At 64.1% G+C, this 110,744-nt stretch carries 107 protein-coding genes, 1 tRNA gene, 1 other RNA gene and 1 pseudogene (1 of these 110 running past the window's edge); 66 read left to right on the top strand and 44 right to left on the bottom strand.

The window, feature by feature from the left end:
* The first annotated feature begins 5 nt into the window (after positions 1-5).
* The 8 genes from CIK75_RS08610 (at position 6) to CIK75_RS08575 (ending at position 6,760) form a co-directional block, all read left to right on the top strand.
* Positions 6-803, top strand: a complete 798-nt coding sequence (locus tag CIK75_RS08610) for a CoA transferase subunit A (protein ID WP_096223633.1) — start codon at positions 6-8, stop codon at positions 801-803.
* Between the two features lie 4 nt (positions 804-807).
* Positions 808-1,458, top strand: coding sequence for a CoA transferase subunit B (locus CIK75_RS08605; protein ID WP_087000227.1), 651 nt, complete (start codon positions 808-810; stop codon positions 1,456-1,458).
* Positions 1,459-1,661: 203 nt separating this feature from the next.
* Positions 1,662-2,444 carry a cell division ATP-binding protein FtsE gene (gene ftsE / locus CIK75_RS08600; protein ID WP_086998773.1) on the top strand — a complete coding sequence of 261 codons (783 nt, stop codon included), beginning with the start codon at positions 1,662-1,664 and terminating at the stop codon, positions 2,442-2,444.
* Complete coding sequence (ftsX, locus tag CIK75_RS08595) at positions 2,441-3,355, top strand: permease-like cell division protein FtsX (protein WP_096223631.1); 915 nt, start codon at positions 2,441-2,443, stop codon at positions 3,353-3,355. Before ftsE ends, ftsX begins: the two co-directional genes overlap by 4 nt.
* 125 nt (positions 3,356-3,480) lie before the next feature.
* On the top strand, positions 3,481-4,986 hold the full coding sequence (locus CIK75_RS08590; RefSeq protein WP_241895368.1) for a M23 family metallopeptidase: 1,506 nt from the start codon (positions 3,481-3,483) through the stop codon (positions 4,984-4,986).
* A gap of 166 nt (positions 4,987-5,152) precedes the next feature.
* Positions 5,153-5,632, top strand: a complete 480-nt coding sequence (smpB, locus tag CIK75_RS08585; RefSeq protein ID WP_086998782.1) for an SsrA-binding protein SmpB — start codon at positions 5,153-5,155, stop codon at positions 5,630-5,632.
* A gap of 119 nt (positions 5,633-5,751) precedes the next feature.
* Positions 5,752-6,138, top strand: a transfer-messenger RNA (tmRNA) gene (gene ssrA, locus CIK75_RS08580).
* Positions 6,139-6,310: 172 nt separating this feature from the next.
* Positions 6,311-6,760, top strand: a complete 450-nt coding sequence (locus CIK75_RS08575) for a YrdB family protein (protein WP_096223629.1) — start codon at positions 6,311-6,313, stop codon at positions 6,758-6,760.
* Positions 6,761-6,763: 3 nt separating this feature from the next.
* Here CIK75_RS08575 and hisN read toward each other — a convergent pair whose 3' ends face one another.
* The 4 genes from hisN to CIK75_RS08555 are packed head-to-tail and all read right to left on the bottom strand — an operon-like array spanning position 6,764 to position 10,646.
* A complete protein-coding gene (gene hisN / locus CIK75_RS08570) occupies positions 6,764-7,636 on the bottom strand; it encodes a histidinol-phosphatase (protein ID WP_096223627.1) in 873 nt (290 codons plus the stop codon).
* 40 nt (positions 7,637-7,676) lie between these two features.
* On the bottom strand, positions 7,677-8,780 hold the full coding sequence (gene rsgA, locus CIK75_RS08565; RefSeq protein WP_096223625.1) for a ribosome small subunit-dependent GTPase A: 1,104 nt from the start codon (positions 8,778-8,780) through the stop codon (positions 7,677-7,679).
* Between the two features lie 2 nt (positions 8,781-8,782).
* Positions 8,783-10,108, bottom strand: coding sequence for a 3-phosphoshikimate 1-carboxyvinyltransferase (gene aroA / locus CIK75_RS08560; protein WP_096223624.1), 1,326 nt, complete (start codon positions 10,106-10,108; stop codon positions 8,783-8,785).
* Between the two features lie 10 nt (positions 10,109-10,118).
* Positions 10,119-10,646: a DoxX family protein gene (locus CIK75_RS08555; protein ID WP_086998796.1), complete on the bottom strand. Its 528-nt coding sequence runs from the start codon at positions 10,644-10,646 to the stop codon at positions 10,119-10,121.
* Between the two features lie 280 nt (positions 10,647-10,926).
* Between CIK75_RS08555 and CIK75_RS08550 the strand changes: the two genes are divergently transcribed.
* Positions 10,927-11,583 (top strand): sigma-70 family RNA polymerase sigma factor, encoded by a 657-nt coding sequence (locus tag CIK75_RS08550; protein ID WP_198962416.1) that lies wholly within the window; start codon positions 10,927-10,929, stop codon positions 11,581-11,583.
* Positions 11,583-11,849, top strand: coding sequence for a mycothiol system anti-sigma-R factor (rsrA, locus tag CIK75_RS08545; RefSeq protein ID WP_086998803.1), 267 nt, complete (start codon positions 11,583-11,585; stop codon positions 11,847-11,849). Before CIK75_RS08550 ends, rsrA begins: the two co-directional genes overlap by 1 nt.
* Positions 11,850-12,073: 224 nt before the next feature.
* Here rsrA and CIK75_RS08540 read toward each other — a convergent pair whose 3' ends face one another.
* Together CIK75_RS08540 and CIK75_RS08535 are read right to left on the bottom strand one after the other, a co-directional pair.
* Positions 12,074-12,679, bottom strand: coding sequence for a GDSL-type esterase/lipase family protein (locus tag CIK75_RS08540; protein WP_096223622.1), 606 nt, complete (start codon positions 12,677-12,679; stop codon positions 12,074-12,076).
* 105 nt (positions 12,680-12,784) lie between these two features.
* Positions 12,785-16,588, bottom strand: coding sequence for a multifunctional oxoglutarate decarboxylase/oxoglutarate dehydrogenase thiamine pyrophosphate-binding subunit/dihydrolipoyllysine-residue succinyltransferase subunit (locus CIK75_RS08535; RefSeq protein ID WP_096223621.1), 3,804 nt, complete (start codon positions 16,586-16,588; stop codon positions 12,785-12,787).
* A gap of 456 nt (positions 16,589-17,044) precedes the next feature.
* On the opposite strand from CIK75_RS08535, the gene CIK75_RS08530 reads away from it, so the two are divergent.
* From CIK75_RS08530 to CIK75_RS08515, 4 genes are all read left to right on the top strand, one after another.
* A complete protein-coding gene (locus tag CIK75_RS08530; protein ID WP_096223620.1) occupies positions 17,045-18,367 on the top strand; it encodes a hemolysin family protein in 1,323 nt (440 codons plus the stop codon).
* Positions 18,364-19,455, top strand: coding sequence for a hemolysin family protein (locus CIK75_RS08525; protein WP_096223619.1), 1,092 nt, complete (start codon positions 18,364-18,366; stop codon positions 19,453-19,455). The genes CIK75_RS08530 and CIK75_RS08525 overlap by 4 nt, the downstream gene beginning before the upstream one ends.
* Before the next feature lie 119 nt (positions 19,456-19,574).
* Positions 19,575-20,399, top strand: a complete 825-nt coding sequence (locus CIK75_RS08520; protein WP_096223618.1) for a metal ABC transporter ATP-binding protein — start codon at positions 19,575-19,577, stop codon at positions 20,397-20,399.
* Complete coding sequence (locus tag CIK75_RS08515) at positions 20,396-21,277, top strand: metal ABC transporter permease (RefSeq protein WP_086998819.1); 882 nt, start codon at positions 20,396-20,398, stop codon at positions 21,275-21,277. The genes CIK75_RS08520 and CIK75_RS08515 overlap by 4 nt, the downstream gene beginning before the upstream one ends.
* Here CIK75_RS08515 and CIK75_RS08510 read toward each other — a convergent pair.
* Positions 21,274-21,714: a Fur family transcriptional regulator gene (locus tag CIK75_RS08510; RefSeq protein WP_096223617.1), complete on the bottom strand. Its 441-nt coding sequence runs from the start codon at positions 21,712-21,714 to the stop codon at positions 21,274-21,276. The genes CIK75_RS08515 and CIK75_RS08510 overlap by 4 nt on opposite strands.
* Before the next feature lie 125 nt (positions 21,715-21,839).
* On the opposite strand from CIK75_RS08510, the gene CIK75_RS08505 reads away from it, so the two are divergent.
* The gene (locus tag CIK75_RS08505; protein WP_096223616.1) at positions 21,840-22,502 is read left to right on the top strand and encodes an MBL fold metallo-hydrolase; all 663 of its coding nucleotides are present in this window, start codon (positions 21,840-21,842) and stop codon (positions 22,500-22,502) included.
* Between the two features lie 21 nt (positions 22,503-22,523).
* Here CIK75_RS08505 and map read toward each other — a convergent pair whose 3' ends face one another.
* Positions 22,524-23,291 (bottom strand): type I methionyl aminopeptidase, encoded by a 768-nt coding sequence (gene map, locus CIK75_RS08500; protein WP_096223615.1) that lies wholly within the window; start codon positions 23,289-23,291, stop codon positions 22,524-22,526.
* A gap of 63 nt (positions 23,292-23,354) precedes the next feature.
* Entirely contained in the window at positions 23,355-24,458 is a 1,104-nt protein-coding gene (locus tag CIK75_RS08495; protein WP_096223614.1) for a PLP-dependent cysteine synthase family protein, read from the bottom strand.
* A gap of 87 nt (positions 24,459-24,545) precedes the next feature.
* Here CIK75_RS08495 and CIK75_RS08490 point away from each other — a divergent pair, with 87 nt between their 5' ends.
* Together CIK75_RS08490 and CIK75_RS08485 are read left to right on the top strand one after the other, a co-directional pair.
* Complete coding sequence (locus tag CIK75_RS08490) at positions 24,546-25,385, top strand: sulfurtransferase (RefSeq protein WP_096223613.1); 840 nt, start codon at positions 24,546-24,548, stop codon at positions 25,383-25,385.
* A gap of 59 nt (positions 25,386-25,444) precedes the next feature.
* Entirely contained in the window at positions 25,445-25,873 is a 429-nt protein-coding gene (locus CIK75_RS08485; protein ID WP_096223612.1) for an HIT family protein, read from the top strand.
* A gap of 73 nt (positions 25,874-25,946) precedes the next feature.
* On the opposite strand, the gene hrpA is transcribed toward CIK75_RS08485, so the two are convergent.
* Complete coding sequence (hrpA, locus tag CIK75_RS08480; protein WP_096223611.1) at positions 25,947-29,945, bottom strand: ATP-dependent RNA helicase HrpA; 3,999 nt, start codon at positions 29,943-29,945, stop codon at positions 25,947-25,949.
* Positions 29,946-30,277: 332 nt separating this feature from the next.
* Here hrpA and CIK75_RS08475 point away from each other — a divergent pair, with 332 nt between their 5' ends.
* The 3 genes from CIK75_RS08475 (at position 30,278) to CIK75_RS08465 (ending at position 33,080) form a co-directional block, all read left to right on the top strand.
* Complete coding sequence (locus CIK75_RS08475; protein WP_086998843.1) at positions 30,278-31,285, top strand: ABC transporter substrate-binding protein; 1,008 nt, start codon at positions 30,278-30,280, stop codon at positions 31,283-31,285.
* 90 nt (positions 31,286-31,375) lie between these two features.
* A complete protein-coding gene (locus CIK75_RS08470) occupies positions 31,376-32,287 on the top strand; it encodes an ABC transporter permease (protein WP_086998846.1) in 912 nt (303 codons plus the stop codon).
* A gap of 1 nt (position 32,288) precedes the next feature.
* Positions 32,289-33,080: an ATP-binding cassette domain-containing protein gene (locus CIK75_RS08465; protein WP_086998849.1), complete on the top strand. Its 792-nt coding sequence runs from the start codon at positions 32,289-32,291 to the stop codon at positions 33,078-33,080.
* A gap of 284 nt (positions 33,081-33,364) precedes the next feature.
* Here the strand turns inward: CIK75_RS08465 and CIK75_RS08460 are convergent, their stop codons facing one another.
* Positions 33,365-34,246: an NAD(P)H-binding protein gene (locus CIK75_RS08460; protein WP_158225930.1), complete on the bottom strand. Its 882-nt coding sequence runs from the start codon at positions 34,244-34,246 to the stop codon at positions 33,365-33,367.
* A gap of 256 nt (positions 34,247-34,502) precedes the next feature.
* Here CIK75_RS08460 and CIK75_RS08455 point away from each other — a divergent pair, with 256 nt between their 5' ends.
* On the top strand, positions 34,503-34,934 hold the full coding sequence (locus CIK75_RS08455) for a VOC family protein (protein ID WP_241895367.1): 432 nt from the start codon (positions 34,503-34,505) through the stop codon (positions 34,932-34,934).
* 215 nt (positions 34,935-35,149) lie between these two features.
* Here the strand turns inward: CIK75_RS08455 and CIK75_RS08450 are convergent, their stop codons facing one another.
* The 7 genes from CIK75_RS08450 to CIK75_RS08420 all read right to left on the bottom strand — a co-directional run bounded on the left by CIK75_RS08450 (position 35,150) and on the right by CIK75_RS08420 (position 39,698).
* The gene (locus CIK75_RS08450; RefSeq protein WP_198962415.1) at positions 35,150-35,659 is read right to left on the bottom strand and encodes a DJ-1/PfpI family protein; all 510 of its coding nucleotides are present in this window, start codon (positions 35,657-35,659) and stop codon (positions 35,150-35,152) included.
* A gap of 65 nt (positions 35,660-35,724) precedes the next feature.
* Positions 35,725-36,054 (bottom strand): CHY zinc finger protein, encoded by a 330-nt coding sequence (locus CIK75_RS08445; RefSeq protein WP_096223609.1) that lies wholly within the window; start codon positions 36,052-36,054, stop codon positions 35,725-35,727.
* Positions 36,051-36,647, bottom strand: a complete 597-nt coding sequence (locus CIK75_RS08440) for an energy-coupling factor transporter transmembrane component T (protein ID WP_086998859.1) — start codon at positions 36,645-36,647, stop codon at positions 36,051-36,053. Before CIK75_RS08440 ends, CIK75_RS08445 begins: the two co-directional genes overlap by 4 nt.
* Positions 36,641-37,327, bottom strand: coding sequence for an ABC transporter ATP-binding protein (locus tag CIK75_RS08435; RefSeq protein WP_086998863.1), 687 nt, complete (start codon positions 37,325-37,327; stop codon positions 36,641-36,643). The genes CIK75_RS08440 and CIK75_RS08435 overlap by 7 nt, the downstream gene beginning before the upstream one ends.
* 61 nt (positions 37,328-37,388) lie before the next feature.
* Complete coding sequence (locus tag CIK75_RS08430; protein WP_198962414.1) at positions 37,389-38,018, bottom strand: biotin transporter BioY; 630 nt, start codon at positions 38,016-38,018, stop codon at positions 37,389-37,391.
* A 138-nt stretch (positions 38,019-38,156) separates the two neighbouring features.
* A complete protein-coding gene (locus tag CIK75_RS08425; RefSeq protein ID WP_096223607.1) occupies positions 38,157-38,609 on the bottom strand; it encodes a universal stress protein in 453 nt (150 codons plus the stop codon).
* Positions 38,610-38,657: 48 nt separating this feature from the next.
* Positions 38,658-39,698, bottom strand: coding sequence for a YeiH family protein (locus CIK75_RS08420; RefSeq protein ID WP_096223606.1), 1,041 nt, complete (start codon positions 39,696-39,698; stop codon positions 38,658-38,660).
* 70 nt (positions 39,699-39,768) lie between these two features.
* Here CIK75_RS08420 and CIK75_RS08415 point away from each other — a divergent pair, with 70 nt between their 5' ends.
* Both CIK75_RS08415 and CIK75_RS08410 read left to right on the top strand, forming a co-directional pair.
* Positions 39,769-40,659 carry a LysR family transcriptional regulator gene (locus CIK75_RS08415; protein ID WP_086998875.1) on the top strand — a complete coding sequence of 297 codons (891 nt, stop codon included), beginning with the start codon at positions 39,769-39,771 and terminating at the stop codon, positions 40,657-40,659.
* Between the two features lie 207 nt (positions 40,660-40,866).
* Positions 40,867-41,313, top strand: a complete 447-nt coding sequence (locus CIK75_RS08410) for a universal stress protein (protein WP_086998878.1) — start codon at positions 40,867-40,869, stop codon at positions 41,311-41,313.
* 91 nt (positions 41,314-41,404) lie between these two features.
* On the opposite strand, the gene CIK75_RS08405 is transcribed toward CIK75_RS08410, so the two are convergent.
* The 7 genes from CIK75_RS08405 to CIK75_RS08375 all read right to left on the bottom strand — a co-directional run bounded on the left by CIK75_RS08405 (position 41,405) and on the right by CIK75_RS08375 (position 46,909).
* Positions 41,405-42,247, bottom strand: a complete 843-nt coding sequence (locus tag CIK75_RS08405) for a hypothetical protein (protein WP_096223605.1) — start codon at positions 42,245-42,247, stop codon at positions 41,405-41,407.
* Positions 42,248-42,506: 259 nt separating this feature from the next.
* Positions 42,507-42,579 (bottom strand) — tRNA-Arg (locus tag CIK75_RS08400).
* Positions 42,580-42,665: 86 nt separating this feature from the next.
* Entirely contained in the window at positions 42,666-43,265 is a 600-nt protein-coding gene (locus CIK75_RS08395) for a hypothetical protein (RefSeq protein WP_096223604.1), read from the bottom strand.
* The gene (locus CIK75_RS08390; RefSeq protein ID WP_086998885.1) at positions 43,262-44,647 is read right to left on the bottom strand and encodes a DUF58 domain-containing protein; all 1,386 of its coding nucleotides are present in this window, start codon (positions 44,645-44,647) and stop codon (positions 43,262-43,264) included. The genes CIK75_RS08395 and CIK75_RS08390 overlap by 4 nt, the downstream gene beginning before the upstream one ends.
* Entirely contained in the window at positions 44,644-45,648 is a 1,005-nt protein-coding gene (locus CIK75_RS08385) for a MoxR family ATPase (RefSeq protein ID WP_096223603.1), read from the bottom strand. Before CIK75_RS08385 ends, CIK75_RS08390 begins: the two co-directional genes overlap by 4 nt.
* The gene (locus CIK75_RS08380; protein ID WP_086998891.1) at positions 45,645-46,142 is read right to left on the bottom strand and encodes a hypothetical protein; all 498 of its coding nucleotides are present in this window, start codon (positions 46,140-46,142) and stop codon (positions 45,645-45,647) included. The genes CIK75_RS08385 and CIK75_RS08380 overlap by 4 nt, the downstream gene beginning before the upstream one ends.
* Positions 46,139-46,909 (bottom strand): DUF4129 domain-containing protein, encoded by a 771-nt coding sequence (locus CIK75_RS08375; RefSeq protein WP_158225929.1) that lies wholly within the window; start codon positions 46,907-46,909, stop codon positions 46,139-46,141. Before CIK75_RS08375 ends, CIK75_RS08380 begins: the two co-directional genes overlap by 4 nt.
* 161 nt (positions 46,910-47,070) lie before the next feature.
* Between CIK75_RS08375 and argS the strand changes: the two genes are divergently transcribed.
* The 21 genes from argS to CIK75_RS08265 all read left to right on the top strand — a co-directional run bounded on the left by argS (position 47,071) and on the right by CIK75_RS08265 (position 70,302).
* The gene (gene argS / locus CIK75_RS08370; RefSeq protein WP_096223602.1) at positions 47,071-48,711 is read left to right on the top strand and encodes an arginine--tRNA ligase; all 1,641 of its coding nucleotides are present in this window, start codon (positions 47,071-47,073) and stop codon (positions 48,709-48,711) included.
* 2 nt (positions 48,712-48,713) lie between these two features.
* The gene (gene lysA / locus CIK75_RS08365) at positions 48,714-50,132 is read left to right on the top strand and encodes a diaminopimelate decarboxylase (protein WP_086998900.1); all 1,419 of its coding nucleotides are present in this window, start codon (positions 48,714-48,716) and stop codon (positions 50,130-50,132) included.
* A gap of 7 nt (positions 50,133-50,139) precedes the next feature.
* Complete coding sequence (locus CIK75_RS08360; RefSeq protein WP_096223601.1) at positions 50,140-51,447, top strand: homoserine dehydrogenase; 1,308 nt, start codon at positions 50,140-50,142, stop codon at positions 51,445-51,447.
* A complete protein-coding gene (thrC, locus tag CIK75_RS08355; RefSeq protein WP_086998906.1) occupies positions 51,448-52,548 on the top strand; it encodes a threonine synthase in 1,101 nt (366 codons plus the stop codon).
* A 3-nt stretch (positions 52,549-52,551) separates the two neighbouring features.
* Positions 52,552-53,568 (top strand): homoserine kinase, encoded by a 1,017-nt coding sequence (gene thrB, locus CIK75_RS08350; RefSeq protein ID WP_086998908.1) that lies wholly within the window; start codon positions 52,552-52,554, stop codon positions 53,566-53,568.
* Positions 53,569-53,882: 314 nt separating this feature from the next.
* On the top strand, positions 53,883-56,033 hold the full coding sequence (rho, locus tag CIK75_RS08345) for a transcription termination factor Rho (protein WP_086998949.1): 2,151 nt from the start codon (positions 53,883-53,885) through the stop codon (positions 56,031-56,033).
* A gap of 149 nt (positions 56,034-56,182) precedes the next feature.
* Complete coding sequence (gene prfA / locus CIK75_RS08340) at positions 56,183-57,265, top strand: peptide chain release factor 1 (protein WP_086998911.1); 1,083 nt, start codon at positions 56,183-56,185, stop codon at positions 57,263-57,265.
* A 7-nt stretch (positions 57,266-57,272) separates the two neighbouring features.
* Positions 57,273-58,178 carry a peptide chain release factor N(5)-glutamine methyltransferase gene (gene prmC, locus CIK75_RS08335; RefSeq protein WP_096223600.1) on the top strand — a complete coding sequence of 302 codons (906 nt, stop codon included), beginning with the start codon at positions 57,273-57,275 and terminating at the stop codon, positions 58,176-58,178.
* Positions 58,162-58,941 carry an L-threonylcarbamoyladenylate synthase gene (locus CIK75_RS08330; RefSeq protein WP_096223679.1) on the top strand — a complete coding sequence of 260 codons (780 nt, stop codon included), beginning with the start codon at positions 58,162-58,164 and terminating at the stop codon, positions 58,939-58,941. The genes prmC and CIK75_RS08330 overlap by 17 nt, the downstream gene beginning before the upstream one ends.
* Positions 58,942-59,053: 112 nt before the next feature.
* Positions 59,054-60,874 (top strand): nucleoside-diphosphate sugar epimerase/dehydratase, encoded by a 1,821-nt coding sequence (locus CIK75_RS08325; protein WP_096223599.1) that lies wholly within the window; start codon positions 59,054-59,056, stop codon positions 60,872-60,874.
* Positions 60,874-61,881: a UDP-phosphate glycosyltransferase gene (locus tag CIK75_RS08320; protein ID WP_241895366.1), complete on the top strand. Its 1,008-nt coding sequence runs from the start codon at positions 60,874-60,876 to the stop codon at positions 61,879-61,881. Before CIK75_RS08325 ends, CIK75_RS08320 begins: the two co-directional genes overlap by 1 nt.
* Positions 61,882-62,023: 142 nt before the next feature.
* Positions 62,024-62,506, top strand: coding sequence for a hypothetical protein (locus CIK75_RS08315; protein WP_143413295.1), 483 nt, complete (start codon positions 62,024-62,026; stop codon positions 62,504-62,506).
* Between the two features lie 327 nt (positions 62,507-62,833).
* Positions 62,834-63,640 carry a F0F1 ATP synthase subunit A gene (gene atpB / locus CIK75_RS08305; protein ID WP_096223596.1) on the top strand — a complete coding sequence of 269 codons (807 nt, stop codon included), beginning with the start codon at positions 62,834-62,836 and terminating at the stop codon, positions 63,638-63,640.
* 69 nt (positions 63,641-63,709) lie between these two features.
* On the top strand, positions 63,710-63,928 hold the full coding sequence (atpE, locus tag CIK75_RS08300) for an ATP synthase F0 subunit C (RefSeq protein WP_086998932.1): 219 nt from the start codon (positions 63,710-63,712) through the stop codon (positions 63,926-63,928).
* 55 nt (positions 63,929-63,983) lie between these two features.
* Complete coding sequence (locus CIK75_RS08295) at positions 63,984-64,535, top strand: F0F1 ATP synthase subunit B (protein WP_086998937.1); 552 nt, start codon at positions 63,984-63,986, stop codon at positions 64,533-64,535.
* Positions 64,535-65,350: a F0F1 ATP synthase subunit delta gene (locus CIK75_RS08290; protein WP_086998940.1), complete on the top strand. Its 816-nt coding sequence runs from the start codon at positions 64,535-64,537 to the stop codon at positions 65,348-65,350. Before CIK75_RS08295 ends, CIK75_RS08290 begins: the two co-directional genes overlap by 1 nt.
* A 112-nt stretch (positions 65,351-65,462) precedes the next feature.
* Positions 65,463-67,097 carry a F0F1 ATP synthase subunit alpha gene (atpA, locus tag CIK75_RS08285; protein ID WP_086998943.1) on the top strand — a complete coding sequence of 545 codons (1,635 nt, stop codon included), beginning with the start codon at positions 65,463-65,465 and terminating at the stop codon, positions 67,095-67,097.
* A 70-nt stretch (positions 67,098-67,167) separates the two neighbouring features.
* Positions 67,168-68,058 carry a F0F1 ATP synthase subunit gamma gene (locus CIK75_RS08280; RefSeq protein WP_096223595.1) on the top strand — a complete coding sequence of 297 codons (891 nt, stop codon included), beginning with the start codon at positions 67,168-67,170 and terminating at the stop codon, positions 68,056-68,058.
* Positions 68,059-68,115: 57 nt separating this feature from the next.
* Positions 68,116-69,576: a F0F1 ATP synthase subunit beta gene (gene atpD / locus CIK75_RS08275; protein WP_086998324.1), complete on the top strand. Its 1,461-nt coding sequence runs from the start codon at positions 68,116-68,118 to the stop codon at positions 69,574-69,576.
* A gap of 2 nt (positions 69,577-69,578) precedes the next feature.
* Positions 69,579-69,863: a F0F1 ATP synthase subunit epsilon gene (locus CIK75_RS08270; protein WP_086998327.1), complete on the top strand. Its 285-nt coding sequence runs from the start codon at positions 69,579-69,581 to the stop codon at positions 69,861-69,863.
* A 7-nt stretch (positions 69,864-69,870) separates the two neighbouring features.
* Positions 69,871-70,302: a DUF2550 domain-containing protein gene (locus CIK75_RS08265; protein WP_086998330.1), complete on the top strand. Its 432-nt coding sequence runs from the start codon at positions 69,871-69,873 to the stop codon at positions 70,300-70,302.
* Positions 70,303-70,406: 104 nt separating this feature from the next.
* Here the strand turns inward: CIK75_RS08265 and CIK75_RS08260 are convergent, their stop codons facing one another.
* The 3 genes from CIK75_RS08260 to nucS form a co-directional block, all read right to left on the bottom strand.
* Complete coding sequence (locus CIK75_RS08260) at positions 70,407-70,610, bottom strand: cold-shock protein (protein ID WP_086998333.1); 204 nt, start codon at positions 70,608-70,610, stop codon at positions 70,407-70,409.
* Positions 70,611-70,817: 207 nt separating this feature from the next.
* Complete coding sequence (locus tag CIK75_RS08255) at positions 70,818-72,053, bottom strand: N-acetylglucosamine-6-phosphate deacetylase (protein ID WP_096223594.1); 1,236 nt, start codon at positions 72,051-72,053, stop codon at positions 70,818-70,820.
* A gap of 79 nt (positions 72,054-72,132) precedes the next feature.
* Positions 72,133-72,828 carry an endonuclease NucS gene (gene nucS / locus CIK75_RS08250; protein WP_086998720.1) on the bottom strand — a complete coding sequence of 232 codons (696 nt, stop codon included), beginning with the start codon at positions 72,826-72,828 and terminating at the stop codon, positions 72,133-72,135.
* A gap of 73 nt (positions 72,829-72,901) precedes the next feature.
* Between nucS and CIK75_RS08245 the strand changes: the two genes are divergently transcribed.
* On the top strand, positions 72,902-73,246 hold the full coding sequence (locus tag CIK75_RS08245) for a hypothetical protein (RefSeq protein WP_096223593.1): 345 nt from the start codon (positions 72,902-72,904) through the stop codon (positions 73,244-73,246).
* Between the two features lie 62 nt (positions 73,247-73,308).
* Here the strand turns inward: CIK75_RS08245 and CIK75_RS08240 are convergent, their stop codons facing one another.
* Positions 73,309-74,595 carry an AI-2E family transporter gene (locus CIK75_RS08240; RefSeq protein ID WP_241895365.1) on the bottom strand — a complete coding sequence of 429 codons (1,287 nt, stop codon included), beginning with the start codon at positions 74,593-74,595 and terminating at the stop codon, positions 73,309-73,311.
* Positions 74,596-74,791: 196 nt separating this feature from the next.
* Between CIK75_RS08240 and CIK75_RS08235 the strand changes: the two genes are divergently transcribed.
* The 7 genes from CIK75_RS08235 (at position 74,792) to CIK75_RS08205 (ending at position 82,757) form a co-directional block, all read left to right on the top strand.
* On the top strand, positions 74,792-76,483 hold the full coding sequence (locus CIK75_RS08235) for a hypothetical protein (protein ID WP_096223591.1): 1,692 nt from the start codon (positions 74,792-74,794) through the stop codon (positions 76,481-76,483).
* A 60-nt stretch (positions 76,484-76,543) separates the two neighbouring features.
* Positions 76,544-77,500, top strand: coding sequence for a tetratricopeptide repeat protein (locus tag CIK75_RS08230; protein ID WP_096223590.1), 957 nt, complete (start codon positions 76,544-76,546; stop codon positions 77,498-77,500).
* 104 nt (positions 77,501-77,604) lie between these two features.
* The gene (locus CIK75_RS08225; RefSeq protein ID WP_096223589.1) at positions 77,605-78,384 is read left to right on the top strand and encodes an ABC transporter ATP-binding protein; all 780 of its coding nucleotides are present in this window, start codon (positions 77,605-77,607) and stop codon (positions 78,382-78,384) included.
* Positions 78,366-79,940 (top strand): transporter, encoded by a 1,575-nt coding sequence (locus CIK75_RS08220; protein WP_096223588.1) that lies wholly within the window; start codon positions 78,366-78,368, stop codon positions 79,938-79,940. The genes CIK75_RS08225 and CIK75_RS08220 overlap by 19 nt, the downstream gene beginning before the upstream one ends.
* 28 nt (positions 79,941-79,968) lie before the next feature.
* Positions 79,969-80,280, top strand: coding sequence for a DUF3039 domain-containing protein (locus tag CIK75_RS08215; RefSeq protein WP_086998353.1), 312 nt, complete (start codon positions 79,969-79,971; stop codon positions 80,278-80,280).
* Between the two features lie 184 nt (positions 80,281-80,464).
* On the top strand, positions 80,465-82,249 hold the full coding sequence (locus CIK75_RS08210; protein WP_086998356.1) for a DEAD/DEAH box helicase: 1,785 nt from the start codon (positions 80,465-80,467) through the stop codon (positions 82,247-82,249).
* Between the two features lie 46 nt (positions 82,250-82,295).
* Positions 82,296-82,757 (top strand): NUDIX domain-containing protein, encoded by a 462-nt coding sequence (locus CIK75_RS08205; protein WP_086998359.1) that lies wholly within the window; start codon positions 82,296-82,298, stop codon positions 82,755-82,757.
* Between the two features lie 19 nt (positions 82,758-82,776).
* On the opposite strand, the gene CIK75_RS08200 is transcribed toward CIK75_RS08205, so the two are convergent.
* Positions 82,777-83,325 carry a DinB family protein gene (locus tag CIK75_RS08200; RefSeq protein ID WP_096223675.1) on the bottom strand — a complete coding sequence of 183 codons (549 nt, stop codon included), beginning with the start codon at positions 83,323-83,325 and terminating at the stop codon, positions 82,777-82,779.
* A gap of 178 nt (positions 83,326-83,503) precedes the next feature.
* Here CIK75_RS08200 and CIK75_RS08195 point away from each other — a divergent pair, with 178 nt between their 5' ends.
* Both CIK75_RS08195 and CIK75_RS08190 read left to right on the top strand, forming a co-directional pair.
* A complete protein-coding gene (locus CIK75_RS08195) occupies positions 83,504-85,183 on the top strand; it encodes an APC family permease (protein ID WP_096223587.1) in 1,680 nt (559 codons plus the stop codon).
* Positions 85,184-85,977: 794 nt separating this feature from the next.
* The gene (locus CIK75_RS08190; protein ID WP_096223586.1) at positions 85,978-87,108 is read left to right on the top strand and encodes an FAD-dependent monooxygenase; all 1,131 of its coding nucleotides are present in this window, start codon (positions 85,978-85,980) and stop codon (positions 87,106-87,108) included.
* Between the two features lie 427 nt (positions 87,109-87,535).
* Here CIK75_RS08190 and CIK75_RS08185 read toward each other — a convergent pair whose 3' ends face one another.
* Positions 87,536-87,844, bottom strand: coding sequence for a hypothetical protein (locus CIK75_RS08185; protein ID WP_143269254.1), 309 nt, complete (start codon positions 87,842-87,844; stop codon positions 87,536-87,538).
* A gap of 1,031 nt (positions 87,845-88,875) precedes the next feature.
* On the opposite strand from CIK75_RS08185, the gene CIK75_RS08175 reads away from it, so the two are divergent.
* From CIK75_RS08175 to CIK75_RS08160, 4 genes are read left to right on the top strand one after another with little or no spacing between them, the layout of a single operon-like run.
* Complete coding sequence (locus CIK75_RS08175; RefSeq protein WP_096223584.1) at positions 88,876-90,603, top strand: carbon starvation protein A; 1,728 nt, start codon at positions 88,876-88,878, stop codon at positions 90,601-90,603.
* Positions 90,604-90,607: 4 nt separating this feature from the next.
* Complete coding sequence (locus CIK75_RS08170; protein WP_198962413.1) at positions 90,608-90,901, top strand: cory-CC-star protein; 294 nt, start codon at positions 90,608-90,610, stop codon at positions 90,899-90,901.
* Positions 90,892-91,875, top strand: coding sequence for an ArsA family ATPase (locus CIK75_RS08165; protein WP_096223583.1), 984 nt, complete (start codon positions 90,892-90,894; stop codon positions 91,873-91,875). The genes CIK75_RS08170 and CIK75_RS08165 overlap by 10 nt, the downstream gene beginning before the upstream one ends.
* Positions 91,876-91,909: 34 nt before the next feature.
* A complete protein-coding gene (locus CIK75_RS08160; protein ID WP_096223582.1) occupies positions 91,910-92,317 on the top strand; it encodes an ASCH domain-containing protein in 408 nt (135 codons plus the stop codon).
* A 34-nt stretch (positions 92,318-92,351) separates the two neighbouring features.
* Here CIK75_RS08160 and CIK75_RS08155 read toward each other — a convergent pair whose 3' ends face one another.
* From CIK75_RS08155 to CIK75_RS08135, 5 genes and pseudogenes are all read right to left on the bottom strand, one after another.
* Complete coding sequence (locus CIK75_RS08155) at positions 92,352-92,855, bottom strand: GNAT family N-acetyltransferase (RefSeq protein ID WP_096223581.1); 504 nt, start codon at positions 92,853-92,855, stop codon at positions 92,352-92,354.
* Entirely contained in the window at positions 92,852-93,829 is a 978-nt protein-coding gene (locus tag CIK75_RS08150) for a hypothetical protein (RefSeq protein WP_096223580.1), read from the bottom strand. Before CIK75_RS08150 ends, CIK75_RS08155 begins: the two co-directional genes overlap by 4 nt.
* Positions 93,830-93,948: 119 nt before the next feature.
* A pseudogene (locus tag CIK75_RS08145) lies at positions 93,949-94,194 on the bottom strand (hypothetical protein); the annotation flags it as partial.
* 383 nt (positions 94,195-94,577) lie between these two features.
* Positions 94,578-95,216: an isochorismatase family protein gene (locus CIK75_RS08140; protein ID WP_096223578.1), complete on the bottom strand. Its 639-nt coding sequence runs from the start codon at positions 95,214-95,216 to the stop codon at positions 94,578-94,580.
* A 38-nt stretch (positions 95,217-95,254) separates the two neighbouring features.
* Positions 95,255-96,568, bottom strand: coding sequence for a nicotinate phosphoribosyltransferase (locus tag CIK75_RS08135; protein WP_096223577.1), 1,314 nt, complete (start codon positions 96,566-96,568; stop codon positions 95,255-95,257).
* Positions 96,569-96,670: 102 nt separating this feature from the next.
* On the opposite strand from CIK75_RS08135, the gene clpS reads away from it, so the two are divergent.
* The 6 genes from clpS (at position 96,671) to rdgB (ending at position 100,871) form a co-directional block, all read left to right on the top strand.
* The gene (clpS, locus tag CIK75_RS08130) at positions 96,671-96,976 is read left to right on the top strand and encodes an ATP-dependent Clp protease adapter ClpS (protein WP_086998398.1); all 306 of its coding nucleotides are present in this window, start codon (positions 96,671-96,673) and stop codon (positions 96,974-96,976) included.
* Positions 96,977-96,980: 4 nt separating this feature from the next.
* Positions 96,981-97,565 (top strand): DUF2017 domain-containing protein, encoded by a 585-nt coding sequence (locus CIK75_RS08125; protein WP_086998401.1) that lies wholly within the window; start codon positions 96,981-96,983, stop codon positions 97,563-97,565.
* A gap of 64 nt (positions 97,566-97,629) precedes the next feature.
* A complete protein-coding gene (gene murI, locus CIK75_RS08120; protein ID WP_096223576.1) occupies positions 97,630-98,592 on the top strand; it encodes a glutamate racemase in 963 nt (320 codons plus the stop codon).
* A complete protein-coding gene (locus CIK75_RS08115) occupies positions 98,589-99,449 on the top strand; it encodes an MBL fold metallo-hydrolase (RefSeq protein WP_086998406.1) in 861 nt (286 codons plus the stop codon). The genes murI and CIK75_RS08115 overlap by 4 nt, the downstream gene beginning before the upstream one ends.
* Before the next feature lie 43 nt (positions 99,450-99,492).
* A complete protein-coding gene (rph, locus tag CIK75_RS08110) occupies positions 99,493-100,245 on the top strand; it encodes a ribonuclease PH (RefSeq protein ID WP_086998408.1) in 753 nt (250 codons plus the stop codon).
* Positions 100,242-100,871 (top strand): RdgB/HAM1 family non-canonical purine NTP pyrophosphatase, encoded by a 630-nt coding sequence (gene rdgB / locus CIK75_RS08105; RefSeq protein ID WP_086998410.1) that lies wholly within the window; start codon positions 100,242-100,244, stop codon positions 100,869-100,871. Before rph ends, rdgB begins: the two co-directional genes overlap by 4 nt.
* A gap of 89 nt (positions 100,872-100,960) precedes the next feature.
* On the opposite strand, the gene CIK75_RS08100 is transcribed toward rdgB, so the two are convergent.
* The gene (locus tag CIK75_RS08100) at positions 100,961-101,653 is read right to left on the bottom strand and encodes a VTT domain-containing protein (RefSeq protein ID WP_241895376.1); all 693 of its coding nucleotides are present in this window, start codon (positions 101,651-101,653) and stop codon (positions 100,961-100,963) included.
* A 104-nt stretch (positions 101,654-101,757) separates the two neighbouring features.
* Between CIK75_RS08100 and CIK75_RS08095 the strand changes: the two genes are divergently transcribed.
* Positions 101,758-102,759, top strand: a complete 1,002-nt coding sequence (locus CIK75_RS08095) for an exonuclease domain-containing protein (RefSeq protein ID WP_086998413.1) — start codon at positions 101,758-101,760, stop codon at positions 102,757-102,759.
* Here the strand turns inward: CIK75_RS08095 and CIK75_RS08090 are convergent, their stop codons facing one another.
* From CIK75_RS08090 to CIK75_RS08080, 3 genes are all read right to left on the bottom strand, one after another.
* The gene (locus CIK75_RS08090; RefSeq protein ID WP_096223575.1) at positions 102,760-103,695 is read right to left on the bottom strand and encodes an ADP-ribosylglycohydrolase family protein; all 936 of its coding nucleotides are present in this window, start codon (positions 103,693-103,695) and stop codon (positions 102,760-102,762) included.
* Between the two features lie 30 nt (positions 103,696-103,725).
* Positions 103,726-105,495: an AMP-dependent synthetase/ligase gene (locus tag CIK75_RS08085; protein WP_241895364.1), complete on the bottom strand. Its 1,770-nt coding sequence runs from the start codon at positions 105,493-105,495 to the stop codon at positions 103,726-103,728.
* A 92-nt stretch (positions 105,496-105,587) separates the two neighbouring features.
* On the bottom strand, positions 105,588-106,043 hold the full coding sequence (locus tag CIK75_RS08080) for a MarR family transcriptional regulator (RefSeq protein WP_096223671.1): 456 nt from the start codon (positions 106,041-106,043) through the stop codon (positions 105,588-105,590).
* A gap of 144 nt (positions 106,044-106,187) precedes the next feature.
* On the opposite strand from CIK75_RS08080, the gene CIK75_RS08075 reads away from it, so the two are divergent.
* Positions 106,188-107,057 (top strand): DUF1295 domain-containing protein, encoded by an 870-nt coding sequence (locus tag CIK75_RS08075; RefSeq protein ID WP_096223574.1) that lies wholly within the window; start codon positions 106,188-106,190, stop codon positions 107,055-107,057.
* 137 nt (positions 107,058-107,194) lie between these two features.
* Here the strand turns inward: CIK75_RS08075 and CIK75_RS08070 are convergent, their stop codons facing one another.
* From CIK75_RS08070 to pdhA, 4 genes are all read right to left on the bottom strand, one after another.
* Complete coding sequence (locus CIK75_RS08070; protein WP_086998421.1) at positions 107,195-107,392, bottom strand: DUF4177 domain-containing protein; 198 nt, start codon at positions 107,390-107,392, stop codon at positions 107,195-107,197.
* 190 nt (positions 107,393-107,582) lie between these two features.
* On the bottom strand, positions 107,583-108,878 hold the full coding sequence (locus CIK75_RS08065; RefSeq protein WP_198962412.1) for a pyruvate dehydrogenase complex dihydrolipoamide acetyltransferase: 1,296 nt from the start codon (positions 108,876-108,878) through the stop codon (positions 107,583-107,585).
* A 9-nt stretch (positions 108,879-108,887) separates the two neighbouring features.
* A complete protein-coding gene (locus CIK75_RS08060) occupies positions 108,888-109,880 on the bottom strand; it encodes an alpha-ketoacid dehydrogenase subunit beta (protein ID WP_086998424.1) in 993 nt (330 codons plus the stop codon).
* Between the two features lie 20 nt (positions 109,881-109,900).
* A protein-coding gene (gene pdhA / locus CIK75_RS08055; protein WP_198962411.1) for a pyruvate dehydrogenase (acetyl-transferring) E1 component subunit alpha crosses the window boundary here: on the bottom strand, positions 109,901-110,744 show its 3' portion. 218 nt of this gene lie beyond the right edge of the window; only the last 844 of its 1,062 coding nucleotides appear in the window; its start codon lies off the right edge, out of view — the gene reads right to left on this strand; it ends in the stop codon at positions 109,901-109,903.

The following is a 110,744-nucleotide window of genomic DNA, read 5'->3' as shown; positions in this document are numbered from 1 at the left end:
TGACAATGGATAAAAGTGTCGGTTCTGCGGCGGAAGCCGTAGCGGATATCGGGGATGGATCCTTGATATCTGTCGGCGGTTTCGGACTATCAGGGAACCCGATGGCATTGATCGAGGCCCTCTTGGAACAAGGCGCTACGGGCCTGTCGGTGGTCTCCAATAATTGCGGTGTCGATGGGTGGGGACTTGGTGTCCTGCTTGCTGCCGGCCGGATCCGGAAGATGACTTCTTCCTATGTGGGCGAGAACAAGGAATTTGCTCGCCAGTACCTCACCGGGGAACTCGAATTGGAGTTGACCCCGCAGGGGACGCTGGCTGAGAAGCTACGAGCCGGTGGATCAGGCATCGCTGCGTTCTACACCGCTGCCGGAGTCGGTACTCAGGTGGCCGAAGGGGGGTTGCCGCAGAAGTACGACGCCGATGGGAACATTCTCCAGGGTTCGGAGCCCAAGGAAGTGCGGAGCTTCGCCCCAGGCGGGGAGAAAAACGATTTCGTTTTGGAAGAGGCCATCGTCTCCGATTTCGCGTTGGTCCACGCGCTGAAGGGCGATAAGCACGGCAACTTGGTGTTCAACAAGGCGACCCGGCAGTTCGGCCCGCCGGCAGCGATGGCCGGGAAGGTGTGTATCGCTCAGGTTGAGGAGCTCGTGGAGCCCGGCGAGATCGACCCTGACCAGGTCCATCTGCCGGGGATCTATGTGCACCGCGTCCTGGAAGTCGGTCGGGACATCGAAAAGCCAGTGGAGAAGCGCACGGTACGCCCAGCTGGTGAAGCCGCCGGTTCGGCGACGAAGGAAGGTTGAGACGATGGCACTGACACGTGAGCAGATGGCCGAGCGGGCCGCGCAGGAACTGGTCGACGGAGCCTATGTGAACCTGGGCATCGGGATGCCGACCCTGGTTCCGAACTACATCCCCGCCGGCAGGACACTGGTTCTGCAGTCGGAAAACGGCATCCTCGGTGTGGGCCCGTACCCCCCCGAAGAGGATGTGGATCCGGACCTGATCAATGCCGGGAAGGAAACCGTGACGGTCAATCCGGGAGCAAGTTTCTTCGATTCGGCCATGAGCTTCGGGATGATCCGTGGCGGGAAGATCGACGTGGCGATCCTCGGAGCGATGCAGGTTTCCACCAACGGGGATCTGGCGAACTGGATGATTCCGGGCAAGATGGTCAAGGGCCCCGGTGGTGGCATGGACCTGGTGCAGGGTGCCCGAGAGGTCATTATCCTGATGGACCATACGGCCAAGGACGGTTCGGCAAAGATCGTGAATGAATGTTCGCTGCCGCTGACCGGTAAGGCCGTGGTGAACCGGATCATTACCGACCTGGCGGTGATCGAGGTGACCGAGGACGGTCTGGTGCTCCTGGAGACCGCTCCCGGTGTGAGTGTCGAGGAAGTCAGGGCCGCGACCGAACCAGAACTGACCCTGGGTGGAGAACTCGCCAACGCCTAGTCCATGGCAACCGTCGTGCACACGGGCCCGGTCCTTGGAGGGCCGGGCCCGTTCTGTTGGGGCTATGACCCCGACACACGCAGCCGCCTGCGCCCGGATGCAGAACGACGGGGCTAGAGTGCTCAATGCCGGTGCTGTACGTTCCCCCAGCAAAGCCCCGCATTTTCGGACACTGACCGGTGGTCCGTGTGGGCAGAACTGCCATGATCAGATTTGAGCACGTCACCAAGGTCTACGACCAAAAGTCCCGTCCGGCGCTGGATGATATCGATGTCGAGATCAATCGCGGTGACTTCGCCTTCCTCGTGGGGGCCTCCGGCTCCGGTAAATCGACGTTCATCCGACTTGTCTTGCGCGAGGACCAGGCATCACGCGGCTCGGTCCATGTCGCCGGACAGAACGTGGCTGGAATCCCCAACTGGAGGGTTCCACGCATGCGTCGTGGCATCGGCGTCGTCTTCCAAGACTTCCGACTGCTGCCCAATAAGGATGTCTTTTCCAATGTTGCCTTTGCGATGCAGGTCATCGGAAAGGGAAGGGCCGCCATCCGTAGTACCGTCCCCGAAGTCCTCAGGACCGTTGGTTTGGAGGGCAAGGAACGACGGATGCCCAATGAGCTTTCCGGTGGCGAACAACAGCGAGTCGCTATCGCCCGGGCCATCGTTAACCAGCCAGGGATCTTGCTGGCGGATGAGCCGACCGGAAACATCGACCCCGCCACCAGTGTGGGAATCATGAACATCCTCGACAGAATCAACCAAAACGGCACCACCGTGGTCATGGCCACGCACGATACGGATATCGTCAACTCCATGCGCCGCCGGGTGATCGAACTGGACGAAGGCAAAATCATCCGCGACGAACAAGCCGGCGAATACACGGCCATGATCCCCATCGTAAATCGGGATGGTTCCCGTGAGTTGCGAACTGCCGACCCTCAGGATCAGGCGATCGCTCCCTTCGATGGCGAGGAGGACGAGGCATGAGGCTCGCATTTATTCTTGGTGAGATCGGCTCAGGTCTGCGTCGAAACCTCTCCATGGTCATTTCAGTCGTCTTGGTGACCTTTATTTCGCTGACGTTTGTTGGCGCCGCTGCACTGACGCAGATGCAAATCACGCAGATGAAGGGTTTCTGGTACGACAAGGTCGAAGTCGCTATCTTCCTGTGTGGCGACGATTACGGCTCGCAGACATGTGCCGACGGGGCGGTGACCGATTCGCAACGGTCTGCCATTAAGAGCCAGCTGGACTCTGCGGCAGTTAAACCGTATGTGGAGAGCTATGAGTACGAGTCGCAAGACCAAGCGCTCCAACATTTCCGCGAACAGTTCAAGAACTCCCCGATCGTGGACACCGTGACAGCGGACCAGCTTCCGGAATCCTTCCGCGTCAAAATGGTGGACCCGGAAAAGTACGACGTCATCAACGAGCTGTTTACCCCGATGAAGGGCGTGGACACCGTCATTGACCAACGTGACTTGCTGGAAAAGATCTTCTCGGTCATGAACGTTGCCTCCTTGGTGGCCGTGGGAATCGCGGTCGTCATGATTTTCTGCGCCGTCCTGCTGGTGGCGACAACCATCCGACTTTCGGCTTTCAGCCGACGCCGGGAGACAGGGATCATGCGCTTGGTGGGTGCCTCGAAGGCGGTGATCCAACTGCCCTTCGTCCTGGAAGGGGTGATAGCCGCCCTTATTGGAGCCGTGCTGGCTTCCGGGACACTGTGGGCCGTGGTCAAGTACCTGATCCAGGGCAAGTTGGCGATCGAGTACCCCGACACCGCGTTCATTGCCACCAGTGAGGTTTTCCTTGTCGCACCGGGCTTGCTTGCGCTGGGTATCGTTCTGGCTGGTGTATCGTCGGTCCTGACCTTAAGGCGTTACCTGAAGGTTTAGGTTGTTCCGAGCCCGTGTTCCCCGGGCCCGTTCGGGCACGAACCTGCCGACCCACTGAAAGGACCGACCCTGTGGCGGACCGCAATAGACGGACCCTGTCCCGTGCCGTGATAAGTGGCGCCTTGGTGAGCTTGCTGTCCCTGTCGCTGATGGCTCCCGTGGCCCAGGCCGACAAATTGGATGACCACAAGCAGAAAGTCGAGAAGCAGCTCGATTCCCTGGAAACCGATATGGAATTCCTGGATGCCGACATCCAGAAGACGGCTGACAGACTTAAGGGTTACCAGGACAAGCTCCCTGCCGCGCAGGAGAAACTTTCGACCGCCCGTGCCAGCGTCCAGAGTGCCACCGATCAGGTGAATGAACTCTCAGCGCGGGTAGATGCAGCCCAAGCCTCGAAGGACCAGATCAGCAGTCAAATGGTCCAGGACGCGGAAAAGATGGAAGATACGCGTAAAGCCATCGGTCAGATCGCGACTCAGGCTTATAAGCGCGGGGGAGTATCCAGCAACTTGAGCCTGATGCTCAACTCAAACTCTGAGCAAGGAAGCCTCGCCGATAGCTTGGGTTTGGCCAATCAGGCGCTACGAAGCCAGAACGCGGTGCTTGGTGACCTCAGCCAACAACATGCAACCGATGCCAACGTGCAGGCGCGCTTAACGGCCGTCGAAGAAGAGATTAGCGACCTTAAGGGCCAAGCCGAGGCGGCCCTGGTGCGAGAGCAGACGGCACGGGACGAGGCAGAAGCCTCGAAACGCCACGTTGATGACCTCATTGACGGTGCTCAGGAAGCCAGCGAAAAACTCAACGCCAAGCGTCCCCAGATCAAGGCCCAGATCAAGAAGCAAGAGGAAGAGCACGACCAGGTCGTTGCCGAGATCAAGGAACGCCAAGAGCGGCTGATCCGCGAGGCTGCCGAGCGCAAGCGCAAGGAGGAAGCCGCCAAGGCTGCGGCCGAACGAGCCGCAAAGGTGGCCGCTGAACAGGCAGCAGAACGAGCGGCGAAGGCCGAAGCCGCTGCCCGGGCCAAGCGCGCGGCAGCTGAGAAGGCTGCCCGGGCCAATGCTGCCGATGCCGCGGCAAAGCGTGCCGCAGCCGACGCGGCAGACCGTAAGGCCGCTTCCGAACGAACCAAAAGCAAAAAGGCCAGTAGCCCGACCAAGAAGGCCCCCAGCCAGGGGAGCAGCAAGCCCTCTAGTAGTACGAGCAGCTGGGGATTGTCCAAACCGACCTCCGGCGGATACATCACCTCGACTTTTGGGTGGCGTCCCACCCCCGCGGGAACCATCGACTACGGAGGCAGGGGCGGATACGTCCATGCGGGCCTGGACTGGGGCTTCGGAGGCCGCTGCGGGGCTCCGGTGCATGCAGCAGCCGGAGGCGAAGTCTGGTATGCCACCATGTCACCGACCTCGGGGAACAAGGTCCAGATCAGTCACGGCGTCGTCAACGGCCACGCACTCGTGACGGGATACCACCACCTCAGCAGCTATGTGGTTCATGCCGGCCAGAAGGTCTCCAAGGGCCAACTGATTGGTTACGTCGGGACCACCGGCAACTCCACCGGCTGCCACATGCACTTTGAAACGATTCTCGACGGCAAGGTCGTCAACCCGGCGGGACTGCTCTAGCAATCACGCACAGTGCCCGGCCCCTGAGGCCGGGCACTTTCGTCTGTGGTGTGAGGCTCGAGCAATGGGCCGGGACGGCTGGGCAGCTCAACCCATGAAGTAGGATTGATGTTCGACTGACCGTGGCCCCGGCCCGGAGTCACCACGTACACAGGAGGAGGTAGGCATGCCCAAGGACACCACCGAGCGTAAGGTCGTTGCGACCAATCGCAAGGCTCGCCACGATTTCCAGATCCTGGATACCTACGAAGCTGGAATGGTGCTCAGCGGAACCGAAGTCAAGTCGCTGCGTGAAGGAAAAGCCTCCCTGGTTGATGGCTTCGGACAGTTCTACAACGAAGAGCTCTACATTGAGGGAATCTATATTCCTGAGTACCTCAACGGATCGTGGACGAACCATGCTGGCCGACGGCGGAGAAAGCTTCTTCTGCACCGCGAAGAACTGGTCAAGATCACTCGAAAAATCCAAGACCCCGGCTACACCATCGTGCCGCTGCAACTGTATTTTCGTGATGGTCGAGCCAAGCTGGAAATCGGTGTCGCGAAGGGTAAGAAGGAATTCGACAAACGCCAGACCCTGCGCGAAAAGCAGGACAACCGTGATGCCCTCCGGGCGCTACGGGAGAGAAACCGCAGCGCATCGTAAATTTGGTAGCCGGAGCGGTAGGTGGGAATGAATCCGGCCCATCGTGGGTTATGCTTGATGTCTCGCGGGTTTTCACCCGTGGGGTTGAGCGGGGAAACCCGCATTTGAGAAATTCATACGGGGATGATCGGTTTCGACGATGTGAGTCGCGACAGGAGAAGCGGGCCGAGGATGCAAAGTTATCTCGTAAACGCTCTTTGCAAAACACAAGTGCCAACTCAAAGCGCACTGACTTCGCTCTCGCTGCCTAAGCAGCCAGACAGTCCGTCAGCCAGGGATTGCTATCGACCCTGATCCTGGCGTCGTTTAGATAGCCACTGCCACACACCCTTGTCATCGGGGTGTGGGGCATAACTTAGATGACTGTGCTCGGGGTATCCCGCAAGGGTCCAGCCGCATGTTTGTGAGACGGCTGTTGGAGCAGAGAAAACCCAAAGCAAACTGCGCCCGGAGAAGTCCTGGCAACACCACATCGGACGGGGGTTCAATTCCCCCCATCTCCACGTTTTAAAAGGCCTCGGAATCTTCGTGATTCCGAGGCCTTTTGTGTGCTGTCCCGTCTACCGTGGCGGCATGCTTAGAATGGAAGAAGCACCGGAAACGAAATGTTCTAGCTGGTGTACCAAATATTGAGGCTCGCCCGCTCTCGGGCTGCCGCCGAAGGGAAAGGATGAAGGGATGGAAGATGAATCGCAGAACGCTGCGGAAGTCGTGACAGACGAGCCTTCCGGAACGCCGATCCGTCCGGCCGGGATACTGGCGTTCGTCCTGGAAGTGGCATTGCTCTGTGCTGCCGGTTTGTGGGCGATCAAGTTCCTGCCCCTGGCGCCCGTGGTGGCCGTTCTCGTCTTCTTGATTCCGCTCGTCGTCCTCTGGGGCCTCTTGCTCTCCCCGCAGGCACCGTGGCGTCTGGGGTGGCCGATCCACCCCGTGGTGGCCCATGTGCTGTTCCTCGTGGGAGTGGCGGCGTTGTGGAGTGCAGGACACGGCTGGCTTGCGGGCATCATGCTGGTGCTAACCCTCGTCAGTGTCGTGATGAACTGGTTGAAGCGCGACGAGCTGGCCAGTGGCGCGGTAGCCCAGCGCAGCAAACGTCGTCGTCCCGCAGGACGACGCGCCGCACGCTGAGGATCAGGCGCGTTCCCACGGGGAAGCATGTTCTTCCCGCTGCAGGGCGAGGTGATCGACATCTGGTGTCCCGGATCCGCCTGAACCGTTGAGCAGGTCCAAGGTGGCTTCGTGCAGCAAGGAATTGGTGGCCAGCGCGTTGCCCCCCATGCAGCCGTCTTCACCGTCCAGTGAGGTGAAGCGACCGCCGGCCTCGGTGACGATCGGAACGAGGGCCGCCATATCGTAGAGGTTCAGTTCTGGCTCACAGGCGATATCAACGGCGCCCTCCGCTAGCAAGCAATAGGACCAGAAGTCCCCGAATGCCCGGGTACGCCAGACGGCGTCATGCAGGTCGAGCATGTTTTCCAACTGCCCTCGGTCGCGCCAACCACCCAGACTTGAATAGGACAGGGAGGCATCGGCGAGGTCGTTGATCCCCGAGACCTTCAAACGAGTGGCCGATGCCAGAGATTTGCCGGTATAGGCTCCCGTCCCTTCAGCCCCCCACCAGCGACGGCCCAGGGCCGGTGCCGAAACGAGCCCGACCACGGCGCGGCCTTCATCCATCAGGGAAATCAGGGTGGCCCACACCGGTACCCCGCGCACGAAGTTCTTCGTGCCGTCGATGGGGTCGATCACCCAGCGGCGGGAGCCGTGGCCGGTGCTGCCGAATTCTTCACCCAGAACCGCATCGCGGGGGCGAGTGCGGCCCAACTGGCTGCGAATAGCTTCTTCGGCCATCCGGTCGGCATCGGTGACCGGGGTGAGGTCGGGTTTGGTCTCTACCTGCAGGTCCTGTGCCTTGAAACGGGACATGGTCAGGGAGTCGACGGAATCAGCAATGGCATGTGCCAAGCGGAGGTCGTCGTTATAGCTCATTACGTCGCGGGTCATGCCCTCAAACCTACCGCAGGAATGCGTCCGAGCCGTGGTCCTAGACCGACCCCAGCTCCTTGCCCTCGACCTTCTCTTCGACACCCAGCAGGCGCCGAAGGGATGCCAGCCGAGCTACCCCCGAAGCGTCCGCCGCGGGCCGACGGACCCAGGCATCCAATGCACAGCCGGGGGAGTCGGGGGTATGCCGACAACCGCGTGGGCAGTCTGCCGAACCCTGAACCAGATCAGGGAAGGAGTCCAGAATGTTGTCCGGATCGACTAAGGCCAGTCCAAAGGAACGGATACCGGGCGTGTCGATAATCCAGGTTCCTGCCGGTGCTTCCTCGGCCCTGAGCGCGATGGCCGAGGAGGAGGTATGCCTTCCACGGCCGGTGACGGCATTGACGCCACCGGTGGCGCGCTGGGCTCCGGTCAGGGCGTTGACCAGGGTGGACTTGCCGACCCCTGAGTGTCCCAACACCACGCTGACGCGTCCGGCCATGAGTCGTCGCAGCTCGACGATGGCGCCCTCTTCCAAACGTGCCGAAGCGCCATCTGCTGAGCGGGCATCGACCCCCGATACGTCACTTCCGATGCTTTTGCTGGTGACAATGTTCATGTCTAAGTGCCGATAATTCTCCAGCAGCTCACGGGGATCCTTGATGTCTGCCTTGGTGACGCACAGGATGGCGTCGATGCCGGCATCGAAGGCGGCGACCAGTGCACGATCAATGAAACCGGTCCGTGGCTCCGGGTTGGCGGCTGCAACCACGATGACCAATTGGTCGGCATTGGCCACGACGACGCGCTCCACAGGATCGGTGTCATCGGCGCTGCGTCGCAATACCGTGCGGCGGTCCTGGATCCTGACCAAGCGGGCGAGAGTGTCGGGTTGGCCGGTGGTGTCGCCCACGAGTGCGACAAAGTCGCCGGGGACGACGGGTGAGCGGCGCAGTTCACGGGCACGGGCCGCGATGACGATCCGCTCGGTGGCGGTGTCCTCGTCGAGGATCGCGGTATAGCGTCCACGGTCAACGGTGATGATGCGTCCGATGACGGCCTCGTGATAGGAGGGCCTGTCCTTGGTCCGTGGGCGGGAGCCCTTCTTATTGGGGCGGATCCTGACGTCTGACTCGTCCCAACTGCGAGCATCACGTGCCATCGTCAGGCGCCGCCGGTCGCGGCCAGTTCCTGCCACATCCGGGGGAAGTCAGGCATTGTTTTCGCCGTCGTCCCGATGTCTTCGACCCGCACCCCATCAACTGCTAGGCCGATGATCGCCCCGGCAGTGGCCATCCGGTGGTCCTCGTAGCTGTGAAAGACGCCGCCCCGGTCGACGGGTTTGCGGATGAGTATGCCGTCGGCGAGCTCTTGGGCATCGCCACCGAGGGCCTTGATTTCAGCGACGAGGGCCGCCAACCGGTCGGTCTCATGCCCGCGCAAGTGTCCGATCCCCGTCAGACGGGTCTCGGAGTTGGCCAAGGCTCCCAGGGCCGCAACCGTCGGGGCCAGTTCAGAAGCGTCAGCCAGGTCGATGCCTTTGATCGTTCCGTGGCCCTTGACCGTCAACACACCGTTGTCATAAGAAGTCGTGGCACCCATGCGGGTGAGGATCTCCGGCCAGCGCGCACCGACCTGTGTGGTTTGAGCAGGCCAGTCCGGGACCCTGACCGTACCCCCTGCTGCCAGCGCGGCAGCCAAGAAAGGGCCAGCATTGGACAGGTCACGTTCGACGGCAACGTCGAAGGCCCTGACGCTTCCGGGATGGACCAGCCACTGGTTGGGGCCTGGTTCATCGACCTGGACCCCGACCTCGCGCAACGTGGCGATCGTCATGTGGATATGGTCCAGGCTGGGCACCGAATTGCCGACGTGCTCAATCCGCAACCCCTGCTCAAAAAAGGCTCCAACGAGTAGCCACGCGGAAATAAATTGCGAGGAACCACTCGAATCGACCCGGAGCTCTGCTCCGGCCACCGAACCGGTCGAGGCGACCGTGAATGGTAGCAGGCCGGCTTCCTCGTCCTGGACGTGCAGCCCCAAATCCTTCAACGCGGTGACGACGGGGGCCATGGGGCGCACCCGCGCTGCAGGGTCGCCGTCGAAGAACACGGTGGCATTGAGCAGGGCGGCCAACGGCGGGACGAATCTCATGACCGTCCCGGCCAGACCACAGTCCACGGTGACCTCACCCCGTACCGCGGAGCGGTCGATCGGGGTGATGAGCAGATCCTGCCCGGCTCCGTCGTCACTGTCGAGTTCGTCGATACCGGTGCCCAGCACACGAAGAGCTTCGATCATCAGATCGGAATCGCGTGAACGCAGTGGTTTGCGTAGTCGCGAGGGACCATCTGCCAGTGCGGCCAACACCAGGTAGCGGTTCGTCAACGACTTCGATGCCGGAACCTGCACGGTGGCATCAATGAGGCCATGGGCCCGCGGGGCCAGCCAGTCGGAGGTGGACTCGGGGGTAAGGATGCTGCTGCCCATGATGTGTGTTCTAGCGCCCGACCACGTCTTCCGCGGCCTTGCGGGCATCTTGCGCACCGTCACGCACCGTTTTGGAAAGCTCTTTATTGGCCTTGGCGAGCTGCTTGCGGGCATCCTTGCCGAGGTGGCGGGCACGCCAAGCCAGCGAGGGAGCGCCGTCGGTGTCCACGGAAGCCAGCAGGACGCCGCCGGCGAGGGAAAGGTTCTTAACCCGGTTGGAGGTCAGCAGCCGAGACTCGGCGGCGTTGTCGTTGAAACCGGTGACGGCGGAGGAGCCGACCAGGACGAATGCCGAGAAGCGCGGGAACTTACCCAACGCCAACATCAGACCGGAGAGCACCTGAGCTGCGCCGATGCAGCGAGCGGCCAGGGCAGGCTTCGCAGCAACTGCTTCTAGCTGAGGGAACACCGAAGCGGCTCGACGCAAGGTGGGGCGCAGTCGCTCACCACTTTCCTCGGGCTTGCGGACGCGGTCCAAACCGGTCAACACGAAGCTGGAAGCCAGCAGGGGACGGGCAATCAGGCGAGCCAGGGACATCGATTCCTCCAAGGAGTCGGGAGTGCTTTCACATGCTTGTCCTAGTCTCGCACTTTTTCGGTTCCGACGGTGCCTCGTGCACGGGCGAAAGGGAATACTCGGACAAATTGTGCTGTTGATACGGACAAGAGACCGGTGATGGAGCTGCGGTTCAGCAGCAACTCCGGCCCACCGAGCCTGCGAAAAGGGGGTACTGCCGACCATGCCAACATTGACCTGTGCCGAACGCGTGGCCCAGCCCACGGACAGTGGCACGGCACCCGGTCTAGACTGGGCCGTGATGAGCACTTCACAGCAAGGGACCGAGGCCGTCCCCGAGGGCCGCGAGACCGAAGCGCAGCAGCGCGCACGGTTCGAGCGAGACGCCCTGCAATATGTCGACCAGCTTTATTCGGCGGCGATGCGTATGGCACGCAATCCAGCCGATGCCGAGGACCTGGTCCAAGAGGCCTATACCAAGGCTTATTCGGCGTTCCACCAGTACAAGCCCGGCACCAACCTGAAGGCCTGGCTGTACCGGATCCTGACGAACACCTATATCAACCTCTATCGCAAGCGTCAGCGCGAACCGTTGCGGTCAAGCACCGATACGGTTGAGGACTGGCAAATGGCGAAGGCGGCCGAGCATACGTCCACCGGACTGCGCTCAGCAGAGGCCGAGGCGTTGGACCATCTGCCTGATTCCGACGTGAAGCAGGCACTGCAAGCGATTCCCGAGGAGTTCCGTCTGGCCGTGTATTTCACGGATGTGGAGGGCTACGCCTATAAGGAAGTCGCCGAGATCCTCGGCATTCCCATCGGTACCGTCATGTCGCGGTTGCACCGAGGACGCAAGCAACTCAGGGAAATGCTCGCCGACTATGCTGCCACCCGGGGACTGGGGAAGGCGCAGCAGGCGACGGGCCGCTCGGCGGCGGCCGGACAAGGGAGGAAATGATGGGCGACTGTCAATCAATGGGCGACTGCAGCGACGACCGGATTGCCCGTCTCTACGAATATCTCGACGGGGCGCTGTCGGTGGACGATCTCAAGGACGTCCGCGAGCACCTCGAAGATTGTGAGGAATGCGCTCACGAATACGATCTCGAATGCATTATCCGTTCGGTCGTGAAGCGTAGCTGCCAAGAAGTGGCACCGAATACGCTCAAGACCCGGATCATGAGCCGGATCAGCGAGTTGCGCGTGGAGATCGGGCACGACTGATTCATCAAACAAAGGAGCCCACATCCAACTGGATGTGGGCTCTTCGCTGTTCACCTGATTTAGGTGTTCGGACGCTTACCGTGGTTCGCGCCCTTCTTGGCGCGGCTGCGGCGCTTACGTGCACGCTTGCTCATCGCTGCCTCCTGCTCTTCTCGGGGATTCTAGCTGCCCTTCATCTTGTCACACCCACGGACTCCGTTCCTATTCTCCGCAGGCCAGAGGGGCTATCCGCCGGTTGGTTCGGCAAGGTCCAGCCAGCTGTACCAACCGCGGTGAAGAACGAGCCAGGCAATGAGCCCGTGTCCGGCCTGTCCGGGCAAGCCCCCGTTGGCTGCCAGATCGTTGCGCCATTGTTCATGATTCTGCAACGGGGTGAAGGTATCCACGTAGGCGTGGTGCCGACGGGAGGCGACGTCGGCGTAAGCTGCCGATAAATCGGCCAACCGGGCGTTGCGCTCTTGATCGAGGGAGGGAATCGGGCCCACGACCATGGCCTTGATGCTCATCTGCGAGGCAGCATCAAGAATATTGGCCAGGTTCAGTCTGCTCCGGGCAGTGGAAAGCCCGAGGTCCAGGTCGTAGTCGGAGAGGGCAACCACCAGACGGTTGTCGCAGCCTTCCCCGAAACGTCGCCCGGCCTCCTGCAACCACCGTTCGGCCAGGGCCTCGGTCCCCTCGTCAGGAGAGGCCAGTGTGTAACTCTGGAGCCGGAAATCCTCACCCGTAGTGCGGGCCAAGACTCGACCGTACCAACCCAGTGAACGCGGGTCACCGTGCCCGGCGAGGATCTCATTGCCGATGGCGGCGATGCGAATGGTTCGTTGTTCCACGAAAGACCTTTCTGCGCGGTACGCCCACCGAAACAGCGGGCCTGCTACACCGAAGGGCGGGACGTACGGTCCCGCCCTTCGGCTGATGCTTCGTTCTGCCGCCGGCTACTTCCCGAAGGCGTGCTTCAGGAGTTCGGACAGTTCCACTTCGTGGCGCTTATGCGAACCGGTCGATGTCGCTGCCGACGCGGTACGCGAAACCAGTTCCACCTGGCGGTCCAGCTCCGGAGCCAGGTTCAGGCCGATGAATGGCCACGGGCCCTGGTTCGCTGGTTCATCTTGGGTCCAGTAGAGCTTGGCGTTGGGGTACTTGGCCAGTTCGGCGTTGATCTGCTCGAGCGGCAGCGGGTACAGCTGCTCGACGCGGATGATCGCCGTCTTCTCGTCGCCGGCCTTTTTCCGAGCCGATTCGAGGTCGTAGTACAGACGACCTGAGACCATCAGCACCCGTTCGACCTCCGAACCCTTGAGATCCAGGGCATCGGGGATGACTTCCTGGAACCCACCCTGGGTGAAGTCTTCGACCGAACAGGCTGCGGCCTTCAGACGCAGTAGCTGCTTCGGGGTGAAGATGATCAGCGGTTTGCGTGGGCGGGTGTAGGCCTGGCGGCGCAGCAGATGGAAGTGGTTGGCGCCATTGGACGGGTTGGCCACGATCAAGTTTTCTTCAGCGCACATCAGCAGGAAGCGCTCAATGCGTGCCGAGGAGTGGTCGGGACCTTGCCCCTCGTAACCGTGTGGCAGCATCAAGACGAGCGAGGACCGCTGCCCCCACTTCTGCTCGGCGGAGGAGATGAACTCGTCAATGATCGTCTGGGCGCCGTTGACGAAGTCCCCGAACTGCGCTTCCCACAGCACCAATGCATCCGGGCGTTCGACCGAATAGCCGTATTCGAAGCCCATGGCAGCGAATTCGCTCAGCAGGGAATCGTAGAACCAAATTTTGGCCTGGTCCTCGGAGAGGTTGCGCAGCGGCATCCACTCATCGCCGGTCTTGCGGTCGTGGAAGACCGAGTGGCGCTGGACAAACGTGCCACGACGCGAGTCCTGGCCGGAAAGACGTACCGGAACACCTTCCATGGACAGCGCACCGAAGGCAGCGATCTCGGCAAAGCCCCAGTCGATTCCGCCGTCGCGGGACATGGCGTCCCGGCGCTCCAGCAGTGCCTTGAGCTTGGGGTGGATGGTGAAGCCCTCGGGGATCCGCAGATGTGCAGCACCCACCGTCGCCAGCATTTCCGGGCTGATGGCGGTCTTGATCGGGCTCGCCGACGGGGCATCCTCAAGCTGCGAGGTCGGCAGCTCCAGGTCGTTGACCGACGCATCGTTGGAGGTGACCACGGGGATCGGGGAGGTCTGGGCTTCGTGCGTCTCGGTGAAGACCCGTTCCAGCCGGCCCTGGTAGTCACGTAGCGCCTGATCGGCCTCGTCCTGGGTGATGTCGTTACGTCCGACCAGCGCCTCGGTGTAGAGCTTGCGGGTCGAGCGCTTCGCCTCGATGAGGTTGTACATCATCGGCTGGGTCATCGACGGGTCGTCGCCCTCGTTATGACCGCGGCGGCGATAGCAGACGAGGTCGATGACCACGTCCTTCTTGAACTTCTGACGGTACTTGAACGCCAGCTGGGCGACCCGGACCACTGCCTCGGGATCGTCGCCGTTGACGTGGAAGACCGGTGCCTGGATGATCTTGGCGGCATCGGTGGAGTACACCGAGGAGCGCGAAGCCGTCGGGGAGGTGGTGAAACCGACCTGGTTGTTCACGACCACGTGGATGGTCCCCCCAGTGCGGTAGCCGCGCAACTGGGACAGGTTCAGGGTCTCGGCGACCACTCCCTGCCCGGCAAAGGCGGCGTCACCGTGGATGAGGATCGGCAGGACGCTGAAGCCGGTGGATTCGGTGCCGTGATCCAGACGATCCTGCTTGGCCCGCACGATGCCCTCGAGCACCGGGTCGACGGCCTCGAGGTGTGAGGGGTTGGCTGCCAGGTAGACGCGGGTCTCGTTGCCGCTGTCCGAGGTGAACTTGCCCTCGGTGCCCAGGTGGTATTTCACGTCACCTGAGCCCTGCACGGAACGAGGATCCTGGGTTCCCTCGAACTCGCGGAAGACCTGGGCGTAGGTCTTGCCGGCGATATTGGTCAGCACGTTGAGGCGTCCGCGGTGGGCCATGCCGATGCCCACTTCGTCCATCCCCTGATCGGCGGCGTCGGACATGATGCCGTCCAATAGCGGAATCAGCGATTCGCCACCTTCCAGCGAAAAGCGCTTCTGGCCGACGAACTTGGTCTGCAGGAAGGTTTCAAAGGCCTCGGCGGCGTTGAGGCGGCCCATGATGCGGAACTGCTCGGCACGGCTGGGCTTGGTGTATTCATGCTCCATCTCGTCCTGGAACCACAAGCGTTCTTCGGGATTCTGGATGTGCATGTATTCGATGCCTGTGGTGCGGCAGTAGGAGTCGCGCAGCACCCCGAGGATCTTGCGCAGGGTCAGCCGGTCGGCACCGCCGAAGCCGCCGGTGACCCATTCGCGTTCCAGATCCCACAGGGTCAGACCGTAGGTGCGGATATCCAGGTCGGGGTGGCGGCGCTGGACGTACTCCAGCGGGTTGATATCCGCCATGAGGTGCCCACGGACGCGGTAGGCGTGGATGAGCTGCTGGATGCGGGCGATCTTATTGACCTGGAGGTCGACGTCGACCTGGTTGTCGACCACCCAGCGCACCGGCTCGTAGGGGATGCGGAGGGCTTCGAAGATTTCGTCGTAGAAGCCATGCTCGCCGAGCAGCAGTGACTCGACCAGTCGCAGGAATTCGCCCGAACCGGCGCCCTGAATGACGCGGTGGTCATAGGTCGAGGTCAGGGTGATGACCTTGCCGATGCCTTGCATCGCCACGGTCTTCTCGCTGGCGCCGCGGAACTCGGCGGGGTATTCCAGGGCTCCGACACCGACGATGGTGGCCATGCCCTTGGAGAGGCGGGGGACCGAATGGACGGTACCGATGCCGCCGGGGTTGGTCAGCGACACGGTGGTCCCGGCATAGTCGTCGGCGGTGAGCTTATTGCCGCGTGCGCGCTGGATCAGGTCCTCGTAGGTGTTCCAGAACTCCGAGAAGTTCAGGGTTTCGGCCTTCTTGATATTCGGCACCGCGAGCATCCGGGAACCGTCAGGCTTGGGGATGTCGATGGCGATACCGAAGCCTACATGGGCCGGCTGAACCGAAGACGGCTTGCCGTCGACCTCGCGGTAGCTCACGTTCTGCGAGGGGAAGAGCTTCAGGGCCCGGATGACGGCGAAGCCGATGATGTGGGTGAAGGAGACCTTGCCGCCACGGGAGCGCGCCAAATGACTGTTGATGACAATGCGGTTGTCGATGAGGGCCTTGGCCGGGACGGCGCGCACGGTGGTGGCCGTCGGAACCTCGAGGGAGTCCTCCATGTTCTTGGCGATGGCCTTGGAGGGTCCACGCAGCGGTTTCACCACGTCTTCTTCGGGCTTCTGCTCGCCGGCATTGGACTTGGGCAGTTCGGCGGGGATCGGGGAGGCCTTCGGAGCCGGATCAGCAGGCTTGGCCTTCGACGTCTCCGGGGTGTCCTTGGGCGTGTCGCCCGGGGTGGCAGCCGTGGAAGGCGCCTTCTCGGCGGTCTTCTTTTCCGCGGGGGCCTCAGTGACCCGGGCCGAGGAAGCAGCCCGAGGGCTGGGGGAGGAGCTGGTCTGAGCGGGGGCCTTCTGGGCCGGCGCAGAGTCCTGGGAGGGAGGCCGTCCGGAGGAATCAAACGAATCGAAAATGCTCCACCACTTTTTGTCCACGGAGTTCCTATCCCGCAAATACTGCTGGTAGAGCTCCTCGACGAGCCACTCGTTCCCGCCGAACTCCTCGGTCAGTCGGTGGTGTGGTTGATCTGGCACGATTACGCCTCTTCTCCCTGATTGCCTCGTCGCTGGTCCCGTTCGTGTCCGGGCCGGTCCGCTGGCATTGCCTTGGACCTCTGGCCAGTCTAATGACTTTCCGCGCGGCGTTGCCAATTAGACGCGGCCTGTTCGGCATGGATGTGTTCCCTGTCATGGCGGGCGTCAGTGCCCCGGACGGGGACTGTGCGCAAAGACACCCGCGCCAACGCAGGGCTCCTCGCGGGGGTGGGCGCGATTCTGTAGACTGGGACCCTTATGGACAGCCACTCAGTGTGCCGGCCCGTCGCGTCCACGCGCAGCGCCGGCTCAAACCGTCTCAGCATGCCCAGCTCATCGGCCGGCTCATCGGAGCCTTCCAGACCGGGTTTTCCCGAACCGATGAAACCCACCTACCGCGCATCCCGCCCTCGTGCCTCGATGCCCGTGCGGGGAACGACGGCGGTGAGCACGTAGGTGGAATGGATCTTCCTGGCGCTCGGCCTGCTCCTGATCGCCGGGACCGGGTTCTTCGTCGCCGTTGAGTTCTCGCTCGTCGCCTTGGACCAAAGCACGGTCCAACGTTCCGTGGCCGATGGCGAGCGCGGTGCGGAACCGCTCATGCGTTGTCTGAAGTCATTGTCCACGCAGCTTTCCTCCTGCCAACTGGGGATCACGCTGACCACGTTGCTCACCGGCTTCGTGATGGAACCCTCGGTGGGACGACTGCTCACCCCCGTCCTGGAAGCCGCAGGACTTGGCGCGGGTGCCGCACCGGTGTCCCTGGTGGTCGCGATGATCTTCGCGACCGTCCTGTCCATGCTGATCGGCGAGCTGATCCCCAAGAACCTGGCCATTGCCCGGGCGTTGGATATCGGGCGGGCCATTGCCCGACCACAACTGGTGTTCACCACCATCTTCAAACCCGCCATCGTGGTGCTCAACGGGTTTTCCAATAAGGTCCTGCATACCGTGGGTCTGGAGGCCAAGGAGGAGATCTCCGGGGCCCGTAGTCCTGCGGAACTGAACTCGCTGGTCCGCCGTTCGGCGGAAATGGGAACGCTGGACCGGGATACCGCCACCTTCCTTTCCCGTACCCTGCGCTTCTCTGAACGCTCGGCCGCCGACGTGATGACCCCGCGGATCCGCATGGAGACCGTTGAGCTGGACCAACCGCTGGAGGACGTCATTGAGACGGCACGTCGCACCGGCTACTCACGTTTCCCGGTGATCGGGGATTCGGCCGACGACGTCGAAGGGGTCTGCCATGTAAAGAAGGCCGTCGCGGTGCCGCGGCATAAACGGGCGGGCCTGGTCGCGGCGACCATCATGGAGGAGATCATCTCCGTCCCCAAGACCGTGCATCTGGACTCGCTCATCGCCGATCTGCGCGAGGCCAATCAACAGGTGGCGATGGTGTTGGACGAATATGGCGGAACCGCCGGCATGGTCACGCTCGAGGACCTGGTCGAGGAAATCGTCGGTGAAGTCACCGATGAACATGACAGGACCCAGCCAGGGGTGCTGGTTTCGGCGACGGGGCGCTGGCATTTCCCTGCCCTGCTGCGACCCGACGAACTCGGGGACCAGGTCCCCGGGCTGAAGATCCCCGACGACCCCTCCTACGAAACTATCGGTGGCTATGTCATGGCCATGCTCGGGCGGATCCCCGCCGTCGGCGATTTTGTCGACACCGGAAACGGGGAACTCTTTGTGGAGGCGATGGACGGCCGCCGCGTGGACCGGCTGAGCTTCGAAGCCCTTGAACACGAGGACCCGGAAGGAGGGCAGGAGCGATGAATCCCTGGCTTGGAATCATGTGGCTCGTCATCCTGCTGTTGGGCAACGCCTTCTTCGTGGCCTCCGAATTCGCGGTCATGACCGCTCGGCGCAGCCAGATCGAACCGTTGCTCGATAACGGGGTGAAGCGGGCCCGCGCAGCATTATTTGCTATGGAGCATGTCTCCTTGATGCTGGCGGTCTGCCAATTGGGGATCACCGTCTGCTCGCTGTTGATCCTCAACGTGGCAGAACCGGCCATCCACCACCTGTTTGCCGGACCGCTAGAGGTGCTGGGCGTGCCCGTGCCGGTGGCCGACACCACAGCATTCGTGATCGCCTTGGTGATCGTGACCTTCCTGCACGTCACGTTCGGTGAGATGGTCCCCAAGAACATCTCGGTGTCCGTGGCCGATCGGGCCGTCCTGCTCCTGGCGCCGCCGCTGATCTTCTTGTCCCGAATCCTGCACCCGGTCGTCTATTCGCTGAACTGGTTGGCCAACCACGCGCTGAAGTTGATGAGGGTCGAACCGCAGGACGAAGTGACGAGCTCGTTCACGCTCGAGGAGGTCCACTCGATCGTGCAGGAATCCACCCGGTCCGGACTCGTCGAGGATGGTAGCGGCATCATCCACGGCGCCCTGGAGTTCTCCGACTACACCGCGGAAACCTCGATGGTACCCCTGCGGGAGGTCGTCACGCTGGCCCAGGAGACGACGCCGGCCCAGTTCGAGAAAGCCGTGGGGCGGACCGGGTTCTCCCGTTTCGTGATCACCGATGCCGAGGAGAACCTGGCCGGGTACCTGCATTTGAAGGACGTCATGTCCATTCCGCAGTCCCGCTACGACCAGCCGATCCCGGTCACCCGATTGCGGAACCTGGCCAACCTCGGCGCAGACGTCGAGGTCGAAGACGCGTTGGCGATCATGCAACGCACCGGATCGCATCTGGCTCGTGTCAACGATGCCGCGGGCACCACACTGGGCATTCTCTTCCTCGAGGACGTTCTGGAGCAGCTGGTGGGGGAGATCAACGATTCCAACGAACGCCGGGGCATCCGCCGCTTCAACCAACAAGCCGATAATGAAAATGAGTCTCATTTGGGTTAGGGTGGAGAGCGCGCCACGACGCTCCCGACGTGTGGCGCGTTTCCCTTCCGTATAGCCACCCCTACCCTCGAGGAAGGCCGCCCGTGCCACCCACCCACCAGCCAGAAACGACACCGGCGGTGACCTTACGAGGCGCCGGCCTGAACTTCGGCCCGCGCCGGCTCTTCAGCGGGCTGGATCTAGAGGTCCAGCCGGGAGAGTTTCTGGCGGTATTGGGTCCCAATGGCGCCGGTAAATCGACCCTGCTCAAGGTGTTGCTGGGGCTGCAGGAACTCAGTACCGGCAGCGTGGAAATCGGCGGACGTCCGGTCACCCGGGGCTCCCAACGCATCGGCAGCATCCCTCAGCAGCGGGGTTTCCCACCCGATACGGCCTTACGAGCCCGGGATCTGGTGGCTCTCGGGGTGGATGGGCACCGCTGGGGTCCACGGATCTTCCATCGTCGCGAGATCACGGCCCGCGTCGATGAACTCCTCGAGCGCGTCGGGGCCACGGCCTATGCCGATCGCCCCGTCGGGCTGCTCTCCGGTGGCGAACAACAGCGGCTGCGCGCCGCACAAGCCCTGGCCGGGAACCCCGAACTACTCCTTTGCGATGAACCACTGCTGTCACTGGACTTGAACCACCAGCAGGCAGTGTCAGCGCTGATCCACCGACAGGCCTGTGATCAGGGCAGCGCCGTCGTCTTCGTCACCCATGAGATCAACCCGATCCTGCAGTACGTGGACCGGGTGCTCTATCTGGCGGGCGGACGATTCCATGTCGGTACCCCGGAAGAAGTCATGCGATCCGAGGTCCTCAGCGAGCTGTACTCCAGCCCCATCGAGGTCTTCCGGAGCAAAGGACGCATCGTTGTGGTCGGCATGCCCGAAACCCTGAGCCATCATCATCCCTCCGACGCCGAGGCGGCGCGAACGGCCAGCACGGAAGGAGGCCACGCATGAACGCGAACGATATCTGGCAGACGATCTTCAGCTTCGAGAACTATGCCGAGCTGCTCCCCTTGGTCTCCAACTCAATTATCGCCGGGGCCATCCTGGGTCTCGTCGGTGGGCTCGTGGGCGTCTTCGTGATGACCCGCGATATGGCTTTCGCCGTCCACGGGATCGCCGAACTTTCATTTGCCGGTGCCGCCTTCGCGCTGCTCATCGGAGCCAACGTGGTGGCCGGCTCCCTGGTGGGGAGTATCGCCGCCTCCCTGGTCCTGGGCCTGATGGGGGCCAACGCCAGGGACCGCAACTCCATCATCGGCATCCTCATGCCCTTCGGGCTGGGACTGGGAATCCTGTTCCTCTCCCTCTATGAGGGCCGTAGCGCCAATAAATTTGGGTTGCTGACCGGTCAGATCGTGGCCGTGGACTCCGTGCAGCTGGGGGTTCTGGCCGTGTGCTCGGTGGTGGTGATCGTGGGCCTGCTGATCATCTGGCGTCCTCTGATGTTCGTCAGCGTTGATCCGTCGGTGGCCGCGGCACGGGGGATCCCCGCGGGACGGCTCTCGGTGGTGTTCATGCTCCTGCTGGGACTGGCCGTGGCCCTGTCCATCCAGGTCGTCGGGGCCTTATTGGTGCTCAGCCTGCTGATCACCCCTGCCGCCGCCGCGATCCGCGTGACCGCACGCCCCGGCCTGACGGTGGCACTGAGCATCGTGTTCGCGATGACCAGCGTCGTGGGAGGCATCATGCTTGCCCTGGCCGGCCGCCTGCCCATCAGCCCCTACGTGACGACCATTTCCTTCGCAATCTACGTGGTGTGCCGGGTGATCGACTGGCGCCGGACACGGGTGCGGCGGATCCAGGAAGCGACGCCGCAGCTCGCCGCCTAAGCGCGTTCGGGTCCCTGGCGATTGAGCGTGCATTCGGGGCAGTACCCGTAGATCTCCACGGTATGGGAGGCCTCGGTGAAACCGTGCTCTGCGGCGACCCGAGCTGCCCAGGTCTCCACCGCGGGAGCCTGGACCTCGACACCCTTGCCGCAGGTTCGGCACACCAAATGATGGTGGTGCGTCTCGGCCTCGCAACGACGATAGGCCGCCTCGCCTTCGCCGGAACGGACCACGTCGAGCAAACCGTCCTCGGCCATGGACTGCAAGATCCGGTAAACGGTGGCCAAGGAGACCTTATCGCCCTGGTCCTGCAGCAGGCGGTGAAGCTCCTGAGCCGAGACGAAGTCCTCCAACCGGCCCATGGCGGCCTCGACGGCGAGCCGCTGCTTGGTGACGCGCTGTTCCCGCCCGCGCTTGGGGACGACTTTCTCCGACATGCGTTGCTGTGCTCCTGGAGTCTTGCTTCGGGCCCGACGTGAGGGGTCCTCGGTCGACCGGACGGGCTGCGGACGACTGGAAGAATCAGCTTATCAGCGCGGCAGCGGCGAACTAGGCTGGGGGTATGAAGCTCATCAAACATGGACATGCCTGCATCCGCCTGGAAAAAGGTTCACGCGTGATGGTCATCGACCCCGGGACCTTCACCGACGTGCCCACGGCCCTGGCCGGCGCCGAAGCCATCCTGGTCACCCACGAACACGCCGACCATATCGACGCCGCTGCCGTTCTGCCGATCGTTGACCGCACCGCAGGGGTGCATCTTTACGCTCCACAGGTGGTGGTCGACCAACTCCTGGCCCACCCGGCACTCGGGGGAGCGGGGGACAGGATTCATGTTCTCGCCCCCGACGACGCAGAACATATTGCCGGTTTTGAGGTCCGCGTCTTCGGCGGTCAGCATGCGCTGATCCACCCGCAGATCCCCGTCGTCGCGAACCTGGGGTACGTGATCGACGGCAGCCTCTACCACCCGGGGGACTCGTTCATCGTGCCGAACGGGGTGACGGTGCAGACCCTGTTGGTGCCGCTGCATGCCCCGTGGTCGAAACTGGCCGAGGTCCTGGACTTCGTCGCCTCGGTACGCGCGTCCCACGCCTACCCCATCCATGACGGGTTGCTCAACGAGACCGGGCTGGGCATGATGACTGGGCACGTGACCCGGTTCGGAGCCAGGTACGGCACCGCATTCGAGTACCTGCAGGTCGGGGATAGCCGCGAGGCCTGAGGGGCTGGGCCCTCGCAGCGGCTAGGGAAGCGTCAAGATCTGAGCGCCGTCCTCGGTGATTGCAATGGTGTGTTCGGTATGTGCTGTCCGACAACCCGTTGCGCTGCGCAACGTCCAGCCATCGTCGTCGGTCACGAGCTTCGAGGTATCTGCCATGACCCACGGCTCCAGAGCGAGCAGCAACCCGGGCCGGAGCTTATAGCCCCGTCCGGGGCGCCCGGTATTGGGGACATGCGGGTCCTGGTGCATGGTCGAACCAATGCCGTGGCCACCGAATTCGACGTTGATCGGGTATCCGGCACGATCCAGGACGGTGCCGATGGCATGGGAGATATCTCCGAGTCGGACCCCGGGACCTGCCGCGGCAATACCGGCGGCCAGGGCGGCCTCGGTGGTTTCGATCATGGCAACGCTTTCGGCGGGGCGTGAAGAACCCACGATGAAGCTGATGGCCGCATCCGCTGCGACCCCGTCCAAGATCACTGCCAGATCCAGGGTCAGCAGGTCGCCGTCGGCCAGGGCATGGTCGTGGGGCAGACCGTGGAGGACCGCGTCGTTGACTGCGGTGCAAATGTAGTGGCCGAAGGGCCCGCGCCCGAACGACGGGGCATAGTCGACGTAGCAGGACCGGGCACCGGCCTCGGTGATCATCTGGTGGGTCCACCGGTCGATGTCCAGCAGATTGGTGCCCACGGTGGCCCGGCGTTTCATGGCCTGCAGGATGGTGGCGACCAGGGCACCGCTGTCCTTGGCCCGGTTCAGCTGGCTCTGGTTCAAAATTTCGATCATGCGGCACTTCTTCCAACTCGGGAGGTTGGGCCAAAAACTAGCCCCGGTCATTCTCTTCGGGTCCTACGGCTCCACCCAGTCGCCATCGGCGAGGAAGGCTTCGATGACCCCTTCGTAGGGGGTGGTGTCGATGCCCGCGCGTTCTAGCCATGCGGCGTCGTAATGTGATCCGGCGTAGCGCTCGGCGCCGTCACAGATCAGTGAGACGACGGATCCCTGCTGCCCGGCGGCCCGCATCTGAGCCACCAGCCGCCAGATCTGCCACATGTTCGTGCCGGTGGACGGTCCGGCGTGCAGGCCAGCCCAGCCGGAAAGATGGCGCATCGCTGCCACCGAGGCTCCGTCGGGCACCGTCTGGACCAGGTCGATCACCGAGGGCACGAAGCTGGGTTCGGGCAGCGGACGGCCGATCCCCTCGATCCGGCTCGGGGTGCCGGTCACGGCCAACGGATCTCCGCCGTCGTTCCAGGCCGTCCAGGCCGGCAGGAAGGCAGAGCCTTCGGGGTCGCCGACGGCCAACCGGCTCTCGTGTTGGTGGTAGCGGATGTAGCGCCCCAAGGTGGCGCTGGTTCCGCCGGTGCCGGCCCCGGCAACAACCCAGGCGGGAACCGGATGCGGTTCGAGTTCGAGCTGGGAAAAGATCGATTCGGCGATGTTGTTGTTCCCCCGCCAATCGGTGGCCCGCTCGGCGTAGGTGAACTGGTCCATATAGTGCCCGCCGGTCTCGGCAGCCAGCCGGCGTGCCTCGGCGTCGACGGCCGAGGCGTCCTGGATCAGGTGGCAGGTCCCGCCGAGCTCACGGATCAGGTCGATCTTCTGCTCCGACGTCGTCGCGGCAACCACCGCCACGAAGGGCAGCCCCAGCAGTCGGGCGAAATACGCCTCGGAGACCGCGGTGCTTCCGCTGGAGGATTCCACGATGGTGGTCCCCTCGGTGATCCATCCGTTGACCAGACCGTAGAGGAACAGGGACTTCGCCAGGCGGTGCTTCAGCGAGCCCGAACGGTGGGTGGACTCGTCCTTGAGGTAGAGCTCGATACCCCAGTGAGCCGGCAAGCCGATCCGGTGCAAGTGGGTATCGGCCGAGCGGGCGGTATCGGCTTCCAGGGCCAGGACAGCCTGGTTGACCCAGGCGCGTCCGGCGGGCGGCGGTAGTGTTGGCAGCATCGTTGAATCCACTCGTTCAGCCTACCCGGGCTCGCCATGGTCGCGGCCCCGGAACAGGCGGCGGGGCATGAGGGAGGAAGTTCGGACATGGAGGTCTTGATCACCGTCGAGGCGTTGGCCGCACGGTTGGCCGCCGGGCAGCGCACCGTCATCCTGGATGTGCGGTGGGCGTTGGGATCGTCCACCGGGGAAGAGGACCACTTGGCCGGGCATATTCCGGGGGCCGTGTATGTGGATTTGGACACCGAATTGGCGGCCCCGGCCCGTCCGGAAGCCGGCCGTCATCCGCTCCCGGAACCGCAGAGGCTGGCCGCTGCGACAAAGCGTTGGGGGATCGAACCCGGGGATACCGTGGTGGTCTACGACGCGGTGGGTGGGCTATCTGCCGCACGTGCCTGGTGGCTGCTGCGGGACGCAGGACTTTCGGAGGTGTTCCTGCTCGACGGCGGATGGGCCGCCTGGACGGCGGCAGGGGGCGAGGTGGCCACGGGCCAGGTCACCGCCACGCCGGGAAGCTGGGTCCCACACCCCGGGTCCCTTCCGGTCGTGGACGCCGCCGGCGCGGCAGCCTTCCCTTTCACCGGGGTCCTGCTCGATGCCCGCGCGGGGGAGCGCTTCCGTGGCGAAACCGAACCGGTGGACCCGCGCCCCGGACATATCCCCGGGGCCTTGAACGCCCCCACCGCGGGAAACCTTGCCGCGGACGGCAAATTCTTGCCGGCGGAAACCCTGCGCGAGAAGTTCGCCGCCCTCGGCCCGGCAGCAGGAGGCCCTCCGGTGGCCGTGTATTGCGGCTCAGGGGTGACCGCTGCCCACGAGATCGCCGCCCTGGCGATCGCCGGGATCGACGCGGCCCTGTATCCGGGCTCCTATTCGCAGTTTTCTTCCGACCCCGCACGGGAGGTGGCCACCGGCCCCACCGGCTGACTGGCCCGGAGCCGATCAGGCCACGTAGATTCGTGACCATTACCGAAGAGAGGGACACCATGAGCACGCTGTTCACCAAGATCATCAACGGGGAGTTGCCGGGACGGTTCGTCTGGAAGGACCCCGACGTCGTCGCCTTCCTGTCGATCGGACCGATCACCGACGGCCACACCCTGGTGGTGCCACGCCAAGAGGTTGACGACTGGACCGATATCGAACCCGAGCTGCTCAATAAGCTCAACGCTGTCGCCCGGGTCATTGGCCGGGCCCAGAAGCGGGCGTTCGGCTCCGAACGTGCCGGCCTGATGGTCGCCGGCTTCGAGGTCCCGCACCTGCACGTGCACGTCTGGCCGACGAACTCGCTGGCCGACTTCGACCTCTCCCGGGCCGATACCGACCCGAAGGAAGCCCATCTGGACGATAACGCCGAACGGCTGCGTACCGCACTGCGCGAGGACGGGCATACCGATATGGTGCCGAACCAATAACCCCAGCCCGCAGCACCGCCGTCGTCCCTGCCGAGGGGACGACGGCGGTGTCTCGGCCCTTCGGGCCGGCCGGCTAGGTGGTGGTCGCCTGACGCAAGGCGGTACGCACCCGCTTCTCGGATACCGAATAGGCGGTGCCCAATTCTTGCGCAAACATGCTCACCCGCAGCTCCTCGAGCATCCACTTGATCCTGCCCAGGGGGGCAGGAATCCGTGCCCCGGCAGGTACGGCAGCCCGGGCGGCATCGTATTCATCCTCCAAGGCCTGAATGGCCAGCATCGCCTGGTGGTCCCGGGCCACGTTCCCGGCCTCCAACTTATCCAGACGCTTGGCGATTCCGTCCAGATAGCGGGGCAGCTGAGAGAGATGCGCGTACCCGGTTCCGGCGACGAAGCCCGGGTAGACCAGATTCTCCAACTGGCTGCGGATATCGGCCAACGCGTTGACCAGCGCCAACGAGGAGGCCTTGGAGATCCTCTTGCTCACCAGGCGGGCACCGGAGAGTACGCGTTCGACAATGGCCGTGACCTTGAAGACCGTGTCGATCAGCTCGGCCCGCACCGACTCGAACAGGGCCCTGAACTCGGCCTGGGTGAAGGGCAACTCCGCAGGAACCAGCCGGTCCAGGGCCGCCAGTGTGCAGTCGGCGATGAGCTTCTCCACCGAACCGTGGGGGTTCTGGGTGAAGACCAGTTTCTCCTGGTTGTTCAGGTGGTCCAACACATATTTGGCCGGGGAGGGGACCTCGAGCAGCAGGAGCCGGATCACCCCGCCCCGATGCGCGGTGAGCTGCTCATCCTCGTTGCGGAACACCGTCAACGACACCGTGTCCCCGGTATCGAGCAGGCCGGGAAACGCGGTGACTTCAGCCCCGGCCACCGTGGTGCTGACCTTGCGTTGAATCCGGCCGCCGTCGCCGAGCTCTTCGGGCCAGGCGGTCAGCCCGGTCTGTTCCAGTTTCGGCCTCTCACGGGTGGGGGAGGCGGCGCCTGCCCCGCCGACCCGTCCGGGACCGGGGGTTCCCCGACCACTGCCGCGTCCTGGCTTGGTACCTGCCTGGTCCTTGCCGTGGCGTTGTTCGGCCTCGCGGGCTGCCGCCAGCAGGGCCGGTCCGGCGCTGCCCATCGAGTCGGCCAGGGCCTGCCGGTTGTGCTGGGCCAGGGTGCGCTGCAGGGTGGGCAGGTCCGTGGATTCGTCCAGGATCCTGGCTCGGGCGTCCACGATCTGGAAGGTGGCCAGCAGATGCCCGGGGATCTTGGACCAGTCCCAGGACCCCGGAGGGATCACGACCCCACGCATCCGGCGCAGGACCAGTTCGAGGGACGGCTCGAGGCCATCGGCGGTGGGGTCGAAGTCGGCCTTCAGCGCGGCGACGGCCTGCCGGGCCACGTCGGGGGCCGGGACGAAGTTCTTGCGGATGGCCTTGGGCAGCGACTTGATCAAGGCGGTGACCAGCTCTTCTCGGAGACCGGGGATGAGCCAGCGGAAACGTTCGGGGTCCAGCTGGTTCAAGAACAGCACGGGCACCCGCACGGTCAACCCGTCGGACTCACCGGCCGACGCTGCAGGGTTGAACTCGTAGGACAGCTCCAATTCGAGGTCCCCATGGTGCAGGGTCCGGGGGAAGTCCTCCTGGTTCAGCTCCTCCGTGTCGGCGTTGAAGAGTTCCTCCGGGTCGAAGTCCAGCAGGGTGGGGTCGTTGGCCCGGGCCTTCTTCCACCACCTGTCGAAGTGGCGTTCGGAGACGACGCCGGCACCGACCCGCTGGTCGTAGAATTCGAAGAGGTCCTCGTCGGTGGCGCCCAGATCCCGCCGACGCATCCTGGTCTCGAGTTCGTCGATATCGGCCAGCAGGCGACGGTTGCGTTGGAAGAACTTATGGTGGGTCTTCCAATCGCCCTCCACCAGGGCGTGCTGGATGAACAGTTCCCGGGCCACCACCGGATCGACACGTCCATATTGGATGCGGCGCTGGGGGATGACGGTGAGACCGTAGAGGGTGGCCTTCTCGTAGCCCATGACCGAACCCATTTTGCGGGACCAGTGGGGCTCGGAATGCGAATACTTCAACAGGTGCTGACCGACCTCCTCCACCCAGAGGGGGTCGAAGCGGGCGTTGACCCGGGCCCACAGCCTGCTGGTCTCCACCAGTTCGGCGGACATCACCCATTCGGGGTTCTTTTTGAACAGGGCCGAACCGGGGAAGATCGAGAACCGGGTGCCACGGGCCCCGGAATATTCACGTTTGCGTTCATCCCAGGCGCCGATATGTCCCAGCAGCCCGGACAGCAGGCTGGTATGGATTTCACGTTCCAGCCCTGCCGGGTCCACCGGGCCCGTGGTCAGCGTGATGCCCAACGGTTTGGAGAGTTGGCGGAGCTGGGCGAAGAGGTCCTGCCATTCGCGCACCCGCAGGTAGTTGATGAATTCCTTCTTGCACAGTCGGCGGAACGCCGACGAGGAGAGTTCCTTCTGCTGCTCCTGCAGGTAGGCGTACAGGTTCAGGAACCCCGAGAAGTCAGAGGTCGAGTCCTCGAAGCGGCGGTGCAAACCGGTGGCGTTGGCCCGTTGGCCGGTGTCTTCGGAGGGGCGTTCGCGGGGGTCACGGATGGTCAGTGCGGCGGCCAGGATCATGACCTCCTTGGCGCAGCCGCGTCGGCCGGCCTCCACGATCATTCGACCCAACCGGACATCGACGGGGAGCTGACTCAACTGCCGCCCGATCGGAGTCACCTTCGCTGAGGTTCCCTCTCCGACGGCGCCGAGTTCGCGCAGCAGGGCGACGCCGTCGTTCACTGCCTTGGAATCCGGGGGCTGGACGAAGTCGAAATCCGCGACGTCGCGGGGGGATTCCACGACCCCCATGGCAGACATTTGCAGGATGACGGCAGCCAAGTTGGTGCGCAGGATCTCGGGATCGGTGAATTCGGGTCGGGCCTCGAAGTCCTCCTCGGAGTACAGCCGGATGGCAATACCGTCCGAGACGCGACCGCAACGACCCGAACGCTGGTTGGCGCTGGCCTGGGAGACCCGTTCGATGGGCAACCGCTGAACCTTGGTGCGATGTGAATACCTGGAGATCCGGGCGGTGCCGGTATCGATGACGTATTTGATGCCCGGGACGGTCAACGAGGTTTCGGCGACGTTGGTCGCCAGCACCAGGCGACGGTGGGAACCCGGATGGAAGACTTTATGTTGTTCCTCCAGCGACAACCTGGCGAAGAGCGGGAGCACCTCGGTGCCTCTTAGCCGGGGGTTGGTCTGCGCCCGGGCACGCAGGGCCTCGGCGGCGTCACGGATCTCGCGCTCGCCGGAGAAGAAAATCAGGATGTCGCCCGGCGCCTCGGCCGCCAATTCGTCCACGGCATCGCACACCGCGTCGAGCGGGTCACGATCCTCGTCGGCGGCATAGTCCTCGTCGTCGTCCTCGCGGCCTTCGGCTGGATTCAGGGGGCGGTAGCGCAGCTCCACGGGGTACGTGCGGCCGGAGACCTCGATGATGGGGGCCTGGACGATCTCGTCGCTGCCGTCGGTGGCGGGGGAGCCGAAGTGTGTGGCGAATTTTTCCGGGTCGATCGTCGCCGAGGTGATGATGACCTTCAGGTCGGGACGCTTCGGTAGCAGCCGTTTGAGGTAGCCGAGCAGGAAGTCGATGTTCAGGCTGCGTTCGTGGGCCTCATCGATGATGATGGCGTTGTATTTGCGCAGCCGGCGATCGTGTTGGATTTCGGCCAGCAGGATGCCATCGGTCATGACCTTGACCTGGGTGGAGGCCGAAACCCGCCCGGTGAACCTGACCTGGAAGCCGATCTCCGTTCCCAGCTCGCAACCGGTTTCCTCCGCGATGCGTTCGGCGACGGTACGCGCTGCCAATCGGCGGGGTTGGGTATGGCCGATCATCCCGCCGTCACCCAACCCCAGTTCCAACAGCATTTTGGGAAGTTGGGTGGTTTTGCCGGAACCGGTTTCGCCGGCGATGACGACGACCTGGTGGTTGCGGATGGCTTCCATGATGTCGTCGCGACGGGCGCTGACCGGAAGGGACTCGGGATAGGTGATCTTTACAGCCATGGTTGAAACAGTCTAAGGGGGCGGGATCGGCAGCTTCGCCTGAGCCGTGGTCCTTGGTGTCGCAGAGGGAGCGGGAGATGAAGTACGGAATGCCCGATAAATGTGGCATAGGACACGTTTTGTCTTCAATGGGGGTCGAGGCGTTCAGGTGCGTCCATGCACCCCGGAGTCGTATGGACAATGTGAGTTGATTCACAGGTAGTATCAAGGTGTCTTTAGGCACCAGGTGGTCAAAAGATTGTCGAATCACTCGCAGTGGGGGACGGGATCCGGTGGGCAGCAAAGGTGATGTTGACCGGAATTCAACTCGTGACCCGTGAAAGGAAAACACCATGAACGTTTCTCGCGTCGGCAAGCTTGCCGCAGGCCTGATGGCCACCGCATTGCTCGCCACCGCTTGCGGATCCTCAGGAGGGTCAGGCGACTCCAGCGGCTCCGCGGATGAGGTCAAGCCCGTGAAGATCGGCATCTCGCAGTACGTGTCCCACCCGTCGTTGGACGCGGTGACCGAGGGCTTCAAAAAGGGCATGAAGGACGCCGGCTACACCGGCGACAAGGTCAGCTACGATCTGCAGAATGCCCAGGCGGATGCCTCAACGAACACGGCGATCATGGGCCAGTTCGCTCAGGACAAGCTGGACCTCGTCCTTGCGGTGGCCACACCGGCAGCCCAAGCCGCCGCCCAATCGATCACCGACGCCCCGGTCCTCTTCTCTGCCGTGACCGACCCGGTGGAAGCCAAGCTGGTCAAGAGTGTTGAGGCACCCGGCGGAAACGTCACCGGCACCTCGGATAAGAACCCGGTCAAGGAGCAGATGGAGCTTCTCAAGGAACTGGCCCCCGACGCCAAAACCGTCGGCATCGTCTACTCCTCGGGTGAAGTCAACTCCACCGTCCAGGTGAAGTGGGCCAAGGAAGCCGCGGCTGACCTTGATCTGAAGATCAAGGAGAAGGCGATCTCCGCCTCCTCAGAGGTCCAGCAGGCCGCGCAGGCACTGGACGTCGACGCCTACTACGTGCCGACCGACAATGCGGTCGTGTCCGCGTTGGAAGGCCTGTTGCAGACCGCGCAGTCCAAGAAGATCCCCGTGATCGCCGCCGACGGCGAGTCGGTCAAGCGTGGCGCGACGGCCACCTACGGCATCAACTACGAGAAGCTCGGTGTCCAGACCGCCGACATGGCCGTGAAGATCCTCAAGGACGGTGAGAAGCCGGCCGATATGCCCGTGGAGACCCTGACGGATGTCGAGTTGTATGTGAACACCGCCGCCGCGAAGAAGGTCGGCGTGAAGATCCCGCAGGAAATGATCGACAAGGCCGCCGAGGTCTACAAGAAGTAGCCCCGCGCCGATCCACCGGATCACGGTGCCCGGCCGCCCTCCAGCGGCCGGGCACCCCGCATTCTTCCCTCTCAACACAAGGATCTCTTCATGCTTACTGCGGTTGAACTGGGCCTGGTCTACGCGATCATGGCGCTGGGGGTCTACCTGACCTTCCGCATCCTCGACTTCCCCGACCTGACGGTCGATGGCAGCTTCACCACCGGTGCCGCCGTCGCCTCCATCAGCATCGTCAACGGCATGCCAGCGCTTCTAGCCACCGCGCTGGCCCTGTTGGCCGGCGCGGCCGCCGGCGTCGTGACCGGTCTGCTGCATACCAAGGGCAAGATCAACGGCCTGCTGGCAGGCATCCTGACCATGATCGCCTTATATTCGGTGAATTTGCGCATCATGGGCAAGGCCAACGTCCCGCTGCTGGGGGAGGACACCCTGATCTCCCCGCTGCGCGAAGCCCAGCTCACCGGCGGCGTCGTCTCGATCCTCATCTTCTTGGTGCTGGCGCTGGTGCTGAAGTTCATCCTGGACTGGTTCCTGCATACCGACATCGGACTGGCCATGCAGGCCACCGGCGACAACGAGCAGATGATCCGCAGCCTGGGCGTGAGTACCGATAACCAGAAGATTCTGGGCCTCGCCATCTCCAACGGCCTGGTCGGCCTCTGCGGCGCGATGATTGCGCAGTACCAGGGCTTCGCCGACGTCGGCATGGGTATCGGCCTGATCCTGATTGGCCTGGCCTCGGTCATCATCGGCCAGGCGATCTTCGGCACCCGGAACATCTTCATCGCCACACTGGCCGTCATCTTTGGTGCCGTGCTCTACCGTGTCTTCATCCAGCTGGCCCTCGATGCCGGCCTCGAGCCGAACGACATGAAGCTGATCTCCGCGATCCTCGTGGTCCTCGCGCTGGTCCTGCCGCAGTGGAAGGGCTTCAATAAGTTCGGTCGCAGAATGCGCACCATCACCAACGCAGCGGAGAAGCAGAAGGAGACGGTGTCCTAGCATGCTGGAAATCAACAACCTGTCCAAGACGTTCTTCGCCGGGACGGTGAATGAGCGCAAGGCGCTACGCAACATCAATCTCCAACTGACCGAAGGCGAATTCGTCACCGTGATCGGATCCAACGGTGCCGGTAAATCCACGGTGCTGAACATGGTGGGCGGAAAACTACAGCCAGACGTCGGCAATGTGAAGATCGCCGGCAAAGACGTCACCAAACTGGCAGACCATGCGCGGGCGAAGTTCATTGGCCGGGTCTTCCAGGATCCGATGGCTGGCACCGCGCCGAGCATGTCGATCGAGGAGAACATGTCCCTGGCCTTGAATCGCGGAAAATTCCGCGGCTTGAGCATGGGTGTGACCAAACGGCGGCGAGACCAATTCGCCACCGAGCTCGAGTCGTTGGAGCTAGGCCTCGAACATCGGCTCAAGGCCAAGGTGGGGCTGCTCTCCGGTGGCCAGCGGCAAGCACTTTCGCTGCTCATGGCCACGTTCAGTGGACCGCAGATCCTGTTGCTGGACGAGCACACTGCTGCCCTCGACCCACAACGGGCGGCCCTGGTGGCCCGGCTGACCGAAGAGATCGTGGAGCGCCACGGGCTCACCACGCTGATGGTCACCCACAACATGGAGCAGGCGCTGCGATTGGGTACTCGTCTGGTGATGATGCACGACGGCGAGATCATCCTCGATCTCGATGCCGAGGCCAAGTCGAAAATGACCGTGCCCGGACTGCTCAAGGAATTCGAGAAGATCAAGGGCGCCCAACTCGACGACCGCACCATGCTGCAGTAGGTCCCTGGACCGCAGCAGGGCAGGACCCGTGGCCGGATGATCCGGCCGCGGGTCCTGCTGTTCGGGATGTTTCCCGGCGCTCTTCGTTGGCGGCGACGCCCCTGAGCCAACTATGGGTGTTCATGCTTGCTCCGCTGGTGGGCGCAGTGATTGCGGCGCTGGTCTCTCGCTACCTTTTCCCCACGGAGGGTCTCGCGCCCGAGGACACCGCGAACAAGAAAATTCCTTCGAACTGATTCCTGCCATCCGCCACGGGGGGCCTCTTCAACGGGCGGGTCCGTTTCTTATCTACTGCCCCTGCGGGCCGCTGGCAGGGCACGGAGATAGGGCTCGAGTCGCCGGTGTCCGACGGGGGTACCTACCGCGTCGAGTTGGAGGGATTCGAGGAAAAAGCGGGTGAGGTTTGCTGCCCGCGGCGAGAACCGATCCGCGGCCCACTGGAGCGGGCGCAGCGCCCCGGGTCTCACCGGCAGAATGCGCTGCCTCCGACCCGCGATCCTGAAAGCGAGTGATTCCAGTTCCCGGTAGGTGAAGATCTCCGGCCCGCCGATATCCCAGCTCGCCGTCGGCCCGTCGAGATGCCCCACGATGAATTCGGCGAGATCGGCACCATGGATCGGATTGAGACGGGACGAACCGTCGCCGAGGGTAAAACCGATCCCCTTCTGGGCCAGAAGCAGGAAGTCGGTGATGTCGGAGAAGTATCCCGAAGGGTTCACGATCTGGCCCGCTACGGTGCTGCGCCGCAGCACTTCGGCAAAGGCGTTTTTGGAACGCAACGTCACAGAGGTTCCGCTGGCGCTGTGTAGAACGTTGACGTAGAGGAAGGAAGCGAGCCCCTGACGCTCCGCCTCCTCCAGCAGCCGCAAATTGCCCAGAAAGTCGACATCCCAGGGACTCGCATTCTGCCGGGTGACCCCCAAGGCAGAGACCACACGCTCCGCCCCATCGCAGGCGCCCTGAAGTGTCGCCGGATCCAAATAATTGACGATCCTCCACTCGGCGACGTGCCCCTTCAGCGCCGGTGCGCCGAAAGTGCCGGGCGCCTCCGCTTGTTCCCGCGAACGAACCAAGGCCCGGACCCGGTAGCCGCAGCGATCTAACGCCTCCACCACATGCCGGCCCACGTAGCCGCTGGCTCCCGCCACCACGACGAGCTGGTTCATCTGGGCCTCCATCCCCTCTGTACCGGACCGTACCCGACATGGGGGTGAAGAAGGCGCGGACTGGACGAATAAGTCATGAGGTCGTGTCGAGTCTGTAGTGATGATGGCTTTCATCCGCAGGACTCAGCCCGTCGTTGCTCAGGATGCTCCGTGTTCCACACGGTGGCGCAGTAGGACAGCCATCACCCATGAGCTGGTTGACAGCTGCTGCCCGGCAACCCTTGGCACGGGGTGGGAGGGTTGGTACGTTCTCGGCATGGAAAATGAAAACGAGATGAACTGGACCCTCGAGGTGGTGGTCGTCCCGGTTTCGGACCTCGACCGGTCCCTGGCGTTCTACCGCGACCAGTTCGGGTTCCACCTGGACCACGACTACGACCTCGGAGAGGGCCGGCGCGTCGTCCAACTGACGCCTCCGGGCTCGGGATGTTCGATGGTGCTCGGTGCTGGCGGTGTGGTCCCCGAGATGCCGCCCGGTTCGATGAAGGGCCTGCAACTGGTGGTCTCCGATATTGAACGGGCCCACCGGATCCTCACCGAACGAAAAGTCGAAACCAGTGGAGTTCAGGTCCTGGGCGAGAACCCCGAACCAACGGCACATCCCCTGGACAATGTGGGCATGATCTTCTTGTCGGATCCGGACGGGAATGCGTGGGCGATCCAGCAGATGTCGAGTCGGGGGCGATGAGGGGAGGGCACGAGGATAGGCGGAGACCTCAGCCGCCGTCGTGCGCCCGTAGCCGCGATACCGCCGCGTCGACCAACGGACCCCGAATGCGGTGATTGTTGTCCGCGATCTGGTGGACGACGTCAGGAACCGTGTCAGGCCTACCGGGTGCCCCGGCATCAAAGGGCGGATGGGGGTCGTGCTCGATCATCAACTGGGCACGCTTGGCCGTCTCCTCATCCCACAACCTCGCGATGATCTCCAATCCGACGTCGATTCCACTGGTTACTCCGCCTCCGGTGACTAGTGTTCCGTCCCAGACCACCCGCCCCTCCTGAGATGGCACCGAAGCGTTCAAGGAGCGGGCGGGAGGCCCAATGGGTGGTGGCACGCCTTCCGGTCAGGAGGCCGGCAGCATCCAAGACGAAAGCGCCCGTGCAGACGCTGGACACATAGCGAGCATTCCGTGCCTGGGTGCGAACAAAAGCCAACGCTGCTTCGTCGTTCAACAGGTCGAAGGCCCCGTTGCCGCCGGGCACCATCAGCAGATCTGCTGGCGGAGCCTCGGCAAAGGTTGTGGTGGGCAGAAGAGAAAAACCCGTATCGGTGGGCACGGGTCCCACATCGTGCCAGACCAGGTCGATGACGACGTTCGGAGCGAGTGAGAACACCTGTACTGGGCCCGTGAGATCAAGCTGCGTGACCCGGGGGAACAGCAGGCAGGTGATTCTGAAGGGCTGGTCCATGCCCCGATGATCTCACCCGATGGCCGGCAATTCGACGGCTGTCGAACACGGGTTGGTGCACAAACTCAGATGGCCGGGGCAAAGTAGAGGTCCGCGTGGAGCTTGCAGCCCGGGTTGAACCGCGCGCCACAACAAGGACAGTCGGTTCTGGCGAGGTACTCGGCGATGCCGAGCTCGTACCCGCACACTCCACACATCACGGCCCGCACGTCGTATTCGGTGACTGGCCAGCAGATGGCCTCGTGCTGCCCGGGAATCTCCGCATGGCAGAGGTGGCACGGATAGTACTCACCGCAGCAATGGAACCGGATCGCGATGACGTCCAGAACCGTCTGGTAGTGCGCGCAGCGGGTCTGCCCGTCCACCACCTGGCCCAGAACCCGTGGCCGGCTCATTGCACACCCCGGGCCGAGAGTGCCTCTCCGAGTTCGTCAGCATGTTTGAGCGCGACGACCAGGAACGGCACCACGAAGGTCGACAGGCCGCCGCGGGCTCCGCGGGCGCGCTGGGCCTCGCGCACCCCGGATCCCAGGCGGGCCAGCACCGGCACCGTCGTGATCGTCACCGACAGCAGCAGGGCGACCCTTTCCGGGTCCACCCCCAGACGGGCCAGCGGGGACAGGCCTCGTTCGACGGCGGCCAACAGGTCGGTCAGCCGGGTGGTCAGCACCAATAACCCTGCCAGGAGGATGGCGGCGACGACGCGGGAGGAATTGGCCGCCGCGGCTTCGAGGGGCATGAAGATGAGTTGGGCGAGCAGGGTGATCCCGATGAGCCAGCGCACGGCGATGAGTTGACGCCAGAGTTCGGAGAGGCCCAAGCCTCCCAGAAGATACCCGAGTACGGCCACGACCCAGGCCATCCCTGCGGCCCAGTACGTCGACGGCAGGAAGGACAGGCCCAGCACCACCAGCATCAGGAGGAGGGCCTTCGGGCCGGTGGGCAGGCGGTGCAGCAGGCCGTTGCCCGGGCGGTAGAGACTCAGCATGCCAGGGACTGTTCGTAGGTGGCCAGCACCTCGGCGGGTTCCCCGACGGACTGGACCCGGCCCGAACCGATCAGTACTGCCGTATCGCAGCGTAGGGCCAGCTGTGGGTCATGGGTGACCAGCACCAGTTGGTGGGCCCCGCCGAGGAATAAGTGGTCGGCCACTTTGCGTGAGTTACGGGTATCCAGCAGGGCCGTGGGCTCATCGGCGATGACCAGTTCGGGGCGTCGTACGAAGGCCCCACACAGGGCCAGGAGCTGTTTCTGACCACCCGAGAGTTCATGGGCGGAACGATCAGCCAATTCGGACAGACCGAAAGCTGAGAGTGCCTCGCTCACGCGGGCCGCTTCTTCTGGGCGAGGAAGCTTCTCGGAACGCAGCGAAAACGCCACATCCTCGCCGACGGTAGGCATGATGATCTGGGCATCGGGGTTGCTGAAAATAAGGGCCACCAGCCGCCGCAACTCGCGTTTCTGCTTCACCGGGTCTACGCCGTGGACACGCACGGTCCCCGAGGTCGGGGCCACCAGCCCGCCGATGACCCGGGCGAGGGTCGATTTACCGGATCCGTTCTCCCCAATAATCGCGATCCTGCGGGAGTCCACGTTCAGGGAGATCCCTTCAAGCGCGGTCGTTTCGCCCAGGCGCACGCCCACCTGGTCCAGCGAGATGGAATTCATCGCCAGACCTCGAAAGGGGCGGCCACTGCACGAGCGATGGCGGCGCTCTGCGGCCGGAACATCACCGGATGCTCTCGGCGGGGCGCTCGCCGTCCGCAGGGGCGGAGACGGTGACGGGAGCCTGGGTGCTGGCCTCCCGCCGGCGGAAGGCCCGGGGGTAGGCGCGGGCCAGGGTCATGGTGATGGCGGCGGCGATGGCGGCCTTCAAGAGGTCTCCCGGCAGGAAGACGAGGCTTTGCAGCGCCGTGGGACCCAGGGGCAGGCGGGTGACGAACGCCTGGACGGGGATGCCGAAGGCGTAGATGACCACGATGCCGCCCACGAGGATCCCCAGGATCGTCCGCCACCGGGACAGTCGTGGTCCACCGTGGACGATCAGTCCGATGACGAAGGCCCCGACGATCCACCCCGCGAGATACCCGGCGGAGGGGCCGACGAAGACCCCGAGCCCGCCGCGACCGCCGGAGAGCAAGGGCAGCCCGATGGCCACCAGGATGAGCAGGACGATCATCGACAGCGCCCCGCGCCAGGGGCCCAGAACGGCACCGGCGAGCATCACTCCCAGGGTCTGGGCGGTGATCGGGACGGAGCCGAAGACGGAGAGCCCGCCCGGCAGGCCCAATACGGCGACGATGGCGGTAAAGACGGCGATGCGGGCCAAATCCGCGGCTTCGAGACGACGGGGTTTCATGGGATCCCTCTCGGGCCGGTCGCCCGGCCTCAACACTTGAACAATGTTCATTTGAACGGTGTTCACCTTAGCTGGGTGGCACTGGAATCCACAACCAGGCGCCCAGGTGCGCGCAGCGGCCTCCGCCGTCCTGAGCCCTCAGGTCAGGGAAGGATGGTGATCGGATCGCACCGTCAGCACGGGAACCCCCGCATGGGCTATGCACTCTAGGCTGACGGAGCCCAGCAGCATGGAAACGAATTCATTATGGCCCCGGTTCCCCAGCACCAGCATCCGGGCGTCCGCGGATGCCTCGGTGAGTTCGACCCCGGGGCGTCCGCGGCGCAGCAGGCGTTCGAGCGGTACGGGGCAGCCGTCGGGGAACACCTGGTCGAGCAGGCGGTCCTGGGCTGCCTGCGCCTCGTCCTTGAACGCGGAGTCCTGCAGTTCGATGTCGGCGGTGTAGAACTGCGGGACCTGCCAGCATGTCACCACCCGCAGACCGGTCCCCAATGATCGGGCCAGTTCGGCGGCCTGGTGCAGGGCGGCTGCGGAGGAGGGGGAACCATCGATGCCGACGGCGATGGGGGCGGGGGATTCAGGCGCATTCATGTCGGGCCTTTCGGTGGGTGTGCGTGACCGGGCAGGGTGTCGCCGGGATCAGTCGCCCAGGTGCACCAGCATGATGCCGCCGAGGGCGATGCAGGAGACCAGGACGGTGGAGGCGGCAGCCAGGATGAAGGGGCGGACGCCCACGCGGACCAGGTTGCGGATCTTGACTCCGCAGCCGAGGCCGAACATTGCCGCAGACAGCAGCGCGGTCTGGGCGAACTTGCCGGCCTCGAGGACCCCGCCGGGCAGCTCGACGGTGGAACGCAGCGCGATCATGGCCAGGAAGCCGATGATGAACAGGGGAACGATGGGTGGGCGCTTGCCATCGGCCGCAGCGATATTGCCGTTGCGGCGCTGGCGGATGCTCAACACGGCGACAACGGGGGCCAGCAGCAAGACACGGGCCAGTTTGACGATCACTGCGACAGCGAGCGCGCCGCCACCAATGATGCCGCCGGCGGCAACGACCTGGGCGATCTCGTGGATGGAGCCACCGGCCCAGAGGCCGTTGAGCTCGTTGCTGAGCCCGAGGGCCTGGCCGAGGAGCGGCACCAGGGGGATCATCAAGGTGCCGAAGATGACCACGAGGGCGACGGCGGTGACCACGTCTTCCTCCTCGGAATCGGCGACGCCTTCGACCCCGGCGACGGCTGCGGCACCACAGATGGAGAAACCGCAGGCGATCAGCAGCACCTGCCCCGGGCGCATCTTCATCAGCCGACCCATCAACAGGGTGCCGAAGATGCCACCGGCGACGATGCAGACGATGACCACCAGCATCGGTGCGCCCAAGGAGACGATGTCCCCGATGACCAATTGCAGGCCCAGGAAGACGATGCCGAGGCGCAGCAGCTTCTTCGCGGCGAAGGTGATTCCCGGGGCGGTGCGTTCGGGCAGTCGCAGGAGATTCGTGGTGGCGATGCCCAGCACGATGGCGATGATCAGGGCGCTGACGCCGGGCAGCAGATGACTCAGCGTCATGGAGAGGGCGGTGGCGACCGCGCACACCAACAGTCCGGGGGCGAAGCGTTGGAAAAGGTGGCCGCCGCGGGTTGCGACGCCTGGACGTGTTTGGGTATTGGTGCTCATGAACCGAGGTTTTCACGCCGCGCCCACCGCCGGTAGCCATCGGTTCGGCATGGGGTCATATCATGAGCGTATGGGTTTGAACTGGCCGGATCTGCATGCACTCGAACTGCTGGTCGCCGTGGTGGATGAAGGCAGCGTCGGTGCCGGGGCGCGCAGCATGGGTATGGCACAGTCCAATGCCAGCCGCCTGATCTCCCGGCTCGAGGCGACGGCGGGCACCCCGCTCCTGCAACGCGGCCCTCGAGGTTCCGTGCCCACCGCCCGGGGCGTGGAACTGGCCGAGGCAGCGCGGACATTGTTGAAGCAGTCCCGGCACTTTATGGGAGTGTTGGGCGCCGGGAAGACCGCAGGGCCTGTCGAGTTGCGGGTCGGGGCCAGCCAGACGGTGGCCGAAAACCTGCTGCCGGCGTGGCTGGCAGAATTGCGCCGGCGTTTGCCTGAGGTGCGCGTACAGCTCCAGGTCCTGAATTCGGCCCAGGTGATCTCCAAGGTCCAGCACGGGACCTTGCAACTGGGCTTCGTGGAGACGCCGCATCTGCCGGTGGGGATTAGTGCCGCTGTGGTTCAGGAGGACGAGTTGGCCGTCGTCGTGGGTCCGGAGCACCCGTGGTCGGAGCGACACGGGAGCCTGGGGTTGCAAGAGTTGGCCCGGACCCCGCTGGTGGTCCGCGAACGGGGGTCGGGGACCCGGGAGGCACTTGAACAGCTCCTGGCCGGACGCGAGGCGGCGGAGCCGGCGCAGGTGCTTCACAGTAATGCCGCCGTGCGCATTGCCGTGGCCTCCGGTGCGGGGCCCGCGGTGCTCAGCGAGTTGGCCTTGCGGGAGCAGCTGGCTTCCGGGACGTTGTTGCGGGTTCCGCTCGATGGCGAAACGCCACACCGTCCCCTGACGGCCGTCTGGTTGGGGCCGCAGCGACTAGCCGGGCCGATCGCGGAACTCGTGGCGATCGCCGCCGACTAGACCGGGGCCGGTCCTGCTACGGTGAGCACGGGTGGACGGTGTGGTCCGGCCAGGCTGGCGGGTCACCTGATTCACTGGCCTGCTCCGCTTTGGGGTCACGACCCGTTCGCGTGGTGACCTGCTATTTGGTGCCACCGACAAGGCAGTCCGGTGTGGGCTTGATCGTCAAAGGTGCGTTTGCGGCGCACCGGAAGAGGTGAGCACAGCATGGCAACGAATCCTATTGTGGTGGGCGTCGACGGTTCGGACGACTCCAAGGCCGCCCTGAAATGGGCTGTCGAATACGGGCGCCGGTACGAGGCCCCCGTTGAGGCACTCGCAGTTTGGAATGTCCCGTACTCTTTCGGGTTTATGCCTCCCTACGCCGGAAGCCGGGCTGAGGTCAAAGAGAATGCCCAAAAGATGCTGGACGATACCGTGCAGGACGCCGTGGGTGGTGATGCGGGGGTGATCCAGCGGATCGAACATGGCCTCCCTGCCGAAGTGCTCGTCGTCGCCTCGGGATCGGCGCAGCTGCTGGTGCTGGGTACGCGCGGCCATGGTGCCTTCGCCGGGATGTTGCTGGGGTCGGTGAGCCAGCACTGCGCGAGCCATTCCAAATCCCCCTTTGTGGTGGTCCCGAATCCTGAAGGTCGGGGCAAGCCGAAGAAGTAGGTCCAGCGACGGTGCCCTGCTCCGGGCCCACGGAGTACTTCCGGGGGCCCGGAGCCTCGCTAGAGCGCGGGGCGCTGTGCTCCGGTGAAGGTCACGCCGACTTCAGGCTGTCGAGGACACGCTGCGCCTCATCGGCGATATTCTGCATGGCCTTCTGATCTGCTTCCTTGCCTTGGACCTGCAGCTGTACTTGCAGCCCGTCGTCGAGCAGCGAGACGTTGGAGCCGGGGATCTCGGTGCCCTGCACGGTGATCACCGTGCGCAAGGCCACCGATGAGGGCGCCTTGGTCGTGACCTTGGCTTCCTCCATCTTCATCTTGGTCTTGATGCCCATGAGTTCAACGTCCATCTGCTGGCAGTCGTCCAAGGCGTCTATTCCCTCATCGAAGGTGGCCTGGGTTTCTGCGGGGTCGCCCGCGGACATGATCGTGATCGAGATGGACTGCATCGGGTCCTCAGGGTTTGGATACGTGCCGACCGCGATGTTGTTCTTTTTCAGTTCTGATTCTATGTCGATGCCCCGGGCTGAATTGCACTTTTCGGGAGAAATCTTCATTCCCTCAACCATGGCCCCGGCGGCACCTGCCTGGGCGCGCAACGTCTTCCCCGAAAGAATCTGAGCTCCTGGATCCTCGTCGAAGAAGTCGGTCACTGCCTTCTTGAGCTGGGTATCGGAGAGGGCTGCGCCATTCCCGGCGTCGGAACCTTTGGCTGCAGGGGACGAACCGCTCTCAGCTGATTGCGCCGGTGGGGCACTGGAGGACTGGGCGTTGGCCGCTGGGGCGGAAGTCGATGCCTCGCCGGCGGCGCCCGGGGTCGAGGATGATGCCGCCGCGGGGGAATCATCGGATGCTGAGTTCGCTGAACCGGAGCAGCCGGTCAAGGCCAGCGCGGCCGCCAGGGGGATGGTGAGGTAAAGCGGTTTCTTGGACATATGTTCCTCCGTCGGATGAGGGCAAGTGATGGGAAGAAGCCTTGAAATGGTGATCGGCCCCCGCTCGATGGGTAGCGGGGATCCGCGCCACTTGGGTTAACCTATCCGATGGATGACTGGGGGGCTAGACACGTGCCCCTCTGGTGCTGGACAGTGCTGCGGGTGGCCGGAAGGCGCTGCGGAGGAGGGCGGCAGGTCCTGACACGAAAAAGGTCCCCGGCCGAAGCCGGGGACCTGATCCTGGTGACCCAAATATATGTGCCCTCGAAAGGATTCGAACCTTCGACCTTCTGCTCCGGAGGCAGACGCTCTATCCCCTGAGCTACGAGGGCGTGCCGCAGATTGCTGCGCGGCGGGGAACCTCAAAGAGCTTAGCAGGAACCGGACGCCCACGTGCAACCCGGGCGGCCCCGGGGCACTAGTCGGGATTCTCCGGGCGCCGGGCAACCCGTGAGGCCGCCCAAGCGCCGGCCATCAAAATACCTGCCGAGGCGATGCCGGCCAGGGCCCCGAAGGCGCCGGTGGCCGGTGTGGCCCACCAGGAGAGCAGGAAGACGACGACGGTGAGAAGCTGGGCAGCGATTTGCGGCGCCGCAGCGGCCCGGGCGGCTTCGAGGAGCGCGTCCCGGGTGAAACGGGCCGATCGTGGTGCCAGGGCAGCCAGCGCCAACAACAGATAAATGCCATGGGCGGCCACAACATACAGCGGCAGGGTCCACAACCCCACCGTGCTGACCTGCAGGTAGGCGGCGCCCAATAACAGCAAGGCAATCAGGGCCGTGACGTGTTGGGGCCAGCGTAGGACCAGCACGGCGACGGCGACCACGACGGTCACCCCGGAACCGAGAGCCAGAGGGTCCCACCCCTCGGCGTTGAGCACCGCCGCTGGCAGGCAGCCGGCCACGAGCATACCAGCCGCCAGGACGGCCAGCAGTGAGGCCGGATATGTCCCGACGGCCAACGGCTCCATCGACGGGGGACGGCGTTCGGGAAGGAACCGACGCGACAACATGTTCATCGGACACCTCCGGGCAGGGAGTTGGCACGGGCCCGGGACAGTCCCCAGCGTTCCACGGATTCCCGCAGGCCCGCCGCGGGCAACACCTCGATGCCCTCGGCAGCCAACTCGGCCCGCACTGCGGCACGGGTGGCCATGAGCAGGGTCAGGGCCTGGGCCTCGGAGAAGGGGAGATCGGTGGCATCTGGTTCGGGCAGGGTGTCGACGACGGCGACGATATGACCCGCCCTCACCCAGCGCGCCGGAATCGAAGCGACGTCGTGGTCCAGCAGGGGGGAGAAGAAATAGACCAGTGTTCCCGGCGCCGGTGTCGGTAACCGCCTGGGCAGAAAGCTGCTGGCGGAAACCATCAGGGCGGCGAGGCGCCGACGCACCAGTTCCAGCTGGCGGTACCCGGCCGCCGGACGGACCGGAGAAGAGAACCCGACGGCGTCCAGCATTCCGACCCGGTCACCACGGGCCAGGTAGGCGGCGGCCAGGGAGCCGGCCGCACTGCGGGTGAGCTGGAGACTGGTCTCCATGCGCAGCGCGTCCAGGGTCGGGTCGATCCAGGCGGCGACGCGGCCGGGGAAATCAACCCGGGCGTCGATCGCCAGGGTCACCCCGGCGTCGGCTGGGGCCAGGTAGCGGCGGACCAGGGGTATGCCCGAGGCGTCGGTACTGCGGGCCGAAGCCCTCCAGTCGATATGGCGGCGGTCATCGCCGGGTTTGAGTGGGCCGACATCTCGCAGTTCGGTCCCTCCTCCACGCAGGCGGGCGTGATGGTTCCCCGCATGGGCACGTAGCGCCGAAGGGATGGGCAGACGTCGTACCGGGTCGGGTTGCGGCTGGAGCATGGCCGTGAGTTTTCCGGTCTCCGCCTCGTGACGGCAGATGCCCAGATCGGGGCTGAAGGCCGATACCCGGTAGACCAATAGATCGCGCCGCCCACCGCGCGGGACCCGGATGCCGAGCCCGGTCGATTCCGCCGTCGTGGTGACCACCGCCGATTCCCGCCCACCCGGGGCCACGGCTCGTACGACCATCAATGCGGGGCCCGCCTGCGTGTTATTGGCAGCATCACGGAACAGGATCCGGCGTCGGGCCCCTCCCAAGAGGGGCCCACGAGTGGAGCGATCGAATTCGACGGTGGGGACATGCTGGTTGCCGAAACGTCGCGGCGTGGAGACGGCGATCAGGGCGAACAGGGCCCCGAGCACCGCGATATCGGGGCGGCGGGCGATGGCAGCCCCGACGCCGAAAAGGAGGGCCAAGAGCACTGCCACCCCCCATTGCGGGGATCTGGCGGCGGGGCCGGCCACCGCAGGCTGCCGTCGGGTATCCACCAGTCGGGAGGCCGGGTGGTCCGTCGTGGCTGGCCGGCCGCCGGATCCGGGGCTCACGGTGCCGTGGCCGGGACCGGAACTGAGCCGGTGACTTCGTCGATGAGCGCCACGGGATCCGTTCCTCGGGCCCACGCCGCAGGGGAGAGCACCAGCCGGTGAGCCAGCACCGGAACGGCCACTTCCTTGATGTCCTCCGGGACCACATAGGCCCGCCCATCCAGTGCCGCGACGGCCCGGGCCATCAACACCAACGCCTGGGAGCCCCGGGGTGACGCCCCGACCTGGACGTCATCCAGCTCCCGGCTGGCTGCCGTGAGGCGTACCGCATAGGCGATGATGTCCGCCGAAACAGGAACCACCGCCAAATCCTCTTGCAGCCGGCGCAGCGAGGACGGATCCAAGACCGCGCCCAGTACCGGCTCCACCAGACCGCGCAGCAACCTCTTGGACACGATGTCCGCTTCGGCCCCCGCCAGCGGATACCCCAGCGCCAGCCGGACCAGGAAACGATCCAGCTGTGCCTCCGGCAGCGGATAGGTGCCTTCGAACTCCACCGGGTTGGAGGTGGCGAAGACATGGAAGGGAACGGGGAGCGGATGGGTCGCGCCCTCGACGGAGACCTGCCCTTCGGCCATGGCCTCCAAGAGTGCGGATTGGGTTTTGGGGGAGGTGCGGTTGATTTCGTCGGCCAGCAGCAGACCGGTGAAGACGGGGCCGGGCTGAAAGTCGAAGCTGCGGGCGACGGGATCGAAGATCGAGGAGCCGGTGACATCGGAGGGCAGCAGATCTGGTGTGCACTGCAATCGACGAAAACCCAGTCCGAGTGTCTGGGCGAGGGACCGGGCCGCCAGGGTCTTGCCCAACCCCGGCATATCCTCAAATAAGACGTGGCCCCCGGCCAGGACGGCGGCCAAGGCCAGCCGCAACGGGTCACGGGTGCCGATCACCGCCTGCCCGACCCCCTCCAAGACTGCGGTGCCCGCGGCGGCGATACGCGCGGTCACTTCTTCGGCGGTGGCGCTTTCCATCGGCTGGGGGCCTGCTGCGGGATCGGTCATGAGCGACCTTTCATCGGGGGAGGGGGCAGAGATGGGTCCTGAGAGAGCCAGATATCGACTTCGTAGGCCGCTGCGGTGGCCTGCCGGGAGGTGAGATCGCGGCCGGCCTCCAGCTCACGGTGGGCCACCGCGGTGGCCGGGCCCACCGTTTCGGCCTCTCCTGCGAACCGGACCGCGGTGCGGACGGCGTGCTCCAAGGCCTGGGCCGCCGGGGAATGCCGGCTGAGGCGCTTGGAGAGCAGCGAGAAGGACAAGGCCCGGAAGCCCTGGTTGCCGTTGGGTGGACGCCCGGGATCCAGCGGAAGCCGGGTGGAGAACGTCAACAGTGGAAGGATCGTGAACACGTAGCCCAGACAGACGCCGAGGGCCGTGAAAATCGCGGTATGGCCGGCATCGATACGGGTGTAGAGACAGAAACCCCAGGCGATGACGCCGAAGGACAGCGGGCCGATCCACGCAGATTTCCCGGGTTTTCCCGGCTGTGGACGGTTCATGCGTTCACGCTGGCGGGGCGGGGAGGACGGTGTCGGCCGGCAGCCGAGACTTCTTCGGCGAGCAGGATGAAATCGGCGCTGGCGCGGCGCCACTGGGCCGCGTCGGGTTCCCATCCTGGGGCTCCGACGTCGTATCTGGCCCGCTCATAGAGGGCCAATAAACGGGCCAAGGGGGCGCTGGAGACCCCGAAGGCTGCCAGCATGGCCCCGGCGTGCTCGGTGGGTGTCTGGGAGCCGCGGCGCTGCTGCCCGGCCGACGCGGCGAGGCGTTCGAGCTCGGCCCAGGAAGCAATCAGGCGGGAGGGGCGCTGATCTGCGGTGGCTTCCGCAAGCGTGGCCCCAGCACCTGAGAGGCTCGCAGCCACTTCGGCGCGCAAGGTGGCTTCGCGGGCGATCTCGTCGGCCACAGCGGTTTCGGGTTGGGCGTCGGCACGGTCCCTGCGGCGCATGGAAAGCACCAACAAGGCCAGCAAGAGGATGATGCCGGCAAAGATGGTGGCGGCGATCGTCTGGCCGATGGACGAGATGGTGTCCTGGTCCGGCTGCTTCTGCGGGGCCACCGTACCTTCGATCGGCCCCTCGGATTCCGGTGCTGCCGACGGGGAGGCATCCGCGCTCAAGGCCCCGGTCTGCTGGGGGAGCCCCGCCGGGCTGTTGTGGCTGAGGGACGGCAGGCTCGCCGCACCGAAAACGACCAGCAGGGCACCGAGGAAAACCGCCAGAAATGCCGCGGTAGGACGCGGTATCCCGCCCGTGGTTCGTCCCATTGCCATCCTCTTGGTCATCGTTGACCTGCTGGTGGGTGAATCTACCAGTAGGAGCATTCTGACGGCAGGGGTGCACGATGACGGGAGCCTGGTGAGGGACCGGTCGGGGCAGTGCGGTCATCGAATCGGAGTCGGGCCTACCTGACAGTTATCCTTGGTGGGTGACTCCTGAAGAACTCTCCCTCGCCATTTCCGCCTGCCTGCGCGAAGCCGTTGCCGCCGGTGAATTCACCGTCGATGTGCCCGACGAAGTGCGGGTGGAACGACCCAAGAGCCGTGACCACGGTGACTGGGCCACCAACATCGCCCTGCAGCTGGGAAAAAAGGCCGGTATGAACCCGCGCGAGTTCGCCGGTTTATTGCGCGAACGCCTGGTCTCGATCCCCGGGGTCGCCTCCGTCGACATCGCCGGGCCCGGTTTCCTGAACATCACCCTCGACGCTGCTGCCGCCGGCGAGCTGGCCAAATCGATCGTCGAGGCCGGGGCCGCCTACGGCTCAAACGAGACCTTGGTCGGGCATGTGGTGAACATGGAATTCGTTTCGGCGAATCCCACCGGTCCGCTGCATATCGGGCATACCCGCTGGGCCGCGTTGGGCGACTCGATCGCCCGCGTGCTCAAGGCCAGTGGGGCCGAGGTGACGCGCGAGTACTACATCAACGACGCCGGCAAGCAGATGAATGTCTTCGCGCGTTCGGTCTACAACCGCCTGCATGACCTGCCGGTGCCCGAGGGTGGCTATCCGGGTGAATACATCGCCGAGCTGGCGGCTCAGGTCGCTACCGAGCACCCGCGGATCCGTGAACTGACCGAGGAGGCAGCACTTCCCGTGGTGCGGGAGTTGGCCTATGCGGCCCAACTCAAGGACATCAAGGAAACCTTGAAGGACTTTGGGGTCAGCTTCGACGTGTTCTTCTCCGAGCAGCAGTTGCATTCCGAAGGTGCCGTCGAGGCCGCAGTGGCGCGTTTGCGCGAACAGGGCCATGTGGAGGACCTGGACGGCGCCGTGTGGTTGCGCACCACCGATTTCGGAGATGACAAAAACCGGGTGATGGTCCGGGCCAACGGCGAACCCACCTATTTCGCCGCAGACGCCGCCTATTACCTCTCGAAGAAGGACCGCGGCTACGACGAGAAGATCTACCTGCTCGGCGCCGACCACCACGGCTACGTTTCGCGTCTGCGTGCCATTGCCGCCTGTGCCGGTGACGACCCGGACCACAACATCGAGATCCTGATCGGGCAGCTGATCTCCGTCAACGGCGCCAAGCTCTCCAAGCGCGCGGGCAATATCATCGAGCTGCGGGACCTGATCAACTGGCTCGGGGCTGATGCCTTGCGTTACTCGCTGGGGCGCTACCCGGCAGATTCGCCGATGGCGTTGGATCCCGAGCTGCTCAAGAAGAACACCAACGACAATCCGGTGTTCTACGTCCAGTACGCCCATGCACGGTCCTGCGCCGCGGCCCGAAATGCCGTGGCCAAGGGTGTGGAACGCACTGGATTCGATGCCGGCCTGCTCACCCACGCGACCGAGAACGACCTGCTGGCCATGCTGGGGCAGTTCCCTTCGGTGGTGGGTCAGGCGGCTTCGTTCCGGGAACCGCACCGTGTGGCGCGCTACCTCGAATCGCTGGCCGGGGCCTACCACCGCTGGTATGCGGCGGCCCGCATCACCCCGTTGGCCGACGGACCGGTCGAGGACATCAACCGCACCCGCCTGTGGCTCAACGACGCCACCACCCAGGTGCTCGCCAACGGATTGGACCTGTTGGGCGTTTCGGCACCGGAGAAGATGTAACCGTGGCCGCATCGAATCTGGCTCCCGACTGGTTGAGCTACCCGAGGGACATCAACGAGTTGCGCCGGGTCCAATGGGCCGCCGGGGTGGCCCGCACCGAGGACGGCGAACTGGCCGTGCAGGGCCTGCGCGTCTCCGAGCTGGCCCGCGCATACGGTACCGCCCTCTTCGTGCTGGACGAGGACGACTTCCGGGCCCGTGCCGCCGGCTTTCGTGACGCCTTCGACTCCGCTTTCGCCGAACTCTGCGGCGGGGTCGACGTCTACTATGCCGGCAAGGCGTTCCTGAGCATCGAGGTGGCCCGCTGGGTGACCGAGGAAGGCCTGCGGCTGGACACCTGTTCGGGCGGCGAACTGGCGGTGGCTCGGCGCGCCGGAGTGCCGGCGGCGAACCTGTCCCTGCATGGGAACAACAAATCCGCCGCTGAGATCGGCACCGCCCTGGAGATGGGGTTGGGCCGCATCGTGGTGGACAGCCAGGATGAGCTCGAACGCATCATCTTGATCGCCGGCACGCAGGGTGCCATCGCCAACGTGATGCTCCGGCTGACCCCGGGGGTCCATGCCAGTACCCACGAATTTATTGCCACCGCCCATGAGGACCAGAAATTTGGTCTGTCGATGGTCCCCGATGCGACCGGTAGTTCGCCGGCAGCGGTGGCCGTGGCTCGGGCACTGGAGGCAGCTGAAGTGAACCTGTTGGGCGTCCACGCCCATATCGGCTCGCAGATCTTCGAAGCCGAAGGGTTTGAAATCGCCGCCCGCACCATGCTCGGCTTCCTGGGCGCCATCCGGGATCGACACGGGGTGGAACTGCCCGAGCTGGACCTGGGCGGTGGCTACGGGATCGCCTATACCGAAGCGGATACCCCGCGGGAGCCCGCCGAACTGGCCCGGGCCATGGCCGCCGTCGTCGACGAAGAAGCCACTGTGTTGGGGTTGGCGGTCCCACGGATCTCCATCGAACCCGGACGAGCGATCGCCGGACCGAGTACCTTCACCCTCTACGAGACCGGAGTGCGCAAGACCGTTCAGGTCGAGGACGGGAACGGCACACTGCCCCGACGCTACGTTTCGGTCGATGGTGGGATGAGCGACAATGCCCGCCCGGTCCTCTACGAGGCTGACTACAGTGCGGTGCTCGCCTCGCGTGTGACGGATGCCGAACCGATTATGTCCCGTGTGGTTGGAAAACACTGTGAAAGTGGTGACATAGTCGTCCGGGATGTTTACCTGCCGGACGACGTCGCGGCGGGCGACCTCCTCGCGGTCCCTGGAACCGGTGCGTATTGCTGGGCTTTGGCCAGTAATTACAACTACCTGGGCCGGCCCGCGGTGATCGCCATTCGTGGCGGTGTCGCCCGCGTCATCATCCGCAGGGAAACCGAAGACGATTTGTTGGCCCGTGACATGGGAGCGTAGGTAACACGTGAAAAAACTCAAGGTGGCCCTCCTCGGCTGCGGCAATGTCGGTTCGCAAGTCGCCAGGATTTTGCTGGACGACGCCGCAGTGCTTGCCGAACGGACCGGGGCTGAACTGGAACTAGCAGGCATCGCCGTGCGCAACCTCGAGGCGCCGCGCGATGTTGAATTGCCCGCAGGGCTGTTCACCACCGATGCCGAGGCACTGGTGGACTCCGCTGATATCGTCATCGAGCTCATGGGCGGTCTGGAACCGGCAGCCTCCTTGATCCGCCGGGCCATCGATGGCGGAGCCACCGTGGTCACCGGGAATAAGGCGCTGCTGGCCAAGGACTTGCCAGGACTTGCCGCCCGAGCCAATGAAGCCGGTGTCCAGCTCTCCTACGAGGCAGCCGTGGCCGGTGCGATCCCGATCCTGCGGCCCATCCGCGATTCCTTGGCCGGTGACCGGATCACCAAGGTCATGGGCATCGTCAACGGGACCACCAACTACATTCTCGACGCGATGGACACCACCGGCGCGGCCTTCGACGATGCCTTGACCAAGGCCAAGGAACTCGGTTATGCCGAAGCCGACCCGACGGCGGACATCGAAGGCCATGACGCCGCCTCGAAGGCAGCGATCCTGGCGACCCTGTCCTTCCACGCCCCCTTCGACCTGGACGATGTGGACTGCGAGGGCATCACCTCCGTCACCGCCGAAGACGTCGCCGCCGCCCGCGAACAGGGAATGGTCATCAAACTCTTGGCGATCGCCGAACGGCTGGGCAATGGTAGCGGGACCGAGGGCGTCGGGGTCAGGGTCCACTCGACCCTGATTCCGCGCGTCCACCCGCTGGCTGCCGTGCACGGGGCCTTCAACGCCGTGTTCGTTGAGGCAGACAACGCCGGCGAACTGATGTTTTACGGCCAGGGCGCCGGTGGACGACCCACGGCTTCCGCAGTCGTCGGCGATGTGGTCTCCGCGGCCCGACGCGTCGTCCTGGGTGGCCCCGGACGCACCGAAGCCACCGTGGGCCAGGTCAAGGCCCTTCCCATCGACGCGGTGCGGACCAGCTACAGCATCGGTCTACAGGTGAGTGATAAGACCGGCGTGCTGGCCAAGATCGCGAAGATCTTTACCGACCACAAGGTGTCCATCGAAACCATGCGCCAAAGCCCCGAGGACGTCGAGGGGGATGCCCCCGGCTCGGCCTCGCTACGCTTCGTCACCCACCGTGGCAGCGAAGCGGCGTTGGCCGCCACCGTGGCAGATATCAAGGAACTCAGCGTCGTCACCGCCGTGACGTCCGTACTCAGAGTCGAAGGAAACTAAGTGGCCCACCAGTGGCGCGGTGTTATCCGCGAATACGCATCCCGACTGCCCGTGGACGAGTCCACCCGGGTGATCACCCTGGGGGAGGGCGGCACCCCGCTGGTCTTTGCCCCGGCCCTCTCCGAACTCACCGGCTCCGAGGTGTACCTGAAGGTCGAGGGGATGAATCCCACCGGCTCCTTCAAGGACCGCGGGATGACCATGGCCATGACCGCTGCCGTGGCTTCCGGCGCCCAGGCCGTCGTGTGCGCCTCCACCGGCAACACCTCGGCCTCCGCTGCCGCCTACGCCACCCAGGCGGGCATCACCTGCGCCGTGCTGGTCCCCGACGGCAAAATCGCCATGGGCAAGCTCTCCCAAGCCATCGCCCACGGTGCCGAACTCCTGCAGGTCAACGGCAACTTTGATAACTGCTTGGACGTGGCCCGCAAATTGAGCGAGAACTATCCGGTATTCCTGGTGAACTCGGTGAACCCTGCACGCATCGAAGGCCAGAAGACCGGTGCCTTCGAAGTGGTCGACTTCCTGGGAGATGCCCCGGATTACCACCTGTTGCCCGTGGGCAACGCCGGGAACATCACCGCCTACTGGAAGGGCTACCAGGAGTACTCCGAGCCCTACGCATCCGCCACCGCAGGCACATTGGCCCCCGTGGCCACCAAACGGCCGATCATGTGGGGTTTCCAGGCTGCCGGCTCGGCCCCCATCGTCGCCGGTCACCCGATCACCGAACCCGATACGATCGCCACTGCGATCCGGATCGGCAACCCCGCCTCCTGGGCCCAGGCCGAAGCCGCCCGCGATGAATCAGGCGGCATGATCGATGCCGTCAGCGACGAGGAAATCCTCGATGCCCACCGCTGGCTCTCGGCCAAGGAAGGGGTGTTCGTCGAACCGGCTTCCGCAGCCGGGGTCGCCGGGCTGCTGAAGCACCACGCCGCCGGGAACGTTCCGGCAGGCAAGAAGATCGTCATCACGGTCACCGGTCACGGACTCAAGGATCCGCAATGGGCGCTGCGCAATGCGGACGGCTCGGACGTCACCCCCACCAAGGTGGACTTCGATGTCGTCGCAGTGGCCGACGCCCTCGGCCTGGCCTGAAGAATGGACCGCACCAATTCCCCGGGCGTTCCCGTTCCCCAGGCACGGGTCCAGGGCCCGGTGATCGCCCCCGGCCAGCGCGTGAAAGTCTCGGTGCCCGGGACCACCGCCAATCTGGGGCCGGGTTATGACTGCCTCGGGTTGGCCTTGGGTCTACGCGATACCTTGACGGTCACCACGACGGCGGAAACCGGGGTCAAGGTCGATATTGAGGGGGAGGGGGCTGGATGCCTGCCCACCGATGCCCACCACCTGGTGGCCCGCACCATCCTCGCCCGCTGGGCCGATGCCGGCGCCGCGCCGGCGGGACTGCGGCTGCACGCGCATAACGTGATCCCGCACGGCCGGGGGCTGGGTTCCTCTGCGGCGGCCATCGTCTCGGGGCTGGCAGCGGCCGATGCCCTGCTGCCCGAGACCCTGCGCCGTGACCTCATCGAGCGCGAACCGCTTTTTGCCGCCGCCGCCCGGCTGGAAGGCCACCCGGATAATGTGGCCCCGGCGGTATATGGGGCCCTGACCTTATCGCTGCAGGACGGGCACGGGGCCAGCAGCACGGCGTTGGAGTTGGACGCCTCGATCCTGCCGGTCGTGGCGATCCCCGACACCGAGCTTTCCACCCGCATGGCCCGTTCGCTGCTGCCCGGAACCGTCGCACACGGTGTTGCCGCGGCGAATGGAGCCCATGTGGGGCTGTTGGTCCACGCCCTCGCGGGTCACCCGGAGCTGTTGCTGACGGCCACCGAGGACCGGCTCCACCAGGATCAACGGGCCCCGGCGATGCCCGCCTCGGCCGAACTGATCTCGCGACTGCGTGCCGCAGGGCATGCGGCAGTGGTTTCCGGTGCCGGCCCCACGGTGCTCGTTCTGGCGACGTCGGCTGAGGAAGCCGATACCGTCGTCGAACTCATTTCCGCTGCCGGGGCGGCAGGGCGCAACCCCGAATCGGTGTCCACCGCCGTGACGTGGCGTGTCCTGATGCCCGGCATCGACCTCACGGGTGTTAGAGTGGAGTCGCACTAGCGGTAATACCCCCGCCATCCGCGACGGAGACATTTGGTCACCATCGGGATCGGGGAACGCACGGATCGTGCACTTCGCGAACTCCATTTTTACGGTTCCCCTGTGTCGACCCGCAGCAGACCGTGTGCGGCTTTCATGCTGGCCGTGCCTCGATTGCCGGGGAACCGGCGGCCACCACACAGGATGAATGCTTCAGGGCACTATCGGCGTTTGTCGATATGTCCGCAGCCGGCCCGCATCTGAAGCGGAGTACCGGAAGACAACCCAGCGGATCGTTCCGATATGATCCGCCCGACGAGGGGGAAGGAACCTTCGTGACCGAAACCACCAGCCTGACCGCAGGCGTGGAAGAAACGTCGACGGCACCACAGAACGCCGGATTGGCCGGGCTCAAGCTCGCCCAGCTCCAGGCGTTGGCGTCACAACTGGGGATCACCGGCGGATCGCGGATGCGCAAGGGTGACCTGGTCACCGCCATCTCGAACCACCAGCGCGGCGGCTCCGTCGCGGACCGCGAAAAGACCCCGAAGACCGGATCCGAGGATGGCTCCGCCAAGAAGGCGAAGACCGCCGAGAAGGCGCCGGTAGAGGCTGCCCCGCAGAGCGATTCCGAGGAGCGCCCGGCCCGTGGCCGTGGGCGCAGCCGTCGGGCCAGCAGCGACGGGGCGAGCACGCCGACCGAGTCGAAGGATTCGACGCCGGCCGCCTCCACCCCTCAAGCCGATACCGAGAGCTCCAACGAGTCCGGCTCCAACCAGCGTCGAGGCCGCGGCTCACGCCGTTCCCCCGAGACCGTTGAAGGCAACGAGGCCCCACAGGCTTCAAACCAGGATGACGGCCAGCAGCACGAAGGTTCGCAGTCCTCGGGTCACACGGACGAACGCCAGGACCGCGGGAACGACCGTTCGCGTAACCGTCGTTCACGCAACCGCCGCGACAACAACGATTCCGGAAACTCCTCTGACTCCCGCGAGACACACCGCGAAGAGAACCAGAAGAGCCAGCAGAATGATGCGGGCCGGAACGACCAGCAGGAGAACCAGCGGGACAATAACAACCGCCGGGACAACCAGCAGGACAATAACAACCGCCGGGACAACCAGCAGGACAACCAGCGCGATAACAACAACCGCCGGGATAACGACAACCGCCGGGACAATGACTCCAACGACCGCAGCGGGCGCAACAACCGCCGCGACCGCAACCGCAATCGCAACGACCGCAATGATCGTAACGACCGGAACAACCGTCGCGGACGCAACCGCAATCAGCCCGAGGTCGATGACACCGAGGTCACCGAGGACGATGTCCTGCTGCCGGTGGCCGGGATCCTGGACGTCCTGGAGAACTACGCTTTCGTGCGCACCTCCGGCTACCTGCCAGGACCCAACGACGTCTACGTCTCGCTGAACCAGGTCAAGCGACACAACCTGCGCAAGGGCGACGCCGTTGTTGGCGCCATCCGCGCCCCACGCGACGGCGAGAACAACAACAACTCGGGCAACCAGCGGGCGAAGTTCAATGCCCTGGTGAAGCTGACAACGGTGAACGGCAAGCCGGTCGAGGAAAACAAGGACCGGGTCGAGTTCAATAAGCTCGTCCCGCTCTACCCCTCCGAGCGTTTGCGCTTGGAGACCGAGGCCAAGCTCGTCGGGCCCCGCGTGATCGACCTGGTCGCCCCGATCGGTAAGGGCCAGCGTGGCCTGATCGTCTCGCCGCCGAAGGCCGGTAAGACGCTGATCCTGCAGTCGATCGCCAACGCCATCACGGTGAACAACCCCGAGGTCCACCTCATGATGGTGCTCGTGGACGAGCGCCCCGAAGAAGTGACCGATATGCAGCGCACGGTGAAGGGCGAGGTTGTTGCCTCGACCTTCGACCGCCCCGCCGACGATCACACCACGGTGGCCGAACTGGCCATCGAACGCGCCAAGCGCCTCGTGGAAATGGGGATGGACGTCGTCGTCCTGTTGGACTCGATGACCCGCCTGGGCCGTGCCTACAACCTCAGCGCCCCGGCGTCGGGCCGGATCCTTTCCGGTGGTGTCGACTCGGCGGCCCTGTACCCGCCGAAGCGCTTCTTCGGTGCCGCCCGCAACATCGAGAACGGCGGCTCGCTGACGATCCTGGCCACCGCACTGGTGGAAACCGGCTCCAAAATGGACGAGGTCATCTTCGAGGAGTTCAAGGGAACCGGCAACATGGAGTTGCGCCTGTCCCGCCAGCTGGCGGATAAGCGGATCTTCCCCGCAGTGGACGTCCGCGAATCGAGCACTCGTCGCGAGGAGAACCTGCTCTCGCCCGAGGAGATCAAGATCATGTGGCGTCTGCGCCGTGTGCTCTCCGGCCTGGAGACGCAGCAGGCGTTGGAGCTCCTCACCTCCAAGATCCGCGAAACGCAGTCCAACGCGGAATTCCTGATGCTGGTGTCCAAGACGACCCTCGGGTCCAAGTCCGACTCCTAGCTACCCGTACCGCCCGGATCCGGTCCCGCCATCGTGCGTGGACCGGGCCGGGCGTTATGCGTTAAGCCCCAGAGAAGGCCCGTTCGTCCCTAGACTGGTGCCCACACAGAACCCGCAACCGCCAGTGGTGCCGAGAAAGAAGTACAGCCATGTTCGAGTCCATCCAGTCCCTGCTCGACGAGCACGCCGAACTTCAGGCGCGACTGAGCGACCCTGCCGTCTATCAGGACCAAGCCGAGGCCCGGAAACTAGGCCGCCGCAGTGCCCAGCTCAACGGCATCGTGGAAGCGCATCAGCGTTACGTCCAGATCACCGAAGACCTCGAGGCTGCCCGTGAGATGGCCGACGAAGATGCCGAATTCGCCGATGAGGTGACCTCGCTGGAGGCCGAACTGCCGGTAGCCGAGGAAAAGCTGCGCCGCCTGCTGATCCCGCGGGACCCCAACGACTCGCGTGACGTGATCCTCGAAGTCAAGGGCGGTGAAGGCGGCGACGAGGCAGCACTTTTCGCCGCAGACCTGCTGCGGATGTACACCCGCTATGCCGAACATATGGGGTGGAAGACGGAGCTCATCTCCTTCAACGAATCCGATCTCGGCGGCTATAAGGACGCCCAGATGGCGATCAAGGGCAAATCCAACGACCCGGCCCAGGGCGTCTACGCCCACCTGAAATTTGAAGGAGGGGTGCACCGCGTCCAGCGGGTGCCCGTCACCGAATCCCAGGGGCGAATCCATACCTCGGCCGCCGGCGTACTGGTGCTGCCCGAGGTCGACGAGCCGGAGGAAGTGGACCTTCACCCCAATGACCTCAAAGTCGATGTCTACCGCTCCTCGGGTCCCGGTGGCCAGAGCGTGAACACCACGGACTCGGCGGTACGTCTGACCCACCTGCCCACCGGGATCGTGGTGGCCATGCAGAACGAGAAGTCCCAAATCCAGAACCGTGAGGCCGCCATGCGCGTGCTCCGTTCGCGTCTGCTGGCCCACCAGCAGGAACAGATCGACGCGGAGAACTCCGAGGTCCGCAAGTCACAGGTGCGCACCATGGACCGTTCGGAACGCATCCGCACCTATAACTACCCGGAAAACCGGATTGCCGACCACAGGACCGGCTATAAGGCCTATAACCTCGACCATGTGATGAACGGCGAATTGGAGCCGCTGATCAACTCCTGCATCGAAATGGACGAACAGGCCCGTCTGGACGCCATCGGCGACGACCAGAAGTAGGGTTCCGGTGGAATTGGAGCAGGCACTGCGCACGGCGGTGGGACAACTGCGCGACGCCGGTGTCCCTTCTCCACGTGCCGATGCCGAACTGCTGGCCGCCCACCTGTTGTCGGTTTCGCGCGGGCGTGTCTTGGCAATGGCCCTGGCGGGGGCGCCGACGCCCGAAGGCTATGAGGAACTGGTGGCCCGCAGGGCCCAACGGATCCCGTTGCAGCATCTGACCGGTATCGCCTATTTCCGTCACCTGGAATTGGCGGTGGGGCCCGGCGTCTTCATTCCGCGCCCCGAAACCGAACTCCTGGCCCAATTGGCCATCGACCGGGCCCGGGCCGTGCTGGCCGAACAGGGCAGCGTGAGGGTCGTGGACCTGGGAACCGGTTCCGGGGCGATCGCCGCCTCGGTGGCCAGCGAAGTCCCCGGATCCGAGGTCTTCGCCGTCGAACTCAGCGACGAAGCCTTTCCGTGGGCGCAGCGCAACACAGCACCGCACGGTGTCACCCTGCTCGCCGAGGATCTGCGCACCGCCCTGGCGCCCCAGGGCGGGACCTTCGACATCGTCGTTTCGAATCCGCCCTATATTCCGCCCGGCGCCATCCCACGGGACCCCGAGGTCCGTGACCACGATCCCGAGCTGGCCCTGTATGGGGGAGGGGACGACGGATTGGACCTGCCGCGGGCGGTGATCGCCACGGGGGCCCGCCTGCTGGTTTCCGGCGGTTACCTGGCCCTGGAACACGCTGAAGTCCAGGCACCATCGATGCTGGAACTCTTCGCCCAAAGCGGTCGATGGCGTGATGTCATCGGCCATCGTGACCTCAACGACGCCGACCGGGTGACAGCCGCCTACCTGGCCGAGACCGCCGTCCCCGCCGGATCGACATGGAAGAATGGACCCCGTGACCGAACGCTTTGACTGCACCACCGAACCCGCCCGCTCCGAAGGAATCGCCGCCGCACAGACGGCCATCACGGCCAAACAGTGCATCGTGATGCCCACGGACACCGTCTACGGGATCGCCGCCGACGCCTTTTCGGCACAGGCGGTGGCCACCTTGCTGGCCGCCAAGGGCCGGGGACGGAACATGCCGCCACCGGTGCTCATCGCCCGGGTGGGGACCATGGACGGTCTGGCCGCCGAGGTCCCCGAGGACGCCCGGCTGCTGGCCAACTTTTTCTGGCCCGGCGCACTGACCTTGATCCTGCGCAGCCAGCCGAGCCTGTCCTGGGATCTGGGCGATACCCGCGGCACCGTGGCCCTGCGGATCCCCGACGATTCGGTGGCCCGGGACCTGCTGAAGGAAACCGGCCCGCTGGCGGTCTCCAGCGCCAACCGGTCGGGCCAGCCGGCCGCGACCACGGCTGCCGAAGCCGAGGAAATGCTCGGAGAATCGGTCTCCGTCTACTTGGATGAGGGGCCACGGCCTCCAGAGCAGGAAGGCCTGGAAACATCCTCGTTGCCCTCGACCATTGTTGATTGCACCGGAGATGTCCTGCGCGTGGTGCGCCAGGGGGCCTTGAGCCTGGCGGAACTGCGCGAAAGGGTCCCCTCCTTGCTCGGTATCGACGAGTCAGGGCCCGACGCGGCCAACGTTCAAGCCGAACCCGAAGGTTCTGGTGTAGAACTGAAGGAGGACGACGACGCCGGGGAACCCGGCACGCCGTCGGCCACCGCCTAGGACCGCGGGACCTACCGCACGTACGACCCAAGATTTCGGGTGCCGCCCACCGCGGCACCTGCCGGGACACCGGACCATTGACGAGGAGCACAGACCTGAGCGTCGCGAACACATGAGCACCAGGCAAAGCCCCGATCTACCCAAAACCGCCAGTAGCGACCGGATCCTCTGGCTCGGTTCGCAATTCCTGCTCGACGCCGTGGCCTGGGTCATCGCGATCATCATCGCCATGATCCTGCGCTACGAAATGACCTTCGACCCGGCAAAGATCGACGGCGTCGCCATCATCGCCGCCGTGGCCATCGTCAGCCAGCTCATCATCGGCACCGCCCTCTCGCTCTACCGGGGCCGCTATAGCTTCGGGTCCTTCCACGAAGCCAAACTGCTGGTGATCGTCACCGTCACGGTCTCGGTGATCCTGACCATCGTCTTGCTCTTCGCGGGCATCCCGATGCAGATCGCCCGCGGCATCGGCCTGATCGCCTTCCCCTTCGCCTGCATCTTCATGGCAGCAATCCGCTACGCCAAACGCATGCACGTGGAAAGCAAAACCAAACCAGGGGACCACGCCGAACGCACGCTGATCTACGGGGCAGGGTTCGTGGGCACCTCCATCGTGACCCGGATGAGCAACGACCGGCTCTCACCCTGGCAGCCCGTCGGGCTGATCGACGACGACCCGGGCAAGAAGCACTTGCGCATCTCCTCCGTCCCGGTGCTGGGCCGCAGGGAAGATATCCCCGACATCGTCCGGCGCACCCGGGCCACGGTGATCCTGCTGGCCATGGCCAATATGGATGCCGTGACCATCCGGGAGATCAGCGACCTGGGGCATTCGCTGGGCCTGAAGGTCCTGGTGGTTCCTCCGCTGCGCGACATGCTGACCGGGGGGCACGAATTCTCGTTCCGGGAGGTCGATATCGAGGATCTGATCGGCCGTCATCCGGTGGATATTCATGTGGACGAGATCGCCGGCTACGTCACCGGCAAACGGGTGTTGGTCACTGGTGCCGGTGGATCCATCGGCTCCGAGCTCTGCCGCCAGATCAGCATGTACTCGCCGGCCGAACTGATCATGCTCGACCGGGATGAAACCGGTCTGCAGACCACCCAGATCTCCCTGACCGGTCGAGGCCTGCTCAATGGGCAGGACACGGTGCTGGCCGATATCCGCGACGCCGAAACCCTCACCGGGATCTTTGTGGACCGCAAGCCGGAGGTCGTCTTCCACACCGCGGCGCTCAAACACGTCTCGCTTTTGGAGCAGTACCCGGAGGAAGCCTGGAAGACCAACGTGCTCGGTAGCCTGAACGTGCTCAACGCGGCACGGGCAGCCAACGTGGACACCTATGTCAACATCTCCACCGATAAGGCAGCCAACCCCACCACGGCATTGGGCCACTCCAAGCGCGTCGCCGAAAAGCTCACCGCCTGGATGGGCGAGGAAACCGGTTGCAAATACGTTTCCGTCCGCTTTGGCAACGTTTTGGGCAGCCGCGGGTCCGTGCTGCCGTTGTTCACCGAGCAGATCCTCAAGGGCGGCCCGGTCACCGTCACCGACCCGGAGGCCACTCGGTTCTTCATGACCATTCCCGAAGCCTGCCAGCTGGTCATTCAGGCCGGCGCCATCGGTCGCGGCGGGGAAGTGATGATCCTGGACATGGGCAAGGCGGTACGCATCCTCGATGTCGCCGAGCATATGATCCAGCTCAGCGGCAAGGACGTGGAAATCGTCATCACCGGCCTGCGTCCAGGAGAGAAGCTGCACGAGGACCTCATCGGCGAAGGTGAAGGCGACGAACGCCCGCTGCACCCGAAGATCTCCCACGCCCATATCGACGTCTTGGATCCAGCAGTGATGGACCTGGGGGAGTGGAAACACCGTCAGGGCCTCACCGACGCGCCGGCGCCGGGCAGCCAAGGCGCCGTCTAGTGCCCGGAACAGCCATCGTGGCCATGATCGCTGCGTTCCTTGCCGGCGCTCTGCTGCCTTTTGCCCTCATACCGCTGCTGAAGCGACTGGGGGTCATCGACGTACCCAACGACCGTTCCTCGCATACCATCACCGCGGTGCGCGGACTGGGGCTGACCATCACGGTGGCCATCATGCTCGGATTTTCGATCATCTGGTTCACCGCAGATAATCCCTCGGGGGGACTGCTCCCCGTCGTGGCCGGGGTTGCCCTCGCTGCTGCGATCCTGGGCTGGGTGGAGGACTACCGCGGGGTATCGGTGGGGTGGCGATTCTCCCTGCAATTGATCATCGGTGCCCTGGGTACGACGGCGATGGTCATCCTCACCGGCAGCTCCTGGTGGTGGATCCTCGTCGGAGCGCTGGCCTTGAGCGCCTATATCAACGTTGCCAATTTCATGGATGGCATCAATGGGATCAGCGGACTGCACGGGATGGTGGTCGGACTCTTCTTCGCCGGCGCCGGGGCCATCGACAACCAGACCTGGCTGATCGCCCCCTCGCTGGTCGTTGCCGCGGCCTTCGCCTCCTTCCTCCCCTGGAATCTGGGGCGGGGACATGTCTTCCTCGGGGACGTGGGAAGTTACCTGCTGGGCGGCTCATTGGCGGCATTGGGTGCTGCCGCCTTCCTGAACGGAATGGAAGCCGGTTACCTGCTGGGACCAGTGGTCATCTACCTGGCGGATACCGGGTACACCCTTTTGGTCAGGATCCGCGGCGGGGAACGCTGGTATGCCGCCCACCGACAGCACGTCTACCAACGACTGACCGACGTCGGTCTGAGCCATCTCGGCTCGTCCCTGATGGTGGCCGCCGCGACCGCGCTATGCGCCGGTGGTGCCATGCTGGCCGTGCCGTCGAACGGGGTGGGACAGTACCTGTGGGGCGTCTTCATCTTGTTCGTGGTGTTTCTGTATCTCTCGAGTCCTGCCTGGATCGGGCGACTGCGCGGCAACGTCGCGGCCTAGCCACCCCCGGTGCAGAATACTTTTCTATCTCGTGTAGAATCGGACGAGGTTTCCAGCGGAAACACGATAAGTAGAACTGCTGCCACACCCCCTTGACGACTCAGTTTGTTGTGTCGGGGGAGGCGTCAAAGATGGGATGTACATGCCTCAGGCGACTGGCTCAGGCGGCGCAAGCGTCGTCAAGGAGTCGGGGGAGACCGCGTCTCCCTGGCTGGCGATCCTGCGGACTTGTTCTGTCGTCACCGGCATCGCCGCCGTGCTCCTGGCCTTGGTGGCTTGGATCATCGGCGGGCCGGCAGCGGCGGGTAGTGCCCTGGGATCGGTGGTCGTGGTCATCATCTTCTTCGGCATCAGCCTGGCCATTGGACATCTGGTGGGCCGGCGGAATCCCTCTGCCGCCTTCGGGGCGTTCATGATCGGGTACGTGGTGAAGGTCGTTCTGCTGGGAGGTCTGGCCTTCGGTCTGGGCCTACCGGCGTGGACGGACGGAACCTGGCTGCTGGTCGGGGTCGTCTCGGCCGTGGTCATCTGGCAGGTAGTGGAGTTGCATGCCTTCTCCAAGCTGCGCCTGCAGCTGTACAACGACCCGATTCCCACCACCGACGCCGGAACCGGTGGGGCCTGATGTCCCCACCGAAAGGCGACAGCCCCCACGGCGGAGGGATCTCACCCTTCCGGGAGAACGTCAACTACATCGTTGGCGGGATCATCGCGTGGGGTTTGATAGGGTGGTTGTTGGACTTCTTGTTGCATGCCCGCTGGATCTGGTTGGTAGGTGCCCTTCTTGGAGCCGCCGCCGGATATTACCTGGCAGTCCTCCACCGAAAAGATCGTGCTTCCGGGCCGATTTCTGGTGCGGACGAGTAAGAACCAAAAAACTTCATCCGTTGGGAAACCTGAACGGCCTTCCAACGATTTTGCCCAATGACGGACACAGCAGAGAGGAACCGCGTTGATCGCGCTTGCGCTTCCGGCGGCCCCCGCAGAAGGTGGGTTCAAAGCCCCCGGCCTAGAGGACATGCACCTTCCCGAAATCATCCCGTGGGGAGCCGATTACGGCAGTGGCTTCGGCAAGCAGATGTTGCTGGTCATCCTGTCCGTCGTTCTCATTTCCTGGTTCTTCATGGCCACCTCGCGCCGTGGCAAGATCGTTCCGGGCAAATTTCAGTTCCTCGGCGAGATTTCGTACAACTTCGTCCGTAATTCGGTCGGCAAGGACATCATCGGGGAAAAGGACTTCAAGCCCTACGTCCCGCTGCTGATGAGCTTGTTCTTCTTCATTCTGATAAACAACCTCTTCGGGGTCGTCCCGATTTTCCAGCTGCCCACCACCTCGCATGTGGGCACCGCCTATGCACTGGCCGGCATCGTCTACGTGTACTGGATCTACCTCGGCTTCAAGAAGCACGGGATTGCCTACCTAAAGCTGTCAGTGGTCCCCTCGGGAGTCCCGAAGGCGATCCTGCCGCTGATCATCGTCATCGAGATCATCTCCAACTTCTTCGTCCGCCCGCTCACGCACAGTCTCCGTCTGTTTGCCACCATGCTCTCCGGACACCTCATCGTGATGCTCGCCGCAGCCGGTACGTCCTTCATGCTCGTGGAGGGAGGCGCCTTCCTCAAGGGCCTAGGCGTGCTGACTTTCGCCGGCGGCGTGGCCATGGGCCTCTTCGAAGTCCTCATCATGGCCCTCCAGGCCTACGTCTTCGTCCTGCTGACAGCCATCTACATCCAAGGCGCGTTGGTCGAAGAACACTAAGAACCATTCCCCTACGGGGGAACACCCTGTATCCAACACCCTGCCAACCGGCATTCTGAAAGGAACCAAATGGACATCTACGGCAGCCTCAACGCCATCGGCTACGGCCTCTCCGCAATCGGCGGTGCCATCGGCGTGGGCCTCGTCTTCGCCGCCTACATCAACGGCGTCGCACGTCAGCCCGAGGCACAGCGCGTGCTGCAGCCGATCGCCTTCCTCGGCCTGGCGCTGACTGAAGCCCTTGCCATCCTGGGCCTCGTCTTCGCCTTCATCTGGGGCCGCGTCTAAACTTCGGCTCCGTATTCGGAACCGAAGGTTAGAGTCTAAGAAAGACGGGTGAAACATGATCTACGCAGCAATTAGCGCGGCTGAGGGGAAAGTCAACCCCCTCGTCCCCAACGTGTGGGAAATCGCACTGACGCTGGTGACGTTCCTCGTTCTGCTGTACATCGTCAACAAGTTTGCCGTTCCGGCATTCGAGAAGACGTACAAGGAACGCTCAACAGCCATCGAGGGCGGGATCGCTAAGGCAGAAGCCGCACAGGCAGAAGCCAACGCAGCCCTCGAAGAGTACCGGCAGCAGCTGCTGGACGCCCGCACGGAAGCCAATCGCATTCGCGAGGAAGCCCGTGCGGAGGGGTCCAAGATCTTGGCCGACCTGAAGGAGAAGGCGGCGGCAGAGTCCGCACGCATCACCGATCAGGCGCAGGTCCAGATTGAAGCTGAACGCCAGGCAGCCGTCGTCTCCCTCCGTGGAGAAGTCGGAACGCTGGCAACCCAGCTGGCCAGCCGCATCGTGGGCGAGGCCCTCGACGACGATGCACGCTCGGCCCGCGTGGTTGACCGCTTCCTGAGCGACCTCGAAAACGAGCAGAGCGCAGGTGCATCGAACTAATGGCAGGTGTATCGAGCCACTCCCTGGCAGCGGCCCAGTCCGACCTTGAGGCGAAACTGCCGACGGTCGGGCTGCCGCTCGCCGAGGATCTCTTCGGCGTGTTGAGCATCATGGATTCCAATGCCGGCTTGCGCCGTGCCTTGACCGATCCAGCGCGCAGCACCGAGGAAAAGACCGCACTGACGTCCCGGCTACTGCGGGGCAAGGTCTCCGCGGAGGCCGAATCCATCGTGGCCGGCCTCGCCGGTTCCCGGTGGGGCTCGGCACGTGACATCGGAGATGCACTCGAAACGCTGGCCGCCACGGTGGCCATCAGCGTGGCTGAGCGCCAAGCAGAGGGACCAGCCGGTCTCGAAGCCCTGGAAGAAGACCTTTTCGGCTTCATCAGGGTTGTGGGGTCCAGTCATGATCTGCAGCGTGCGCTCGATGACCCGCAGGCCTCGGACGATGCCAAGCGCAAACTTGCGCTACGGGTATCCCCGCAGGCCGGCGAGGTCGCACGAGTCCTGATCGCCCAGGCTGTTCAGTCCCCTCGGGGTCTGAAGCCGGCGAATCTCGTGGAGAAGTTCGTGGAGTTGGTGGCCAAGCGCCAGCAGCGGTGGATTGCGCATGTCAGCGCCACCCGTCCGTTGACTGACGAACAGTTCAACCGACTGCAGGCAGGGCTCAACAAGCTCTACGGACGCGATCTGAAGATCAACGCCGCAGTGGATCCATCACTAGTTGGAGGTATCCGGGTAGTCGTCGGTGACGAGGTTGTTGACGCAACCGCAGCCACCCGGCTCGCGGAACTCCGTCGTCGGTTGGCCAGCTAGCCCTCCCCGTGCGGGAGGGTGGCTGTCCACCGACACCACAGACTGAAACAAACCCCGGTTTCCACCAGCACGACAGGTCGGAAACCACAATCTAGGAGAGCAGGGACTGCAGATGGCCGAATTGACCATCAACGCCGATGACGTCCGCAACGCCTTGACAGACTTCGCCGCGTCCTATGACCCGGGCAGCGCGGAGCGCGTCGAGGTCGGTCGCGTGACCACGGCTAGTGACGGCATCGCAAAGGTGGAGGGTCTTCCCTCCGTAATGGCCAACGAGCTTCTTCGTTTCGAAGACGGCACGCTGGGCCTGGCACAGAACCTCGACACCCGTGATATCGGCGTCGTCGTCCTGGGTGACTTCGCAGGCATTGAAGAAGGCCAGGAAGTCCACCGCACCGGTGAGATTCTCTCCGTGCCCGTGGGCGATAACTTCTTGGGTCGCGTCGTCGACCCGTTGGGCCAGCCCATCGACGACCTGGGTGACATTGTCCCCGAGGGCCGCCGCCCGCTGGAGCTCCAGGCTCCCGGCGTGACGCAGCGCCAGTCGGTTGGCGAGCCGATGCAGACGGGCATGAAGGCCATCGACGCCATGATTCCCGTCGGCCGTGGCCAGCGTCAGCTGATCATCGGTGACCGCCAGACGGGCAAGACCGCCCTGGCCGTCGACACGATCATTAACCAGAAGGACAACTGGGCTTCCGGGGATGTCACGAAGCAGGTGCGTTGCATCTACGTGGCCATCGGCCAGAAGGCCTCCACCATTGCCGCTGTCCGCCAGTCGCTCGAAGAGCACGGCGCCATGGAGTACACCACCATCGTGGCCTCCCCGGCATCGGACCCTGCAGGCTTCAAGTACTTGGCACCGTACGCCGGCTCGGCCATCGGCCAGCACTGGATGTACGGCGGCAAGCACGTTCTGGTGGTCTTCGACGACCTGTCCAAGCAGGCCGAAGCCTACCGCGCCGTCTCCCTGCTGCTGCGTCGTCCGCCGGGACGCGAGGCCTACCCGGGCGATGTGTTCTACCTGCACTCCCGCCTGCTGGAACGTTGTGCCAAGCTCTCCGACGAGCTCGGTGCCGGCTCGATGACCGGTCTGCCGATCATCGAAACCAAGGCGAACGACGTGTCGGCCTACATCCCGACCAACGTCATCTCCATCACCGACGGGCAGATCTTCCTGCAGTCGGACCTCTTCAACGCCAACCAGCGTCCGGCAGTCGACGTGGGCATCTCGGTGTCCCGTGTCGGTGGTTCGGCGCAGACGAAGGCCATGAAGAAGGTTTCGGGCACACTGAAGCTGGAACTGGCACAGTACCGGGATATGCAGGCATTCGCCATGTTCGCCTCGGACCTGGACGCCGCGACCAAGCAACAGCTGACCCGTGGTGCTCGCCTGATGGAACTGCTCAAGCAGGGCCAGTACGCCCCGTACCCGGTTGCCGAGCAGGTTGCTTCGGTCTGGGCCGGAACGAACGGCCACCTGGACGCCGTCCCCGTTGAGGACGTCCGCCGCTTCGAGAAGGAATTCCTCGAGTACCTGCGCAACCGCACCGACGTGTTGACCACCATCACCCAGACGGGCAAGTTGGAAGAGTCCACCTTCGAGGCGCTGAACACCGGCATCGAGGACTTCAAGCAGGGCTTCTTCGGCCAGGGTGAGCAGTTGGTTGGCCCCGGGCACGAGGAGCACGACGCCCTTGGCGAAGAGAACGTCGACCAGGAAAAGATCGTCAAGCAGAAACGCTGACGTTCTCCGTGAGGTGGTGCCGCAGCCCGCGGGCTGCAGCACCACCACCACGGACTAGGAAAGGATAAACATGGGAGCCCAGATTCGGGTCTACCGCCAGAAGATTGCCTCGACCTCGTCGATGGGCAAGATCTTCAAGGCGATGGAACTGATCGCCACTTCCCGCATCGGCAAGGCACGCAGCCGTGTTTCGGCTTCAATGCCCTACGCCCGTGCGATCACCCGTGCCGTTTCTGCCGTCGCGTCCCAGTCCGAGGTCGAACACCCGCTGACCACTGAGCCGGAGCAGGTCCGCCGCTCGGCCGTGTTGGTGATGACCTCCGATCGCGGCTTGGCCGGTGCCTATTCGGTCAGTGCGATCAAGCAGGCAGAATCGTTGATCGAGCTGCTGCATGGCGAAGGTAAGGAAATCAGCACCTACGTCGTCGGCCGCAAGGCCCAGGCCTACTACGACTTCCGCAACCGTGAATACACACGGGTGTGGACCGGGGATACCGACGCTCCGAAGTTCGAAACCGCTCAGGAGATCGGCGAGGCGCTGTTGGAGGCCTTCAATACGCCGTACGAGGAAGGCGGTGTGGAGGAAATCCACGTCGTTTTCACGCAGTTCAAGTCCATGGTCCTCCAGGAGCCGACGGTCATCCGTCTACTGCCCTTGGAAGTCGTGGAGGAAGAAGTGCGACACGAGAGCGATCTGCTGCCGCTGTACGAGTACGAGCCGGAACCGGAACAGGTTCTGGACGCACTCCTGCCGCGCTACATCGAATCCCGCATCTTTGCAGCCATGCTGCAGGCGGCCGCATCGGAACTGGCAGCCCGCCAGCGCGCGATGAAGGCAGCCGGGGACAACGCCAACGAGTTGATCAAGAAGTACACGCGACTTCGGAACAACGCCCGTCAGGCCGAGATTACCCAGGAACTGTCGGAAATCGTGGCAGGCGCCGACGCGCTCAGCGCGTAGCAGCCGGCCGATCACCATTTACCCCCACGCTCTAGAGATACAAGCGAAGTGAGAGAGATGACTGCCCAACTAAACGAGCAGGGAACCGCCGCCGCAGCCCCGGGTGCAACCGGGCGCATCGCGCGCGTCACTGGCCCGGTCGTCGACGTCGAATTCCCGGCCGATGCCCTTCCCTCCCTGTACAACGCCCTGACCGCAGATATCACGCTTAACGGCGAGACCCACACGGTCACCTTCGAAACCAGCCAGTACCTTGGCGACGACCTGGTCCGCGCGATTTCGCTGCAGGCCACCGACGGACTCGTCCGCGGTGCCGTCGTCCAGGACACCGGCGCCTCGATTTCCGTGCCTGTCGGCGACGTCGTCAAGGGACACATCTTCAACGTGCTCGGCGAACCGCTCGACGTTCCGGCGTCCGAGCTGGAGATCACCGAACGCTGGCCCATCCACCGCGGGGCCCCGGCCTTCGCCACCCTGGAAGCCTCCACGGAGATCCTCGAAACCGGTATCAAGTCCATTGACTTGCTCACCCCCTACATCCAGGGCGGCAAGATCGGCCTGTTCGGTGGTGCCGGTGTCGGCAAGACCGTGCTGATCCAGGAAATGATCACCCGTGTGGCCCGGAACTTCGGTGGTACCTCGGTCTTCGCCGGTGTCGGCGAGCGGACCCGTGAGGGCAACGACCTCTGGGTTGAAATGGAGGAATCGGGGGTCCTGAAGGACACCGCCCTGGTCTTCGGCCAGATGGATGAGCCGCCGGGAACGCGTCTGCGCGTGGCCCTGTCGGCTTTGACCATGGCGGAGTACTTCCGCGATGTGCAGAACCAGGACGTGCTGCTGTTCATCGATAATATCTACCGCTTCACGCAGGCAGGTTCCGAGGTGTCGACCCTGTTGGGCCGCATGCCCTCGGCCGTGGGCTACCAGCCCAACCTGGCAGATGAGATGGGTACCCTCCAGGAGCGCATCACCTCCACGAAGGGCCACTCCATCACCTCGATGCAGGCCATCTACGTCCCCGCGGATGACTACACCGACCCGGCGCCTGCCACGACCTTCGCGCACTTGGATGCGACCACGGAACTCTCCCGTGAAATCGCCTCCCGTGGCCTGTACCCGGCCATTGACCCGCTGACGTCTACCTCGCGCATCCTGGATCCCCAGTACGTGGGCCAGGAGCACTACGACACCGCAGTTCGGGTCAAGTCGATCCTGCAGAAGAACAAGGAACTCCAGGACATCATCGCGATCCTGGGTGTCGACGAACTCTCCGAAGAAGACAAGATTGTCGTCTCGCGGGCCCGTCGTATCCAGCAGTTCCTGTCGCAGAACACCTACACCGCCAAGCAGTTCACCGGCGTTGACGGCTCGACCGTGTCGATCAAGGACACCATCGAGGGCTTCAAGGCCATCTGCGACGGCGACCTGGACCACATTGCCGAACAGGCGTTCTTCAACATCGGCGGTCTGGACGACGTCGAGCGCCAGTGGGCCGAGATCCAGGGCAAGAGCAAGTAGCCATGGCCGAACTCGAAGTCGAAATCGTTGCCGCGGACCACTTCGTGTGGTCCGGGGCAGCGTCCCTGGTCAAGGCACGCACCAGCGATGGCGAGATCGGCGTCATGCCCGGGCATAGCCCGGTCCTGGCGGTTCTCGCGGCAGGCGAGCTGGCCATCGTGCCCTCAAATGGTGAGCGGTTCACGGTCCAGGCCGACGGCGGTTTCTTCTCGGTCGACAAGGACCGGGTTGTTATCGTGGCTGACAATGCGCAGCTCGACGATACCGCCACGGTAGGAAACCGATAGTCCGCCCTTGAAAGACATCGGCATTCCCGTCATCATTCTGGCTGTTGCCTTGCTGTTGTTCTTGATGATGTTGGGTGCCATGGGATTGCGTCGCCATCAGTTGCGGCGTGCCTTGGGTACCTTCGACGCCTCCATCTCCACGTCTTCAGGGAAGTGGATGATGGGGGTTTGTCGTTATACGGGGACCGATCTGGAATTCCTACGGTTGTTCTCGGTCACACCGGTGCCCCTGTACCGGTATGCCAGGACATCACTGGAACTCATCGGGTGGCGGGAATCCGAAGGCGAGGAACGAATACGTATCCAGCCGGGGGCAGTCGTTGTTGACCTGACCGCGGAAGGCGTACCGATCCTCTTGGCCATGGACTATGGCTCCTATACGGGCCTCCGCAGCTGGATCGAGGCCGGCCCGGTGGCCGGTGTCGGCACCTGGCGCTGATCCTGCTCACACCCCGGACCGAAGAATGGCGCGCATCCCGTGAAAAACGGGGTGCGCGCCATTCTTATTTCGGCTGGCTGACCGGCCGGTGGCCGGGCGGCCCTCTAGATTCCTGTGACTCCCGTGGCCTGGGGGCCCTTGGCACCCTGACCGATCTCGAACTCGACCCGCTGGTTTTCCTCCAGCGTGCGGAAGCCGTTGCTCTGGATTTCCGAGTAGTGGACGAACACATCGCCGTCAGCTTCGTCCGGCGTGATGAAGCCGAAGCCCTTCTCAGCGTTGAACCACTTCACGGTGCCCTGCGCCATGTATATCTCCTCATTGATGTGAAACTAACCGCACACGGCGTCTTGCCGCGTCCGGACGGTACCGAAGTGAGAAGATGCCGACGGGGCCGGCGGTGCTTCACACCCGCAACCTGCTTTGCGGGCATGTACATGACCAACACAAAGACTGAGTTGATCATCACACATCAATGTGAGGTATTCAACGGCAAAAGGCCATGTGGCGGGGGATTACCCGCGATTCGGAGCCAGTTCGACCCCATCGCGGTAGACCTTCAGGAGCCGGAAATGGCGATCCACGATGACGGCGTCGGCGCTGAAGCCGATGCCCAGGGCGCCGACCTCATCGGTGAGACCCACCAATTCGGCGGGGACCGAGGTCGCTGAAAGCACCGCCTGCTCGAGGGGCACACCGCCCTCGACGGCGCTGCGGACCACATCCAACATGGTGGCGGTTCCACCGGCGAGGGAGTTTCCTTCGGCCAACCGGGCGGCGCCATCGGAGACCACGACGTCCTGCGGGCCCAGGGTGTACTGCCCATCGGGCAGGCCGGTAGCGGCCATGGAATCGGTGACCAACACGATGGCTTCGGGGCCCAGCAGCACGAACATCGCCCGGACGATCGCCGGGTCCAGGTGTACGCCATCGGCGATCAGCTCGACGACGGCCTTGCCAGCGGCAGCAGCCTCGAGGCAGGCGGCTACCGGGCCGGGGGAGCGGTGGTGCATCGGGGGCATCCCGTTGAACAGGTGGGTCACGGTGGCGCGTTCGGTATAGCCATCGAAGCCGGCCGAGGAGAGTTCCTCGACGGCCACGTCGAGGGATGAGGTGACCGTGGCCGCGTCGGCGTTGGTATGCCCGAGTGAAGGGAGGACTCCGTGGGAAACGAGCTGCTCCACCAATGCGTCGGAGCCGGCGAGCTCTGGAGCGTAGGTCATGGTGCGCAGCTGGCCCCTCGCGGCGGCGACCAGTTCGTCGACGAAGGCAGGGTCAGGAGCAGAGAGTAGTGAGGGGTCCTGGGCTCCACAGCGGACGGTGGAGAGGAACGGGCCCTCGGCGTGGATTCCGGCGATGACCTCGCGTTCGGCGAAATCGGCCAGCACTGTTGCGGCGGAGAGCATATCGGCCCGGGTGGCGGTCACCAAGGAGGCGAGCAACGTCGTCGTCCCGGAGGCGTGCAGAAACGTGATGGATCGAGCTGCGGCTTCGGCGTCACCGCTGGGGAAGTCTCCACCGGCGGCCCCGTGGCAATGGACATCGACGAGTCCGGGCAGGATCGTCGCCCCGGAGGGCAACTGCACATCGGGATGGGAGGAAGAGTCCGGCCAGTGGGCGAATTCCTCGGCGGTGCCGACAAAGGCGATGCGGTCGCCTTCGAAGGCAATCACGGCGTCGTCCAGGATGCTACCTCCGGTGACGGCACGGCCGCGCAGTGACAGCCGGGTGGGTTCTTCGGTTGAAGTCATGCCCCCAGCATAGTTTCTGCCCGGCGGGCGACCTAGATGGGGGCCGCGGGTGAAGCTGGACTCCGCTGGAGTCGGGGACTCAGAACAGCCGGGAAGCGCTGTCATCGACCCCACGCATGGCGTCGTAATCCAGGGTCAGGCATTCGATTCCGCGGTCCGTGGCCAGGGTGCGTGCCTGGGGTTTGATCTGCTGTGCCGCGAAGATCCCGCGTACCGGTGCCAGCAGCGGATCCCGGTTCATCAGTTCCAGATAACGGGTGAGCTGTTCGACGCCATCGATATCGCCACGGCGTTTGAGCTCGATCGCCACGGTCGAGCCCTCGGCATCACGGGCCAGGATATCCACCGGCCCGATCGCGGTCATATATTCGCGACGTACGAGCTTGAATCCCTCGCCCACGGTATGGATCTGTTCGGCCAGCAGCCGCTGCAGGTCGGCTTCGACGCCATCCTTGATCAGGCCGGGATCGGTACCGAGGTCATGGCTGGAATCGTGCAGGACCTCGTGGATCCTGATCACCAGGTGGTCGTCGACCTTGGAGTGTTGGACACGCCAGGTCTCCACGACGCCCTCGGCTGCGGCATCCTCGTCGGCCGGGGCGATATGCATGGTCGCCGGTGGGCTCATCCAGTTCAACGGCTTATAGGAGCCGCCGTCCGAGTGGATGAGGACGGAGCCGTCGGCCTTGACCATGAGCAGGCGGGTCGCCAACGGCAGATGGGCACGCAGACGGCCCAGGTAATCGACTGAGCAACGAGCTATCACTAAACGCACATCCAGCACTCTACCGTCCGATCCGGTAGCTGGCATTCCCGGAGGAGCGATAGAAAGCGATACGATCGCGAACATGCCCCGTTCCAACCGCCCGCGCCGCCCCCAGCGTCAGGCCCGCCCCAATAAATGGGCGCAAGCCGATCAGCGTCGGGACGGGGAAAACGAGGGCTTCAAGGGCCCGGGCCTGTCGATTCCATCGTTGCAGAGCGCACCGGATGGCCAATGGCATGTGCGGCGTATTTCGGCCGCCCGGGCCGGTAAGAACTACACCTGCCCGGGGTGCCATCGCACGATTGATCCGGGGATTGAGCATATCGTCGCCTGGCGGGCGGACCATTGGAGCGGCGAGGAGGCATCGGCAGCTTCGCGGCGCCACTGGCACCTGAAATGCTGGAGCGGCCGCAGCTTCCGTTACTAACGGAGGCCCCTCATGCGGAGGCGATTCGGCTGGGCCTGTTGAGAAGCGGGGCGTGCGGGGGGCTAGCGCCGTTCCTGCCGGGCCATGAAGACCTCGCGGATCAGCAGAATCGCGGAAGCCGCCAGCGGGATGGCCATCAGGGCGCCGACGATGCCCATCAGCGTCCCCCCGGCGATGACGGCGATGACGGCGACGGCACCGGGAACCGCGACGGTGCGTTGCATGACCCGGGGGGAGATGAAGTAGGCCTCGAACTGCAGGTAGCCGAAGTAGAAGATGGCATAGACCACCGCCGTCTCCCAGCCCACCGTCAGGGCGATCAGTGACACCAGGATCCCGGCAATGACGGCCCCGACCAGGGGGATGAAGGCCAGGACGACGACGACCAGCGCCAGGAGCAGCGAATAGGGGACGCCGACGATCGACATGATGATGAAGGCGTAGAGGGCGTTGAGCAAGGCAACAATGGCCTGACCCATCACGTAGTTACCGACGCTGTTGGAGATCTGCTCGGAGAGCAGCTCCACGCGTTCGCGTTTGGAGCGCGGGGCCAACCGATAGAACCAGGACTTGAGCCCGGGCAGTGCCGCCAGGATATAGATGGCCAGTACCAGCACGATCAGCGTACCGAACAGCCCCTGGGCTACGACGCTGCCCACCCCGATGACCCCGCCGAAGACTCCTCCCAGGGCATCGGTGTTCTGGAAGAACTTATCGACTTCTTCGGTGATCCGTTCGCGGACCTGGAACTGTTCATCGACGGTGGTGAAGAAATCGGAGTTCAGGAAGCTGTCGACGATATCCGGGGCCTTCTCGACGAAGGCGGTGGTCTGCTTGACGATCGTGGGGATGAGGATGCCCACCGCTCCACCGAAAATGACGGCCAGCAACAGCATGGCCGCGAGCACGCCTACCGGGCGGGGGACCCGGTGGCGTTCCAGATACCTGACAATCGGATCCAAGCCCAGAGCGATGAACAGCGCGATCGCGATCCAGACCAGCAACGAGCCGACGTTGGTCAGGATGAAGTAGAGCAGCAGCGCCAATCCGACGCCGACACTGAACATGAACCCGGTAAAGACCGGATGGCGGACCCCCGGGACGCCGATCGCGGGTTCAGGGTCGTCGCCGTGATCCGATGGAGGGCGGTTCGAATCCGCAGTGGTGATCTTCAGGAAGCGCAGCAAACGACTCAGGAACGACGGCGGCCGTGTTTCGGCGGCAGCGGTCCCCGAGCCGGGGGGCTGCTGGGAAGCGATGCTCTCGGCGCGCGGACCATCCGGTACACCGTCGTCGGTGCCGAGGGTGGATTCGCCGTCTTCCGGGGTGGCGTTGCTCTCCTTCATCACGAGCTTGAGCCTACCTTCCGGGCGTCATTCAGCGGGTGTTTCCCCTCCGGGGGACCAACACATCACGTGCTCCGGAACACAGGTGGGAACCGCTGGGGTAACCGATTCGTTATCATTGGAGTGCGGTCAGGCTGCAACTGTGCCCGACCACAACCGAGGCCGATCATCGACCCCCATTTTTGTTAGGTGTAATTACGTGCGAATCTTCATTGCTGCGATCTCCATATTATTGGGCGCCCTGGCCCTGGTGGTGGGGATCGGGCAGCGGACCTTCTGGGCACCGCCCGAGACCGTGACGGCGACTGTGCAGACCGAACTGAAGGATGCTCCGCTGACCGTGGTCGAGCCCGGTGTCGCGGAAATCGAGGACCGTCCAGTTGATGTCACGATCGAAGCCGACGGTGAGTTCACCGCGGCACTGGGGCGTAGTTCCGACGTCGACGCCTGGGTCGGCAAGGCAGCCCATAACACCATTTCGGGTATCGATAGTGAAGCCATGTCCCTGACGGCCGAGCATTCCAAGGGAGAGGCCAAGGTCCCGAACCCTAAGAACTCGGACCTCTGGGTCGCTTCCGAATCCGCTGATTCGCATATGGTCCACCGCTGGACCGAGCCGGATGAGGGCGATTGGTCGCTCTTGCTGGCCGCTGACGGGACGAAGGCCGCTCCCACCGAAATCACCGTTTCTTGGGAGAACGACGCCACCGCACCGTTCTCGATCCCGCTGATCATCGTCGGTTCCCTGCTGGTCCTCTTCGGCCTGGCCACCGTTCTGGTCGGACGCCGTGGGCGAGGACAAGGCCCGGAGGGCTCAGGCTCCACCGGCGGCGGTTCGACGGCCCCGACCGCAGGCTCAGGAACCGGCTCATCGACGCTCCAGCGCACGGCTACGGTCGTTGCTGCGGCAGCATTGGTCCTGGTTCCCGCGGGGCCGGCTTCCGCTGCCACCAACAGTGCCTCGGACTCTCCTTCCGAATCCAGTGTGGCGCAGGACCAGGAAGGCGCGGGGTCCTACGCCGTGCTGCAGGAAGACCAGCTTGACCGTATTCTGGAATCCATCTCGGATACCGTCTCCAGCGGGGATAAGGCACGCGATGCCAAGAAGCTGACGGCCCGTGTCGGCGGGGATGCCCTGTCGTTGCGCAAAACCAATTATTCCCAGCGAAGCGACGGATTGAAGATCCCCGCACCGGGCACCGTGGCTGCGGCGCCGATCCGTTCGGCAGCGGTGACCACCACGACCAAATGGCCGCGTACCGCGATGATCGTGACGCAGGCCAAGGACGCGAAGATCCCGCGGGTTCTGGTGCTCAAGCAGGATGATCCCCGCGCGAACTACAAACTCATCAATGAGGTCTCCATGCTCCCCGGTTCGGAGTTCCCGGGGTTGGCCGTGGGCGATACCTCGGTGCGTACCTTGGGCGTCAAGGACGGATCGCTCATGTCGCCTCCGGCGACCGCTGCCAAGGATCTCGCGACCTTCCTGGGTGATGCGAAGTCCAAGAAGAAGAGCCAGTTCGCGGAGAGCGCCTTCATCACGGCCACCCAGAAGGGACAGGCCAAGGAGATCAAGGAAAATAAGAACGCCAAGATCAAGTACGAACATGCTGTCGACGCGAAGTCCCTCGAGGTGCTATCCACTCCCAACGGCGGCGCGCTGGTCAGCGGTCAATTGACGAGCACCATGACGGCCACCCCGAAGGAAGAGGGAGGCACCGTGAAATTGGATGACGCCAGCGCCAAGCTCGCCGACGCCAAGACCACCAAAAAGGGTGTGGTGACCACGTCCGCCGAGCCCGTGGTCTTCTATATTCCCGGGAAGGACAGCAAGGACAAGATCCGCCTCATTGCGGGGGAGTCGGCCTTGGTGTCTTCCAAGGTGAAGTAGTCCTCGTGGTCCACGGTTGCCCATTGGGCACCCGAACGAGGCAGACCATAAGGTAGGGGCATGAGCAATACCGAACCAGCAGCAGCTTCCAGCCGCGGCGCCGTTGATCTCTCGGGACTCGGCGCCCAGAACCCGCAGGACGCCCAGGTACCGGGCGCCGAGCACGCCCCGGCAGCGCCGGGCGGGCCGCCACCGCCCGCCGCAGAGGGGGCGACGTGGGCCGCCTCGGTGAACCAGCAGGAATTCACCCAACTGGTCCAAGTCTCCAACACGGCGCCCGTTGTCGTCTCGCTGGGCACCGGTGCTTCCCCGGCCTCGGCGAAGTTGGACGCGACACTGCGCGAGCTCATCGACGGCTATGCCGGCCGACTGGTCCTGGCGTTGGTGGACACCGACCGGGAACCGGCGATTGCGCAAGCCTTCAGGGTCCAGCAGGTCCCTGCCGTGGTGGCCTTGCTCAATGGCCAGCCCGTTCCGCTGTTCCAAGGCGACGCGGCCCCCGAGCAGATTGCTTCACTGCTGCAAGAACTCCTCCAACTCGGGGTCCAACACGGCGTCACCGGGACGGTGCCGCCCTTTGGTGCGCCCCAGGCGGAGCAGCCGGTTCCGCCCCTGCACCAAGAGGCGATGGACGCCATCGACGCCGGAGACTATGCCGGGGCCATTGCCGCCTACCGTAAGGCATTGGCCGAGAAACCCAACGACGACGATGCCCAGACCGGACTGCAGCATGTCGAGCTACTCCAGCGCACAGCCTTCTCCGACCTCGATTCGGCCCGCAAAGCAGCAGCTGACAACCCCGAAGGCATCGACGAACAGCTGGCAGTCGCCGATCTGGATGTCCTGGGAGGCCATGTCGAAGATGCTTTCGCCCGGCTCGTTTCCTTGGTGGGGCGCACAGCAGGGGAAGACCGTGAGCGAGTCCGTGCCCGGCTGGTTTCGCTGTATGCAGTGGTCGGAGCCCAGGACGAGCGTGTCGTGAAGTCACGACAAAAGCTGGCGCGCGTCCTGTTCTAGCACTGGTCTCCCGCGGCTCGGCGGGATCTACCCCTGAAGGCTGACGGGGTGATTCAGCCATGAGGATGATGCCCGCGGCAGGGGCCCACTGTTAGGTTCGGAGCATGAACTCCGAACTCGACCCGTCGACGGCCCCCGCCATCAGCCTGCGTGGCCTGGGCAAGCGTTACGGCCAGAAGATCGCCGTCAACGGGATCAGCCTTGATGTGCCCTCAGGCTCCTTCTATGGGCTCGTCGGCCCCAACGGCGCCGGGAAGACGACCGCGCTCTCCATGGCCACCGGGATGCTGCGCCCCGATGCCGGACAGGCATGGGTCCATGGGGTGGACGTCTGGAAGGATACGCGCCGTGCCAAATCACTGCTCGGTGTTCTGGCTGACGGGGTTCGGCTCTTTGACCGGCTCAGCGGACGCCAGCTGGTGACCTATGCCGGTCTGCTGCGCGGTATGGATGCCGCCACGGTGGACGAACGAACCGATGACCTGTTGCGGGTCCTGGACCTGTCCGACGCCGGTGGGAAACTTGTCGTGGACTACTCCGCGGGCATGACCAAAAAGATTGCCCTGGCCACCGCCCTGATTCATTCCCCCCGAGTGCTGGTCCTTGACGAACCCTTCGAAGCCGTCGATCCGGTATCGGCGGCGAATATTCGGGACATCCTCGCCGACTATGTGGGCCACGGAGGAACCGTTGTGGTCTCCAGCCATGTGATGGACCTGGTCCAGCGCATGTGCTCCCATGTCGCGATCATTTCCGACGGCAACCTGCTCGCCGCCGGAACCGTGGACGAGGTCCGCGGTGAGGGAAGCCTCGAGGACACCTTCGTGAACATGGTCGGTGGCCGCGCCGAAGGAGGAGGGCTCTCGTGGTTGCACACCTCCTGAAGCTGAAGCTGGCGCTGCTGCGCAACGGTTTCAAACGCAGCCCGTGGCAGCTCGTGGGCGTCATCATCGGGGGGATCTACGGCCTCGGGCTGGCGGTGCTGCTCTGCGTGGGGATGTTCGCCCTGGGCGACCAACCCGCCGAATTGATCACCACCGTCGTCGTGCTGGCCGTCTCGCTGATCACCCTGGGCTGGGCAATCATCCCGGTACTGCTCTCGGGAGTGGATCTGACGCTGGATCCCTCACGGTTCTCGGTCTACCCCATCCCGCCGCGGCAACTGGTGATCGGCCTGCTGCTGAGCGGTTTCATCGGTGTCCCAGGGCTGGTGATGCTGCTGCTCTTCGCCGGTCAGGGACTGGCCTGGCGGGCCAATGCAGGACTGGCGCTGGTCGGCATCCTCTGCGGCATCCTGGCGGCGCTCAATGCCTTGGCCGTCTCCCGGCTGGCCGTCACCGCAGCCACGGCGCTGACGTCGAACCGGCGGTTCCGTGAACTGGGGATGATCCTGCTGTTCGTGCCGCTGATCATGCTCGGGCCCATCCTCCAGACGGCGACAGAAGGGCTCGAAGCGGGCCTGGGCTGGCTGCCCGATATCTCGGCGGTACTGGCCTGGACGCCGCTGGGCGCCTTCGCCGCCGTCCCGGGGGACGTGGCCATCGGGGCCTGGGGTCTGGCGGCCGCCAGGCTGGTGCTTTCGCTGGCCTATCTGGTGGCGATCATCTGGGCGTGGAAGACGGTGCTCGCCCGGGCCCTGGAAACCCCGCCCCAGCAGTCGGGCGGGAGCCGCGCCGTTTCCGGCCTGGGCGTCGCCTTCCGGTTGTTCCCGGCCACCCCATGGGGTGCGGTGGCCTCACGGTGCCTGACCTACTGGATGAAGGACCCCCGCTACGCGATGAGCATTATCTTCGTTCCGCTGGTCCCGATACTGATCTGGTTCTGGTCCTCACAGGGTGGCAATTACACGGCCATGCTGTACTTGGCCCCCATCATCGCCGTGCTGCTGGCCTTCAGCATCTCGGCGGATATCTCCTATGACAACACCGCGTTCTCGCTGCACGTGCTCACCGGACTGCGCGGATTCGACGATCGGCTGGGACGGGTGGCCGCCTCGGCGGTCTTCGCCGTGCCGATCGTTCTGCTGGCCGCGATCCTGCCGGCGGCGTTGCTGGGGGAAACGGCACTGCTGCCTGCCATCCTCGGGCTCTCGATCGGGGCCCTGGGAACCGGCTGGGCGGTCTCGAGCATCGCCTCGGCCCGCTACACCTATGCGGTCCCGCTGCCCGGGGACAACCCGATGAAGACGCCCCCGGGTACCGGGGCCCGCATGGCCGTCACTCAGCTGGCGACGTTCGGGTCCACGATCGTCCTGATGCTGCCCGAAATCATTCTGCATATCGTCTTCCTGGTCACCGGGCAGGAGCTCTACGCCTGGCTCGTGCTGATCGCCGGCGTCGTTCTCGGGGCCCTGATGCTGGTTGCGGGACTGCGGATCGGCGGACGCTGGTTCGATTCCAGGACCCCGGAACTGATGCAGGCCACCGTACTGAACCGTTAGGGACGTGGGGAGTTGGTAGACTGGGGGCATGACGATGCCTGCAGATCCGTTTGAAAACGACCCCAACGACCCTGGCCAGGGCGGCGGCACCGCGACCATTGAGCGTGAAGAGCTGCGCGAACACATCGAGCCCGGTGATAGTGAGCGTTTTGCTCACTATGTGCGTAAGGAAAAGATCATGGAGTCGGCGTTGACCGGCGAACCAGTGATCGCGTTGTGCGGCAAGGTCTGGGTTCCGGGACGGGACCCGAATAAATTTCCTGTCTGCCCGGAGTGCAAGGAAGTCTACGAAGGCATCCGTTCCCCGAAGGATGGCGGCGGCAAGGACGACAAGAAATAGGCCTCCGCTGGTAGAGGGCCGCTCCTGCTCCAGGGCGGGCGGCGGCAGGGCAAGGTGACGTACCGATCAGGTGTCGTCCCGTGTCGGTGGAACGGGCCGTGTGCCGACCGCCATAAGATTGTTTTTTCTTTCCGGCCGTTCGCGGCCGATTTTTCCTGCCACCGAGTATTTGAGGAGGTTGGCTGTGGGCGATGCCCTGTTCAGTCTGGGCGAGTCCATGCCACCGGCATATCCGGAACGTGCGGCGTGGGGAACGGCAACGAAGCTACGTCAGTGGCAGGCCGAAGCGTTGGAGAAGTACTTCGAAAGCAAACGTCAGGACTTCCTCGCCGTGGCGACCCCCGGCGCCGGCAAGACGACCTTTGCCCTTCGTGTTGCCGCGATGCTGGTCGAGGCGGGAACCATCAACCGGATCACCGTCGTCGCCCCGACCGAGCACCTCAAGAGCCAGTGGGCCGATGCCGCAGCACGAATCGGCTTGGCGCTGGACCCGAACTTCAAGAACGCAGACGGGCGCCACGGAGCCGATTTCATCGGCGTGGCCGTCACGTACGCCCAGGTGGCCAGCAAGCCGTTGCTGCACCGGGCCAAGACCGAAGCCGCCCGCACCCTGGTCATCCTCGATGAGATCCACCATGGCGGTGACGCCCTGAGCTGGGGCGACGGTATTCGTGAAGCCTTCGAACCGGCGACCCGTCGCCTGGCCCTGACCGGGACTCCCTTCCGCTCCGATACAGCGGCCATCCCCTTCGTGGAATACATCGAGGACGCCGAGGGCATCCGTCGTTCCAAGGCCGACTACACCTACGGCTATGGCGACGCGTTGAAGGACCACGTCGTGCGACCCGTCATTTTCATGGCCTATTCCGGCCAGATGCGCTGGCGCACTTCGGCGGGGGAGGAAATGGAAGCCCAACTCGGGGAGGGCTTCACCAAGGACATCACTGCCCACGCGTGGCGGACGGCATTGAACCCCGACGGCGAATGGATTCCTTCGGTCCTCGCTGCCGCGGACCGCCGGTTGACCGAAGTGAGGCATACCGTTCCCGATGCAGGCGGCCTCGTCATTGCCACGGACCATGCCGACGCCAAGGCCTATGCTGCCCAACTGAAGAAGATCACCGGAGAGAAGGTCACCACGATCCTCTCCGACGATGCGAAGGCGTCCTCCAAGATCGAGGCCTTCACCGAAAGCAACGACCGCTGGATGGTGGCGGTGCGGATGGTCTCCGAGGGGGTTGACGTTCCACGCTTGGCCGTCGGCGTCTACGCCACCTCGACCTCGACGCCGCTGTTCTTCGCCCAGGCCGTTGGACGTTATGTGCGTTCGCGTAAACGCGGTGAAGTCGCCTCGATGTTCCTGCCGTCCGTGCCGATCCTGATGGCGTTGGCGAACCAAATGGAACTTGAGCGGGACCATGCACTCGATCGGCCCGAGAAGCATGTGGACGACCCGGATTTCATCCCCGAGGAAGATCTCATGGACGAGGCCAACCGCGAGGAGAAGGCCTCCGATGAACTGAATAAGCAGAAGTTCGAGGCCCTGGACTCCCGCGCATCCTTTGACCGGGTCCTTTACGACGGCGGTGAATTCGGAACAGGGGCCATGCTCGGTTCCGAAGATGAACAGGACTTCCTGGGCATCCCCGGTTTGCTCGACGCCGATCAGGTGGGGGCACTGTTGCGTCAACGCCAGCAGGAACAAGTCACCCGCCGTGGTCGCAATAACGGGGCGCCCGCCGCCCCGGCTGAGGAACAGTCAGTCACCGACCACCGCCGACTCACCGAACTACGCAGCCAACTCTCCAAGAACGTCTCCGCGTGGGCCGCCCGCACCGGGACGCCACACGGGGTAGTGCATAACAAACTGCGCGAAGTGTGTGGCGGACCAGCTGTCGCCCAAGCCAATGCGGATCAGCTCACCCGGCGCCTGGATAAGCTGCAGGGCTGGTTCGTCGGCAAGCGCTGAGACTCGCCAGGGTTTCACGGACACGACGGTCAGGAGAACAGCATCGATGTCTGAACGTCCTCGTTTAGTTCCCGCCAGCTATGTCGTTTTTCGTCGTGCCGATCAGGTCTTGCTGCAATTGAGACAAGGCACCGGATACATGGACGGCTGCTGGGCGGCGGCCGCTGCCGGTCATCTCGAAGCGGGGGAGTCCGCCGTCCTGGCGGCAGTGCGCGAAGCCCAGGAGGAACTGGGGATCACTATTGATCCAGAGCAACTGGTCCCGCTGACCACGATGCACCGCTCCAACGGGGCAACAGCTCTGGACGGGCAACGGGTGGATTTCTTCTTCAGCTGCGAGTTGTGGCACGGAGAACCGCGGCTCATGGAACCTGATAAAGCTGCCGATCTGGGCTGGTTCCTGCTGGATGGCCTACCTCATGCAACGGTTCCGCACGAACGCTACGTCCTGGAACGTCTAGCAGCGGGCCTGCCGAGTCTGACGACGTTCGGCTTCGACACGGTTTGAGACGACGCGGCGGATGCTGCTATTCCCCGGTGGTCCCGTCGAGGCACTCGCGGAGCAGGTCGGCGTGTCCGTTATGTCGGGCGTATTCCTCGATGAGGTGCAGGAAGATCCAGCGCAGCGTCACGGCTTCGCCATCCCGGCGACGAACCGAGACCTCATCCAGGGACTCATGGGCCCGCGCGATCTCGCGGCTGGTCGTGATGGCCTCGTCCAAGACGGAGACTTCGTGGCGGACTTCCTCCGACGCCGTCGCCGCCAGCGGATCGAACCCATGATGGTCACCATCCGGGTTTTCTGCCGTGCAGTAGAGATCTGATGGATCGCGGCCGGCGAAGACGTCGGCGAACCAATAGCGCTCGACCTCCGTGAGGTGGCGGAGCAGACCACGCAGGCTCAAAGTCGAGGGCGGTACTGCTCGCTGGCCCAACTGTTCCGCGCTCAGACCAACGCACTTGGTCAGCAAGGTCGCTCGATGGAACTCCAGCCACGCTTCAAGGGCCCGCCGCTCGTTGTCATCGAAGGGCGGATCGGTGCGTTCGGGGGCCGTGGAGCAGGGGAGAGGGTCCATCATCCGACGCTACACGCACCGCGGCAACCACCCAGGAAAGAGCAACACAAAAAAGCCGAAAGATCCGCATTGCTGTTGTTGACACCCGGAATTCACAGGCAGATACTGCAAAAGTGACCCGCATCACCGAGCCACGTGGCCGCATGATGATTATTGTGCTCTACAGAAGAAGCCGAAGATGTCTTCACCAACGTCACCCCCCACCAAGGTCAAGGTCGAACTGGACCGGGGTTTGAAACCAGATATCGGCAAGATCGGGCTGCTCTTTACCGGCGTCGGCTCCATCATCGGCTCCGGATGGTTGTTCGGAGCTTTTGAGGCGGCGTCCTTGGTCGGCCCGGCTGCGATTATCTCGTGGATCCTCGGGGCCGTCATGATCATCATCGTCGCCCTGAACTACGCCGAGCTCGGTGTCATGTTCCCGGTCGCCGGGGGCGTCATCCGGTTCCCGCACTACTCATTCGGATCCTTCGCCAGCTACACCAGCGGTTGGATCACGTGGCTGGCGGTGGTGGCAACGGTGCCGATCGAGGTCTTGGCCGCGGTGCAATATGCCTCCAGCTATCTGCCATGGCTGATGCACACCGTGGATGGCACCCTCGTGCTGACCGGTGGGGGCATCGCCGTGAGCGTTGTCTTGGTGGCGGTGTTCTGTGTCATCAACATGTTTGGCGTCAAACTCTTCGCCCGGTTCAACAATGTTTTGGTCTGGTGGAAACTCGGCGTCATTCTGCTGGTTATCGTCGTGCTCGGCATCCTGGCCTTCCATCCGGGACACTTCCACGAAGCGCGGTTCGGTGGTTTCATGCCCCAAGGAGTAGGCCCGATCTTCGCGGCGCTTCCTGCCGCCGGCATCGTGTTCTCCTACCTGGGGTTTCGTCAGGGGGTCGAGTTCGCCGGTGAGACGACGAATCCGCAAAAGAACGTGCCCTTTGCCTTGATCGGATCGATCGTGATCACCGGGATCATCTACGTGCTGCTGCAGATCGCCTTCATCGGTGCCGTGCCGGACAGCATGCTTTCCAACGGATGGGCGGGTCTCTCGTTCACCAACGATGCCGGCCCCTGGGCAGAGATTGCGATAGTGCTGGGTGCGATGTGGCTCGGCATCATCCTCTATGTTGATGCGGTGGTCTCTCCTGCCGATACGGGCCTGATCTACACGGCCCTGTCGCCCCGTCTTTCCTATTCTCAAGCCCGGGTCGGCAATGCCCCGTCGGCTTTGCAAAAACTGAGTAAGCGGGGAGTCCCTTGGGTCGGGCTCTTGGTGATGTTCGTGGTCGCCTGCTTCATGTTCCTCCCGTTCCCTTCCTGGGCGAAGCTCGTCGGCTTCATCACCACCGGCACCGTGCTGTCCTTCGGCAGTGGACCGGTCACCGTGGCGGCCTTGCGCCGTCAACTACCGGATCAGGACCGCCCCTACCGGCTCCCCGGAGGAGATGTGCTTCCGTTCCTCGGGTTCCTGTGTGCGAACCTCATCGTGTACTGGACCGGCTGGGATACGAACTGGAAGCTGTTCCTGGCGGTGGCGATCGGCTACATCGTCCTGAGCCTGCACTACGCTTTTAGCGACCGGAGCAAGATCCCGCCACTGCAGATGAAGTCCGGGTGGTGGATGCTCCTGTGGATGGGTGGCTTGGCCTTGTTGAGTTGGATCGGTCACTACGGCGATGGGTCGCTGGATCTCTTGACCTTCGGCTGGGGTGAGCTCGGAGCCCTGGTTCTGACGGCGATCGTGTTCTGGGTGGCCGTGACGCGGCGTTTGTCACCACAAGAAGTCGTCGACAACGTCGAGCGCACCCATATGGTGGACCCCGGGGCAGGCGACGAAGCGGAGTCGACCAATAAGACCCAGTAGGTTCTCACCGCTGGAGGTTTCGAGGCATGAAGCCTCGGCAAGGGCAAGAAAAAGCCCCACCCCTACTGAGGAGCGCGAAAGCCTTTTGGCACGAGTAACCAGCGGGCCGGACAGCTCCAGATGGTGCGCATGTTTCCTGACAACGCGGACACCGTGCTGTGGATCTGTGAGCCCGTTGGCGGCGAACCCGCCGAAATGCTGCCTGAAGGCATCAGCGGTCTCAGGGTTGTGAGCAGTCTTAAGACGACTCACTGACTTCGCATCTCGACTGGATATGTACTGACCTCGCCCGACACATCGCTCGGGCAGGCACCGTTTCGGGCCAGCGGCTCGGGGATGAATTCGGCGACGGGAATTCAATCGAGTTTACTTCCCATGAGTTCAACGTTCCTATCCTCAGATTCCGCGCCGTGGGGTCAGTGGCCAATCCCCGTGCAGCCGCCGCATTCGATGCCTTGGCATCCACACTGAGGACAGAAGAAGAACGCAATATCCAGGAATCGAACATTCTGAGAGAGGACCGGGGTTGGTTCGCCGAAACTTCACCATCGAAGACAGGTTACAGGCCTTGGCCGACTGGGGCGGTTCAGGGCAGGACATATGAATTGTCCAGCCGAACGTGCCCCGGGTACGCCCGTCGCGAACTCGCCCAAGCCCCTACCGGAGGAGGTAATAGGATGGCCCGTCCGGGGTAGTGGGCCTCATGACTGAACCCGCAGCGGCGTAGCAGACGTTCTCGCCGTATCGCTGTCGTTAGACAGCTCGATGACATCCCTGGCGGTAGAGGGAGGAACATGGTTCGAGCAGAGACTTTCTCTGGGCCGATTCCTGAGCGGGGGACAGCCATCGTTGTCGGCGCCTCGCTGGCTGGTTTGGCGCTATCCATTTCATTGGCCAGATCTGGACTGGCAGTGAACGTCTTTGAACGGGCAGCGGAGGAACGCAACGGTGGGACTGGCCTCCGGCTCTGGGCTGGGATGGGTGAAACCATACGTCGGAGGGACGGTTCTGGGTTTTCGGCGCCGACGATTGCCTCTATCGCTTCGTCAGGTGTCCCAGGGCCCGAGGGGTGGGCAACGGTCCGTCGCAGACTGGCCGATGCCGCTGCCACGGAACCCGGGATATCGATCCACTATGAGAGCGAAGTAGTGGAGATCGGGCAAGACGCAGAAACCGCATGGATCAAGGATGCCAGCGGCAAGGTCCACGGAGCAGATATTCTCTTGGGCGCTGACGGGCACCGCAGCATGGTGCGGCGCAGCGTGGACCCGTCCCATCCAGACGCCACCTACGCTGGCTATACGATCTGGACCGGAAAAGCCCCCTACGAAGCGGCGCCCGGCTGGGCCGAGGGCCACAATCACATGGATATGATCACCCTGCCCCACGGGGACGGGGCGATGATCGTGGGGGAAACGAGGACCAACGGCGAACCGCGGAGATATTTCTGGCAGTGGTACGACCCCACCAGCGACGACTACTTGCATGAATCCGGTGCACTGGTGGAAAACGTCTCCCAGCACTCCTTGGTCAACGAGGGAATCGCGGCCTCGAAATACGAGGACATCCACCGCCGTGCCGGGCATTGGCCGGCGCCCTGGGACCAGATTGTCCGTCATAGTGTCCATCGGCGACAGGTTATCGCCACACCGATCGCCGAATACGTACCCCGACGTCTGACGCGTGGACGGATCGCGATCATCGGCGACGCAGCGCATGTGCCCTCACCCATGACCGGCGCCGGATTCGATACCGGGCTGGGTGATGCCGAGACGCTGGGCGAGCTCACTGACCACGATGTGGTGGGGCGACGGGGCGTCGAAGTCCTCAAAACGTATGAGAAGCAGCGATTGCGGACTGCGCAACGAATGGTCAGGTCAGGTCAGGGCTTTGGCCGGAGCCTGCTGAACCACCCGAACCACTGAGCAGGGAAGCAGTTTTCAGCCGATTCCGGTAAAAACTCAGTGAGCGGTGAACCAACCCTTGACCATGCTGTAGAAGCGCTGCCGCTGCCGCTTTCTGCGACGTTGGGTCGATACGTGGTCGGGGTTTTGGTCCCGTAGGTACTTCAGGAAGATATGGGCGGTCTGATCGTTCTTCGCGCCGGAAACAGGTTGGCCTATTGATCCAAACATTGCGCGTCACCTCCAAACGGCACGTGGAAGTCGGGTGCCGTTGAACCGAGCGTACACGCTCTATTTCGAATCAACCATGGTGAGATACCTGGGGGATCGTCCGCCTAACTCCTGGAGGAGAGGAGGGGGACTGCCAGGGTGAAGACCAGGATGCCCAGGGGGTTCAGCCAGAATTCCTGTTTGAGCAAGCGGACTCGAAGTTGTGCAGAGGCCACAGCTAGGGAGTAGGGTCCACGGCCAGGTTCGCGGCGAAGGTGATGCCCTGGACGAGGATCTCCGCCATCAGGCCGGCCACGGAGAGGAACTTGATGAAAACCAGCGCCCACCGCCGGTCCCGGGGGAAGCGGACACCGTCCAGGTAGTTTCGAATGAACTTCGGTGGCCGGAGGTAAATGGCTGCATCAACGGCAGAACCAGGGCGAGCAGGGCCGTGGGCCACCAAGGCGCCGTCGGACCATGCGAGGAGTGCCCCCAGATAGGCGAAGTAGATGGCTGCGGCGGACTCGGTCGCCGGGGAAGTAGACATGCCATGTTCTTCCAAAGTGCATAAGAGCTGCGAGGTCTGGGCGCTGGATCCCGGAGAACCTGTCTGCTCGGCAACTTTGCGCACGGAGGTTGTCGTGAAGCTGCTTTCGAGAAAGAGTGCTTCCGCTGCCGTCATGATTTTCCGTTGAGGTATTTGACGTTGGGAACCACCGCATTGAACGCGTTCGCTGGACATGTTCAGTGGCTGAGCAAAGACGCTAGCCGCAGGAGCTCGGTACAAGGCTGGAAGACTAGGCTCATGAGGCTTGCTTCGGCTGTCTCGTAACGCATAGCCTCCTCGGTCGAGGCAGAATGGCTCGGCGCTTATGGGGTGTACGTACTCAACGGGCAGGACGGGGCGCAGCATCGATCGAGAGAACATCGACCCGGTCTCCAAGGACGTGTTGCCCTTGTCATCGGCATGGATATCGACGCGGGCCTGCTCTCCCTGGAGACTACGGTTTCGGTGATGCTGCCGGAAATGCAGGTCCGAACCGCTATCGACCAGGTGATGGTGGGGCATTTAGTGGTCATGAACAGTGGAATTGGTTTCCAAGGGTTCGCAATCGTGGAGGGGCCCGGCGCCGACCGCGGGCAGGAAATATTGGCCAGACCAAGCCGTGTGGCCTGGGCCGAAGCCCCGATCGACGGTGATGGTCAGATGGCCTGGAGGGGGCCCGGATCTTTGTGGCGCTTGGATGGAAAATCGACAATACGTCCTGATCGATCTCGTAGGGGTCCCCGTCGTGAAGATACTGCACATGAAGAAGCGCGAGATCACCGTCAGCTGGAGCTGGTCCGAGTGTCTTACGGGTTGGGTGATCGACGGCCCGGCTGCGCGAAGTTGATCATTACGGTGCCACCTCAGAACATGACGCGCCGCTCGGGGGCCCTGATATTGTCGACAGGTATATGACTGATGTCACGTCGGTCGCCGTGGCAAACCAGCCTCGGTTCACTCGCATTACCGGACACTGCCGGGTTGTTCAAGGCCAGATGTCCGAGATAGCTCACCAAGGAGGGGAGAACTTCATGGGTTCCCTGATACTCATGATCATTGGTTTGGCCGTCATGGCGGCCGGCTATCTGGTCTATTCCAAGTTCCTCGCGCAGAGGGTCTATAAACTCGACAGCAGTTTCGTGACGCCCGCCCATGAACTCAAAGACGGCGTGGACTACATGCCCACCAATAAGTTCATTCTGTGGGGCCACCACTTCACCTCGGTCGCCGGTGCCGCACCCATCGTCGGGCCAGCGATTGCTGTGATTTGGGGCTGGCTTCCCGCCTTGCTCTGGGTCACTCTGGGCACCGTCTTCTTCGCGGGGATGCACGATTTAGGCACCCTATGGGCTTCGACGCGCAATAAGGGGCGGTCCATCGGGGCTTTGTCCGCCCGCTACATTGGCAAACGTGGAGCCAATCTGTTCCTCGTGGTCATCTTCCTGGTGCTGCTGATGGTGATCGCGGCCTTCGCCGTCGTCATCAAGAACCTGCTCATCAGCACGCCGGGAGCTGTCATCCCCGTCTGGGGCGCCATCGTCGTTGCCCTGCTGGTGGGCGTGGCCGTCTACCGGCTGCGCTGGCCGCTGCTACCCGTCACCGTCGTCGGCGTCGTCGTCCTGTACGCACTGATCGTGGTGGGGGACAAGATGCCAGTGGTTCTGCCGGAATCCATGCTCGGCATGTCCCCGGCCACCTTCTGGATCCTGGCGCTCTTTGTGTACGGGGCGATCGCTTCACTGCTGCCGGTATGGGTTCTGCTGCAGCCGCGCGACTACATCAATGGCGTCCAGCTCTTTGTCGGTTTGATCCTCCTGTTCGGCTCGGTCCTGCTTGCCACGCTATTCTCCGCATCACCCCCGGACATTGTGGCGCCAGCCATCAACATGAACGTTCCCGACGGAACGCCGAGCATGATTCCGTTGCTGTTCGTCACCATCGCCTGTGGCGCCATCTCGGGCTTCCACGGCATGGTCGCCTCCGGGACGACCTCGAAGCAGCTCGATAAGGAAACGGACGCCCGTTTCGTCGGGTATTTCGGTGCCGTCGGTGAGGGGCTGCTCTCACTGGGTACGATCCTCGCGGTCATCGGTGGCTTCAAGTCCGTTGCCGAATGGAACGAGATCTACAGCGAGTTCGGTGCGGCAGGGGTCAACGCCTTCGTCGAAGGTGGCGCAACGCTGATGCAGAACGGCATCGGCCTTCCGGCTTCGCTCAGTGCCACGGTGTTGGCGACCATGGCAGTGCTCTTCGCTGCGACCACCATGGATACCGGAATGCGGCTACTGCGCTTCGTGGTCCAAGAGGCAGGTGAGGCATTCAAGCTGAAAATCGGCAAGATCCCGGCAACCTTGATCGTCGTGGTCCTCGGTCTGGGACTGACGTTCTCACAGGGTCTGGGAGGCGAAGGCGGACTGCGCATCTGGCCACTGTTCGGCACCACGAACCAGCTGATGGCCTCGCTCAGTCTGTCGATCATCGCGGTCATTCTGATCCGTAAGGGGCGCAACCCCATCACGGCACTGATTCCGCTGGTGATCATCTTCGTCATGGCCTTCTGGGCCGCGATCGAACAGCTGGGTAGCTTCACCGATCCGGCCAACCCCGACTGGATGCTCTTCGCGCTGGACGTCATCATCATCGTGGCCAGTGTGTGGGTCGCCGTCGAAGCGATCCTGGCCATGCGCAACGCCAGGACGATGGTGCCCGAACACGAGGGCGCCGATGCTGAGATGGCGGCGACGAGGGAAGACCTCTAACCCGATGGAACCAGCATCGACCAACCGGCGCCGGGAGAGATTCTTCCGGCGCTGGTCGGCTCTCCGGGAAGGGATGTACGAGTTCTATGTGGGACCGTACCGCCAGATGTTCAAACGGGAGCAGCAACAAGAGGACGATCTGTTCATGATCGCCGTCTTGGGTGAAGCCCTTGGGGTACCCGACCCGGCCGCCTATTACACCGCCGAACTCATGCCCGCCGTGTGGGAAAATTTCCATGCCTGGCACCGCCGCGTCGGGATCCCACGATCGCCATTGGACCATATTGGATGTTGCTGAAACTCGCTAGTGAACGCAAAGTACTCTTCGTCGGGGGCAAGGGTGGTGTCGGTAAGACCTCCGTGGCGTCGGCCTTGGCGCTGGCCCGTGCCCGCAGCGGTGGACGGGTACTGCTGGTCTCCACAGATCCGGCACATAACCTGGGACATATCTGGGACCTGCAGCTCTCGGATACCGCTGCCCGGGTGTTTACGGCACCGGCCGGGTATGTCGATGCCGTCGAAATCGACCCGCAGGCCACCATCGAGCGTCACTTCACATCGGTGAGCGCGACGATGATGAAACTTCTTCCCGAGCAGCTGCACCGCTCCGCGCAACAGCATCTCGACCTCGCGAAGACTGCGCCGGGCAGCCACGAATCGGCAGTCCTGGAGCGGATCGCCGAGCTGATCGATCACGGTGCCGCCGCCTATGACCTGGTCCTTTTCGACACGGCACCCTCGGGGCATACCCTGCACCTGCTGACCCTGCCGGAGAAGTTGACGGGGTGGACGGAATCCTTGCTCGCCAGTCGCTCCAGATCCGAGCGATTCGCCGCCGCCGCCCGCGGAATCGTCGGCGGTGAAGACCCTCAGGCGGAAGCAGACTCGGAACTGAGGCGGAACCTGATTGCCCGCCGTGACCGATTCGCCCGCATGCGAGAAACGATCACCGACGAGACCGCCACCGGTTTCGTGATCGTGAGTCTGGCCGAGAAAATGCCCGTGGCAGAGTCCCTGGACATTGTGAGGCAATTACGTGATTTAGGAATCGATGTCGCTTCCCTGGTGGTCAACCGCAGATCACCCGCGGATGCCGGTTCCTTCCTAACGGAGCGCAGGGAACTTGAGGAGACGTCACTGCAGGTGCTCCGCCAGAAACTCGCTACGGTACCGATGACCGAACTGCCACTGCTGGCCCGGGACCTGACGGGCGAGGAAGCCTTGGAAGAACTCGCGGCGCTGTTGGCCGGGGCCGGACGGGTCGTCGAATAGCGTAGATGACGTGGGGTTCTGGTTAGCTGTGGAGATGAATGACAAACTGCCGATCATTGAATTTGCCTTCCCGGGGCCGCTACGCGACAGCCTGATTGCTGCCATCGAAACGGGCGCCAAAACCTCAACCAGCACCTTGCTGCGCCAATACGAGGTCGGGGCTGAGGCGTTGCCGGCTGTCGGCGACACTGGCTGTGTCGTCGGCTCCGACGGAGAAAGGCTTTTCGCGCTGCAGACGACGGGCGTCGACGTCGTGCGGCTGGCAGATGTCACCCTGGACCATGCCTTGGCGGAGGGAGAAGGCGATACCTCGGTGGCCCAGTGGCGGGCCGGGCACATGGATTTCTGGACCTCAGCCGAAATTCGAGCGGAGCTCGGAGCGGAATTCGAGCCCGACGACGACACCCTGGTCGTCCTGGAGCGGTTTGCCGTCGTTCCCTGACGTCCGCGGACCTCTGTCGAGTCGAAGTGCGGGCTCAGTCGCGGTGGAGGGATAAACGCAGGGTCGGTTGCTGCCGGCGCACCCACCCCAGGGATTCGTAGAGCGCCAGACCCTCCTCGCTGGCTGCCAGATCGACCCTGGCCGCCGATGTTTCGTGGCGGAACCAGTCGAGGAGTTCCTGGACGCAGGCTCGAGCGTATCCGCGGCGGCGGTGGCTCTCGAGGGTGACGACATTGGAAAGATGCCCGGTCACCGTTGCGCAGCTTGCAGGCGACGGTGGCGTGGTGTGGACATAGCCAAGGGCGGCCGCCACGGCCGTTCCCGAGGAATAGGCGATGTACGCACAGGCATCCACGCCCAGATGTTCGGAGAACCATCTCGACGCTTCGTCGAGCCAAGGAGCTTCCGGATCGGCCTCGTGGCCCATGGTTGCGAACATGGCTGCCCGAAGCCCCACGAGTGAGCCGATGTCGTCGTCGGTTGCACGGTGGATCACCGGGGCAGGAGGCGAAGGTTCCACTTTCGGTTCGAGGCTCATGCCGGCATCCCGGGGTAGCCGGCAGGGGTCAGCCAAAGATGTCCGCCGACGACCTGTCGGCCCATGGAGATGGAGTTGCGCAGAGACGGCTTGTTTTCGGGGTGGATGTGGCCCCAGAGCACGTCGCCGACCGAGGTGATCGGCAACCGGCCGCAGAGCTGGAGCAGCACCGCGCTGCCCAGTTGCCGTCCCCGGTGTTCCGCGTCGATGCACAGCTCCTGGACGCTGTACCCCGACATGCCGTAGGCGTCCTCGCGAGCAGCGGCGACGACACCGATCGGCTCGGAATCGAAACACACCTCGAACAGCAGATTTTCTTCGGCTGCGCTGGAAAGAACGTCGACGTCGGCCGGGCGCGCCCAGGACCTGATACCGGGGCGCGAATGTTCCAGCTCGTCGTACATCGCGGCCACACGGTCGGCCACTGCTTCAGGATCGCCGGGGCGAAGATCGACGCTCTCGGAGGTGCTCGGCATTGCGCGCCGTTTAAGGGTTTCCAACAGTCCGGCGACAACGAGCAAGTCAGTGGTCGCGTGTCCGCCATAGGCGCCGGACCGTGCCAACTCGGAGCGGGTCTGCTCGGGATCGGGGCAGTGGATTCGAAGGCAGAGCGGCGAGAAGCCGGCAAAGTGCGGAAGCACGTCGGTGAGTACTGCCAACTGCGATGGTTCCGGGGCGAGCGAGGTGGCGATGATGTCGACGAACGGCTTGCTGATGTCGCGGTCCCTGAAGCGGATGCCGGCGATCGCCCAGTCTCCGCCGGGAAGGGTGATGCGGCGATTGGCCCATTCGAGCGGATCGTCAATGGGCAACTGGACCAGATCGCGGATCCGTGCTCCCCATGCTGCGTCACCCACCAGGGCCATACTGGGTTCAAGCCATTCGCTGAGGTTGCGCTGGAGGGGCGGAGACCATTCCACGATGCGCGGTGAGGCCCAGGCCGTGGCGGCTTCAAGGATTTCAGCAGAGAGCATTCGGCGAGTCTAATGCGTCGCTACGCTGAGGATGCGTCGGGCTGGTCGATGTTATCGCCCAGAGGTCCTCCGGGCATTGGCGGAGACGGGGAAGTCCAATACCGTCTGGGTCATGGAGTTCATGAAGATCGACGGAGCCGAGATCGCTTTCCGGCTCGCGGGTTCCGGGCCTCGATGCGGCGATACCGGTGCGCGGCCAGCGCGGTGATGGATCCGATGACCACGGAGCGTTCGGTCATTGGTTGGCCCCGGCCGGCCAGGACCAGTTCGGTGATTGCTTCGAGATCGATCGCGTCTGTCTTCACCCGGCGCCGGCCCTGGATCCGGCGTTGTTCGGCCACGTGGGCCGGATTCAGCTGGAGAAGGTCCCACCCCGGGGGGCCAAGACACCGAGGACATCAGCGGACGGTGGTAGTGCCCTGCGGCTTCGATCCCGACCAGGGCCGGGATATCCGGTGGTATGACGATTTGGATCTTCTCCAGCGCAGCGTTCAGACCCGTTCGGGTCATTGCGGCGTCGAATGGATCCAGTAGAACCTGATGTTCAGAGTCGGTGGCCGAGAGGGCCAGGGTGTTCTTGCCGACGTCCACAGCCACGACTACGGTCTGTGTTGCTTGATGGAATGACATGACCCACCTCCGGGGGCAGCCAGAAGGACCGGCGCGTCAACGCCTGATCCTCGATGAGGGATCTGAGATATCCCTTCTGGCACCTCCGGAGGTGTTTGGGGAAGACCTACGACTTATATCAGGCGTCCCGGTCGATCGTGACGCCGGCACGGGCCAGCTCACCGAGCACGGTGGGCACCGTCACCTGGTGGACGGCGGCTGTCAGACGGGCCAACACCGTGGTGTCGAACCGGGCCCGGACCGCGTCCAGAGCGGTTTCCCGCACACAGAAGTCGGTGGCAATACCCACGATGTCCACCTTGTGGATGTGTCGCGAGCTCAGCCATTCCCCGAGTGATTCGCCAGGGGTGCTCTCCAGGGATTCGACGTCGGCTTCCTCGGAGGTCGCCGCCGGATCGTTGGGGTCCACCAGCGTGGATTCGAAACCGGAATAGGCGGCCTCATAACGTCCCTTGCGGAACGTGGCGGTCAAGGCGCCGGCCTTCAGGATCGGGGCGAGCCCGGCATGGAGTTCGGCCCCGTGGGTGCCGGCCACGCAGTGCACGGGCCAGGAGTCGATATAGTCCGGCTCGGCGGAAAAGTGGGTCCCCGGATCGATATGCCAGTCCTGGGTGGCGAGGACGGCAGCATACTTCCAGCCGTTATCACTGAGGTAGGAGGTAATGGCGGCAGCGGTGGCGCCACCTCCGGTCACCCCGAGCGAACCACCTTCACAGAAGTCGTTCTGCACGTCGACGATGATCAGGGCCGTTTCCATCTCTTGCTCTCCTTCTTGGGCACCCGGTGGTCGGGTACCTATAGATGATCCACGAATTCGGTGGGGATCACTGGTTCACCGCGCTGCAGGCGTTTGGAAAGTCCTGGCATTTCCTTGACGCTGTCGCGATGACGTTGGGTGGCACGCCGCAGGCCTTCGGCGCCGGTATATTCCGCGGCGACCACCCCATCGGTCACCAGCGGCACCAGCAGTTCGCGGTCGTTCCCGTCGGAAACCGGCGGCTCGCCGATGCCCACGACCTCTGCGGTGGCCCGGCCACGTTCGTTGAGCCGACGTAACGCATATTTGCGTCCGCCGACGCTGACCTTGTTCTTGGCTGCCTTGGCCACAGCGACGAAATCGCCGTCGTCGTTCTGTCGTGACACCAGCTTGTAGACCATCGAGGCCGTGGGGGCCCCGGACCCGGTGACCAAGGCCGTGCCGACCCCGTAGGCGTCCACGGGGGCCGAAGCCAGGGCGGCGATGGCGTATTCGTCCAGATCCGAGGTGACCATGATGCGGGTGTTGTGGTTGCCGAGATCGTCGAGCAGGCGGCGCACCCAGCGGGCCTGTTCGACCAGATCGCCGGAGTCCAGTCGGACGGTACCGAGTTCGGGCCCTGCCACCTCCACTGCGGTCCTGACCCCCTGTTCGACGTCGTAGGTGTCCACCAGCAGTGAGGTCCCGGCCCCCATGGAAGCGACCTGGGCCTCGAAGGCGGCGCGCTCCGAATCGTGCAGCAGGGTGAAGGAATGGGCTGCGGTGCCCACGGTGGGGACGCCGTAGTGCAGCCCGGCCTCCAGGTTGGAGGTGCTGTGGAAGCCGGCGATCACCGCGGCGCGGGCCGCGGCGACCGCCGAATGCTCCTGGGTTCGGCGTGAACCCATTTCAATGCACGGGCGGTCCCCGGCGGCGGCCATCATGCGGGAGGCGGCCGAGGCGATCGCCGAATCATGGTTGAGGACCGAGAGGATGTAGGTCTCCAGGACGCAAGCCTCGGCAAAAGTCGACTCGACGGTCAGCAGGGGGGAGTTGGGGAAGTAGAGGTCGCCCTCGGCATACCCATAGATATCTCCGCTGAATCGGAAATCGCTGAGATATTGCAGCGTCGTGTCATCGACGACCCCGCGATCGGAGAGGAAATCCAGTTGTTCGGTACCGAACCTGAAATGTTCCAGCCCCTCGAGGATGCGTCCGGTGCCGGCGACCACGCCATAGCGGCGGCCTTCGGGGAGCCGGCGGGCGAAGGCCTCGAACACGGAGCGACGGTGCGCGGCCCCCGAGTGCAGGGACGCCTGGAGCATCGTGAGCTCATAGTGGTCGGTGAAGAGCGAGGTCGGCTGCTGCCACATCGGTCGGAGGACTCCTCGGATCGTTCGATTCAGGACCGCGCTGCCGCGATCCCACCCACACTCTATCGGCTGCCGCGGCCCTGACGTCGTAGAATGGAGGGTATGCCTGTCTTGACCGCACCCACCGACGTCCTGCCACGCAGTGAGACGTCCGAGCAGCAGGAACTGGATACCCCGTACGTCCTGCTGGTTTGGAACGACCCCGTGAACCTGATGAGTTACGTCAGCTATGTGTTCCGCAGCCACTTCGGCTACTCCGAGGCCACAGCCGATCAACTGATGCTCGAAGTCCATCAGCAGGGGCGCTCGGTCGTCTCCACCGGCGCTCTGGAACAAATCGAAGCCGACGTTGCGGCGATGCACGGCTACGGGCTGTGGGCGACCTTCCAACGCGCGGACCAGGGCTGAACCGGTGGCTCGTGCCTTCAAGTCCACGCCCCGCGGCTTCACTGCCCGGCTGGATTCCACCGAACGCGAGCTGCTGAGGGGTCTGTTCGAAGACGTCGCCACCCTCTTGGCTCCAGCGGACGACGGCGCTACTCCCGGGCAGGAACCCGATCCGCTGTGGGCGATGGTGGGGATGGATCCACGCACCCATGCCGCAGATTTCGCAGCCCCCACGGACCCCGCCGAGCTGCGGTTATTGCCCGATGCGGTGCAAGGGGACCAGGACGCCTCGCTGGAATACCGGCGGCTGACCGAGACGGCGCTGCGTGAACGGAAGGTCGGCGCGCTGAAAGCCGCCGCGTTGGCGATGGAATCGGGCACCCTGGTTTTTGATGCTGCGGCGGCCAACCAGTTCGCCCAGGCCCTGAACGATGTTCGCCTGGTGCTGGCCGAACGGCTGGATCTGCGCTCTGAGGAGGACGCCGAACGGATCTCCTCGGTGAACGACGCCGCCAAGGTCGACGACGTGGACGAGTATCTGGCTCTGGTCTATAACTTCGTCACCTGGCTGCAGGAAACGTTGATGCAGGCACTGCTCGGTTCTTTGTGACGTGGGCTACATCAGCGTTTTATTACTCCCACGTCGCCGACGCAGGCAGTATGGTCGGTAGATCATGAACAGCCACGCCTCCGCGCAGCCCCCCGGCGATGCCTCGCAGGATCGCCGGACGGCCCGTGACCGCTCCGCACCGTTGGGGATCTTTGACTCCGGCGTCGGCGGCCTGACCGTGTCCCGCGCCATCATCGACCAGCTGCCCCATGAATCCACGCTCTACGTCGGGGATACGGCCAACAGCCCCTACGGGCCGCTGCCCATCGCCCAGGTGCGGGCCAACGCCCTAGGCGTCATGGACGAACTAGTCGACGCCGGGGTGAAACTGCTGGTCATTGCGTGCAACTCCGCCTCGGCGGCAGTGCTGCGTGACGCCCGCGAACGCTATACGGCCCGCTACGGGATCCCCGTGGTCGAGGTCATCCAGCCCGCGGTCCGCCGCGCCGTCGCCGCGACCCGCAATGGCCGCATCGGCGTCATCGGCACCGAAGCAACCATCGGATCCCGCGCCTACGAAGACGCCTTCGCCGCGGCCCCGCAACTGGAGATCACCGCAGCGGCCTGCCCGCGTTTCGTGGAATTCGTCGAAAGCGGGGTCACCGCAGGCTCCGAACTCCTGCGCACCGCCGAACAGTATCTGGCCCCCCTGAAGGATGCCAGCGTGGACACCCTGGTGTTGGGCTGCACCCACTATCCGCTGCTGACCGGTGTGATCTCCTACGTGATGGGCGACAGCGTCACCCTGGTTTCCAGTGCCGAAGAAACCGCCAAGGATGTCTACGCAGCCCTGATGCGCCACGGGCTCTCCAGCGAAGCCGGCCAGAACGGGGCACATGACTTCATGTCCACCGGCGACTCCGGCTACTTCGAGGTGCTGGCCCGCAGGTTCCTGGGCCCCGAAGTCCAATCCGTGCAGCATATGAGCCATGGCGGAACCGTCCACCCCACCGGGGAGATCCCGCAAGTGCATGCGGTCGACGCCGGCGTCTTACCCGAACGACTCACCGTGGGGGAGCAGCCATGAAAATGACCATCATCGGCTGCAGCGGCTCCTTCCCCGGCCCGGGCTCCCCGGCCTCCTGCTATCTGGTCACCGCGTTCGACGGCGAACGCACCTGGCGGATCCTGCTGGATTTGGGCAGCGGCGCCTTGGGCGTGCTGCAGCGCTATATGGATTTGGAAGATATTGACGCGATCTTCCTGTCCCATCTGCACCCCGATCACTGTATGGATATTTGTGGACTCCATGTGGCAGTGCATTGGAACCCGAACGGCTGGAACCGGGATCGGATCACCGTCTGGGGGCCCGAGGCCACCGCCGACCGGATGGCCACCGCCTATGGCCTGGAACTGGACCCGGGCATGCACGAGGACTTCGACTTCAACCACTGGGTGCCCCGCCAAGAGGTCAAGCTCGGCCCCTTCACCGTCTCGGCGGTTCCGGTCCGCCACCCGGTCGAGGAAGCCTATGCCATCCGTGTCGAGGCGACCGAACCGCTGCAGGACGGGACGACCCGGACCTCGGTGCTGGCTTATTCCGGGGATACCGACTCCTGCGACGGCCTGGTGGAGGCAGCCCATGATGCGGATATGTTCCTCTGTGAGGCGGCCTTCGAAGAAGGGCGGGACGACGGGATCGACGGGGTACACCTCACCGGCAAACGGGCCGGAGAAATGGCGACTGCCGCCGGGGCCAAACGCCTCCTGCTCACCCATATCCCGGTGTGGACCGATGTGAACACCGTCGTCGACGAGGCCAAGACCACGTACGACGGGGGTTTGGCCATTGCCGTTTCCGGGGTCACCTATGGGGTCTGGTCGGGGGACCGGCTCGGGGAACCGAAGGACAGGCCCGCCCCGCGGGACCCCTTCCGCCCCTGAACCCCTGACACGGGCCCCGGTCGGCACCATTAGACTGGGGACCATGACTACAGGCTCCAATACTTCCACCATCCAGCGCGCCGACGGGCGCGGAACCGCCGATCTGCGGAAGGTCACCATCACCCGCGGCTGGTCCCTCCAAGCCGAAGGTTCGGCCCTGATCGAGTTCGGCAACACCAAGGTGCTGTGCACCGCCTCCTTTACCTCGGGCGTCCCGCGCTGGCTCAAGGGCGAAGGCACTGGTTGGGTCACCGGCGAATACGCGATGCTGCCCCGGGCGACGAACACCCGCAACGGCCGTGAATCGGTCAAGGGCAAGATCGGTGGGCGCACCCATGAGATTTCTCGGCTGATCGGCCGTTCGCTGCGTTCGGTCATCGACACCAAGGCCCTGGGCGAGAACACGATCGTGTTGGACTGCGACGTGCTCCAGGCCGACGGTGGAACCCGCACCGCGGCGATCACCGGAGCCTACGTTGCCCTGGCCGACGCCATCACCTGGGCCCGCGGCCAGAAGCTCATCGCCGCCAAGGCCAATGTGCTCACCGACAGTGTGTCGGCGATTTCCGTGGGCATCATCGATGGCACCCCGATGCTCGACCTTCCCTATGAGGAAGACGTGCGAGCCGAAACCGATATGAATGTCGTGGTCACCGGCTCCGGCGACTTTGTGGAGGTTCAGGGCACCGCCGAAGGCGCGCCGTTCAAACGTGATGAACTCGACGCCCTGCTCGACCTGGCCCTGTCGGGGACCGCCGAGCTGGCCGTCATCCAGCGCGAAACCCTCGAGCAGTGACGGCGCCGTCCCCCCGGCTGGTCCTGGCCACCCATAACCAGGGCAAGCTGCGTGAACTCCGTGAGTTGCTGCGCGGGCAGGTCCCCGGACTCGATGTGGACACCCAGGTGGTCGATGCCGGTGCCGTGGACGCCCCGGATGTCCGTGAAACCGGGGTGACCTTCGAGGCCAACGCCCTGCTCAAGGCCCACGCGGTTGCCGAGGCCACCGGGTTGCCGGCCATCGCCGATGATTCGGGTCTGTCGGTGGACGTCCTGGGTGGGGCGCCCGGCATCTTCTCGGCCCGCTGGTCGGGAAGCCATGGTGACGATGCAGCGAATCTGGCGCTTTTGCTGGCCCAGCTCTCGGATGTTCCCGCCGAGCACCGCGGTGGCGCCTTTATCTGCGCCGCCGCCCTGGCCTTGCCCGACGGGAGCGAAACGGTGGAACTGGGCCGCTTGGAGGGCACCGTCTTGGAAGTGCCCCGCGGGGAGGGAGGCTTCGGCTACGACCCGATCCTGCAACCCGTCGGTCAGGACCGGAGCTGCGCCGAGCTGGATAGTGGCGAGAAGAACGCCATCAGCCACCGCGGGCAGGCCTTCAGGGCCCTGATGCCCCACCTGGTCGAGGTGCTGCAGGCCGGCTGAGCCGGCGACTCGTCTCCCGGGTGGAGGCACCCCGTCAGAAAAAGGAATCCCCCTGATTCACCTCGGATCAGGGGGATTCTTGCGGTGAACTACTTCTGGGCTGGTTTCCGGCGTGCCTTGATCAGTTCCACGGCGATCGGGACCACCGAGAGCAGCACAATGGCCACGAAGATGATGTCGATGTTGTTTCCGACCCAGGCGTATTGCCCGAGCCAGTGGCCCAGCAGGGTCACCCCGACCCCCCAGAGCAGTGCCCCGACGAGGTTGAAGGCGATGAAGGTGCGGTAGTGCATCTTCGCGACACCGGCGATCACGGGAACGAAGGTCCGCACGATCGGCACGAAGCGGGCCAGGATGACCGCACGGCCGCCGAAGCGTTCGAAGAATTCGTGGGCCTTGTCCACATATTCTTTCCGGAAGAAACGGGAATCGGGTTTATTGAAGACCGCTGGCCCCGCCTTATGACCAATGAGATAGCCGGTCTGGTCCCCGGCGAAGGCGGCGAGGAACACGCAGCCGGCGAAGACCCACAGGTTCACGTCGATGGCCCCGGTGGCGACGAGGAGGCCGGCGGTGAAGAGCATGGAGTCACCGGGCAGGAAAAAACCAACCAGCAGGCCGGTTTCTGCGAAGACGATGCCGCAGACCAGCAGCACGATCCAGGGGGCCAACCGCGGGTCACGCAGGAAGACATCGGGGTTCAGGAAGTCCGGCAGCAAGCCGGCCATCTGAGGCTGGAGGGTCACTGCGGCGTCCAGGGCCGGGCTCAGGGCGTCAATCATCACGTGCCCCAGCTTACCGGCGGCCGGGCCGCCGGCTGCTCCGAAACGGTCCGCCGGACCAAAGTGTGGGCAGACTCCCAGCCGGGCCCCGCTAAGGTAGTGGGGTGGCTTTGGACTTTACGGCGATCGATTTCGAGACAGCCAATGGATTTCGCGGGTCGGCCTGCTCCGTTGGCGTCACCCGCGTCCGCGACGGGGGGATCGTCGATGAGGCCTATTGGCTGATGCGCCCACCCGAGGGATTCGACCATTTCGACCCGCGCAACGTGCAGATCCACGGGATCACCGCCGAAATGGTGGCCACCGCGCCCCGCTTTGGCGAGGTCTTCGGGGAACTGGCCTCCTTCATCGGCTCGGATACTGTCGTGGCCCATAATGCGGCCTTCGACCTCGGCGTCATCCGCTCCGCACTGGAGGTCTCCGAGCTGGCGGGTCCCGCCTACGATTTCGCCTGCACGGTGAAATTGGCGCGCAAAACGTATTCGCTGCAGTCCTATTCGCTGCCCTTCGTAGCCGAAGCAGCGGGATCCCCGATGGAGAACCATCACGATGCCCTGGCGGACGCGCGGGCCTGCGCCTCCATCATGATCGACATCGGGCACCGTCATGTCGTCGATTCGGTGTCCAACGCCGCGACGGCGGTACGCGTGGCGATGGGCCATGCAGCGGCCTACGCGCCCGGGGACGGACTGTCCAAGGCCACGGTATCGGCCCAGGAACGGCTGGCAGCAGGAATGCTGGTCCCCGCCCAACCGACCTGGGCCGGAGGCTGGCCCTCCGAGGGGGAGGACCCGCCTCCGAATCCCGAGGCCGACCCGTCCAACCCGCTCTATGGGGAAACGGTGGTCTTTTCAGGCAACCTGGGCATCACCCGGCAGGAAGCCAAGAACCGGGCGGCCGAGAACGGGGCCACCTGTGCCAGCCGGGTCACCCGGGCCACCACGGTCCTGATCGTCGGTGACGGCTTCGTTCCCGGTGACCTGCACACCACGCGTCTGACCTCCAAGGTCAAACATGTCCTGCGGCTGCGCGAGGCAGGACGGGAGGTCTCGCTGCTCTCGGAGGGCGAATTCCTGCAGCTCGTCGGCGGGTTCCGGCTTCCCTGATCAGCCGGCCTGATCGGGGGCAGTGCCGAGCACGGCCTCAACCCACCGGTGGTGCATCTGGGAGATCACCGAATCCACGGTGCTGGTCGGTAGTTCGGCTGCCTGGCGATACCCGGTGGCCGAGGCGACCAATGCCGCAGCGTATCCTGCCGTATCGGGATCCGGCGTCGTCCCCAGACGCCGTACGACGGCGGAGGCATCCCCGGTCTCATCGGTAGCTGCCTGCCGGGTCGCTAGTTCATCGATGGCCGCCTGCAGTGCTGCGCGTAAGGCGGCGCAGGCGGCACCGTCGTCATCAGCTGTCTCCTGCAGTATTTCCTTCCACCGCTGCGGGGCCTGGGCTCCGAGGTCCAGGCCGGCGCGCACCGCACGGGCGGCATAGGAGGCAGCCCGGTGTGCTCCGGGGGCGCCGTGGGTCAGGGCGGCGGCGTCGGAGGCGAGCCGTGCCGTCGTTCCCTCATCGACGCGCGGCAACAGGGCCATGACCGCTGCCCGCGGCAAGACCCCCGGACCATCCGCCGTGGGGTGGGCCGGTCTGCCGGTGCTGGCCATATCCGGGTCGGCCAGGGCCCTGCGGTTTTGCGGATCGGCAGGAGCCAGGGAGGGGGCAGCGAGCTCGTCGGTGGCTGAGAAAGCTGCGTCGATCCACCGGGGGAGCGGTTCCGGGGCACCGTCGGGGAAGGAGCCGGTGACCGCGCGGTTCCAGCGCAGCCCGGCCAACCACAGGCAGGCAGCCTCATCGGAGGCCACCCCGTCGTTGGCCCATTCAACGGCTTCCAGGAGCCCATCGAACAGGAAGAGCTGCAGCGTCTCCGTCTCACCCGGGACCTGGCCGGCCCGGGCTGCGGCGGCGCCGGCCGCGGTGGCCCGCAGGACGGCGAGGACCCTGTCGGAAAATTCGGGGCGCGGTTCGAGGTTTTGCGGTGTCTGAGTCACCCGAACAGTCTAGGAGATGGCCCGGGAAATCTAGCCTTGCTCCGGTGGGTGCGCGTAGATCTTCTCGACGAACGAACGCGAACGTTGGGTGAAGATCCCGCGCTTGAGCTTCAGGGTGGGAGTCATGATTCCGCTTGCTTCGCTGAGATCGGTCAGTAGCGGGAGGAACTTGCGTACCTGCTCGGGACGGGACACTTTCGAATTCGCGCTGCTGACCGTCTGATTGAGCGCTTCGAGAAGTCCGTGGTCCTCGATGGATACCGCACCGCCGGCCTCGGGGATTCGAAGGCCCGCCAGACGGGCGAACCCGTGTTGATGTGCCCAATCGACGACGGCTTCGAAGTCAAGGAGCAACAGGCCGCCGAGAAACGGGCGGCCTTCTCCCACCATCACGGCATGGGCGATGAGGGGATCGTTTTCGACGTAGCCTTCCCAGATGGTGGGGGAAACGGTTTTGCCGCCTGCTGTGACGAGGACATCCTTGATGCGCCCCTTGAGGGTCAGCTGCCCGAGGTCATCGAGTTCGCCGAGGTCACCGGTCCGGAAGAAACCATCGATGAAGGCATTGGTGTTATCCGCGGGCCTGTTGTATCCGGAAAATACTCCGGCCCCGCGAGCCAGGACCTCACCCTGATCCGAGATGCGGACGGTGGTTCCCGGCATGGGCACTCCCACGGAGCCTGCCTTGATGGCTCCTGGAAGGTTACCGGTCAGCGGAGCCGTGGTTTCGGTGAGTCCGTATCCTTCGATGACGGGCAATCCCAGACCGCGGAAGAACAGCGAGAGTTCAGCGTCCAGCGCGGCGCCGGAAAGGAGATAGTCCAGGCGCCCACCGACGAGTTTTCTGATGCGGCCATAGAACAATCCATCAAAGATCGCGTGTTTGATCCGGAGCCCGAGCCCGGCTCGTGCTGCCGGATGTGTAGCGCGACGCTCTGCCAGCCGGCCCCACTGCACAGCGGTTTCCTGTGCCACCTTCCAGAGGGGGCCGAGATGTTTTGCTTCTGCGGCTGCCGCAGCGGATGTCTGTATTTTTTGCAGAACACGCGGGACCACCACCAAGAAGGTGGGTTTCAGCGCGCCCAAAGCCGGTACCACCTCACGCGTATCGTCCAAGTGGGCAATGCGCATGCCGTTGGCCAGGCAGATCAGTTGTAGCCCGCGAGCCAGTACGTGGGCCATCGGGAGGAAGATGACCGTGTTTCCGGATTCCTTGACCACCTCGGAGTAGGATCCGGCCACATTCAGTACCTGGTTGACGAAGTTTCCATGGGTGATGAGCGCGCCCTTCGGGTCAGCCGTGGTTCCCGATGTGTAGACGATGGTTGCCACCGAATCCAGTGTGGCCAGTAGCCGTCGTTGCTCCAAGGCCTCGTCGGTCAGGTGTTCGCCGATCTGCACCAGGTCGTCCAGGGATGACTCCGTCTGGCGGTCCATCGTCCAGATGCGCCCGTCGAGGACACCGGCTTGCTCGAATCCCTGTTTAAGCAGGCGGGCGTGTTCTGTCGTACCGGCAACACCGAAGCGCACGTCAGCGTCGGTGACGATAGCCGAGATCTGGTTGACTGCGGCGGTTTCGTAGAGCGGCACGACAACAGCGCCAGCGAACCAGGCGGCCATGTCCGCCAGGGCCCATTCATAGCGGGTGGGTGAGATGATGGCTATGGATTGACCGGGCTGGAGGCCCGCGGCCATGAAGCCCTTGGCCAGAGCTTGCACCTGCCCGACGAACGCGCTGGTGCTCACTGGGACCCAGGGATCGGCGATCGCCGAGCCGCCGGAACGAACTTCGAAAGCCATGTGGTGGGGCGAACTCCTGAGCCGCTGCATCAAAAGCTCTGTCGCATTTCGATAGACGGCCGGAACCACCAAGGATGGCGTGGTGAACTCTTTCACGGGGTGTTCCCATTCGACAGTGTTTGCAGGTGGTGACGCATCAGGTCCTGGGTAGCGTCAAGAAAATTGCTGACGATGGTGCCGTGCTCAACGGGGAGGGCCCGGAGCTGTTCGTAGATGGCGGTCGCCAGTGGATGGGTCAGGTTCCGGATTTCGTGGAAGGCCTCGTTGGTCGCCGTTAACATGACGTGTCGCCTATCTGCCGCGCCGCGGTTACGGGTGAGGTAACCATTGAGCTCCAGACGGTTGGTGATGGCCGTAGTGGTAGCCGCGGTGGAACCCAGCTCCCGTGCGAGATCTCCCGACGTCATCGGTCCTGATTGGGTCAGCACCGAAAGCGCACGAAAATCGTTGAGATTCAGGCCCAATCCCAGAGCCATTTCCCTCTCGCTCTCGCGGGCCAGGATCAACATTTCCTGCAAGGTCGTGGCGACGGAAGGATAAGACAACATGACGACTTCCATTCCTTAAGGGCAAGCCTCGAGTATAGTCAATATTCTTTGATCATCAAAAGATTGAATGAAATTTTATATGCAGCATAGTCTCCGGGGAAACCGTCTCCGCGCAAGCTCCGCATGTCAGAGAGGAACCGTCCAGTGAATAAATCTGAGCGCAAGGCGCTGATCACGTTGCCCATCGTGCTGATCATCGCAGCCTTGCTTGCTGCTGCTGGCAGCAGTGGCGGTGTCACTCTGGGAGTAATCCCCGTCTTTGCCCTGGCCGTGGGCATGGCCATCGTGATTCAGTGGATAGCTTTTATTCCTGCTTTTCTGGCCCAGACGGAAAAGTACTACGACCTCACCGGCATGTTGAGCTATGTCACCATTACGGTCATGATTCTCCTGGCCCTTCCAGATATCGACGCGCGTTCGCTGATCTTGGCCACCATGGTTCTCATCTGGACGCTGAGGCTCGGACTCTTCTTGTTCCGTCGCATTAGCCGGGCTGGCAAGGATGATCGGTTTGATGAGATCAAGCCCTCCTTCGTCAGGTTCTTGAGCACGTGGACGCTCCAGGGGCTGTGGGTCACCTTCACCGCGGCGGCGGCGTGGGTTGCCATGACCTCCGAAAATAGAGTTGCCGTGGACGGGTTCGCACTCGTTGGCGTCCTGGTGTGGATGCTCGGATTCGGTCTGGAAGTGGTGGCCGATCAGCAGAAATCACGGTTCAACGGCAACCCATCGAAAAAGGGTGGATTCATTTCCACCGGTTTGTGGTCCACCTCGCGTCACCCCAACTACTTCGGTGAGATCTTGCTGTGGATCGGCGTCGCCATCGTCGCTTTCCCCGTGCTTCAAGGGTGGCAGCTGGTGGCCTTGATCTCCCCGGTCCTTGTCATTCTGCTCCTGACCAAAGTCAGCGGGGTCCCGCTGTTGGAAAAGAAATCCGATGCCAAATGGGGTGGCCAAGCTGACTACGAGGCCTATAAGGCCAGGACCCCAGTCTTGATTCCTAAAATCTGGTAGCCGACTCCAAGGTGCCCAAGGCCCTGATCCGCGGAATCGCCTCGACCCGGCAGGAAAATTTGCGGCGTCGTTCGGGGTCTTGCGGTGTCTGAGTCACCCGACTAGTCCAGAGGACCGTCGGGTGACCTGACACCACCCTAGGACTTGGTGGTGTAGTTGCTTTGGCGTTCCAGAATGGTGGTCACCGTGGTTTCGTGCCACACCGTGGAGTCCGTGAAACAGGTGACGACCTTCCACCCGGACAGGGCATGCTCGTTGAGACTGGCTTCAAGATCCGAGGGTTTGAAGTCGGGGTAGTCCTTGATCTTGTCGGTGATGACTTTATATTCATGCATGGCCGGTCCTCCTCGTGGCGAGTGGCGGAGCCCGCTGACGCCCCGGCGTCGTGGAGAACACGTCGAACGTGTGGGTCCACCACGAGAACCGTGTTCTGCAGGGCGACGGCTCTTAACCCATTAACCAACTTCCCCGTGCCAAAGTCCAGAGCTCATCTGGTGCGGGGAGAACCGCTGGCCGGTGGGCCGGTCAGATGATGATGCGCAACGGTTCTTCGAGGGTGCGTTTGAGATCTCGGAGGAAGGCCGCCGAGACGGCTCCATCCAAGACCCGGTGATCTGAGGTGAGCGTGATCTTCATGATCTGGCGGGTGGAGAGCTGGCCGTCCTGCACGAAGGGCTCCTCGGTGGTGGCACCCACCGCCAGGATCGCTGCCTCGGGAGGGTTGATCACCGCGGTGAAATTGTCGACCCCGAACATGCCCAGGTTGCTGATCGAGAAGGTCCCGCCACTGAATTCCGCGGGGGTCAGCTTGCCGTCCCTGGCCTTCATCGCCAGCGCACGGGTTTCGCTGGAAATCACCTCCAGGCCCTTGGTCGCTGCGTCGCGGATCACGGGAACGATCAGCCCGTCATCCAGGGCCACCGCCACCCCGATATGTGCGCGGGGGTGCTGCAGAATCTTATCCCCGGCCCAGGAGGCGTTGACCTGCGGGTGGTCCTCCAAGGTGAGTGCGCACGCCTTGACCAGCAGGTCGGTCACACTGATCTTGACTCCTGAATCGGCGAAGCGTTCATTGATCTCCGCGCGCAGGGTCATGAGTCGATCCATGGCCACCACGTGAGTCAGGTAGAAGTGTGGGGCGCTGGCGCTTTCGGTGAGCCGTTGGGCCATCACCTTGCGCATCATCGTCAGGGGAACCTCCACCGATTCAGACGGCTGCGTGCCGGTTGCACTCACCGGCGTGGAGTCCGCTGGCTGCCGCTGATGGGGGGCAGCGGAGGCCTGGGCGGCGACCGCAGCCTCGACGTCCGCCCTGACAATCCGCCCACCCGGGCCGGTTCCCGTGATTTCCGCCGGGTCGATGCCGTGTTGTTCGGCAACACGGCGGGCCAGCGGGGAGGCAAGAAGACGCCCGCTGCTGGAACCGGCAGGGGACTGCCGGTCCGTCGAGCCCGCCGGCGTGCGGGGCTGCGCCGGCGGTGCGGCAGGAACGTGCTCGGAGGCCGGGCTGGGTTCCGTGGGGGGCGGGCTGCTCGAGGACGCGGCGGCCTGTGCGCCGGTGGTTCCGCCACCGCTGTCGCCGGCGGCACCGGCACCGATGAAGGCGACAGGTTCCCCGATGGGCACCATCGTCCCCTCTTCGACGAGGAGTTTCTCCAAAATGCCCTCGTCGAAGGCCTCGAGATCCATGGTGGCCTTATCGGTGTCGATTTCGGCGATCACGTCGCCTTCACGCACCGTATCGCCCACTTTTTTGACCCAACGGCTGAGGACACCTTCTTGCATGGTGTCGGACAGTCGGGGCATGTTCACCTCGGGCATCGCGGTCTCCTATCCTGTGAAGCTGGTGGCGGCGAGAAGTTCGCGGACGACCCGGATCAGGTCCTTCGCGGTCGGCAGTGCGGCACTTTCCAGGGGCTTCGCGTAGGGAAGCGGGATTTCGGCCGCCGCCACCCGTCTCACCGGGGCGTCGAGGTAGTCGAAGGCCCCCTCCATGAGGGTTGCCGAGATTTCGGCGCCGATGCCATAACTGAGGCAGTCGTCCTCGAGCACGACGGCCCGGCTGGTCTTGCGCACCGAGGCACAGACGGTTTCCCGGTCCAGGGGGCGCAGGCTGCGCAGATCCACCACTTCGAGCGAAATGCCTTCCTCCTCCAGCTGCCGGGCCACCTCGAGAGCCACGGTGGTGGCCCGGGAGTAGGTGATGACGGTGAGGTCGCTGCCGGCTTTGGCGATGGCAGCCTTGCCGATTTCGGCGACGTTGTCCCCGTCGGGAACCTCACCGCGAGTGTTGTAGAGCGCCAAGTTCTCCAGGAAGATCACCGGGTCGTTATCGCGGATCGATGCGACCAGCAGGGCCTTGGCGTCCGCGGGTGTGGAAGGAGCCACGACCTTGAGCCCGGGGATATGGGCGTACCAGACCTCCAGGTTTTGGGAGTGGGTGGCGGCCAACTGTTGGCCACCACCGCCGGGCATCCGAATCACCAGGGGGACGGCGCTCTGGCCGCCGAACATGCCGTGGATCTTCGCCGCGTGGTTCACGATCTGGTCGATGGCTATCAGGGAGAAGTTCAAGGTCATGATCTCCACCACCGGACGCATTCCGAGCATCGCGGCACCGACGGCGGCGCCCACGAACCCCTCTTCGGCAATGGGGGTGTCCAGAACTCGGCGGGGACCAAACTCGGTCAAGAGCCCGGCGGTGATCTTATAGGAACCCTCGAAGAGGCCGATCTCCTCGCCGATCAGCAGGACGTTCTCGTCGCGGGTCAACTCGGAACGCAAGGCGTCGTTCAGGGCCTGCCGGTAGGTGGTGACGGTCATCTGGACTCCTTCTTCGCCGGTCATGGCATGCCGATCACTGGTTGTCCGGGCAGGGTGTCCGGTGCATTGGCGACGGGGGTGGCATAGGCGTAGTCGAAGAGCTGATCGGGGGTTGGATCGGGGCTGGCATCGGCGAAGGCCACCGCTGCCTCGACCTCCTCGCGGGCTTCGGTGTCGATTTGTTGTGCCACGGATTCCTCCAGCACCCCCGATGCCACCAGCTGCTGACGGAAGGCGGGGACCGGGTCAGCTGCCTGGGCTTCCTCGACATCCTCGCGGGAGCGGTATTGTGCTGGGTCGACCACCGAGTGACCACGCAACCGTGAACTCATCAGCTCCAACAGGAACGGTTGGCGTTCGTGGCGGGCCCGCTCCAGGGCCCTGTTGGCCGCATCCCTGACGGCGACCACGTCATTGCCGTCCACCCGTTCACCGGGGATGCGGTAGGAGCAGCCGCGTTTATATAGTTCGGGTTCACCGGCGGCGGCATCGACCGTGGTGGCCATGCCCAATCCGTTGTTGATGATCACGTAGACGATCGGCAGGTTCCAGACGGAGGCCAGGTTCAACGATTCGTGGAAGGCACCGATATTGGTGGTTCCATCGCCCATCTGGCACATGACGACTTCAGCGTCCGGGCCCGGTGCGCTGCGATAGGTCAACGCCAAGGCGGCCCCGGTGGCGGGAGGAAGCTGTCCACCCACAATGCCGTAACCGCCCAGCATGCGGGTTTCGGTGTCGAACATGTGCATGGAACCGCCGCGGCCCTTGGAAACCCCGGTGCTTTTGCCGAACAGCTCGGCCATCACCGCGCCGGTACTCATTCCGCGCGCCAGGGCATAACCGTGGTCGCGATAGTTGGTA

It is taken from the genome of Glutamicibacter sp. BW78 (assembly GCF_002332245.1).
Classification (GTDB): domain Bacteria; phylum Actinomycetota; class Actinomycetes; order Actinomycetales; family Micrococcaceae; genus Arthrobacter_H; species Arthrobacter_H rhombi_A.
This window is presented reverse-complemented; position numbering and strand designations above follow the sequence as displayed.

Bases quoted from the DNA above. Each gene is read 5' to 3' on its own strand.
- CIK75_RS08420 (WP_096223606.1), bottom strand. From the start codon at position 39,698: ATGAGCACCAATACCCAAACACGTCCAGGCGTCGCAACCCGCGGCGGC.
- ftsE (WP_086998773.1), top strand. From the start codon at position 1,662: ATGATCAGATTTGAGCACGTCACCAAGGTCTACGACCAAAAGTCCCGT.
- CIK75_RS08510 (WP_096223617.1), bottom strand. From the start codon at position 21,714: ATGTCGGAGAAAGTCGTCCCCAAGCGCGGGCGGGAACAGCGCGTCACC.
- CIK75_RS08245 (WP_096223593.1), top strand. From the start codon at position 72,902: ATGCCCCGTTCCAACCGCCCGCGCCGCCCCCAGCGTCAGGCCCGCCCC.
- CIK75_RS08525 (WP_096223619.1), top strand. From the start codon at position 18,364: ATGAATCCCTGGCTTGGAATCATGTGGCTCGTCATCCTGCTGTTGGGC.
- CIK75_RS08575 (WP_096223629.1), top strand. From the start codon at position 6,311: ATGGAAGATGAATCGCAGAACGCTGCGGAAGTCGTGACAGACGAGCCT.
- CIK75_RS08175 (WP_096223584.1), top strand. From the start codon at position 88,876: ATGGGTTCCCTGATACTCATGATCATTGGTTTGGCCGTCATGGCGGCC.
- CIK75_RS08295 (WP_086998937.1), top strand. From the start codon at position 63,984: ATGATCTACGCAGCAATTAGCGCGGCTGAGGGGAAAGTCAACCCCCTC.
- CIK75_RS08315 (WP_143413295.1), top strand. From the start codon at position 62,024: ATGCCTCAGGCGACTGGCTCAGGCGGCGCAAGCGTCGTCAAGGAGTCG.
- ftsX (WP_096223631.1), top strand. From the start codon at position 2,441: ATGAGGCTCGCATTTATTCTTGGTGAGATCGGCTCAGGTCTGCGTCGA.
- CIK75_RS08290 (WP_086998940.1), top strand. From the start codon at position 64,535: ATGGCAGGTGTATCGAGCCACTCCCTGGCAGCGGCCCAGTCCGACCTT.
- CIK75_RS08080 (WP_096223671.1), bottom strand. From the start codon at position 106,043: ATGTTGTCTTATCCTTCCGTCGCCACGACCTTGCAGGAAATGTTGATC.
- CIK75_RS08430 (WP_198962414.1), bottom strand. From the start codon at position 38,018: ATGAAACCCCGTCGTCTCGAAGCCGCGGATTTGGCCCGCATCGCCGTC.
- CIK75_RS08460 (WP_158225930.1), bottom strand. From the start codon at position 34,246: ATGAACCAGCTCGTCGTGGTGGCGGGAGCCAGCGGCTACGTGGGCCGG.
- CIK75_RS08415 (WP_086998875.1), top strand. From the start codon at position 39,769: ATGGGTTTGAACTGGCCGGATCTGCATGCACTCGAACTGCTGGTCGCC.
- map (WP_096223615.1), bottom strand. From the start codon at position 23,291: ATGATCGAAATTTTGAACCAGAGCCAGCTGAACCGGGCCAAGGACAGC.
- rph (WP_086998408.1), top strand. From the start codon at position 99,493: ATGACTACAGGCTCCAATACTTCCACCATCCAGCGCGCCGACGGGCGC.
- CIK75_RS08425 (WP_096223607.1), bottom strand. From the start codon at position 38,609: ATGAATGCGCCTGAATCCCCCGCCCCCATCGCCGTCGGCATCGATGGT.
- smpB (WP_086998782.1), top strand. From the start codon at position 5,153: ATGCCCAAGGACACCACCGAGCGTAAGGTCGTTGCGACCAATCGCAAG.
- CIK75_RS08230 (WP_096223590.1), top strand. From the start codon at position 76,544: ATGAGCAATACCGAACCAGCAGCAGCTTCCAGCCGCGGCGCCGTTGAT.
- CIK75_RS08100 (WP_241895376.1), bottom strand. From the start codon at position 101,653: ATGATTGACGCCCTGAGCCCGGCCCTGGACGCCGCAGTGACCCTCCAG.
- CIK75_RS08190 (WP_096223586.1), top strand. From the start codon at position 85,978: ATGGTTCGAGCAGAGACTTTCTCTGGGCCGATTCCTGAGCGGGGGACA.
- CIK75_RS08470 (WP_086998846.1), top strand. From the start codon at position 31,376: ATGCTTACTGCGGTTGAACTGGGCCTGGTCTACGCGATCATGGCGCTG.
- CIK75_RS08435 (WP_086998863.1), bottom strand. From the start codon at position 37,327: ATGAATTCCATCTCGCTGGACCAGGTGGGCGTGCGCCTGGGCGAAACG.
- CIK75_RS08195 (WP_096223587.1), top strand. From the start codon at position 83,504: ATGTCTTCACCAACGTCACCCCCCACCAAGGTCAAGGTCGAACTGGAC.
- CIK75_RS08410 (WP_086998878.1), top strand. From the start codon at position 40,867: ATGGCAACGAATCCTATTGTGGTGGGCGTCGACGGTTCGGACGACTCC.
- CIK75_RS08395 (WP_096223604.1), bottom strand. From the start codon at position 43,265: ATGAACATGTTGTCGCGTCGGTTCCTTCCCGAACGCCGTCCCCCGTCG.
- CIK75_RS08450 (WP_198962415.1), bottom strand. From the start codon at position 35,659: ATGGACCAGCCCTTCAGAATCACCTGCCTGCTGTTCCCCCGGGTCACG.
- CIK75_RS08060 (WP_086998424.1), bottom strand. From the start codon at position 109,880: ATGACCGTCACCACCTACCGGCAGGCCCTGAACGACGCCTTGCGTTCC.
- CIK75_RS08140 (WP_096223578.1), bottom strand. From the start codon at position 95,216: ATGGAAACGGCCCTGATCATCGTCGACGTGCAGAACGACTTCTGTGAA.
- CIK75_RS08225 (WP_096223589.1), top strand. From the start codon at position 77,605: ATGAACTCCGAACTCGACCCGTCGACGGCCCCCGCCATCAGCCTGCGT.
- hisN (WP_096223627.1), bottom strand. From the start codon at position 7,636: ATGACCCGCGACGTAATGAGCTATAACGACGACCTCCGCTTGGCACAT.
- CIK75_RS08185 (WP_143269254.1), bottom strand. From the start codon at position 87,844: ATGTCTACTTCCCCGGCGACCGAGTCCGCCGCAGCCATCTACTTCGCC.
- CIK75_RS08490 (WP_096223613.1), top strand. From the start codon at position 24,546: ATGGAGGTCTTGATCACCGTCGAGGCGTTGGCCGCACGGTTGGCCGCC.
- prfA (WP_086998911.1), top strand. From the start codon at position 56,183: ATGTTCGAGTCCATCCAGTCCCTGCTCGACGAGCACGCCGAACTTCAG.
- CIK75_RS08465 (WP_086998849.1), top strand. From the start codon at position 32,289: ATGCTGGAAATCAACAACCTGTCCAAGACGTTCTTCGCCGGGACGGTG.
- CIK75_RS08405 (WP_096223605.1), bottom strand. From the start codon at position 42,247: ATGTCCAAGAAACCGCTTTACCTCACCATCCCCCTGGCGGCCGCGCTG.
- CIK75_RS08385 (WP_096223603.1), bottom strand. From the start codon at position 45,648: ATGACCGATCCCGCAGCAGGCCCCCAGCCGATGGAAAGCGCCACCGCC.
- CIK75_RS08280 (WP_096223595.1), top strand. From the start codon at position 67,168: ATGGGAGCCCAGATTCGGGTCTACCGCCAGAAGATTGCCTCGACCTCG.
- CIK75_RS08610 (WP_096223633.1), top strand. From the start codon at position 6: ATGGATAAAAGTGTCGGTTCTGCGGCGGAAGCCGTAGCGGATATCGGG.
- CIK75_RS08170 (WP_198962413.1), top strand. From the start codon at position 90,608: ATGGAACCAGCATCGACCAACCGGCGCCGGGAGAGATTCTTCCGGCGC.
- rsrA (WP_086998803.1), top strand. From the start codon at position 11,583: ATGGGCGACTGTCAATCAATGGGCGACTGCAGCGACGACCGGATTGCC.
- CIK75_RS08475 (WP_086998843.1), top strand. From the start codon at position 30,278: ATGAACGTTTCTCGCGTCGGCAAGCTTGCCGCAGGCCTGATGGCCACC.
- CIK75_RS08085 (WP_241895364.1), bottom strand. From the start codon at position 105,495: ATGGCTTTCGAAGTTCGTTCCGGCGGCTCGGCGATCGCCGATCCCTGG.
- CIK75_RS08550 (WP_198962416.1), top strand. From the start codon at position 10,927: ATGAGCACTTCACAGCAAGGGACCGAGGCCGTCCCCGAGGGCCGCGAG.
- murI (WP_096223576.1), top strand. From the start codon at position 97,630: ATGAACAGCCACGCCTCCGCGCAGCCCCCCGGCGATGCCTCGCAGGAT.
- CIK75_RS08555 (WP_086998796.1), bottom strand. From the start codon at position 10,646: ATGTCCCTGGCTCGCCTGATTGCCCGTCCCCTGCTGGCTTCCAGCTTC.
- CIK75_RS08065 (WP_198962412.1), bottom strand. From the start codon at position 108,878: ATGCCCGAGGTGAACATGCCCCGACTGTCCGACACCATGCAAGAAGGT.
- CIK75_RS08165 (WP_096223583.1), top strand. From the start codon at position 90,892: ATGTTGCTGAAACTCGCTAGTGAACGCAAAGTACTCTTCGTCGGGGGC.
- atpD (WP_086998324.1), top strand. From the start codon at position 68,116: ATGACTGCCCAACTAAACGAGCAGGGAACCGCCGCCGCAGCCCCGGGT.
- CIK75_RS08135 (WP_096223577.1), bottom strand. From the start codon at position 96,568: ATGTGGCAGCAGCCGACCTCGCTCTTCACCGACCACTATGAGCTCACG.
- CIK75_RS08380 (WP_086998891.1), bottom strand. From the start codon at position 46,142: ATGAACCGTCCACAGCCGGGAAAACCCGGGAAATCTGCGTGGATCGGC.
- CIK75_RS08255 (WP_096223594.1), bottom strand. From the start codon at position 72,053: ATGACTTCAACCGAAGAACCCACCCGGCTGTCACTGCGCGGCCGTGCC.
- CIK75_RS08605 (WP_087000227.1), top strand. From the start codon at position 808: ATGGCACTGACACGTGAGCAGATGGCCGAGCGGGCCGCGCAGGAACTG.
- CIK75_RS08445 (WP_096223609.1), bottom strand. From the start codon at position 36,054: ATGAGCCGGCCACGGGTTCTGGGCCAGGTGGTGGACGGGCAGACCCGC.
- CIK75_RS08495 (WP_096223614.1), bottom strand. From the start codon at position 24,458: ATGCTGCCAACACTACCGCCGCCCGCCGGACGCGCCTGGGTCAACCAG.
- CIK75_RS08260 (WP_086998333.1), bottom strand. From the start codon at position 70,610: ATGGCGCAGGGCACCGTGAAGTGGTTCAACGCTGAGAAGGGCTTCGGC.
- CIK75_RS08455 (WP_241895367.1), top strand. From the start codon at position 34,503: ATGGAAAATGAAAACGAGATGAACTGGACCCTCGAGGTGGTGGTCGTC.
- CIK75_RS08150 (WP_096223580.1), bottom strand. From the start codon at position 93,829: ATGCTCTCTGCTGAAATCCTTGAAGCCGCCACGGCCTGGGCCTCACCG.
- CIK75_RS08325 (WP_096223599.1), top strand. From the start codon at position 59,054: ATGAGCACCAGGCAAAGCCCCGATCTACCCAAAACCGCCAGTAGCGAC.
- aroA (WP_096223624.1), bottom strand. From the start codon at position 10,108: ATGGGCAGCAGCATCCTTACCCCCGAGTCCACCTCCGACTGGCTGGCC.
- CIK75_RS08440 (WP_086998859.1), bottom strand. From the start codon at position 36,647: ATGCTGAGTCTCTACCGCCCGGGCAACGGCCTGCTGCACCGCCTGCCC.
- CIK75_RS08375 (WP_158225929.1), bottom strand. From the start codon at position 46,909: ATGGGACGAACCACGGGCGGGATACCGCGTCCTACCGCGGCATTTCTG.
- CIK75_RS08485 (WP_096223612.1), top strand. From the start codon at position 25,445: ATGAGCACGCTGTTCACCAAGATCATCAACGGGGAGTTGCCGGGACGG.
- CIK75_RS08070 (WP_086998421.1), bottom strand. From the start codon at position 107,392: ATGCATGAATATAAAGTCATCACCGACAAGATCAAGGACTACCCCGAC.
- rsgA (WP_096223625.1), bottom strand. From the start codon at position 8,780: ATGGCACGTGATGCTCGCAGTTGGGACGAGTCAGACGTCAGGATCCGC.
- CIK75_RS08205 (WP_086998359.1), top strand. From the start codon at position 82,296: ATGTCTGAACGTCCTCGTTTAGTTCCCGCCAGCTATGTCGTTTTTCGT.
- thrB (WP_086998908.1), top strand. From the start codon at position 52,552: ATGGACCGCACCAATTCCCCGGGCGTTCCCGTTCCCCAGGCACGGGTC.
- CIK75_RS08160 (WP_096223582.1), top strand. From the start codon at position 91,910: ATGAATGACAAACTGCCGATCATTGAATTTGCCTTCCCGGGGCCGCTA.
- CIK75_RS08115 (WP_086998406.1), top strand. From the start codon at position 98,589: ATGAAAATGACCATCATCGGCTGCAGCGGCTCCTTCCCCGGCCCGGGC.
- CIK75_RS08505 (WP_096223616.1), top strand. From the start codon at position 21,840: ATGAAGCTCATCAAACATGGACATGCCTGCATCCGCCTGGAAAAAGGT.
- clpS (WP_086998398.1), top strand. From the start codon at position 96,671: ATGCCTGTCTTGACCGCACCCACCGACGTCCTGCCACGCAGTGAGACG.
- CIK75_RS08515 (WP_086998819.1), top strand. From the start codon at position 20,396: ATGAACGCGAACGATATCTGGCAGACGATCTTCAGCTTCGAGAACTAT.
- atpE (WP_086998932.1), top strand. From the start codon at position 63,710: ATGGACATCTACGGCAGCCTCAACGCCATCGGCTACGGCCTCTCCGCA.
- CIK75_RS08155 (WP_096223581.1), bottom strand. From the start codon at position 92,855: ATGAGCCTCGAACCGAAAGTGGAACCTTCGCCTCCTGCCCCGGTGATC.
- CIK75_RS08200 (WP_096223675.1), bottom strand. From the start codon at position 83,325: ATGGACCCTCTCCCCTGCTCCACGGCCCCCGAACGCACCGATCCGCCC.
- CIK75_RS08270 (WP_086998327.1), top strand. From the start codon at position 69,579: ATGGCCGAACTCGAAGTCGAAATCGTTGCCGCGGACCACTTCGTGTGG.
- atpA (WP_086998943.1), top strand. From the start codon at position 65,463: ATGGCCGAATTGACCATCAACGCCGATGACGTCCGCAACGCCTTGACA.
- hrpA (WP_096223611.1), bottom strand. From the start codon at position 29,945: ATGGCTGTAAAGATCACCTATCCCGAGTCCCTTCCGGTCAGCGCCCGT.
- CIK75_RS08215 (WP_086998353.1), top strand. From the start codon at position 79,969: ATGACGATGCCTGCAGATCCGTTTGAAAACGACCCCAACGACCCTGGC.